The sequence below is a fragment of the Planococcus sp. 107-1 genome, assembly GCF_021513255.1.
Lineage (GTDB): Bacteria > Bacillota > Bacilli > Bacillales_A > Planococcaceae > Planococcus.
On the sequence record NZ_CP090977.1, the window covers coordinates 2,880,674 to 2,994,249 of the forward strand.

Annotated in this window: 122 protein-coding genes, 10 pseudogenes, 2 riboswitches and 1 other annotated feature (2 of these 135 running past the window's edge); of the genes and pseudogenes, 36 read left to right on the plus strand and 96 right to left on the minus strand. The window is 44.4% G+C overall.

Going from position 1 to position 113,576, the window contains the following annotated elements; translation table 11 throughout:
- From L0M13_RS14870 to L0M13_RS14945, 16 genes are all read right to left on the minus strand, one after another.
- Positions 1-224, minus strand: partial view of a glutaminase gene (locus L0M13_RS14870; protein WP_235197229.1) — the start only. The gene continues 742 nt to the left of window position 1, outside the view; 224 of the gene's 966 nt are visible here — the first part of the coding sequence; it begins with the start codon at positions 222-224; its stop codon lies off the left edge, out of view.
- Positions 225-278: 54 nt separating this feature from the next.
- On the minus strand, positions 279-881 hold the full coding sequence (locus L0M13_RS14875; protein WP_235197230.1) for an alpha/beta hydrolase: 603 nt from the start codon (positions 879-881) through the stop codon (positions 279-281).
- 166 nt (positions 882-1,047) lie between these two features.
- On the minus strand, positions 1,048-1,926 hold the full coding sequence (gene hslO / locus L0M13_RS14880) for an Hsp33 family molecular chaperone HslO (protein WP_235197231.1): 879 nt from the start codon (positions 1,924-1,926) through the stop codon (positions 1,048-1,050).
- 28 nt (positions 1,927-1,954) lie between these two features.
- Entirely contained in the window at positions 1,955-2,179 is a 225-nt protein-coding gene (locus L0M13_RS14885; RefSeq protein ID WP_235197232.1) for a DUF896 domain-containing protein, read from the minus strand.
- Between the two features lie 22 nt (positions 2,180-2,201).
- Entirely contained in the window at positions 2,202-2,684 is a 483-nt protein-coding gene (locus L0M13_RS14890) for an RrF2 family transcriptional regulator (protein WP_235199330.1), read from the minus strand.
- Between the two features lie 172 nt (positions 2,685-2,856).
- Positions 2,857-3,390 carry a chromate transporter gene (locus tag L0M13_RS14895; RefSeq protein WP_235197233.1) on the minus strand — a complete coding sequence of 178 codons (534 nt, stop codon included), beginning with the start codon at positions 3,388-3,390 and terminating at the stop codon, positions 2,857-2,859.
- On the minus strand, positions 3,387-3,938 hold the full coding sequence (locus L0M13_RS14900) for a chromate transporter (RefSeq protein WP_235199331.1): 552 nt from the start codon (positions 3,936-3,938) through the stop codon (positions 3,387-3,389). Before L0M13_RS14900 ends, L0M13_RS14895 begins: the two co-directional genes overlap by 4 nt.
- A gap of 41 nt (positions 3,939-3,979) precedes the next feature.
- Positions 3,980-5,584: a gamma-glutamyltransferase family protein gene (locus L0M13_RS14905; protein WP_235197234.1), complete on the minus strand. Its 1,605-nt coding sequence runs from the start codon at positions 5,582-5,584 to the stop codon at positions 3,980-3,982.
- A gap of 33 nt (positions 5,585-5,617) precedes the next feature.
- Positions 5,618-6,064 (minus strand): GNAT family N-acetyltransferase, encoded by a 447-nt coding sequence (locus L0M13_RS14910; RefSeq protein WP_235197235.1) that lies wholly within the window; start codon positions 6,062-6,064, stop codon positions 5,618-5,620.
- An 85-nt stretch (positions 6,065-6,149) separates the two neighbouring features.
- Positions 6,150-6,740: an ATP-binding cassette domain-containing protein gene (locus L0M13_RS14915; protein ID WP_235197236.1), complete on the minus strand. Its 591-nt coding sequence runs from the start codon at positions 6,738-6,740 to the stop codon at positions 6,150-6,152.
- Positions 6,740-7,228: an ABC transporter ATP-binding protein gene (locus tag L0M13_RS14920; protein WP_235197237.1), complete on the minus strand. Its 489-nt coding sequence runs from the start codon at positions 7,226-7,228 to the stop codon at positions 6,740-6,742. Before L0M13_RS14920 ends, L0M13_RS14915 begins: the two co-directional genes overlap by 1 nt.
- On the minus strand, positions 7,225-8,052 hold the full coding sequence (locus L0M13_RS14925) for an ABC transporter permease (RefSeq protein WP_235197238.1): 828 nt from the start codon (positions 8,050-8,052) through the stop codon (positions 7,225-7,227). Before L0M13_RS14925 ends, L0M13_RS14920 begins: the two co-directional genes overlap by 4 nt.
- Positions 8,052-8,936, minus strand: a complete 885-nt coding sequence (locus tag L0M13_RS14930; RefSeq protein WP_235197239.1) for an ABC transporter permease — start codon at positions 8,934-8,936, stop codon at positions 8,052-8,054. The genes L0M13_RS14925 and L0M13_RS14930 overlap by 1 nt, the downstream gene beginning before the upstream one ends.
- The gene (locus L0M13_RS14935; protein WP_235197240.1) at positions 8,920-10,167 is read right to left on the minus strand and encodes an ABC transporter substrate-binding protein; all 1,248 of its coding nucleotides are present in this window, start codon (positions 10,165-10,167) and stop codon (positions 8,920-8,922) included. Before L0M13_RS14935 ends, L0M13_RS14930 begins: the two co-directional genes overlap by 17 nt.
- 25 nt (positions 10,168-10,192) lie before the next feature.
- Entirely contained in the window at positions 10,193-10,849 is a 657-nt protein-coding gene (locus L0M13_RS14940; protein WP_235197241.1) for a TVP38/TMEM64 family protein, read from the minus strand.
- 5 nt (positions 10,850-10,854) lie between these two features.
- Entirely contained in the window at positions 10,855-12,741 is a 1,887-nt protein-coding gene (locus tag L0M13_RS14945) for an FAD-dependent oxidoreductase (protein ID WP_235197242.1), read from the minus strand.
- 157 nt (positions 12,742-12,898) lie between these two features.
- Between L0M13_RS14945 and L0M13_RS14950 the strand changes: the two genes are divergently transcribed.
- The 4 genes from L0M13_RS14950 (at position 12,899) to L0M13_RS14965 (ending at position 16,144) form a co-directional block, all read left to right on the plus strand.
- Entirely contained in the window at positions 12,899-13,480 is a 582-nt protein-coding gene (locus L0M13_RS14950; protein WP_235197243.1) for a CDP-alcohol phosphatidyltransferase family protein, read from the plus strand.
- A gap of 16 nt (positions 13,481-13,496) precedes the next feature.
- A complete protein-coding gene (locus L0M13_RS14955) occupies positions 13,497-14,588 on the plus strand; it encodes an FAD-dependent oxidoreductase (protein ID WP_235199332.1) in 1,092 nt (363 codons plus the stop codon).
- 211 nt (positions 14,589-14,799) lie between these two features.
- Entirely contained in the window at positions 14,800-15,123 is a 324-nt protein-coding gene (locus tag L0M13_RS14960; protein ID WP_235197244.1) for a PadR family transcriptional regulator, read from the plus strand.
- Complete coding sequence (locus tag L0M13_RS14965; protein WP_235197245.1) at positions 15,116-16,144, plus strand: DUF4097 family beta strand repeat-containing protein; 1,029 nt, start codon at positions 15,116-15,118, stop codon at positions 16,142-16,144. The genes L0M13_RS14960 and L0M13_RS14965 overlap by 8 nt, the downstream gene beginning before the upstream one ends.
- Positions 16,145-16,184: 40 nt before the next feature.
- Here the strand turns inward: L0M13_RS14965 and L0M13_RS14970 are convergent, their stop codons facing one another.
- The 3 genes from L0M13_RS14970 to L0M13_RS14980 form a co-directional block, all read right to left on the minus strand.
- Positions 16,185-17,033 (minus strand): patatin-like phospholipase family protein, encoded by an 849-nt coding sequence (locus L0M13_RS14970; protein ID WP_235197246.1) that lies wholly within the window; start codon positions 17,031-17,033, stop codon positions 16,185-16,187.
- A gap of 54 nt (positions 17,034-17,087) precedes the next feature.
- The gene (locus L0M13_RS14975; RefSeq protein ID WP_235197247.1) at positions 17,088-17,765 is read right to left on the minus strand and encodes an SOS response-associated peptidase; all 678 of its coding nucleotides are present in this window, start codon (positions 17,763-17,765) and stop codon (positions 17,088-17,090) included.
- 91 nt (positions 17,766-17,856) lie between these two features.
- The gene (locus L0M13_RS14980) at positions 17,857-19,344 is read right to left on the minus strand and encodes a GGDEF domain-containing protein (protein WP_235197248.1); all 1,488 of its coding nucleotides are present in this window, start codon (positions 19,342-19,344) and stop codon (positions 17,857-17,859) included.
- Between the two features lie 302 nt (positions 19,345-19,646).
- On the opposite strand from L0M13_RS14980, the gene L0M13_RS14985 reads away from it, so the two are divergent.
- The gene (locus tag L0M13_RS14985; RefSeq protein WP_235197249.1) at positions 19,647-20,078 is read left to right on the plus strand and encodes a hypothetical protein; all 432 of its coding nucleotides are present in this window, start codon (positions 19,647-19,649) and stop codon (positions 20,076-20,078) included.
- Positions 20,079-20,201: 123 nt separating this feature from the next.
- Here L0M13_RS14985 and L0M13_RS14990 read toward each other — a convergent pair whose 3' ends face one another.
- Together L0M13_RS14990 and L0M13_RS14995 are read right to left on the minus strand one after the other, a co-directional pair.
- Entirely contained in the window at positions 20,202-20,390 is a 189-nt protein-coding gene (locus L0M13_RS14990) for a hypothetical protein (RefSeq protein WP_235197250.1), read from the minus strand.
- A gap of 67 nt (positions 20,391-20,457) precedes the next feature.
- Complete coding sequence (locus L0M13_RS14995; protein WP_235197251.1) at positions 20,458-20,937, minus strand: metal-dependent hydrolase; 480 nt, start codon at positions 20,935-20,937, stop codon at positions 20,458-20,460.
- 93 nt (positions 20,938-21,030) lie between these two features.
- Here L0M13_RS14995 and L0M13_RS15000 point away from each other — a divergent pair, with 93 nt between their 5' ends.
- The 4 genes and pseudogenes from L0M13_RS15000 to L0M13_RS15015 all read left to right on the plus strand — a co-directional run bounded on the left by L0M13_RS15000 (position 21,031) and on the right by L0M13_RS15015 (position 24,578).
- The gene (locus L0M13_RS15000) at positions 21,031-21,657 is read left to right on the plus strand and encodes a YfbR-like 5'-deoxynucleotidase (RefSeq protein WP_235197252.1); all 627 of its coding nucleotides are present in this window, start codon (positions 21,031-21,033) and stop codon (positions 21,655-21,657) included.
- A 94-nt stretch (positions 21,658-21,751) separates the two neighbouring features.
- Positions 21,752-23,052 (plus strand): annotated as a pseudogene (locus L0M13_RS15005) (hemolysin family protein).
- Between the two features lie 199 nt (positions 23,053-23,251).
- Positions 23,252-23,611 (plus strand): YolD-like family protein, encoded by a 360-nt coding sequence (locus L0M13_RS15010; protein WP_235197253.1) that lies wholly within the window; start codon positions 23,252-23,254, stop codon positions 23,609-23,611.
- A gap of 118 nt (positions 23,612-23,729) precedes the next feature.
- Positions 23,730-24,578 (plus strand): YihY/virulence factor BrkB family protein, encoded by an 849-nt coding sequence (locus tag L0M13_RS15015; RefSeq protein WP_235197254.1) that lies wholly within the window; start codon positions 23,730-23,732, stop codon positions 24,576-24,578.
- A 41-nt stretch (positions 24,579-24,619) separates the two neighbouring features.
- Here the strand turns inward: L0M13_RS15015 and L0M13_RS18625 are convergent, their stop codons facing one another.
- The 16 genes and pseudogenes from L0M13_RS18625 to L0M13_RS15090 form a co-directional block, all read right to left on the minus strand.
- Complete coding sequence (locus tag L0M13_RS18625) at positions 24,620-24,967, minus strand: hypothetical protein (protein ID WP_311195581.1); 348 nt, start codon at positions 24,965-24,967, stop codon at positions 24,620-24,622.
- Positions 24,957-25,394, minus strand: coding sequence for a class I SAM-dependent methyltransferase (locus L0M13_RS18630; protein WP_311195582.1), 438 nt, complete (start codon positions 25,392-25,394; stop codon positions 24,957-24,959). The genes L0M13_RS18625 and L0M13_RS18630 overlap by 11 nt, the downstream gene beginning before the upstream one ends.
- Positions 25,395-25,404: 10 nt before the next feature.
- Positions 25,405-26,364 carry a dipeptidase gene (locus tag L0M13_RS15025; RefSeq protein ID WP_235197255.1) on the minus strand — a complete coding sequence of 320 codons (960 nt, stop codon included), beginning with the start codon at positions 26,362-26,364 and terminating at the stop codon, positions 25,405-25,407.
- Complete coding sequence (locus tag L0M13_RS15030) at positions 26,365-27,087, minus strand: gamma-glutamyl-gamma-aminobutyrate hydrolase family protein (protein ID WP_235197256.1); 723 nt, start codon at positions 27,085-27,087, stop codon at positions 26,365-26,367.
- A 153-nt stretch (positions 27,088-27,240) separates the two neighbouring features.
- Positions 27,241-28,623, minus strand: a complete 1,383-nt coding sequence (locus tag L0M13_RS15035; protein WP_235197257.1) for an LLM class flavin-dependent oxidoreductase — start codon at positions 28,621-28,623, stop codon at positions 27,241-27,243.
- A gap of 28 nt (positions 28,624-28,651) precedes the next feature.
- A complete protein-coding gene (gene ssuE / locus L0M13_RS15040; protein WP_235197258.1) occupies positions 28,652-29,197 on the minus strand; it encodes an NADPH-dependent FMN reductase in 546 nt (181 codons plus the stop codon).
- Positions 29,198-29,297: 100 nt separating this feature from the next.
- Positions 29,298-29,407, minus strand: a riboswitch (SAM riboswitch).
- A 41-nt stretch (positions 29,408-29,448) separates the two neighbouring features.
- Positions 29,449-30,039, minus strand: coding sequence for a DedA family protein (locus tag L0M13_RS15045; protein WP_235197259.1), 591 nt, complete (start codon positions 30,037-30,039; stop codon positions 29,449-29,451).
- A gap of 20 nt (positions 30,040-30,059) precedes the next feature.
- Positions 30,060-31,172 (minus strand): MGDG synthase family glycosyltransferase, encoded by a 1,113-nt coding sequence (locus tag L0M13_RS15050; RefSeq protein ID WP_235197260.1) that lies wholly within the window; start codon positions 31,170-31,172, stop codon positions 30,060-30,062.
- 1 nt (position 31,173) lies between these two features.
- Positions 31,174-31,743 (minus strand): hypothetical protein, encoded by a 570-nt coding sequence (locus L0M13_RS15055; RefSeq protein WP_235197261.1) that lies wholly within the window; start codon positions 31,741-31,743, stop codon positions 31,174-31,176.
- 185 nt (positions 31,744-31,928) lie between these two features.
- Positions 31,929-32,198, minus strand: a complete 270-nt coding sequence (locus L0M13_RS15060; RefSeq protein WP_235197262.1) for a hypothetical protein — start codon at positions 32,196-32,198, stop codon at positions 31,929-31,931.
- Positions 32,199-32,309: 111 nt separating this feature from the next.
- Positions 32,310-33,547 (minus strand): annotated as a pseudogene (locus L0M13_RS15065) (dicarboxylate/amino acid:cation symporter).
- A 298-nt stretch (positions 33,548-33,845) separates the two neighbouring features.
- Entirely contained in the window at positions 33,846-34,430 is a 585-nt protein-coding gene (locus L0M13_RS15070) for a TetR/AcrR family transcriptional regulator (protein WP_260107614.1), read from the minus strand.
- Between the two features lie 77 nt (positions 34,431-34,507).
- Positions 34,508-35,737: an acyl-CoA dehydrogenase family protein gene (locus tag L0M13_RS15075; RefSeq protein ID WP_235197264.1), complete on the minus strand. Its 1,230-nt coding sequence runs from the start codon at positions 35,735-35,737 to the stop codon at positions 34,508-34,510.
- 238 nt (positions 35,738-35,975) lie between these two features.
- Positions 35,976-36,694, minus strand: a pseudogene (locus tag L0M13_RS15080) (YebC/PmpR family DNA-binding transcriptional regulator).
- A gap of 303 nt (positions 36,695-36,997) precedes the next feature.
- A complete protein-coding gene (locus L0M13_RS15085) occupies positions 36,998-37,237 on the minus strand; it encodes a hypothetical protein (protein ID WP_235197265.1) in 240 nt (79 codons plus the stop codon).
- Positions 37,238-37,249: 12 nt separating this feature from the next.
- A pseudogene (locus tag L0M13_RS15090) lies at positions 37,250-38,360 on the minus strand (nitric oxide synthase oxygenase).
- A 121-nt stretch (positions 38,361-38,481) separates the two neighbouring features.
- Here L0M13_RS15090 and L0M13_RS15095 point away from each other — a divergent pair.
- Positions 38,482-39,285: an HAD family hydrolase gene (locus L0M13_RS15095; protein WP_235197266.1), complete on the plus strand. Its 804-nt coding sequence runs from the start codon at positions 38,482-38,484 to the stop codon at positions 39,283-39,285.
- A 20-nt stretch (positions 39,286-39,305) separates the two neighbouring features.
- On the opposite strand, the gene serA is transcribed toward L0M13_RS15095, so the two are convergent.
- From serA to L0M13_RS15150, 11 genes and pseudogenes are all read right to left on the minus strand, one after another.
- Positions 39,306-40,892 (minus strand): phosphoglycerate dehydrogenase, encoded by a 1,587-nt coding sequence (serA, locus tag L0M13_RS15100; protein WP_235197267.1) that lies wholly within the window; start codon positions 40,890-40,892, stop codon positions 39,306-39,308.
- Between the two features lie 2 nt (positions 40,893-40,894).
- On the minus strand, positions 40,895-42,052 hold the full coding sequence (locus L0M13_RS15105) for a pyridoxal-phosphate-dependent aminotransferase family protein (protein ID WP_235197268.1): 1,158 nt from the start codon (positions 42,050-42,052) through the stop codon (positions 40,895-40,897).
- Positions 42,053-42,137: 85 nt separating this feature from the next.
- Positions 42,138-42,362, minus strand: a binding site (T-box leader).
- Positions 42,363-42,579: 217 nt separating this feature from the next.
- Positions 42,580-43,157, minus strand: a pseudogene (locus L0M13_RS15110) (TerD family protein).
- A 26-nt stretch (positions 43,158-43,183) separates the two neighbouring features.
- A complete protein-coding gene (locus L0M13_RS15115) occupies positions 43,184-44,263 on the minus strand; it encodes a toxic anion resistance protein (protein WP_235197269.1) in 1,080 nt (359 codons plus the stop codon).
- Positions 44,264-44,283: 20 nt separating this feature from the next.
- Positions 44,284-45,897 (minus strand): YceG family protein, encoded by a 1,614-nt coding sequence (locus L0M13_RS15120; protein ID WP_235197270.1) that lies wholly within the window; start codon positions 45,895-45,897, stop codon positions 44,284-44,286.
- A 16-nt stretch (positions 45,898-45,913) separates the two neighbouring features.
- Positions 45,914-46,729, minus strand: a complete 816-nt coding sequence (locus L0M13_RS15125) for an HAD family hydrolase (protein ID WP_235197271.1) — start codon at positions 46,727-46,729, stop codon at positions 45,914-45,916.
- Positions 46,726-47,835, minus strand: a complete 1,110-nt coding sequence (locus L0M13_RS15130) for a cysteine protease StiP family protein (RefSeq protein WP_235197272.1) — start codon at positions 47,833-47,835, stop codon at positions 46,726-46,728. The genes L0M13_RS15125 and L0M13_RS15130 overlap by 4 nt, the downstream gene beginning before the upstream one ends.
- Positions 47,832-49,202 (minus strand): phosphoribosyltransferase family protein, encoded by a 1,371-nt coding sequence (locus L0M13_RS15135; protein WP_235197273.1) that lies wholly within the window; start codon positions 49,200-49,202, stop codon positions 47,832-47,834. Before L0M13_RS15135 ends, L0M13_RS15130 begins: the two co-directional genes overlap by 4 nt.
- Entirely contained in the window at positions 49,135-50,280 is a 1,146-nt protein-coding gene (locus tag L0M13_RS15140; RefSeq protein WP_235197274.1) for an HpcH/HpaI aldolase/citrate lyase family protein, read from the minus strand. Before L0M13_RS15140 ends, L0M13_RS15135 begins: the two co-directional genes overlap by 68 nt.
- Positions 50,281-50,374: 94 nt before the next feature.
- Positions 50,375-50,953, minus strand: coding sequence for a TerD family protein (locus L0M13_RS15145; RefSeq protein ID WP_235197275.1), 579 nt, complete (start codon positions 50,951-50,953; stop codon positions 50,375-50,377).
- Between the two features lie 15 nt (positions 50,954-50,968).
- A complete protein-coding gene (locus tag L0M13_RS15150) occupies positions 50,969-51,583 on the minus strand; it encodes a TerD family protein (RefSeq protein ID WP_235197276.1) in 615 nt (204 codons plus the stop codon).
- 316 nt (positions 51,584-51,899) lie between these two features.
- Between L0M13_RS15150 and L0M13_RS15155 the strand changes: the two genes are divergently transcribed.
- The 7 genes and pseudogenes from L0M13_RS15155 (at position 51,900) to L0M13_RS15180 (ending at position 58,046) form a co-directional block, all read left to right on the plus strand.
- The gene (locus tag L0M13_RS15155; protein WP_235197277.1) at positions 51,900-52,841 is read left to right on the plus strand and encodes a glycosyltransferase family 2 protein; all 942 of its coding nucleotides are present in this window, start codon (positions 51,900-51,902) and stop codon (positions 52,839-52,841) included.
- On the plus strand, positions 52,828-53,238 hold the full coding sequence (locus L0M13_RS15160) for a GtrA family protein (RefSeq protein WP_235197278.1): 411 nt from the start codon (positions 52,828-52,830) through the stop codon (positions 53,236-53,238). Before L0M13_RS15155 ends, L0M13_RS15160 begins: the two co-directional genes overlap by 14 nt.
- A gap of 135 nt (positions 53,239-53,373) precedes the next feature.
- Positions 53,374-53,811: pseudogene (locus tag L0M13_RS18380) on the plus strand (YfhO family protein); the annotation flags it as partial.
- Positions 53,812-53,878: 67 nt separating this feature from the next.
- Complete coding sequence (locus L0M13_RS15165) at positions 53,879-55,825, plus strand: YfhO family protein (RefSeq protein WP_260107622.1); 1,947 nt, start codon at positions 53,879-53,881, stop codon at positions 55,823-55,825.
- A gap of 119 nt (positions 55,826-55,944) precedes the next feature.
- Entirely contained in the window at positions 55,945-56,529 is a 585-nt protein-coding gene (locus L0M13_RS15170; RefSeq protein ID WP_235197279.1) for a superoxide dismutase family protein, read from the plus strand.
- Positions 56,530-56,652: 123 nt separating this feature from the next.
- Positions 56,653-57,528 (plus strand): SDR family oxidoreductase, encoded by an 876-nt coding sequence (locus tag L0M13_RS15175; protein ID WP_235197280.1) that lies wholly within the window; start codon positions 56,653-56,655, stop codon positions 57,526-57,528.
- 125 nt (positions 57,529-57,653) lie between these two features.
- A complete protein-coding gene (locus tag L0M13_RS15180) occupies positions 57,654-58,046 on the plus strand; it encodes a DUF2512 family protein (protein WP_235197281.1) in 393 nt (130 codons plus the stop codon).
- A 40-nt stretch (positions 58,047-58,086) separates the two neighbouring features.
- Here the strand turns inward: L0M13_RS15180 and L0M13_RS15185 are convergent, their stop codons facing one another.
- The 4 genes and pseudogenes from L0M13_RS15185 to L0M13_RS15200 all read right to left on the minus strand — a co-directional run bounded on the left by L0M13_RS15185 (position 58,087) and on the right by L0M13_RS15200 (position 60,640).
- Positions 58,087-58,782 carry a YqjF family protein gene (locus L0M13_RS15185; RefSeq protein ID WP_235197282.1) on the minus strand — a complete coding sequence of 232 codons (696 nt, stop codon included), beginning with the start codon at positions 58,780-58,782 and terminating at the stop codon, positions 58,087-58,089.
- 117 nt (positions 58,783-58,899) lie between these two features.
- Positions 58,900-59,723, minus strand: a pseudogene (locus L0M13_RS15190) (manganese catalase family protein).
- 64 nt (positions 59,724-59,787) lie between these two features.
- Positions 59,788-60,039 (minus strand): hypothetical protein, encoded by a 252-nt coding sequence (locus tag L0M13_RS15195; RefSeq protein WP_235197284.1) that lies wholly within the window; start codon positions 60,037-60,039, stop codon positions 59,788-59,790.
- A gap of 181 nt (positions 60,040-60,220) precedes the next feature.
- Complete coding sequence (locus tag L0M13_RS15200; RefSeq protein WP_235197285.1) at positions 60,221-60,640, minus strand: organic hydroperoxide resistance protein; 420 nt, start codon at positions 60,638-60,640, stop codon at positions 60,221-60,223.
- 205 nt (positions 60,641-60,845) lie between these two features.
- On the opposite strand from L0M13_RS15200, the gene L0M13_RS15205 reads away from it, so the two are divergent.
- The gene (locus L0M13_RS15205; protein ID WP_235197286.1) at positions 60,846-61,550 is read left to right on the plus strand and encodes a type 1 glutamine amidotransferase domain-containing protein; all 705 of its coding nucleotides are present in this window, start codon (positions 60,846-60,848) and stop codon (positions 61,548-61,550) included.
- 56 nt (positions 61,551-61,606) lie between these two features.
- Complete coding sequence (locus L0M13_RS15210) at positions 61,607-61,816, plus strand: hypothetical protein (protein ID WP_235197287.1); 210 nt, start codon at positions 61,607-61,609, stop codon at positions 61,814-61,816.
- Positions 61,817-61,894: 78 nt separating this feature from the next.
- Here the strand turns inward: L0M13_RS15210 and L0M13_RS15215 are convergent, their stop codons facing one another.
- From L0M13_RS15215 to ribE (L0M13_RS15270), 12 genes and pseudogenes are all read right to left on the minus strand, one after another.
- Positions 61,895-63,091 carry a S1C family serine protease gene (locus L0M13_RS15215; RefSeq protein ID WP_235197288.1) on the minus strand — a complete coding sequence of 399 codons (1,197 nt, stop codon included), beginning with the start codon at positions 63,089-63,091 and terminating at the stop codon, positions 61,895-61,897.
- Positions 63,092-63,104: 13 nt separating this feature from the next.
- Entirely contained in the window at positions 63,105-63,974 is an 870-nt protein-coding gene (locus tag L0M13_RS15220; protein WP_235197289.1) for a peptidylprolyl isomerase, read from the minus strand.
- A gap of 146 nt (positions 63,975-64,120) precedes the next feature.
- Positions 64,121-65,527, minus strand: a complete 1,407-nt coding sequence (locus L0M13_RS15225; RefSeq protein WP_235197290.1) for a sensor histidine kinase — start codon at positions 65,525-65,527, stop codon at positions 64,121-64,123.
- Complete coding sequence (locus L0M13_RS15230) at positions 65,508-66,191, minus strand: response regulator transcription factor (protein ID WP_235197291.1); 684 nt, start codon at positions 66,189-66,191, stop codon at positions 65,508-65,510. Before L0M13_RS15230 ends, L0M13_RS15225 begins: the two co-directional genes overlap by 20 nt.
- Positions 66,192-66,303: 112 nt before the next feature.
- Positions 66,304-67,317 (minus strand): GTPase, encoded by a 1,014-nt coding sequence (locus L0M13_RS15235; RefSeq protein ID WP_199876580.1) that lies wholly within the window; start codon positions 67,315-67,317, stop codon positions 66,304-66,306.
- A 67-nt stretch (positions 67,318-67,384) separates the two neighbouring features.
- A complete protein-coding gene (locus L0M13_RS15240) occupies positions 67,385-69,205 on the minus strand; it encodes an LTA synthase family protein (protein ID WP_235197292.1) in 1,821 nt (606 codons plus the stop codon).
- Positions 69,206-69,262: 57 nt separating this feature from the next.
- Positions 69,263-69,787 (minus strand): histidine phosphatase family protein, encoded by a 525-nt coding sequence (locus tag L0M13_RS15245; RefSeq protein WP_235197293.1) that lies wholly within the window; start codon positions 69,785-69,787, stop codon positions 69,263-69,265.
- Positions 69,788-69,798: 11 nt separating this feature from the next.
- Positions 69,799-70,296 carry a DUF421 domain-containing protein gene (locus L0M13_RS15250; RefSeq protein WP_235197294.1) on the minus strand — a complete coding sequence of 166 codons (498 nt, stop codon included), beginning with the start codon at positions 70,294-70,296 and terminating at the stop codon, positions 69,799-69,801.
- Entirely contained in the window at positions 70,239-70,505 is a 267-nt protein-coding gene (locus L0M13_RS15255; protein ID WP_235197295.1) for a DUF421 domain-containing protein, read from the minus strand. Before L0M13_RS15255 ends, L0M13_RS15250 begins: the two co-directional genes overlap by 58 nt.
- Positions 70,506-70,679: 174 nt before the next feature.
- The gene (gene ribE, locus L0M13_RS15260) at positions 70,680-71,153 is read right to left on the minus strand and encodes a 6,7-dimethyl-8-ribityllumazine synthase (protein WP_235197296.1); all 474 of its coding nucleotides are present in this window, start codon (positions 71,151-71,153) and stop codon (positions 70,680-70,682) included.
- A 67-nt stretch (positions 71,154-71,220) separates the two neighbouring features.
- Positions 71,221-71,832: pseudogene (gene ribB, locus L0M13_RS15265) on the minus strand (3,4-dihydroxy-2-butanone-4-phosphate synthase); the annotation flags it as partial.
- A gap of 14 nt (positions 71,833-71,846) precedes the next feature.
- The gene (ribE, locus tag L0M13_RS15270) at positions 71,847-72,476 is read right to left on the minus strand and encodes a riboflavin synthase (protein WP_235199333.1); all 630 of its coding nucleotides are present in this window, start codon (positions 72,474-72,476) and stop codon (positions 71,847-71,849) included.
- 302 nt (positions 72,477-72,778) lie between these two features.
- A riboswitch (FMN riboswitch) is annotated at positions 72,779-73,009 on the minus strand.
- Positions 73,010-73,097: 88 nt separating this feature from the next.
- Between ribE (L0M13_RS15270) and L0M13_RS15275 the strand changes: the two genes are divergently transcribed.
- Positions 73,098-73,424 (plus strand): CHY zinc finger protein, encoded by a 327-nt coding sequence (locus L0M13_RS15275; protein ID WP_235197297.1) that lies wholly within the window; start codon positions 73,098-73,100, stop codon positions 73,422-73,424.
- Positions 73,425-73,477: 53 nt separating this feature from the next.
- Here the strand turns inward: L0M13_RS15275 and L0M13_RS15280 are convergent, their stop codons facing one another.
- The 10 genes from L0M13_RS15280 to msrA all read right to left on the minus strand — a co-directional run bounded on the left by L0M13_RS15280 (position 73,478) and on the right by msrA (position 80,525).
- Complete coding sequence (locus tag L0M13_RS15280) at positions 73,478-73,975, minus strand: GNAT family N-acetyltransferase (protein WP_235197298.1); 498 nt, start codon at positions 73,973-73,975, stop codon at positions 73,478-73,480.
- A 117-nt stretch (positions 73,976-74,092) separates the two neighbouring features.
- The gene (locus L0M13_RS15285; RefSeq protein WP_235197299.1) at positions 74,093-74,917 is read right to left on the minus strand and encodes a metallophosphoesterase; all 825 of its coding nucleotides are present in this window, start codon (positions 74,915-74,917) and stop codon (positions 74,093-74,095) included.
- A gap of 70 nt (positions 74,918-74,987) precedes the next feature.
- On the minus strand, positions 74,988-75,374 hold the full coding sequence (locus L0M13_RS15290) for a VOC family protein (RefSeq protein ID WP_235197300.1): 387 nt from the start codon (positions 75,372-75,374) through the stop codon (positions 74,988-74,990).
- A gap of 139 nt (positions 75,375-75,513) precedes the next feature.
- Positions 75,514-76,299 carry an ABC transporter permease gene (locus L0M13_RS15295; RefSeq protein WP_235197301.1) on the minus strand — a complete coding sequence of 262 codons (786 nt, stop codon included), beginning with the start codon at positions 76,297-76,299 and terminating at the stop codon, positions 75,514-75,516.
- Positions 76,296-77,180: an ABC transporter ATP-binding protein gene (locus tag L0M13_RS15300; protein WP_235197302.1), complete on the minus strand. Its 885-nt coding sequence runs from the start codon at positions 77,178-77,180 to the stop codon at positions 76,296-76,298. Before L0M13_RS15300 ends, L0M13_RS15295 begins: the two co-directional genes overlap by 4 nt.
- Positions 77,177-77,371 carry a PLD nuclease N-terminal domain-containing protein gene (locus tag L0M13_RS15305; protein WP_235197303.1) on the minus strand — a complete coding sequence of 65 codons (195 nt, stop codon included), beginning with the start codon at positions 77,369-77,371 and terminating at the stop codon, positions 77,177-77,179. The genes L0M13_RS15300 and L0M13_RS15305 overlap by 4 nt, the downstream gene beginning before the upstream one ends.
- A gap of 37 nt (positions 77,372-77,408) precedes the next feature.
- Entirely contained in the window at positions 77,409-78,506 is a 1,098-nt protein-coding gene (locus L0M13_RS15310; protein WP_235197304.1) for a DUF1648 domain-containing protein, read from the minus strand.
- On the minus strand, positions 78,503-78,892 hold the full coding sequence (locus tag L0M13_RS15315; protein ID WP_235197305.1) for a GntR family transcriptional regulator: 390 nt from the start codon (positions 78,890-78,892) through the stop codon (positions 78,503-78,505). Before L0M13_RS15315 ends, L0M13_RS15310 begins: the two co-directional genes overlap by 4 nt.
- Positions 78,893-79,014: 122 nt before the next feature.
- Complete coding sequence (locus L0M13_RS15320; protein WP_235197306.1) at positions 79,015-79,710, minus strand: MgtC/SapB family protein; 696 nt, start codon at positions 79,708-79,710, stop codon at positions 79,015-79,017.
- Positions 79,711-79,847: 137 nt separating this feature from the next.
- Positions 79,848-80,525 carry a peptide-methionine (S)-S-oxide reductase MsrA gene (msrA, locus tag L0M13_RS15325; RefSeq protein WP_235197307.1) on the minus strand — a complete coding sequence of 226 codons (678 nt, stop codon included), beginning with the start codon at positions 80,523-80,525 and terminating at the stop codon, positions 79,848-79,850.
- Positions 80,526-80,677: 152 nt separating this feature from the next.
- Between msrA and dacB the strand changes: the two genes are divergently transcribed.
- Both dacB and L0M13_RS15335 read left to right on the plus strand, forming a co-directional pair.
- Entirely contained in the window at positions 80,678-82,162 is a 1,485-nt protein-coding gene (gene dacB / locus L0M13_RS15330; protein WP_235197308.1) for a D-alanyl-D-alanine carboxypeptidase/D-alanyl-D-alanine endopeptidase, read from the plus strand.
- A gap of 105 nt (positions 82,163-82,267) precedes the next feature.
- The gene (locus L0M13_RS15335) at positions 82,268-82,852 is read left to right on the plus strand and encodes a protein-L-isoaspartate(D-aspartate) O-methyltransferase (RefSeq protein WP_235197309.1); all 585 of its coding nucleotides are present in this window, start codon (positions 82,268-82,270) and stop codon (positions 82,850-82,852) included.
- A 47-nt stretch (positions 82,853-82,899) separates the two neighbouring features.
- On the opposite strand, the gene L0M13_RS15340 is transcribed toward L0M13_RS15335, so the two are convergent.
- The 6 genes and pseudogenes from L0M13_RS15340 to L0M13_RS18775 all read right to left on the minus strand — a co-directional run.
- On the minus strand, positions 82,900-83,685 hold the full coding sequence (locus L0M13_RS15340; RefSeq protein ID WP_235197310.1) for a cytochrome c oxidase assembly protein: 786 nt from the start codon (positions 83,683-83,685) through the stop codon (positions 82,900-82,902).
- Between the two features lies 1 nt (position 83,686).
- A complete protein-coding gene (locus L0M13_RS15345) occupies positions 83,687-84,193 on the minus strand; it encodes a DUF2243 domain-containing protein (RefSeq protein WP_235197311.1) in 507 nt (168 codons plus the stop codon).
- Between the two features lie 133 nt (positions 84,194-84,326).
- Positions 84,327-85,016 (minus strand): Na-translocating system protein MpsC family protein, encoded by a 690-nt coding sequence (locus L0M13_RS15350; RefSeq protein WP_235197312.1) that lies wholly within the window; start codon positions 85,014-85,016, stop codon positions 84,327-84,329.
- Between the two features lie 467 nt (positions 85,017-85,483).
- Positions 85,484-85,696 (minus strand): heavy-metal-associated domain-containing protein, encoded by a 213-nt coding sequence (locus tag L0M13_RS15355; protein ID WP_235197313.1) that lies wholly within the window; start codon positions 85,694-85,696, stop codon positions 85,484-85,486.
- A 66-nt stretch (positions 85,697-85,762) separates the two neighbouring features.
- Positions 85,763-86,191 (minus strand): topoisomerase C-terminal repeat-containing protein, encoded by a 429-nt coding sequence (locus L0M13_RS18770; protein ID WP_397443546.1) that lies wholly within the window; start codon positions 86,189-86,191, stop codon positions 85,763-85,765.
- Positions 86,183-87,870, minus strand: a pseudogene (locus tag L0M13_RS18775) (DNA topoisomerase); the annotation flags it as partial. The gene L0M13_RS18770 and the pseudogene L0M13_RS18775, both read right to left, overlap by 9 nt.
- A 135-nt stretch (positions 87,871-88,005) precedes the next feature.
- Between L0M13_RS18775 and L0M13_RS15370 the strand changes: the two are divergent.
- The gene (locus L0M13_RS15370) at positions 88,006-88,689 is read left to right on the plus strand and encodes an oxidoreductase (RefSeq protein WP_235197316.1); all 684 of its coding nucleotides are present in this window, start codon (positions 88,006-88,008) and stop codon (positions 88,687-88,689) included.
- 134 nt (positions 88,690-88,823) lie between these two features.
- Here L0M13_RS15370 and L0M13_RS15375 read toward each other — a convergent pair whose 3' ends face one another.
- Both L0M13_RS15375 and L0M13_RS15380 read right to left on the minus strand, forming a co-directional pair.
- The gene (locus L0M13_RS15375; RefSeq protein ID WP_235197317.1) at positions 88,824-89,276 is read right to left on the minus strand and encodes an OsmC family protein; all 453 of its coding nucleotides are present in this window, start codon (positions 89,274-89,276) and stop codon (positions 88,824-88,826) included.
- Positions 89,277-89,302: 26 nt separating this feature from the next.
- Positions 89,303-90,244 carry a carbohydrate kinase family protein gene (locus L0M13_RS15380; protein WP_235197318.1) on the minus strand — a complete coding sequence of 314 codons (942 nt, stop codon included), beginning with the start codon at positions 90,242-90,244 and terminating at the stop codon, positions 89,303-89,305.
- 170 nt (positions 90,245-90,414) lie between these two features.
- Between L0M13_RS15380 and L0M13_RS15385 the strand changes: the two genes are divergently transcribed.
- Entirely contained in the window at positions 90,415-90,975 is a 561-nt protein-coding gene (locus L0M13_RS15385) for a GNAT family N-acetyltransferase (protein WP_235197319.1), read from the plus strand.
- Positions 90,976-91,014: 39 nt separating this feature from the next.
- Here the strand turns inward: L0M13_RS15385 and L0M13_RS15390 are convergent, their stop codons facing one another.
- Positions 91,015-91,803, minus strand: coding sequence for a carbon-nitrogen family hydrolase (locus L0M13_RS15390; protein ID WP_235197320.1), 789 nt, complete (start codon positions 91,801-91,803; stop codon positions 91,015-91,017).
- An 89-nt stretch (positions 91,804-91,892) separates the two neighbouring features.
- Between L0M13_RS15390 and L0M13_RS15395 the strand changes: the two genes are divergently transcribed.
- Positions 91,893-93,056, plus strand: coding sequence for a pyridoxal phosphate-dependent aminotransferase (locus tag L0M13_RS15395; protein ID WP_235197321.1), 1,164 nt, complete (start codon positions 91,893-91,895; stop codon positions 93,054-93,056).
- Between the two features lie 55 nt (positions 93,057-93,111).
- Here L0M13_RS15395 and lepB read toward each other — a convergent pair whose 3' ends face one another.
- Positions 93,112-93,645 (minus strand): signal peptidase I, encoded by a 534-nt coding sequence (lepB, locus tag L0M13_RS15400; protein ID WP_397443495.1) that lies wholly within the window; start codon positions 93,643-93,645, stop codon positions 93,112-93,114.
- 138 nt (positions 93,646-93,783) lie between these two features.
- Here lepB and L0M13_RS15405 point away from each other — a divergent pair, with 138 nt between their 5' ends.
- The 3 genes from L0M13_RS15405 to L0M13_RS15415 are packed head-to-tail and all read left to right on the plus strand — an operon-like array spanning position 93,784 to position 96,292.
- Positions 93,784-94,686 (plus strand): acetamidase/formamidase family protein, encoded by a 903-nt coding sequence (locus tag L0M13_RS15405; protein WP_235197322.1) that lies wholly within the window; start codon positions 93,784-93,786, stop codon positions 94,684-94,686.
- A gap of 12 nt (positions 94,687-94,698) precedes the next feature.
- Positions 94,699-95,223 carry a GNAT family N-acetyltransferase gene (locus L0M13_RS15410; protein WP_235197323.1) on the plus strand — a complete coding sequence of 175 codons (525 nt, stop codon included), beginning with the start codon at positions 94,699-94,701 and terminating at the stop codon, positions 95,221-95,223.
- Between the two features lie 49 nt (positions 95,224-95,272).
- Positions 95,273-96,292 (plus strand): SEC-C metal-binding domain-containing protein, encoded by a 1,020-nt coding sequence (locus tag L0M13_RS15415; protein WP_235197324.1) that lies wholly within the window; start codon positions 95,273-95,275, stop codon positions 96,290-96,292.
- A gap of 521 nt (positions 96,293-96,813) precedes the next feature.
- Here L0M13_RS15415 and L0M13_RS15420 read toward each other — a convergent pair.
- Complete coding sequence (locus tag L0M13_RS15420) at positions 96,814-97,296, minus strand: acyl-CoA thioesterase (RefSeq protein ID WP_235197325.1); 483 nt, start codon at positions 97,294-97,296, stop codon at positions 96,814-96,816.
- A gap of 125 nt (positions 97,297-97,421) precedes the next feature.
- On the opposite strand from L0M13_RS15420, the gene L0M13_RS15425 reads away from it, so the two are divergent.
- Positions 97,422-98,243: an AAC(3) family N-acetyltransferase gene (locus L0M13_RS15425; RefSeq protein ID WP_235197326.1), complete on the plus strand. Its 822-nt coding sequence runs from the start codon at positions 97,422-97,424 to the stop codon at positions 98,241-98,243.
- A gap of 25 nt (positions 98,244-98,268) precedes the next feature.
- Here L0M13_RS15425 and L0M13_RS15430 read toward each other — a convergent pair whose 3' ends face one another.
- The 4 genes from L0M13_RS15430 to adh all read right to left on the minus strand — a co-directional run bounded on the left by L0M13_RS15430 (position 98,269) and on the right by adh (position 101,217).
- Entirely contained in the window at positions 98,269-98,865 is a 597-nt protein-coding gene (locus L0M13_RS15430) for a Fic/DOC family protein (protein ID WP_235197327.1), read from the minus strand.
- Positions 98,858-99,052, minus strand: coding sequence for a hypothetical protein (locus L0M13_RS15435; protein WP_235197328.1), 195 nt, complete (start codon positions 99,050-99,052; stop codon positions 98,858-98,860). Before L0M13_RS15435 ends, L0M13_RS15430 begins: the two co-directional genes overlap by 8 nt.
- Positions 99,053-99,310: 258 nt before the next feature.
- Positions 99,311-99,673: a DUF779 domain-containing protein gene (locus L0M13_RS15440; RefSeq protein WP_235197329.1), complete on the minus strand. Its 363-nt coding sequence runs from the start codon at positions 99,671-99,673 to the stop codon at positions 99,311-99,313.
- Positions 99,674-99,696: 23 nt separating this feature from the next.
- Positions 99,697-101,217 carry an aldehyde dehydrogenase gene (gene adh / locus L0M13_RS15445; RefSeq protein WP_235197330.1) on the minus strand — a complete coding sequence of 507 codons (1,521 nt, stop codon included), beginning with the start codon at positions 101,215-101,217 and terminating at the stop codon, positions 99,697-99,699.
- Positions 101,218-101,452: 235 nt separating this feature from the next.
- Here adh and rluF point away from each other — a divergent pair.
- Both rluF and L0M13_RS15455 read left to right on the plus strand, forming a co-directional pair.
- Positions 101,453-102,159, plus strand: a pseudogene (rluF, locus tag L0M13_RS15450) (23S rRNA pseudouridine(2604) synthase RluF).
- A gap of 11 nt (positions 102,160-102,170) precedes the next feature.
- Positions 102,171-102,887 (plus strand): DUF6904 family protein, encoded by a 717-nt coding sequence (locus L0M13_RS15455; protein WP_235197331.1) that lies wholly within the window; start codon positions 102,171-102,173, stop codon positions 102,885-102,887.
- 47 nt (positions 102,888-102,934) lie between these two features.
- On the opposite strand, the gene L0M13_RS15460 is transcribed toward L0M13_RS15455, so the two are convergent.
- Positions 102,935-103,234 carry a cupin domain-containing protein gene (locus L0M13_RS15460; RefSeq protein ID WP_235197332.1) on the minus strand — a complete coding sequence of 100 codons (300 nt, stop codon included), beginning with the start codon at positions 103,232-103,234 and terminating at the stop codon, positions 102,935-102,937.
- Positions 103,235-103,381: 147 nt separating this feature from the next.
- Here L0M13_RS15460 and L0M13_RS15465 point away from each other — a divergent pair, with 147 nt between their 5' ends.
- Positions 103,382-103,807, plus strand: coding sequence for a hypothetical protein (locus tag L0M13_RS15465; RefSeq protein WP_235197333.1), 426 nt, complete (start codon positions 103,382-103,384; stop codon positions 103,805-103,807).
- 37 nt (positions 103,808-103,844) lie between these two features.
- Here the strand turns inward: L0M13_RS15465 and L0M13_RS15470 are convergent, their stop codons facing one another.
- The 4 genes from L0M13_RS15470 to L0M13_RS15485 all read right to left on the minus strand — a co-directional run bounded on the left by L0M13_RS15470 (position 103,845) and on the right by L0M13_RS15485 (position 107,026).
- On the minus strand, positions 103,845-104,567 hold the full coding sequence (locus L0M13_RS15470; protein ID WP_235197334.1) for an amino acid ABC transporter ATP-binding protein: 723 nt from the start codon (positions 104,565-104,567) through the stop codon (positions 103,845-103,847).
- Positions 104,568-104,581: 14 nt separating this feature from the next.
- The gene (locus tag L0M13_RS15475; RefSeq protein ID WP_235197335.1) at positions 104,582-105,247 is read right to left on the minus strand and encodes an amino acid ABC transporter permease; all 666 of its coding nucleotides are present in this window, start codon (positions 105,245-105,247) and stop codon (positions 104,582-104,584) included.
- A gap of 20 nt (positions 105,248-105,267) precedes the next feature.
- Positions 105,268-106,110 (minus strand): transporter substrate-binding domain-containing protein, encoded by an 843-nt coding sequence (locus tag L0M13_RS15480; RefSeq protein WP_235197336.1) that lies wholly within the window; start codon positions 106,108-106,110, stop codon positions 105,268-105,270.
- Between the two features lie 73 nt (positions 106,111-106,183).
- Positions 106,184-107,026, minus strand: coding sequence for a MurR/RpiR family transcriptional regulator (locus L0M13_RS15485; RefSeq protein WP_235197337.1), 843 nt, complete (start codon positions 107,024-107,026; stop codon positions 106,184-106,186).
- A 473-nt stretch (positions 107,027-107,499) separates the two neighbouring features.
- Here L0M13_RS15485 and L0M13_RS15490 point away from each other — a divergent pair, with 473 nt between their 5' ends.
- Genes L0M13_RS15490 through L0M13_RS15505 form a run of 4 tightly spaced genes read left to right on the plus strand, consistent with a single transcriptional unit; the run spans position 107,500 to position 111,456 of the window.
- Entirely contained in the window at positions 107,500-108,258 is a 759-nt protein-coding gene (locus L0M13_RS15490; RefSeq protein ID WP_235197338.1) for a carotenoid biosynthesis protein, read from the plus strand.
- The gene (locus L0M13_RS15495; protein ID WP_235197339.1) at positions 108,255-108,932 is read left to right on the plus strand and encodes a lysophospholipid acyltransferase family protein; all 678 of its coding nucleotides are present in this window, start codon (positions 108,255-108,257) and stop codon (positions 108,930-108,932) included. The genes L0M13_RS15490 and L0M13_RS15495 overlap by 4 nt, the downstream gene beginning before the upstream one ends.
- Complete coding sequence (locus L0M13_RS15500) at positions 108,932-110,035, plus strand: glycosyltransferase family 2 protein (protein WP_235197340.1); 1,104 nt, start codon at positions 108,932-108,934, stop codon at positions 110,033-110,035. The genes L0M13_RS15495 and L0M13_RS15500 overlap by 1 nt, the downstream gene beginning before the upstream one ends.
- Positions 110,032-111,456, plus strand: coding sequence for a phytoene desaturase family protein (locus L0M13_RS15505; RefSeq protein WP_311195583.1), 1,425 nt, complete (start codon positions 110,032-110,034; stop codon positions 111,454-111,456). Before L0M13_RS15500 ends, L0M13_RS15505 begins: the two co-directional genes overlap by 4 nt.
- A gap of 110 nt (positions 111,457-111,566) precedes the next feature.
- Here L0M13_RS15505 and L0M13_RS15510 read toward each other — a convergent pair whose 3' ends face one another.
- Positions 111,567-112,397 carry a phytoene/squalene synthase family protein gene (locus L0M13_RS15510; protein ID WP_235197341.1) on the minus strand — a complete coding sequence of 277 codons (831 nt, stop codon included), beginning with the start codon at positions 112,395-112,397 and terminating at the stop codon, positions 111,567-111,569.
- On the minus strand, positions 112,397-113,576 hold the 3' portion of the coding sequence (locus L0M13_RS15515; protein ID WP_235197342.1) for a phytoene desaturase family protein. Its footprint extends 278 nt past the window's final position; the window shows 1,180 of its 1,458 coding nt (coding positions 279-1,458); the start codon falls outside the window, past its right edge; its stop codon occupies positions 112,397-112,399. Before L0M13_RS15515 ends, L0M13_RS15510 begins: the two co-directional genes overlap by 1 nt.

Genomic DNA, 113,576 nt, shown 5'->3' on the forward strand with positions numbered 1-113,576 from the left:
ATAAACGATAACGCTTTTGAAATGCTTTGCAGCGTGAACTCCTGATCCGTATCCCCCGCACAATAATAATGGCCGTCTTCATCCACCATACAAATCCCTAAACGGCTTGGATCAACTTTCCCAAGCGCTGGGATGTATTGCGCAGTTGTCCCTAAAATCGCATGTCCTTTGTTTTCTTCAATCCATGCTTCCAATTGTTCCTGAATATGGGGGTTTCTTTGCATGTCACGCCTCCTTGCCTTCTAAAAATCCCCTTGTTTCCACAAGGGGATTTTTTTCTATAATTGGTCGTACCAAACTTTCGCTGCTTCCACTTCCGGCATCGTCAGTTGATGCCCGTAGTTTTCCCAGTGCAGGTGCACTTCTGCCCCTGCATCCTTTAATAAACGTTCCAAATCGGTAGACTCTTCCGACGGGCAGATCGGATCATTGGTCCCTGCTGAGATGAATACAGGAACAGCCGTTAAATCCGGTAATTCCGTTTCACGGTTTGGAACCATCGGGTGATGGAGAATTGCCCCTTTTAACGCATCCGAATAAGTAAACAGCAAATTTGCCGCTATATTGGCACCGTTAGAATAGCCGATCGCGATGACGTTTTTTCGGTCGAAGCCGTGGTCTTTGGCCGCTTTGCCGATAAACTCGTGGAGCTCTGCCGTTCTCGCTTTCAAATCTTCCATATCAAAAACGCCTTCAGCCAAACGCTTGAAGAATCGCGGCATGCCATTTTCGGAAACATTGCCTCGTACACTGAGTACAGAAGCTTCTGGATCGATATGGTTCGCAAGCGGCAATAAATCATTTTCGTTGCCTCCGGTGCCGTGCAATAATAAAAACGTCGGTTTTTTTGTGCTGGATCCTTGATGGAATACATGTTTCATCTAAATCATCCTCCTATTTCAGACACCTTACTTGTCTGTTTCCCTAATTGTTTTAAGTTAAACTTATCTCGAATTCGAGATAATTATATCATAAGGAAAGAATAAACCCAATAAGAAGCTCCTGTTCAGAAAAAAACACCGCAAGCTTTGCGGGTGTTTGAAAGAATTATTTGGCTGTTTCGAGCATCGCTTCTAAGTTTTCTTTTGTGAACAGATAGTTTTCATTGCAGAAATGGCATTGCGCTTCTGCCTGGCCATCTGTTTCAATCATGTCCTGAATTTCAACTGGCCCTAAGCTGATAATCGCATTATGAATCCGGTCGCGTGAACATTGGCATTGGAAATTCACAGGCATGTCGTCCAGGATTTTCACATTGTCTTGGCCCAATACTTCAAAAAGGATTTCCTCAGGCGTCATTCCTTGGCGTACCATGTTGGAGATCGTCGGAATTTTGCTGAGCCGGCTCTCGATTTCCGTAATAATCGTTTCACTTGTTCCCGGCATCAATTGAATGATAAAACCGCCTGAAGCTTGGATTGTGTTATCAGGATTGACGATAACGCCTACGCCTACAGATGAAGGCACCTGCTCAGAAGTAACAATATAATGCGTAAAGTCTTCGCCCAATTCACCCGAAACAATCGGCACTTGACCGACGAATGGCTGCAATAAGCCGACATCTTTGGAAACCGAAAGTGTGCCTTCCGTTCCGACTGCTCTTCTGACATCCAATTTCCCTTGCGCGTTTAAATCAAAATGCGTCTGCGGATTCGAAACATAGCCTCTTACTTCGCCTTTCGCATTTGCATCCACTAAAATAGTGCCGAGCGGGCCGCCGCCATTGATTTTGATCGTCAATTTCTCTTCGCCTTTCATCATGGCACCGAGCATGACGCTCGCTGTCATCGAACGGCCCAGTGCTGCTGAAGCTGTCGGCCACGTAAAATGGCGGCGCTGCGCTTCACTTACCGTTTCGGTCGTACGTGCGGAATAAGCACGCACTTGTCCATCGTATGCTAAAGCTTTCACTAAATAATCATTCATCTATTTTCACTTACTTTCTTTTTTTAATTTAAATGGAGTTTGCTGCTTTTTCCTTGCGGACTTTGTCCGGTGTTACATCGTTTCCGAGCGGATCCAGCACGGTCAATCCGGTTACGGTATTTTCAACTTGCCCGCGGATTTCGCGCAGATAATCTTCCCGCAATACTTGCTGCTCGACTTTCTCAGCATTTGTCAGTCCGCTTTCACGGGATTTCTTTGATAATTCATTGATTCGTTTCAATTGAGGAATCACCTGACCCACTCCTTTCCTAATTCTAGGCAACCATTTTTCTTTGCACCCATTGCTGTAAAGCTTCTGTTTTCAGCAGAAATTGCTGCTCGTTCATCTTTTCCGCCAATGACGAAATGGTTTCCCGCTTCATGACCGATTTCCAAGCCACTTCCGCTTCTTCCATCAAATCCGTCAATAGGCAGCAGCTTTCCTCTTTTTCCAGTTCCAGCAGATCACCCAAAATGCCGCTGGATGAATAAAGCGACTGCCGGCCTTCTATCGCAAGGTAGATATCGTAAACCGTGATAGCTTCCGGTCGTTTGTTTAGTTTGAATCCGCCTTTTACGCCTGGCACCGATGCAATGACATCTGCACTGACCAGTTTGCGAAGCAATTTTCGGAAATACGTGGGCGATGCTTTTAACTGCTGACTGATCGCTTCTCCTGGAAGTACGGCTTTATCCGGCAGCATGTTCAGCAGTAAAACGGCATAAACCGATTGCTCAACGCCTGTTTTCATATGCACATTCATCACCTCTGCTTTCTAAACGCGGACAATCATTATCCTCGTTATCACATAATAATTTATTTTAAAATGAAAGTAAATCATTTGAACTTGGAGACAGACGTGTGATTATCGAATGCTATATCAACCATAGAAAAAAACACCTGCAACAAATGCAGGTGTCCTCATACAATCATATAAAACTGGATAATGCGCCGTATGCCAACGCCAGAAGAATGACAAAAGCCGGATGGATTTTCCGGATCTCCAGCATCCAGTAGCTGATGACAATTAAAATGACCGTTTGGACCCCTCCTGTTGTTCCGATAGAAGTGTTCACAAACTGTAAAGTCATTGCCCCCAATAAGACGGCAATGACCGGCCGGATGAGTTTTGTAATATTTTTGACTTTGGGCGAGTCTTTGTACTTCATTAACGTAACCATCAGCACAATCATCAATAGCAATGAAGGGGCGATGGAAGCGAACAACGCCACCAAAGAACCGAGAACTCCGCCTTCTACATAGCCGATATAACCGGCCATTTTTGTAGCGATCGGCCCTGGCAAGGCATTGGCGAGCGCCACCATTTCTCCGAATTCCTGAGTGGTCATCCAGCCGTAATTATCGACCACTTCTTTCTCCACAAGCGGAATGGATGACGGACCGCCTCCATATCCCAATATTCCAGGAATGAAAAAAGCCAGGAAAATCGACCAGTAAATCATTTGCGCTCGCCTCCTTTACTCCGCGGAAGCAGAACGATGGCCAATAAAGCGACGATGAGAATGGCCGGATGGACATTCAGCACTTCCATGAGGATTGCGGCGAACACAACCAACAGCAAAGCGCGCGCCCAGCCCAATGCTTCACCGGACTTTTTCAAGAAATCCCAAGTCATGACGCCAAGCATGACCGCAACAACCGGGACGACTGCCGCGGACATATGGTTGACCCATTCCACATCTTTATATTGCTGAAGGACCCCGAGCAAAAAAATCATCAGCAAAACAGTCGGAACGACCGAAGCGAATATGGCGATCAGACAGCCAACCAATCCATTTACCCGGTAGCCGACATAACCTGCGAGTTTTGTCACAATTGGCCCCGGCATCGTATTTGACAAAGCCAGCGTATCACCGAATTCATCTTTATCCATCCACTGGTAGTTATCGACCACTTCCCGTTGGAAAAGCGGAATGGAAGATGGCCCACCGCCAAAGCCAAGTATGCCGACGCGGAAAAAAGCGGTGAAAATATCGGCATTTTTTTTCATACGAGGAGTTTGGTTTTGACGGCTTTCATTTTTCTGTTTCTTTACCAAACAGCTATCGCTCCATCTGTCCGCGCTTCTGTTCCGCCGGCCAATACGCCCGTCTCTGGATTTCGCCAGATGATCTGTCCCCGCCCGAACGAACCGCTGTCCACAACCAGTTGGATGGCATGCCCTTTTCGGCTCAATTCTTGCGCCAAGTAATTCGGGAAAGCCGGTTCCAGCAAAATGGTTTTTCCGCCCAACCATTGCCAGCGCGGCATATCGAGTGCCGCCTGCGGATTCAATAAATGATCTATCGTATTCGTCACCACTTGGAAATGGCCTTGCGGCTGCATGTAGCCGCCCATCACACCGAATGGGCCGACCGCTTTTCCATCTTTTGTCAAGAAACCAGGAATAATCGTATGGAAAGTCCGTTTGCCGCCTTTCAGCGCATTTGGGTGCTGTTCATCCAATGAAAAATCTGCCCCCCGGTTCTGCAAAGCAATTCCGGTTCCTGGAATGACAATGCCTGAACCAAAGCCCATATAATTGCTTTGTATGTATGAAATCATATTCCCTTCTTCATCCGCAGCAGATAAGTAAACGGTGCCGCCTTTCGGAAGTTCATAAGGTACGGGATCAATCGCCGTTTCTCCGATCGCTTCCGCCCGTTTTTTTGCATATTCTTCTGATAATAAATGCTCCGCGCTCACCGGCATCGCTTCTGGTTCCGTGATGAATTCCTTGCCGTCCGTAAACGCCAGCTTCATCGCTTCAATTTGCTCATGGTACGTTTCAGCTGACTGCCATTTCGGCTTGTTTAGATTTTTATAGATATTCAATGCCATCAAAGCCACCATTCCTTGGCCATTCGGTGGAATTTCCCACACGTCATATCCCCGGTAATTTGCAGAAACAGGTGCTACCCATTCAGGCTTAAATGCCGCAAGGTCTTCTTTTGATAAGAAACCGGCATGCTTCTGCATGAACGCATCTATTTGGTCTGCAAGCTTGCCGCTATAAAATGAACGGCTTTCCGTTGCCGCAATTTCACGCAAAGTTTCCGCATGTCCTGGAGATGACCACATCTCTCCAATTTCCGGAGCTTTTCCCTGAGGCGCAAATGTATCAAACCATGACTGATATTCTTCTGCCGTAAATTTAGTTTTGAAAGATTCGTACGCCGCTTTCCAGTACTTGCCGAGAATTGGCGTCAGCGGATAGCCTTCTTCCGCGTAGCGGATCGCTGGTTTAAACAGCTCCGAAAAAGTAAGCTTGCCAAATTTTTTCGACAGTTCAGCCCAAGCTGCCGGCACGCCTGGCACGGTAATCGGGATCATCCCATGAACCGGCATTTCTTTGTGCCCTAAGCTTTTGACCGCTTTAATGGAAATATTCTTCGGGGCAGGCCCTGAACTGTTCAAACCATGCAATTTATCTTTTACCCATACAAGTGCAAATGCATCGCCGCCAATGCCGTTTGATGTAGGCTCGACAACCGTTAATGCTGCGGCAGCTGCGATGGCCGCGTCGATGGCATTGCCGCCATTTCGCATGATCTCAATCCCCGCTTGGGCAGCAAGCGGCTGTGAAGTTGCCACCATGCCTTTTTTTGAAAAAACGGTCGTTCGTTTCGAATCAAAAGGATGCTGTAAGTAATCCATGTAAATCTCTCCACCTCTCTCATGCAATAGTTTTCAGCTTTGTTTCATGAAATTCGTACACGTAATGCCAGGCGACACTTCAAATTCGTCTTGTTCCATAAAACCGAAAGACCGGTAAAGGTTTTTGGCAGGCTCATTGGCCGTCCCTGTACTGACGATAAACTTCCGCCCCTCATATCTCATCAACAAATCTGCAAGCAGTTTCTTCGCGATTCCTTGCCTGAAAGAATCCGGATGAACGACCAAACGGTAAATATCAATCAAATCTTCTTCATCCACATATGATATAAAACCTTTTAATTTCTCTTCTTTAAATCCAATAAAGCTTTCCCCGCTGTTTTGTATATCCTCAATTGATTCCGTTAATTGCGGAATTCCGTGAAAACCCATCAGCTCGGCTTCGACAAGGTAGGCCGGCTGTTGAATGCGTTGGATATTCTTCGCGGTTTCTTCATTGCGATGGTTTAATTGGCGAATCACAACCCCACCCCCCATGACTTATTTTAACATTCGGATCAAGACGATAAAGCCTTTATTGCAATATTAGGAAAAAAGAACAGGAGCTTCATTGGCTGATGAAATGCAAGTCTTTTAAATGGACGCTTAGCTTCACCTTTTCCCCGATGGAAACCGCTTCTGCCTGCCTGCTGGAAATCGAACATTCCAGCTCAATGTTTTCTGTTTGGACGATGCAAAGATAAAATCCATGGTTGAAACGCAATTGCTTTACGGTTCCTTCGAAGAAAATTTCCTCCGTGGTCGGCTGCTCCATTAAATCAGTAGAAAGTTGCAGCTTTTCAGGATGGATGACCATATGCGTCATCGAAGGTTCTCCTTGACCCGCTACTGCCACTTGCAAGCTGCTATTTTCCATAATGAAATTGCCAGCTTCCATACTTCCTTTTAAGATGTTTTTCAGACCGAGGAAAGCTGCAACTTGAGCGCTAGCCGGTTTTTCGTATAATTCCTTTGCCTCTGCTACTTGCAGCAATTCCCCGTCGCTCATCACCCCGATTCGGTCGGAAAGGTGGAAAGCTTCTTCGCGGTCATGCGTAACAAATAGGATAGTCGTTCCAAATTCTTGATGGATGCGGCTGAGCAAGTCCCGCATTTCTTCCCGAAGACTCGGATCGAGGGCGCTGAATGGTTCGTCCATCAGTAGGATGCGCGGTCCGATACGAGAGCTCTTGCGAGTGCTGCCCTTTGTTGCTGGCCGCCGCTCAGTTCATTCGGAAAACGTTTCCCGTAGCCTTTTAAACCGACATGACCGAGCATTTCAAGCGCCCGTTCAATCCGTTCAGCTCGTTTCACTCTTTTCATTTTCAAGCCGAAGGCAATATTGTCTTCCACATTCATATGCGGAAACAATAGCGGCTGCTGAAAGACCATTGCAAAGTTCCGCGCTTCCGAAGGAACATTTGTTATATTTGCTTCGCCTACCCAAACTTCTCCGTTATCCGCCTGCTCCAAACCTGCCAGCAATTTTAATAGCGTCGTTTTGCCGCAGCCGGATGGCCCTAAAAGGGAAAAGAATTCGCCTTCTTCTATCGTTAAATGAACCGGTTTAAGTGAAAATGCCGGGTTCTCTTCTTTCTTTCTCTCTCCAAACTTTTTTTCAAGCTGGGTAATGCGCAGCTGGTTCATTCCCTCACTCCTTTAATGGCGGCGGCAGCCTGCTTTTTCTTATAATACCTTTTCAATGCCAAATCCAGGATCAGCAAGGCGACAATGGCCATCCCTGCAAAAAGCAAGGAATAAGAAGAGGCAATCGCCGGATCCCCGCCGCTGATAAATGGAAATAGCAGGATTGGCAAAGTCATCACTTGTCCGCTGCCAATAATGAAAGTGATCAAATACTGGCTTAAGGAAATTAAAATGCTCAAACTGGCTCCTGCAGCGATACCTGGCATCAAATGTGGAAGCACGACATGATAAAAACGTGAAAACGGGCCTGCCCCCAACATTCTTGCTTGGTTTTCCCAATCAACTGATAACGTGCTGTAGCTGGTTATTGCAGCCCGTACAACATAGGGAAGCGTCGGCGAAATATGGGCAAGAACCACACCAAAAATCGTTTCGGTCAGACCTATACGCAGAAATGTTAAATGGATTCCCATGACTGCTACAAAAGGCGGGATAACAATAGGCGCAAAAATAATCGCTTCAAACAGCCATTTCCCTCTTAGCGGGTAACGCACAAACGCATTAGCCGCTGGCACTGCGAGAATGATGTTAACCGCCGTTACGATAAAAGCGATCAGCAAACTGACGCCAATGGCTTGCCACGTGCTTGAATTGTCGAATAGCACATAATCCCATGCACTAAGACTAAAGGATTCCGGCATAGCGTTTGGCCATATCCAATTATAGGAAAAACTCGTCAGAACGAGTGGAATAAATGGGAGAAAGATGAACATGAGCAAGAAGAGAAACAGGAATGCTTTTGCGGGCAGGTAATTTTTTTTCATCATTCCCACCCCTTCAATACGTTCCAGCGCTTGCTGAAATAATAGGCGATGAGCCCTAGCAGGACAGTAAGCAGCGCCAAAACGAGATTAACAGCCAAAGCTTCCGGCCGGTCGGCTAAAGTTCCGCTCGAATAGAGCTGATAGGAATAGACCGGCAGCATGCTCGGATAAGTGACACCTAACAGAAAAGGCACTTCAAATGCAGAAAACGTGAAGACGAACACGATAAAGGCGGCTACCGTCCAAGCAGGCAGGATAGCAGGAACAACAATTTCACGGATATAATCCCGATTTTTTGCCCCGTACACGCGCGAAACGTCCCGCCATTGCTTATGAATTCTCGCTAGCACCGGATATACCATCAAAGCGACAAACGGCGCTTCTTTCCATGCATAAGCCAATATGATCCCCCATCCAAACGAATCATTGACAAGCACCGGAAAATCCGGGATTTGGTCAATGACACCTATCGCCGCCAGGATTTTCGACAAAAAACCGCTTTGCATGAACAACAGGACAATGACGTATCCCCCAACCAGATGCGGGATGGTCAAAGGCAATTGAAACAAACGATTCCAAAAGTTAAGTGCCCTTGATTTCGATGTTTCCTGAATCATAAAGAGAGCCACAGCCACAATCGCCCCTAAAATCGCGGATATGGCAGCAGAAAGGGCGGCAATCCGAATGGTGACGATTAGGGAATCCCAAAATGCAACAGATTGAAGAAGACTTGAATAGGCCTTCAGTGAAAATTCGGTTTCGCCAATCGCCGGAAAATAGCCTAAACTTTTCAGAAAACCGTCAAAAAGCCCTCCAAAAAACAGGAGGACTATGGTGATGATGGCAGGAAAGAGCAAAAGATACGGTTTAATCTTTCGCAACATTTTCCATCCACCCTTTTTCAATCACTTCGATATAATCAGAGGATAATTCCGGCAGGCGATTCCCTTCCAACTCTTCCAGCGGCAAGGTCGCTGTGCCAAAATCCACTTCGTTCATGGCCTTTTGCTGCTCGGCAGATAGCTTCTCAAAATCCAACGCAGACAAATCTCCCCAATTCTCTGGAGACAGTTTCGCAGTCTGCGCTTCCGGAGACAGCATTTCATTGATCGCCACTAATGCTCCTGCTTTATCGGAAGAGTTAAATGGAATCGATAGGAAATGGGTGTTTGCCAAAGTCCCGCCTTCCAATAGGAAGGTCTTGGTCGATTCCGGGAATCGGCCTTTCATGACTTCACTTGCTGCAAGCGCCGGATCGTAGCTCATGGTCATCGAAACTTCGCCGCTTGCATACAATTGATCCAGTTTCGCCAGGCTTTCAGGGTAGGTTTCGCCTTCCCGCCATAAATAAGGTTCAATCTCATTCAAATATTGCCACATTGGCGCTAAACGCTGTTCCAAATCTTCGATATCCGCTGCCGGCTGCTGGTATTGCTCATATCCGCCAGTTGTTTCATAAAGCACGTGGCGAATAAATGCGCTGCCTGTAAAGTCCGGCAATGCTGGGTATGTAAACTGGCCTGGATTCTCTTTGACCCATTCTGCCAGTTCATCCATGGATTTTGGCGGCTCGGCAGCTTTCTTTTCATCATGGACAAAAACAAACTGTGCTTTGCCCCAGGGTGCTTCAAGACCTTCTACCGGTTCTCCAAAATCCTCTGCCACTTCAAGTGCATCAGGATCTATGTATTCATTGAAGTTGGGCAATTTTCCAGCAAAATCTCCCCACAGCAATTCATTGTCTTTAGCGGCCTTGAAATTTTCTCCATTAATCCAAATGATGTCGATGCTGCCTTGTTTCTTTCCAGCTGATTTTTCATCCACCAATTGGTTGATGAAATCCTGGGCATCATTGACTGGTACGCGCTGCAATTCCACATCATATTCTTTCTGCAAACGGGGAGCCACCCATTCATCCAAATAACGATTAATGTTTTCGTTTCCGCCCCACATATACATATTGACTTCTTGCCCGCCAGCTTCTGTCGCAATCGTTTCCCAATCGCTAGCCAGCAAATCATCTGTCTTGTTTGCAGCCGTATCATTTGCTTCGTTTGAACATGCCCCTAAAGCCAGCGCTAATAACCCTGCTGCTGCCAATGCTAACTTCCTCATCTTCCCACTTCCTAAACTTTGATAATTACATTTTGTCCGCCATGTCTCCCGCTTTGTTCCAGCGGTTCCGAAGGAGAACCGAAACGCTTGTTAAAAGAACGAATACCGCTACGGCTCCTGCAATAATTGCCGGGTTCCCGCTGATAAAACTGCTGCCCAAAAAGTTTAATGCAAAGGTACCCGGAATGATCCCGACAACTGTAGCGACTGAGAAAGGGAGAAACCGTACTTTTGCAATTGCAGCCGAATAGCTCACCAAGTCAAAGCTGAATCCTGGAAATAGGCGCAATGCCAATACGTAAAAAAAACCATTGCGCTCCATCTGCAATTGGATTTTCTTCATATTTTCCGGCCATTCTCTTTTGCCTAAACTTATACCTAATTTTTTAGTTGCCATAAAGGAAAGCATCGCGCCGAGCGAAGCTCCGATTATGGTATAAAAAGTTCCCATCCACGGGCCGAAGGCTAAACCTCCGGCTATGGACAGGATTGAAGCAGGAAAAAACACCAATGGCCTAACCGTGTAAACTGCTATATAAATAAGCGGCGCTGCAATTCCAAAAGAAAGAATCCAGCTGCGGACTTCATTTACATCAAGTTGAAAGACTGAGCGGCTTACCCAATAAACCGCTGCAATCGCTAAAATGGCTGCCAGCCACAGAAAAACCTTTGGAAATTTCAAGTGGTTCATGCGTTTCTTGTATGTGTAGAAATGCTGAAATAGCGGTTTCTCATTTCATTATAGCGTTTGCGGTTAACGCCGGCATCTGAATAGCCTACGCGAGAAGCGGACCGGAACTCAATCTGCTGTGCTGCATCATTGAAATAAAATTCGATATCGTCTTTGAATTTCATCGTTTTGGATCTTGCCACTGCATAAACGTAATTGTCGTCTTCTTGAAGAACCGTAACGCCTTCAAATCCTTTCAACATTCCCATCAAATTCTTCTTCGCTTGGCTCTTGCTGCCATTGTACGGCAAAGCCGCTACATATTTCTCAAGATCCAGCGCTTGGGAGGAAACGGCGTTTGGCGTAGAAGGAACTTCCTTCAATCGTCCACCCTCAACCCCTAGCTTGGGTTTCACATTGTTTTTCACAGCCATTGTAGCCACAGCGGATCCTGCTGCTATTGCTGCAGTCGCCAACAAGCCTTTAGCCGTCACTGGGTTTTCTCCATCTTTCGCTTTATTGAATGCCTTCACAACCGGTTGGTTCAATAAATTATCCACGTAGACTTTCTTGCCGATTTTCACCAGCACTTCGCTGTAAGTCGGATACGGGTGAATGACACCGGATAATTTCCCTAAGTTAATATGAAGCGTTTTAATGGTTTGAATTTGGCTGATGATTTCGCCGGCACGATCTCCAAGCACACTTGCGCCTAGGATAAAGCCTTTTTTATCCAGAATGATTTTCACTTTTCCGATGCTGTCTTTCTTGGTGTTTGCACGGTCTAGATGCGCATAGTCATGCTCGTATATCCGGATGGAATCCCCATATTTTTCACGGGCTTCTTCTTCTGACAGACCAGACCGGCCTAATTCAGGATCCGTATATGTACACCACGTCACATGTTCGTAATCCATTTTTTTATTGATGGGCAAGATGGCGTTTTGCGTTGCCGTGATTCCTTGCGTGTTAGCCATATGGGAAAGTTGATAAGGGCCGACTACATCACCGATTGCATAGATCCCTTTAGCCGTCGTTTCCAAATGGTCGTCAACTTGAATGCTTTTCGAATCGTATTCAACACCCGCTTTATCGAGCCCATAGCCTTCTACATTCGCTTTTCGGCCAAGCGCTACGAGGAGGCCTTCGCCTTCCACTTTCATTTCTTTGCCGTCTTTGTCGATATGCAATGTGATATTTCCGCCATTCTGTTCCGCTTTCACAGCTGTTGCCGACGTATGAATCATTACCCCTTCATCAATCAATCGCTGCTGCACCATTAATACCAATTCTTCTTCGTCTTTCGGCAAAATCCGTTCCGATTTTTCCACTAAAGTGACTTTCACGCCTAAACGGTTCAAGGCTTGGCTTAATTCGACGCCAATTGCTCCGCCGCCTAGAATGGTCATCGTTTTCGGGAAAGACTCAAGCGTAAAGATCGTTTCATTGGTTAAATAGTCTACCTGATCCAACCCGTCAATTGGCGGAACCATTGGCGATGAGCCTGTAGATAAGATGAATTTCTTTGCTTCCACCCGCTCGCCGTTTACTTCAACAGCGTGGGAATCCAAAAATTTCGCGTAGCCATTGATGAAATCAATGCCGGATTCCTGTAAAACTTCCGGCGATTCCCCGTCGTATACTTTTTGGATGATTTCTTTAATATCCCGCAATACCTTGGCCGTATCCACTTGAAGATCCGGCGTATACTTTTTCGCATGATGGACTTCTTCTGCAATATTGATCAAAGACTTGCTTGGGATACAGCCAGACCATGTGCATTCTCCCCCTGGAAGATTTTTATCAATAAGCACCACTTTTTTTGAAAATCCAGCGGCTGTAAAAGAAGCTGTCAAACCTGCCGCTCCTGCTCCAATGACTGCAATATCGTATTTTTTTACCATTTCTGATCATTTCCTTTCTCTTATCCTTTTTTATTTGATTGACTTAACAATTCGTATTTCTCTGATCCTTTTTTCCGTAGCCGGAAGCAAGATTAGAGGTTTGAAAAGAAAAGCTATACTATACTAAAACTATCTTAAAAACGAAAAGGTGAAATCCATGCTTGATACCCATGCCCGAAAACATGTTCAACCCATTGTCGAGAAGACAACCGATGCCCTACTAAAACTGGGCTTTACAGCTAACGGCGTAACAAAAATAGCCTTTGCCATCGGGATATCATCCGGCCTCCTCATTTACTTGGATAAGCCTATCCTCGCGGTCATCGCTCTTTGGCTGTCTGGATATCTGGATGTTGTTGACGGCACGATGGCACGTAAAACGAAGCCCTCGCCTTGGGGTACTCTGCTCGATATCAGTTTTGATCGTTTGGTGGAAATCGGAGTGATTTTGGGGCTTGCTTTTCGCTTTCCCGATTCGATGTGGGCATTGCTGCTCCTATGTGCTTCCATTGTCATCGCCATGACCATCTTCCTGACAGTCGGTGCCTTATCCGACAAAAAAGGAATGAAGTCCTTCTATTATCAAGCTGGTTTGGCTGAACGGACAGAAGGCTTTATACTCTTTACCCTAATGATTCTTTTTTCAACATATTTAACAGCAATTACGCTAATTTTTTTCGTGATCCAGATTTTCACGATTTCTCAACGGCTGGCAGAAGCTAAGCGGATTTTGAAATAGGAAGCGAGTGGATGAGATGAAAACCCTCTTGATGGTCGGCGGCGGCCATGCCCATCTATACTGTTTGAGGCAATTGGTTCTTGAAGGGCTGCAGGATGTGCACATAGCCTTGATCTCCCCTTCCCGCTTCCAATACTATTCCGGAATGTTTTCGGGATTTGCTGAAGCGTTTTACGAACTGGAAGAAATCCGGATCGATCTTCAAAAGTTGAGCGAAAAAGCAGGCATAGATTTTATCGAGGACCGGATTGTCCACATCGATCCTGACAATAAAGAAATGATCGGAGCCAAAGGCCAGGTTTATACATATGATGCGGCCTCGTTTGATATCGGTTCTGAAACGGCTGTGCCGAATGAATGGAAAGATCTTGTTTCCTCCGTTAAACCCAACTTCCGTTTTTCAGAAACCGTCACTTCGTTTCGTGAAAGCCTCTTCCCGGCAGTTGTCGGGGGCGGTGCTTCCGGGGTGGAACTGGCATTAGCTGTTTTAGCATGGCGGAAACGGCATGGCTATTCTGAAAATGTCATCTTAGCCAGTTCTTCCCCTTTACTCGCTGCACAAGGAAAGCACATTTCAAAAAAGATCGAAGCGATCGCCAAACGCAAAGGGTTGCAGGTTCTTTCCAGTCAAACCGTGAACAATATCGATGAACAAAGCTTTACAACGAGCAGCGGCCGAGTATATCACCGGTCAGAAATTCTTTGGCTGACGGGGCCTGCAAGCGCTGCATTGTTCCGGAATTCCAAATTGCCGATAGACTCTTCCGGATTTTTATTGCTCAACGAATTTTTGCAGAGTGATGCCTACCCTTCTATTTTTGGTGCTGGCGATTGCGCAAGCATAAAATCTTATCCTTCTCTTGCCAAAAATGGTGTATATGCTGTTCGGCAAGGTCCCTTGCTTTGGGGAAATCTGAAAAGTTTCCTTTTCAACCAACCGCTAAAACCGTTTGTGCCCCAATCCCGTTTTCTATCTATCCTTTCTACTGGCAATCGGGAGGCTTTGCTTCTATATGGCAAACGATCAATTCACGGGAAGTGGCCCTGGATTTTAAAGCAGCGAATCGACCGCAAATTTATAAAGACGTATCAAAAGCTCTACAAGTAAATGCGAAATCAACATAGATGAAATTAGAGGCACCCTTTTAAAGGGATGCCTCTTTTTGAATTGTTTCGAAATCATCCCATAAATAATTAAATCTTTTTAAAATTTTCTGTTATTTATTATTCACTACCTTGCACTGAACAGTACCATATGATATATTGTTCTATATTCACTACTGCACAATGAATAATAGCTAAGAAAGGAGTGACTTAACATGAATGTCCAATTTAAAAAGGGTGTCTTAAATTTATGCGTATTGGTATTGCTGGAAAAGCAAGATCGATACGGGTACGAGTTGGTCCAAAAAATATCAGACCGCATCTCCATTTCGGAAGGGGCTGTATACCCTTTATTGCGAAGACTGACGAAAGAAGGCTATTTCACGACCTATTTGCAGGAATCTTCCGAAGGCCCTCCGAGAAAATACTACACCTTAACAGAAGCTGGCCGAACTTATCTTACAGAGCAATTAACGGAATGGAAAAGTTTTACCGAAGGCGTCAACCAATTGATCGAGGAGGGAATTTCCAATGACTGAACACCAATTTCTTTTAGAACTAGAAGCGGCTTTGCAGCCATTGCCAAAAGAAGAACGCAATGACATTTCTCAGGATATTCGCGAGTACTTTTCAAATGGCAGGCGTGATGGAAAACAGGACGAAGAAATCGCTGCTGAACTTGGAACGCCATCAGAAATCGCCAAAGAATTGATTGCCGCTTTTGACTTTAGCCAAGTTGAAGAAAAACCGAAACCAGTAAACCTATCGAAAGACGAATTCGATAAAGTCGATATACAAATCGATAACGGCACATTGGAAATCGGATTATCCAAAGACGGGGAAATGCATGTGGATGTTGAAGATAAAGGCTATAACCAGCAATTATTTGTTGATATCCTAGACCGGACATTGGTCATCACTTTAAAAGAGGAAGTAAAAAAATGGGGGATTTTCAGTTTTACGATCAATACAAAATCGCCGCAAGTACGCGTTCAACTTCCCTCTAAACTATACGATTCATTGAAAATAATAACGGATAACGGGAGAATCTACGGCGCCGATCTGGAAAGCATTATTTTATCCGCCAAATCGGATAACGGCAGCATCTGCTTTGAAGATGCCAAAACAGCCGATTTGAATATCCGTTCTGATAATGGGGCTTTGAAATTAAAATCGTGTCGGACAGAGAAAGTTGAAATGAAATCGGATAACGGCAAAATTGAACTAGAGAATATTGCTGCGGAACAAGTCAGACTCAAATCCGATAATGGCAGCATCTTAATGGACAATGTCGATGGAAAAATTTCAGCAGAAAGCGACAATGGCCGAATCAGGCTGTATACGTCTAACCTTGATCGGGACATCACTTTGAAAACGGATAACGGCGGCATTACCGTTGAAACTTCCGAAGAACCGACGAACGCTTCCATCCATGCCCATAAGGATTATGGAAAAGCAAAAATTTTCGGCGTAAAAAGCAACCATACTGTATACGGTGCTGGCCAAAACTCCATCATTCTAAAAACCGATAATGGCAGCATCGAAGTAAAAAAATCATAAGCTTTCTGTTTCAGCCGCTGAATCCCAGCGGTTTTTTTTGTCACGAATGGATAAAATGCTTGATTTCCTCCAATTTCCGCTCTGTATCTTGATAGCCTAATTCATAGAGTTCTGTCAGCTTTTCAACATCCCGTTCCATCCCCTTCATTTTTATGAATCTTGAAGGTTGGATGACGATTGCTTTTCCTTCCTCTTCCAGCTGCTCGATAAATTCCATTGTTTCGTTGTAGCGGAGATACCAATTTTCCATACTTTTGATGATGCCAGGGAACTGGCGGTAAAGAGCCGGCATTAAACGAGCGAAAGAGTTCCTTTTTTTCCGGTAGCCTTTTTCTTTTGTTAACACGATAATCGGTTTTGCCACTCCGTCCTCAAGCGCTTTTCGGATAGGGATTGGATCTGCAACGCCGCCATCCATTAACAGGCGGCCTTCAAATTCTACAGGCTTTGCCATAAAAGGCAAGGAACTGGATGCCCGGACAATGGACAAAACATCTTCCGGATGATCCCGTTTTGCAAAATAGACGGCTTCGCCTGTCATGCAGTCGGTGGTTCCGACAACAAATTCTTCCGTCGCTTTTTGAAAGCCAGCATAATCGAACGGCACAAGCCGATTTGGTATTTCATCAAAGATTAAATTCATGCCAAACAACTCTCTTTTCAACAATAAATTCTTTACCGAAATATAGTCAGGGTGCTGGACATAGCCGATGGTGACTTCACGGTTTCTTCCCATTTGACGGGAAACATAAGACGCGGCATTGCATGCTCCTGCAGAGACGCCAATGATATAGTCCACAAAAACTTCTTCCTCCAGAAACCGTTCTAAAACCCCTCCTGTATAGACCCCTCTCATGCCCCCACCTTCTAAAATCAACCCGCTTTTCATGGTACACCGTCCTTTCTTGTGCAAAAAAAGCCGGCAAATTTTGCCGGCCTGCTTTCACCCTATTTTCTTGATTAATTCCGGCCCATTGTTTTTCGGGGAATTTACCGCTTCCGAAACTTCATAAGCTTCCATTTCCTCTGCATTAAACGGTTTCAATAACTCTCCAAGTATCTCCGGATCTTGCACTTTTGGATCCAGCCATATTTTCTCAGCTTCTTTCGTTAACACCACAGGCATACGGTCATGGATGGTCGCCATCAAATCATTCGGTTTGGTCGTTAAAATCGAACATGTATTTACCGTCTTTCCATCCGCGGACTTCCAGGATTCCCATAAAGCCGCAAAGGCAAACGGTTCTTCCGATTTCAACTTTATGCGCATCGGCGTCTTCCCGGAGTCATTCCGCTGCCATTCGAAGAAAGAATCCGCTACTACAAGACAACGTTTTTTCTTGAACGCATTGCGGAAACTCGGCTTTTCAGCTGCAGTTTCCGCTCGTGCATTAATCATTTTATAGCCCACTTTTTCATCTTTGGCCCATGGCGGGATCAATCCCCATCTAAGCAAACCCAGCCGGTTTTTCGAGCCATCGTTAACGACGGCCAGAACTTGGTGGCTTGGCGCAATATTATAGCTTGGTTGGTAGTCCTCTTCAAGGACAGTTGCTTCTTCGATGTCGAAACGCTGCAATATGGCATTGTAGTCCGCATATAACGAATATCTTCCACACATATTGAACCCCTTCTTTCAGCGAAATGCTGTTTCTTATCATTTAATATAACAGAATTGTCTGTTTTCTGTTATTTTAATCTTTCTTATCCGCTTATACATTGACCGCATCCCCTGTAAAAAAACGATACTGGTTTTTGCCGTAATTTTTTGATTCATATAAAGCAAGGTCCGCTTTTTTATATAAAGTTTCCGCATCATCATTTTCTTGGCCGAAGGCGATGCCAATACTGACCGTAACATCAATTGCATCTGTCCCCGGCTCTTGGAGCATCAGGGTCCGCATTTCACGGATCAAAAGCGAAGCAGTGCGTTCGATCATTTCCTGATTCGCCTCCGGAAAAATAACCGCAAACTCATCCCCGCCAAGCCTTGCTGCTACAATTTCTTTTCCGGCGTGGTGCTGGATGATTGCGGCTGTCCGCATTAAAAAACCGTCTCCGCCGTCGTGGCCAAGAAAATCATTGACGAGCTTAAAATTATCTAAATCCATCATCATCAAAACGGGCTTGCTGTCTTTTTTCTGCAAAAGTGTTTTCAAGCTGTCATCAAATGCCGCCCGGTTTTTAAGACCCGTTAAGCTATCATGGAAGGCTAAGTAAACCGGGCGCGCCAGCCAATGGGCAATTAGATAGGAAAGAATGATTGCCATTGCCAAAATGAGGAGCAGCGACCAAATGAAGTTTTGCTTGTATTCCAGCGACATCGCTTTCAGTTCTTTATCATTTCGGACCATTTCAATGATCCGCTGGACTGGCATTCCTTGGCCATTCAAAGCCGTATAAGGAATATAGCGGTAGAACGCTTTCTCGCCTGCCCATTCCCCTTCAGCTTCCACCGTCTTTCCATTCGCTATGATATTTTCAAAAATCGCCTTTTTGGAATCGTCAATAACTGGATTGCCGCTGTCTTCGATGGTTCTGGCACCATCAACCAACGAACCGTCTGTTTCATAAATTTGTATGTCATCCAATGAATCGTGGGCAGAAACCAGTTCGTCTGCAGCAACCAAAAAGTTGAACGTGCGGTATATGGTTTTATCACTTAAAGAATAGGCGAGAATAAATAAATATTCATGATCTGGTGAAGGCACATAGCCATACTTCTTAATTTCCCCATCTTTTTGCTGAAGCTTCATAGCGTCCTCCACAAAAGTTAAGCCATTTCGCCGTTCATTGAGAATGGGAAAATACTGTTCATCCACTCGTTCTTCCACGGATAAATCCGTGCTTCGGACCATCTTATTTTGGTCATCAATTATATAAATATCCATATTGAACTTCTGCTTTAAGACAACAAAATCCCAGCTCTTTACATCCGGATTCTCTGAATAGCGTTTAAGCAATTCTTCGCTATTCCATTTCATGCGGTCTGTAATTTCCGTATCAAACAATTCGTAGGCGCCGTCTACAGATTTCAATGCATTGACAACTGTTTCCTCTACTAATTGCAGTTTCTCAGAATGTTCTCTCCCAGCAAGCTTTTCCATTTGTCGAAAGTTTAGGAAGGCTATAGAAAAAGAAACCATTATCGAAAATACAAGAATGATTAACGTTAAGCGTATTTTGAAATTCCGGATCATTTTATAGCCCCCTCTCACTAATTCAAAACTACCAAGACTATTATACTATCTAATTTACAAATTAGAACGATTTTTATTTTGAATTTTCCACTTTATTATTATGCCTCTTTCTTTTTTTAATTCTTATAATCAAGAAATTATTTTTCGGCAACGAAATCTTTGATTTTCATAAAAACTTCAAATCTTTTGGCAATACTTTAGCCCATTAGACGTAAAAGCCTAACGAAACGGCTGTCTTTGCCCCTTTCCGAACGAAAGAGTGGTATAATATAAATATCATTAGTTTTAATAGGAGGAATTACATGGCTACTGCACGAGAAATGAGTCTGGTCAATAAAGATTTTCTGATAGAAGAACTTGGGCTGAAACAGCAAGGAAACTCAACTATCTTTACGAACGAAGATTGTTTTGTATTATCGCCGTCGGTTCAGCGTTACGAAAAGGGATTTGATATCAGTGAATTCAACTTGGCTAAGTTTGATCCTGAGCGTCAGCAAGGCTTTTTGATCGTACGGTATATGGATACCTTTTTAATGGCAAAACTTGAAAGTTTCCGGACAAAAATGATGCCTCCAGAATTGCAGATCAAAAAGAAAAATACGAAGCCGCATTGGAAGTTCACTGTCGCTGAGAACCCTGCTTACCATCTGGTGAATACGCAAAACAAAGAACTTCGCTACCGGCTGCAAGAGCCTTCAAAAAAGCAAATCATTTCATTCTTTAAAAAAATATAAACCTGTCCCGCAATGAACGATATTGCGGGATTTTTTTGTAAATAGCTGCATAATAATTGCTGCCTCCCATTTTCTTTCCATTAAAAAAGCGAAGCATCCATTTCGGATGCTTCGCTTTCTCGTTTAGTTCTCTTCCGACTCACCGATTGGATTTTGTTCATCGCCAATTCCTTCATTGCTGTGAGCCCCTCTTTTTTCCATTTCTTCGCCGTCTTCTGCAGATTCTTGCTCAATGCTTTCGTACTCTTCGCGCTGTCTCCGGTTTCCTTCTTGTCGTGGATGTCTGCCATTAGAAAAATCATCTTTGCCCATAATTTTTCCTCCTTTACCCATTTTGTAAGAGTATTCCCGTCTAAACTTCTATAAAACAACGATTTCCTTAAAAATAAGAAAGGAAAATATCATAGCCGAAATAGACGACCAAAACAGAAAGAGCTGCAAAAACAAAGTACTCGACTGTCCCCCCTGTGGTTGTAGTAACCGGAAAGCGAACCGTCACTTTCAGCGGGAAGAATAGCTTAATGCCATTCTTTGTTGCCATGTCCAATACATAATGGCTCGCCATGCCGACAAGCAGCCCCGCCGTAATCGCCTCGTTGGCGGTAAAAGAATTAAATAAGATGGCAATCAGCACTAAAAACAAAAGGCTGTGCGTAAAAGTGCGATGCCCGAATAATTTATTGACCACTTTTGAAAGAAGCGGAAACGTTCTTCCAATTTTACTGCCTCCGTGGCAAATATCCGGCAAAATTGCACCTGCCACTCCAGATATGAGCAGAACGACAGGATCATAATTTGTGATTTGGGCAAAAGCAAGACTTGCTGCAATACCGCCTGTGATGTGTGTTTTCCCTGTCATGCGCTATTATTCCCCTTTTTTTAGAATGTCTATTTCATTATACGCAAAATGGGGTATGGTGTTGATATAGAAAATAATAAAGGAGTCGAGGGAATGGGAATTCATAAGTTTTTTACTTCATTAAACGATTTGGAGCGGATTATCCGCGCGCCCGGAAGATTCAAATTCGAAGAACACAATGTAGCGGCGCATTCATGGAAAGTCAGCCAATACGCATTGTTCTTCGCTACGATCGAAGAACGCGATGGCCAAACCATCGACTGGAAATCCTTGTATGAAAAAACGATCAACCATGACTTTGCCGAAGTTTTTATCGGAGACATTAAGACACCGGTTAAACATTCATCTCCGGAATTAAAAGAAATGATTGCGAAAGTCGAAGAAGGCATGATGGAAAAATTCATTTTGCGCGAAATTCCCGAAGAATTTCAGGAAGTGTTTTTCGATCGGATGAAGGAAGGAAAAGATGCAACCATTGAAGGGCGCCTGCTTGAAATGGCTGATAAGCTGGATCAATTCTATGAGTCGTTTGCGGAATTGAAAAGAGGCAATGCGGACAAGGAATTTGTCGCCATGTACCGCATTGCCTTAAAAAAACTGTTGGCCATCCCGTTAAGAGCAAGCGTCACTTATTTCCGTGAAGTGATGCTTGACGATGTAATCAGCGAAGAAACCGTCATTGATATTAAAGAGATCACCCGCCAAGTGCTCGAGGATTAAAGGGAGTTCCTTGTGTATTTCCGAGTTAAATTATGTTAAATTTATAATAATACCAAAAAACCTCGGAGGTGAATCCCTTATTTAAGGGAATTTATTGGACCCCATACTTTTATTGAATTTAGCTTTACTCGTTTTATTAATTGCGTTAACCGCCTTTTTTGTCGGCGCAGAATTTGCCGTCGTTAAAGTCCGGATGTCCCGCATCGATCAATTGATTGAAGAAGGCAACAAGAAAGCTGTCCTTGTAAAGAAAGTCGTCGGTGACCTGGATTACTATCTCTCAGCTTGCCAGCTGGGGATTACGGTTACGGCACTTGGACTCGGTTGGCTCGGAGAACCGACAATCGAACGGCTCTTGCACCCTCTTTTTGAAACGCTCGGTGTACCTAATTCTGTTTCTATTGTGATTTCTTTTGTTTTGGCCTTCTCTCTTGTGACTTTCTTGCATGTAGTCATCGGAGAAATGGCTCCAAAATCATTGGCCCTTCAATTCGCGGAACGCATGACTTTGCTTTTGAGCCCTCCGCTGTACTGGTTCGGCAAGATCATGTCGCCATTCATTTTCATTTTGAATGGGTCCGCTCGCGTATTTCTGCGCATTTTCGGAGTTCAGCCGGCAAAAGAAGAACAAGCCCATTCAGAAGAAGAGTTGAAAATCATCATGGCCCAAAGTTTTCAAAGCGGAGAAATCAATCAAACCGAATTATCTTTTATGCAGAATATTTTTGCATTCGATGAACGCAGCGCAAAAGACGTCATGGTTCCCGCACTCAAATCATAGCGTTTCCGCAAGATTTGAGTTGTGAGGAATTGCTTGGTGAATTGCGCGAACACCGATATACGCGTTACCCGATTGCCAATAATGGCGACAAAGACGATTTGATCGGTTTCATCAACGCCAAAGAAATTTTGACGCATTTTGCGGTGACCGGCGACGTCAAAATGGAAGAGCTTATCCACGATCTTCCTTATTTCCATGAAACGACGCCGCTGCAGACTGCACTTATGAAAATGCAGAAAGACCGCACCCATATTGCATTGGTCATTGATGAATACGGCGGGACTTCCGGCATTATCACGATGGAAGACATTCTCGAGGAAATAGTCGGTGAGATTCGCGATGAATTTGACGACGAAGAAGAAGCTGAAATTATAAAAGAAAGCGATGACCGTTACATTTTAAATGGACGCGTACTCTTGAAAGACCTTCATGAACGCTTTAATTTAGAATTTGACGACAGTGAAGACATCGACACGATTGCCGGATGGATTCAGCATCAATTGATTGAAGCTGAAACCGGTGATGTAGTTGAAAAAGCCGGGCATCGCTGGTCTATACTGGAAATGGATAACCATCATATTTCTAAAGTTGCTGTAGACATTTTAAGAGATTAAGAAGAAAAGCGAAAGCGCCTTTCTTGGGCTACTAAGAAAATCCCCTGTACATTCAGGGGATTTTCTTATGGATAAAAAGAGGCAAACTTAAGTTTTCAGCTGCTTCATGCCTAAATGGTCCCTTCTCTTGTTTGACCATTCCTCACTTATTCTATAAGATAAGAACAAATGTTCTATTATTTTATAAGGAGGGTCAATTATGAAGATAAACAAGCACCTAACGATGAATGGCCAAATTAAAGACCGGGGGTCGATCAAGTGGACAGCGATGATGCTCCCTGAACACATCCAAATGCTGCGGGATTGGCAAAAAGAAAATCACTCTAGCCAAAAGCCAGATTTGGATAATTTTGACCTGGAAGCAATTTATGATGAAATCCATCTTGCAAAAGCTCGGCAATGTACGATTGAAATCCGTGTTTGGCGTGAGCAGGCAGAAAGTTTCCTCGGAACCATTGCCGTTATCGACTTAAATACTAAACTCCTCTTTTTAGAAACGGAGCTTCAAACCGAACGAATTTCCTTTACTGAAATTATTGGCGCAAAAACTATTGAATAAGTTGCACGTAAAGCGGCATGGAAAGTTTTCCATGCCGCTTCTTTGCCTATTTAGGGTTAAATGCTTATAAGATAGGGCATATAATGAATAACTAATTTTATAACGGGAGGTTAAAGCTATGAGCAAAGCTGTATCAATCGCCAAAGAGCTGGCAGGCGAATTCAAGAAAGACCATGCAACGACGCTTGCTGCTGCACAGGCCTATTACTATCTACTTGCAATTGTTCCTTTATTAATTCTTTTACTGGCAATTCTACCTTATCTTCAATTAGATCCTGCACGGGTAATGGATTTCATCGGCACCATCCTCCCGGGAGAAGTTGCTAATACATTCCAGGATACGATTGTCAGCGTAGTGACTACCCCTTCGGGCGGTTTATTGACTTTTGGTATTCTCGGGACGCTTTGGTCAGCTTCAAATGCCATGACCGCTTTTATCGAAGCCACCAACCAAGCGTATGATGTAGAAGAAACACGCTCTTTCATCAAGTTAAAAGGAATGGCTATTATTTTAACTTTGTTCATGCTTATTGCTGTGATTGTAGCCTTGGTACTGCCGATTTTCGGTGGAGCCATCATTGACTCGATCAGTTCTTTCCTGAACTTGCCTTCGCAAACGGAAATCATCTTCCAAATCCTTCGCTGGGTCATTTCAATTGCTGTAATGAGTATAGTTTTAGCGTTTCTATACAAATTTGCGCCGAACAAACATTTTCCATTTAAGGAAGTAATCATTGGAGCTGTCATTGCTACAATTTTATGGCAAGTCGTTTCCCTTGGCTTTTCATTTTATGTTGCCAATTTCGGCAGCTACTCTGCCACTTACGGAAGTCTTGGAGGATTGATCGTCTTAATGCTTTGGTTCTTCCTTACCGGACTGATTTTAGTCATCGGAGCCGAAATCAATGCTATTTTGCATCGGCGCAAACATGTGAAGAATGCGCCTGCACAAGTTTATGAAGAATAACGTAAAACACCGGACTCGCTTGAGTCCGGTGTTTTCTTTTTTTATTTCTTCTCGGCTAAAACCATCCATTCATCGATGACAAAACTCTCAATTTCCTGTTCATTTCTACGTATGTGAAAATAAGCTTGTTCTTCTTCTCCAGCGGATAATAGATGCTCCCGAACTTGTTCGATTTGCCCATCCGTTTCTGCTGTCCGCCTTACCCAAGATGGGAACTGGAACGTTTTCTTCCGGTCCAAAGACTGGATTTCCACTAATCCATTGCCTTGCAATAACTGCCGCCAGTCCGTTTTTGGCAGACATCTGCCATGGCTGTCGTCCCGAAGCTTCTCGGTCATGTTCATAAATGCCGCCAGTCCCTCTTTCTCCGGGGCCACGTTATCGATCAATACGAATTTCCCCGCCAGGTTTCAATACTCGGGCAGTTTCAGCAATGAACTTTTCCGGATTCGGAAAATGATGAGGCGCTATTCGGCAAACGGCAGCATCAAACGTACCTTTTAAAAATGGCAGGCTTTCTGCATCTGCCACTACGTAAAAGATATTCCCGTGCTCTGTCCGCAGATGCTTTGCTGTATTTTCAAGCATGGCTTCTGTCAAATCGGTAGAAATGATTTGAGCCGCATGAGGAGCAAGTGCTTTTGATACGTGTCCGCCTCCCGTTGCAATGTCCAGAACCGTCCAGTTTTCTTTCGGCTTCAGCCAATCCACTAGTAATTCCAAATCATCGCCTTTTGCATGAATAGCGCTCGTCACGTATTTATCGGCGTTCTTCCCGAAGACTTCCTTCACTTTTTCTTTTGCTGTTTTCTCCATTGTCTATCCCTCATCCTCTAGCTTTCGGACGGTGCTCCAAAAAGTTTCGATAGGCAAAGCCCTCCACTTCGCTCTCGCTAAAGTGCTTTTGCAACTCATGGATCAAATTCTGGAATTCCGAAGCATTTTCTAAGTTTTTCATATAGGCATCTATGCCATCAAAGTCCGAACCGATGCCGATATTTTTAACGCCGCCTAAACTGCTGAAATGATCGATGTGTTTAACCAAATCGGCTATTTCTACATCTTTCCCGCCTTCTTTAATAAAGGAAAGGCAGAACACGACATCAATCATGCCATTTTTAGCAAACATCGCTTTCGCTTGGTCGTCGTCTAAATTTCGCGGATGATCGCATAAAGTGCGTGCATTGGAATGGCTGGCGATTGGGTAATCGGCCAGTTCCATGACATCCCAAAACCCTTTAACGGATAAATGAGATACATCCGTAAGAATTCGGTGTTCATTATTCAAACGAACCACTTCTTTGCCGAGAAGCGTCAAACCGCCTCCTCTTGGTTCCCCGGCTCCGTCTGCGCATAAATTGGCATTGTTCCAAGTCAATCCAATCGAAAGCACGCCCAAACGATACAATTGGCGCAGTTTCATCAAGTCATTGCCAAATGCATCGGCCCCTTCTAAAGTCAGGACTGCCCCAATTTCTCCGTCTTTCAGCGAATCGATGTCTTCCCATTTTTTGATATGCTTCATTGCCGGGTTCTTCCCAAGAATTTCTGTATAGAACAAATCTACTTGTTCTAAAGCATGCTGCCACTTTTCATTGTCCGGCAAATCCGGGTACAAAAAGATGGCAAAGAACTGGACGCAAACCCCTCCTGCCTGCAGGCGTTGAAAATTCGTATCGAGTTGATCAGAGCTCGTGAAGTCCAACTGTTTCGTGCCATAAAAAGATCCCCGTTTAGCTAATTGGAGTTTTAGCAAAGCATCGCAATGCGTATCGATAATCTTCATTTATTCATCTCCTTCTTCCAAGCAGGCTTCGATGAACCCTTTAAAAATCTTCATGGAAGCTTCATCTGACGCAATCGCCATATTTTCCGGATGCCACTGGACACCAAGGACAAAACGGTGTTCTGTACTTTCAATCGCTTCAATTACTCCATCGCTTGCCTTGCCGCTGATTAAAAACGAATCAGGAACACGGCGGTTTGCCTGGTGATGGCGGCTGTTCACCGTCAATTTCCGGCTTCCAGTCAAACGGTTCAACAATGAACCTTCGGGCACGTGCACATAATGGGAGCCATGGAATTTTGGTGCTTTTTGTTTATGCTGCAGCAAATCTCCTTCTATTTGGTCAGTGATGTCTTGATACATGTCTCCCCCGACCGCAATATTTAGAATCTGTGCGCCTCGGCAAACCCCCAAAATCGGTTTTCCGAGCTCCAATACTTTTTTCATCAACTGAAGTTCAAAAGCATCGCGGGATGGAATAATGACGCCTAAGTTCGGATGCGGTTCTTCTCCAAACAAGGTAGGATCGATATCGTATCCACCAGCTGCAAACAAGCCGTCAATGTGTTCGGCAATTTGTTCAATTTCTCCCTCACTCCGTAAATGCGGAAGCATGATCGGCAATCCTCCTGCCTGCATAATGGCTTCGGTATCTGCCTGTTCAATTGAATAATGGTCGTGCCCTAACTCTTTTGATGCGGTAATTCCAATAATCGGTCTCATTCTGTTTCCCCCATTTACTTTATCTGAATATAATAAACATACAGAATAAAAAGCGAAATTGCTAGCTGTTCAAGGAAGTTCTTTATTTACACGTTAAAAAACCATGAAGCATTGAAGAGTCTTCATGGTTTCACTTAGCCCGGTATAAGAGGTTCAACTAATTTCCGCTTTCTCCAATGCAAACTTCTTTCCGTGATGATGGGCAGGCAGACGGTCGCCTTTTCCAAATAAGCTATCGCGCAATGTGCTCCCCTCATATTCGGTCCGCACTAAACCGCGCTCCCGTAAAATCGGCACCACCAACTCGATAAAATCTTCGAATGTTCCTGGGGTTATGGCATAGGCGATATTAAAGCCATCCACTCCAGCTTCTTCCACCCATTGCTCCAGAGTATCAGCCACTTGTTCGGCTGAACCGACTGTATAAGCGCTCATACCGCCGATTCCGACAAATTCCTTGATGTCCTCCACTGTCCATCTTTTCTCTGCATCAATTTTGGTGAAGTTTTCCAAAGCCGATTGGATGGAATCATTTTCGATGTATTCCAATTCCTGATCAGGCGCATAGCTCGACAAGTCAATTCCCGTCCATCCGCCGAATAAAGCAAGTGCCCCTTCGTGGCTGATGTGTTTTTTGTACTCTTCGTATTTTGCCCATGCCTCTTCTTCGGTCTTTCCGACAATTGGCGTCAGCATCGTCAAGATTTTCACTTCTTCACGAGAGCGCCCGGCAAGTTCTGCCTGCTTGCGCAATTTATCCACTGAACGTTTTGCCGCTTGAATGGTTGGCGCCCCAATAAAGACACATTCAGCATTCTGCCCTGCAAATTCCACCCCTTTTTTAGAAGCCCCTGCCTGATAGAGAACGGGAGTCCGCTGTGGTGAAGGTTCCGATAAATGAGCGCCCGGCACTTTGTAATATTTGCCTTCGTGATTGATGTCATGGACTTTTTCAGGGTCTGCATAGATGCCGTTCGCTTTATCCAATACCACTGCATCCTCTTCCCAGCTTCCTTCCCAAAGCTTATAGCAGACTTCCAAATATTCTGCCGCGATATTATAGCGTTCATCGTGTTTTTCTTGGTCCTCTAAACCGATATTGAGTGCCGCGCTTTTCAAATAGGAAGTGACAATGTTCCATCCGACGCGCCCATTCGTCAAATGGTCCAATGTCGACATTCTGCGGGCAAATGTATAAGGATGTTCATGAGTCGTCGAAGCGGTAACGCCGAAGCCCAAATGTTTTGTCACTGCGGACATCAATGGCACCACTAAAGCAGGATCATTAACCGGAGATTGGGCGCCTTGCCGAACAGCCGCATCTCGTGAACCTTTGTACACATCGTAAGTTCCGAGTACATCCGCCAGGAAAATAGCATCAAAACCGCCGCGCTCCAAAAGCTTTGCCAACTCAATCCAATATTCGCTTGTCTTATACGTATGAGACCGATCTTCTGGATGTGTCCATAAGCCTGGTGACTGATGGCCTGCACAGTTCATGTCAAAAGCATTCAAGTAGATCCTTTTCTCTGCCAATTGCTTCTCCTCCTTAAAAAATCTTATATTATGCGCTCGTCACCGGCTGCCTTTCGATAATCTCTAAGAAGTATTCCAGCTGCTTTTTCAGCCGCTGCTCAATTTCTGCTTCAATGATTGGCTGATGTGGATTCGTTTTATCAATTTGGCTGTCGACTAGGTAGATGCCTTTTAAACTCTGTCCTTTCAAGTTCGCAAGCAATGGTTTTAACGTATATTCAAGCGCCAATAAGTGAGCAGAACTTCCTCCCGTCATCAACGGCAAAACCGGAGTCGCTTGCAGCACATCTTGCGGCAAGAGATCGATCAATGCTTTCAATACACCTGAATAGGCTGCTTTGTAAACAGGCGATCCGACAATAACTCCCCGTGACTGGTGGAGTAATGTACTGATTTCAGCGATAGCCGGACTGCCGAAGCGCCCTTCGAACAAATCTTCCTGCGGAACGTCCCTCACGGAAATATGGGCGACTGAAAATCCTTGTTTCTCCAATAATTCACCTAAATGTTTTAACACCAATTCAGATCTGGATTCCTTCGCAGGGCTTCCTGATAAAATCACAATTTCACTCATTTCATTCTCCCTTTCTGTTGAATCGTTTTTTTCAAAAATAAAAAATAGCCCCCTTTTCTCGATATCAAGAAAAGAAGGCTATTAAATCTAATAGGTTCTGTCCTTATCTCTCAAGAAAAAAATCTTCTTGCTGGAGTTAGCACCTTTCTGACAAAGTCAGAGGTTGCTGAAGCGTCAACGGGCCAGTCCCTCGGCTTCTCTGGATAAGTTTATTTAATTAATGCCTATCATAATGCTAGGAATTAAAAGTGTCAAGCATTAAATTTATTATTCTGACTTCTCGTTTTCATATAGAGCCAGATGCCAATTGCCCCAAGGAGAACAACAATATAGCCGTACATTGAAATTTGATTGGCTGCCACAAAAGATTTAAAAGCGTCGTAATTCCCATTAAAATAATGGCCGATGCGAAGCATGGCAAAGCACCAAGGATAAATGCCGATGAAAGTCAGCGCTCCATACTTCCCAATTGGAATCCTGCTCATGCCCGCCAGATAAGAAATGTAATTTCCGATGCCGAATGGACGTGAAATGGCAATGCTCCAAATGCCGTAGCGATGAAATAATATAGAAGCCTTCTTTAATCCTTTATCGAATTTTTTCTGAAAGAAAGTTTGAAGTTTATTGCCCAGGAAATAAGGAATTAAACTTGCGACACTATAGGCCGCTGCCAAGCCGGCCGATAACAAGGCAGTGGCTGCAAGGCTATGATTCAACAATCCGCCGTAAGCAATCACAAGGGCCACTCCGGGAAACGGCATAGACGATCCTTCTAAAAACATCACACTGAATAAGCCCAGCATCCCTAAGCTTTCAAGAAAAGCCAGTATCCCTTCAACCATACCGCTCACTCTCCAGTCGCTTAATTGCCCACTAAAATCTTTTCGATTTCCCGGTAAATCTCATCCGAGTTCTTCAGGTTCAAAGAACTTTTATAAGCTTTGACGCGTGTTCGAAATCGTTCAATGATTTCTTCATCCGCCAAGGTCTCATTTACAAAATCCATTAGCCGGCGCCCTTCAGGAACCGCAAACACCAGTTTTTCCTCCAGTAAATAAGCCAGATTGATTTCTTCCTGCCCTGGAAGAGCCGCTGGAATGAAAATCGGCAATTCTTTTCTTAGCGCTTCGCTGATAGTGACTCCTCCCGGTTTTGTCACAATAGCATCAGCTTCGTTGTACAGCCTATTCATTATCTCCTTTGAAGAAATGTAAGGAATCGCATGGATGGCCGGATGGTTTAAACCGATGATTTTCTGCTGGAGTTTTTTGTTGGTTCCGCAAAGAACTTGAAAACTCCATTTTTCGGCACTGATTTCTTCATCCAGTTGGTCCAAGACTTCGCTTAGTCCAGTGCTTCCTCCTGAAACTAAAACAGTTAATTGTTTTTTGGAACGATGATCTTTTTGATTGCTGAACTTTTCACTCACCGGTATGCCTGTTACAAAAACGCGGCTTTCTGGAATTCCATAGCTATGGCATAACGTTCCTTTAATCGCTTGGTTTGGCGCAAAATGATAATCAATGCACGCTCTTCCCCATACATCATTCACGAAAAAATCCGTATACACATTCAGGCAAGGGACTTTGCATTTCCCTTGTTTCTTCAGCTTATTGATAAATAGCGAAGGAAATCCATGTGTACAAATGATCAAGTCAGGTTTTTCCCTTTCTAAAATTTCGCTAACTTTTTTCATAAAAAGCCATTCATACGTTCTATGGCTCTTTTCTTTTGGCGATCTGTATGCAAATTGCCGATAAATCCATGCATAAGAGTTCGGCGCTCTCCGGATCCAATTCAAATACGCCTTAACTGTTGCCGATTCGATTTTTGCATTCCATTCACTCAACAAATCAATCTTTTTGCATTCAACTTCCGCTGAATGGCCTCCGATGAATTCACTCATCGCTTCTGCTACTTGATGATGGCCCGAAGGCATACTGTTCAGTAAGGGAAATATCAATACTTTCTTCATATCAAAGCGCCTCCATCCATAACTGACTTTCTTTTTTATCTATCTTTGGAGAACTTAAACGCGGATAGTCTGCTAATGGTCCGCTGTAAACCAGTTCCAAGGACTGGGAACAGAATATATCTCTCGGCATCGTTAAACGCGGAGGCTTCGCAGAAATTCTGATGCCTCCTTCCCCCAGCACTTCCGCTACAAATTGAGAACAGAAAAACGAAGTTTCACATCCAAGTCCGCGTTTTACCACCACTCCGAATAATCCCGTTAGATTATATTTATAACGGTCCCGGTCCTGTTCCATCGCAGAAACGAATTTTTTCATCGCTTCAAACCCCTTAGTATCAACCGAGCATTTGAATACCGCGCATTGCGCTCGCTGAAATAAGTGATTGCCCATTTCTTCTTTTACAAAGCCGCCGTTAAAAGCATTCTCCGCATTTTTCCGTCCAAAACTATAGACTTCGGCCAAGTCAGAACTAAACGCTAACGAAACGTGACTGTAAGGATGGCGAGTATACGTTTTGATCAATTTCGCTAATGAAGTTTTCGTATCTGTAAAAAGAATGTAGACGTCCATTGCCGCATCTCCTCTACTGCTGCCTTCTGCAGCACCGGTTAATAAGTTAATTTAAGTTTAGCTCCACAGAAAAAACAGAGCATCGGGCGCAGGACTTTTCCTTTACAGGACTTGAGACGTAGTTGGATATAAGCCGTTGTTACATTTAGCCAAATAAAAAAAGATGCATTTCTGCATCTCTCGCTTCAGCCTTCCCATTGCACTTTTGTGGAATAAACCAATTTCTCACCGATAAAAATCAAACATTGCGATTCCAGGCAATTGATGCCGATCGAAACTTTGATGTCTTCGGTTTCGCCGTCTTCATTTTTTAGCTTTCCAAACAGCCTTGAACTCAATGCAAATCCAACTTGTTCATCTTGCAAAACCCCGTCGACGTAAAGCTTTTGGCTGCCTAAGTTTTTCTCAACCCGTATATTATGCAATTTGTATCGGATTTTCCAAACATCGTACATCTCTTCGCCTCCTGCTTCTATTCTTTAAGGACAGTATACCACCAAAAGTTCAGATAATTAAAAACAGCCCACTTTCACTATAAAGTGAAAGCGGGCTGCCATTTCTTATGCTTATGCTTCTTGTTTTCTAATGTCTCTTTTGCCTTCAGTTTCCGCTACATAAACTGCACATGCCGCATCTCCTGAAATATTGATAGCTGTTCTCGTCATGTCTAACAAACGGTCAATTCCGATCACCAAGCCAATTCCCGCTACAGGAAGACCCACGCTGCTCAATACCATCGCAAGCATAATAAGGCCAACGCCAGGAACTCCGGCTGTGCCGATACTTGCAAGAACCGCTGTCAGAACAACTGTAGCCAGTTCAATTGCCGTCAAATCGATGCCGTAAGCTTGAGCGATGAACATCGTTGCCACCCCTTGCATAATCGCGGTACCATCCATGTTGATGGTGGCGCCAAGCGGCTGTACGAATGAACTGATCGACTTCGGAACGCCCAATTCTTTTTGGGCGACTTCCATCGAAACCGGCAAAGTGGCTGTACTGCTTGACGTACTGAATGCGACTGTCATAGCAGGCGCGAACTTCTTGAAAAACCAAATTGGATTTTTCTTAGCCAAAAAGGCGATGGTCCCGCCATATGTGATGGCCGCATGGATTGCTAACGCTGCCAGTATGACAAGCATATAAGCCCCCATTGCTTTCATCGCTGAAAATCCTTGTGAACCGACTGCTGTTGCAATCAATGCGAATGTGCCATAGGGAGCGAACTTCATTACAACGCCTACCAGGTACATCATCACTTCATTGCCTTGCTCCATCAATTTAAGCAAACCGGCTGTTTTTTCTTTTAGCGTGGTTAAAGCCAAGCCGACAAATACCGCAAAAACGATGATCTGCAGCATATTGCCTTCAGTCAAAGCAGCGAGCGGTTTGAAGGAACAATATTCAATAAGGTATCAACCACTGACGGAGCTTGTTCCGATTCAAAAGATGCCCCTTCTAAGTCAAAGTCGCCAGCAAGTCCCGGTTCAATCAGCGCTGCCAATGAAAGGCCGATTACAATAGCGATCGTCGTCGTCACTAAAAAGTAAGTAATCGTTTTCAAACCAATCCGGCCAAGCTTTGCTGGATCTCCAAGCCCTGCTGTTCCAAGTACAATAGAAAAGAATACAAGCGGCACAACGAGCATATTGATCAAGCTCAAAAATAATTGTCCAACAGGAACAAATACGTATGTATTTAAAGTCTCAAATGATCCGGGTGCAAACAAATTGATAAGCAAACCAACAATTGCCCCTAAGACCAATCCAGTTAACACTTTTATAGTTAAACCAGGTTTTTTCATTCATCATCTTCCTTTTTTTAAGATTAGGCTTTAGTTTACCCGAAAACTGAAAAAAATTACAGTGGAATGTCGGTTGTTTAGTAAAATTTTAGTATATTTATATAGTGATTCTAGTTTTCATTTCTGCTTTTCTGTAACAAAAACAAGGATAAAATCCTTTAGATGCCTACTTTTTTACATAGCTGACTTGGCGGCAAAAAAGGACAGATAAACTGAACATCTCAATTTATCTGCCCTTTTGTGAAATTGAGTAATTACATGGTCTTTCCTCATTCAATCCATTCCTTCATCTGAATTTTTAAAGCAACATTTTAATCAGATATCCAGCATAGATTTCTTCAATTTCCTCTTTGCTGAACTCCCCTTTTTCGGAATACCATACAGGAATCCAGTTAGCAGCTCCCAGTATAATCATTCGTGCCATTTTCTGCTGTGTTAAATGGAATTCTCCTCTTTCTGCGCCTTGAGAAATAATTTTATCGAATAAACCGGCATAGGCATCCCGTCTTTTCGTGATATCATCAATATTCTCTTCTGAAAAAATCTGTTCGGGTCTTATAATTAAGCTGAATATCTCTTTTTCCTGTATCGCAATATCCAAATGGACTCTTATTGCTTTTTCCATTTTTTCTTTCGAAGAAATATTTTCTTGATATATATTTTTAAGCAATTTCATTGCTTCCAATAAAATGAGATCATGGCAATTAAAAAGCAATTCTTCTTTGTTCTTAAAATAATAATAAAGAGAACCTTTAGTCATAAGCAATTCAGCAGCGATGTCTTCCATTGTGGTTTTATGAAATCCTTGTCTTGAAATAACGGAATTGGCTGAACGGAGGATGTCTTCCTTTTTCTTAGCTGCTTTTCGTTCTCTCAGCTTCATCAAATTCCTCCCCCCACCTTTAATCGTATAGATTTAACTGCAGAATCCCCACTAATTTCTTGCGGTTCTGCTCTTTCCTATTGATTGCTTTTGACTTCTTCTTTTAATTGTTCACGCAATTCAAGGCGTCCGATATCGCGTAAATGAACTTGGTCGGGACCATCTACTAAACGCAGCGTCCGCGCATTCGCATAATGAGCCGCGAGCGGGAAGTCTTCTGTTAAACCGCCTCCGCCAAAGACTTGGATCGCCCGGTCAATGACATTCAACGAAACACGTGGAGCCGCGATTTTAATCATCGCAATTTCTTTCCTGGCTGCTTTAGCACCTTCTTCATCAATTTTATGAGCAGCATGCAATGTTAAAAGACGTGCTTGCTCTATTTCAACGCGGCTTTCAGCAATAATTTCCCGGATGACGTCTTTTTCAGCTAAAGTGGAACCGAATGCCACTCGGCTGTCGGTACGTTTGCATAATAATTCAAGTGCCCTTTCTGCTGCTCCAATTGCGCGCATGCAATGATGAATTCTGCCTGGTCCAAGGCGTCCTTGCGCGATTTCAAATCCACGGCCTTCGCCAAGCAGCATATTTGATGCTGGTACCCGGACGTTATTGTAATGGACTTCAGCATGCCCTTGCGGCGCATCGTCGTAGCCAAAAACGGTCAGCGGTCGCTTGATTTCGACTCCTGGCAGGTCGAATGGCACCAAAATCATCGACTGCTGCTGGTGCTTCGGAGCATCCGGATCGGTTTTGCCCATCACGATCGCTATTTTACAGCGGGGGTCCATCGCGCCAGTCGTCCACCACTTCTTGGCGTTGATGACATATTCATCTCCATCCCGGACAAAACTGCTTTGGATGTTTGTTGCATCTGAAGAAGCCACATCTGGTTCTGTCATTGAAAAGCATGAACGGATTTCGCCGCGCAAGAGCGGCTCAAGCCACTGCTTCTTCTGTTCTTCGGTTCCGTATTTCACGAAAACTTCCATATTCCCTGTATCCGGGGCGTTGCAATTAAAGATTTCTGGAGCAATTAAAGAGCGGCCCATAATTTCACAAAGATGTGCGTAATCATAATTTGAAAGGCCTGCGCCGTATTCTGGATGGTCCAAAAATAAGTTCCACAGCCCCTGCTTTTTCGCTTTTGCTTTTAATTCTTCAATAATCGGTGGGATTGTCCAGCGGTCTTCCGCTTCTTCGATATATTTTTCAACCGTTTTTTCATTCGGATAAATGTACTCGTCCATAAATTTTATTAATTTCACTCGTAGTTCTTGTGCTTTAGGTGATAACTCTTTAAGCATTTCAACTTCCCCCTGACTTTATTTTAAAGTTGCAAGTTCTTGAGTTTCTCAAATTAGTTGTAAAATTTAGAACCTATCTTCAAAAATAGTATAAGGGTTCTTTTTTTGAATTACAAGTCAATTTTCAAACGATTTTAAATATTTATTTAATTAACCAGTTTTTTCTTTTTAAAACTTAATGATAAACAAAACAAAGACCCTTTCCGCGTTAACGGAAAGGGTCTTCACTTTGCTTATTCTATTCAGCCAACTCGACGTTATGGTAAACCTGCTGAACGTCTTCCAAATCTTCAATGGCATCAATCATTTTTTCAAACTGAGCTTGCGCTTCTTCTGGAAGCTCCAATTCATTTTGTGCAAGCATGGTTAATTCCGCTACTGTGAATTCTGTAATGCCCGCATTTTTAAATGCTTCTTGAACCACATGGAATTGATCAGGCTCAGCGTAAACAATCACAGAGTCTTCTTCTGCGATGATGTCGCGTACATCAACATCCGCTTCCATTAATAGTTCAAGCACTTCTTCTTCGCTCTTGCCTTCGATGCCGAATACTGCGGTATGGTCGAACATATAGGAGACAGATCCGCTGACACCCATATTGCCGCCGTTTTTCCCGAATGCGGCGCGTACATCTGAAGCTGTTCGGTTTACGTTGTTTGTCAAAGTATCGACAATCACCATCGAACCATTCGGCCCGAATCCTTCATAGCGAAGTTCATCGTAGCTTTCTTCTGATCCGCCTTTGGCTTTTTCGATCGCCCGGTCGATAATGGCTCTTGGCACACTATAAGTTTTCGCGCGCTCAAGCACCACTTTCAACGCTTGGTTCGATTCAGGATCCGGTTCCCCTTGTTTCGCCGCTACGTAAATTTCGCGGCCAAATTTTGCATATATCCGGCTAGTATTAGCATCTTTTGATGCTTTTTTTCTTTGATGTTATTCCACTTGCGTCCCATTCTGGTTTCCCACTTTCTTTCAACTTTGAATGTGAAGAACGTTCACTCCTTCTATTATATAATAAATGCCAGGATTTTTTCGAGTTATAGAAATTGAAAAGGAAAAAAATTCAAAGCTCTTCATAAAATACAGTGCATAACTTCAAGAAAATGAAAGCGAAGGCAATTGTCGATAACCAAATGGGGCTGCGCATCACTTCTACTTTATTTGAAGAAACAAATTCGCTCCTATACAAAGACGGCACACTCGAAACGAATGTCGGACCCGAAGAGTTAAATAATTGCAAAAAGCGGCATTCCCTTTTACAGAGAATGCCGCTTTTTCTTTTCGTTCTTATCCGTTCGGAAATACTCGGACAGTTGAATCACACGGGCGTTTCCCGTATGCAATTCGTGATAGATGCCGCGGCTATCCGTGAACGAAATATACTGATCCCGTTCGCTTCGGATCAATTGCTCCGCCTCTTCCTGAGATTCCAAGTGGACAAACCTCCGGATGTAATGATTTTCATCGAAAAAGTAAGTGACTTTAAATTCTTTCATAAAAACCACCCATTAAGTTGAGTATGGCGCTTTCTGATAGAAGTAATTAGGCTTCACTTTGTCGTTCTTATACGGCTTATGGAAAATATGCGTTGTGGCCGGTGACATCGGCGGAATGAGCCAAGCCCAATTGCCAGTAACATCGCGTCCAGCTCCCGCCTCTTTTTTTCTCAAAGCTGCTAAACTGCTTAGCAGCTGTGTGATGATCCACAATTGTTACGCCCGCCTCATTGAAAGACTCTAAGACTGCGACATTCAATTCGACAAGCGCCCGGTCTTTCCAGAGCGTCCGGTTCGAGCTTGTATCCGCACCGATTGCTTCTGCTACTGCCGGCAATAAATCATAGCGGTCTTCATCAGCCAAATTCCGCGCCCCGATTTCGGTTCCCATATACCAGCCATTGAAAGGTGCCATTGTATAATGGATGCCGCCGATTTCAAGCTTCATTTCGGAAATGATCGGAACAGCATACCATTTAGCATCCAGCTCTTTAAATCCTTCAAAATCAGGATGCGTAATTTCGACTTCCATCACGGACTCTTCCGGCAACTCGAAATAGCGCGGTTCTTGCCCTTTTACTTGAATCACAATCGGGAGAATATCAAAATGGGTCCCTTCGCCTTCCCAGCCCAATTGTTCGCATTGCTTCGTGAATTCGATCGAACTGGAGTCTCCAACCACTTTTCCATCTTTTTCATAGCCGGCATAGCGGATCAATTGATGATTCCAGATGCGCATCTCATCTTCTCCATCATGTGCAGCCGGAAAGACCGTAATTGCCGGGCGGATTTTCCCTTTATTCGTCGCAAAATCAATATGGTTAACGAGGGCTTCAAATGCGCCTTCAGCTGTTTTTTGTCCGCGTTCATCAAAAACCGTCAATGAATTCCAAAATAGCCGGCCGATGCAGCGGTTGTTGTTGCGCCATGCCATCTTCGCTCCATGCTCTAATTCTTCGAACGTATGGTGATAGGTTCCTGTCGCTTCAATTTCCTTGGTTACAGCCTCTAGTCGATCTTCCAGCTCTTGCTCGTTTTTTTCAAGCTCGGTGTAGCAAATCACTAGAAAATCAGCCGCTTCTTCTAGCAAAGCATCCCTTGTCTCAATTGCCTTCACGTACATCACTCCTTAGTTTCATCATAACACCTCGCCGCTCATATCATAAATGATAGCTCTTTGTTTTTAGGCGTGGATGCAGTAGACTTGAAATAGTTTGAAAATATAAATTAAGGAGATTCCATCCATGGTAAAAGCGATTTTCTTTGATTTGGACGACACGTTATTATGGGATAAAAAAAGTGTGGCTTTGGCTTTCGCAAAAACTTGTAAGCTCGCTTCCGAAATCAGTGGGAAAGACTGCAGCGGACTTGAAGAGGCGGTAAGAAACGAGGCAACTGAACTCTATGCCAGCTATGCTACCTACCCCTATACGAAAATGATCGGCATCAATCCTTTTGAAGGATTATGGGGAATTTTCGATGATGAAGGCGATGATTTCCAGCAAATGAAAGCCTTAATATCGGATTATCAGCGTGATGCTTGGACAGGCGGATTGAAAAAAATCGGCATTGAGGACCCTGCACTCGGTGGAAAGCTAGCCGCTTATTTTCCAGAAGCCAGAAAGCAAAGTCCGATTCTTTACGAAGAATCTTTGGAAATCCTGGATCAGTTAAAAGGCCGCTATCAATTACTGCTGTTGACGAACGGCTCTCCATCGCTGCAATATACGAAACTTGAGATTACACCAGAAATTGCCCCCTATTTTGACCACATTGTCATTTCCGGAGCATTCGGGCGCGGCAAGCCGGCTCCAGCCATTTTTGAACATGCTTTATCGAAATTCAGCCTGCAGCCGGAAGACGCCTTGATGGTCGGCGATAACCTCCTGACCGATATTATCGGCGCCGAAAAAGCCGGCATCCGTTCTGTCTGGATCAACCGGGAAGCTAAAGCTCCCCACGAAACCATTCTACCTACATACGAGATCAAACACCTCCAGGAATTGCTGCCGATTCTGGAACACATCAAAAAAGCAGAAAAGCTCTAAAGAGCCTTTCTGCTTTTTGCTTATAGATTAATCGCTGTCACTTCTTCGATTTCGGCTAAGTTTTTCAATTGCTCGAGGCTTGATTGCGGGGCTGCTTTGTCGATGGACAGCATCATGATAGCCGCTCCGCCTTCATTTGAACGCCCCACTTGCATCGTCGCAATATTGACGTTTTCTGTTCCAAGCAAGGTTCCGACGCGCCCAATTACACCAGGGCGGTCATTGTGGCGAATGAACATTAGATGCCCTTTCGGCACGACATCGACGATAAAATCATCAACCTTGACGATACGTATGCCTTGTCCGTTCAGCAAAGTTCCAGCTGCTTTTCGAGTGCCTTTTGCCGTTTTCACTTCCACTGTGATCAAATTTGTGAACCCTCTCGCTGTGGTAGACTTGCTTTCGTTGACCGTAATTCCTTTTTGATTGGCCAAATACATCGCATTGACATCATTGACATGCGTCCCGAGATGGCGCTTCAATAAGCCTTTTAATGTATTGCGGGTTAGCGGGCCGACTTCCATATTCGCCAATTCTCCGGAATATTGGATATTCACTTCTTCTGCGGTGCCATCCGCCAAATCGGTCAAAAATATTCCCAGCCGTTCTGACAGTTCGAAATAGGGTTCAATTTTTGCCATGATTTCTTTTGGTACAGAAGGCAGATTCACTGAATTACGCACCATTCCTGAAGTCAAGAAACTGATGACGTCTTTGCTGACATCCACAGCAACGCTTTCCTGCGCCTCAATGGTACTTGCACCGAGATGGGGAGTTGCCACGACTTCTGGCAAATCCAGTAAACGAAAATCGACCATTGGCTCTTGTTCGAATACATCAAGTGCCGCACCGGCTACTTTTTTCGATTTGATGGCATTGTATAGGGCGTTTTCGTCGATGATTCCACCTCGCGCACAATTGACGATTTGAACGCCGTCTTTCATGATTTTAAATGCCTCTTCATTTATCAAATGCCGCGTTTCTTTCAATAAAGGTGTATGGACGGTAATAAAGTCCGCCGCTTTTAACACTTCTTCCACTGTGCCAAAATCAATGCCCAGCTTGTCCGCTTTTTCTGCTGTCAAAAAAGGGTCATAGGCAATGACATTCATCCGCTGCCCTTTTGCCCGTGCAGCAACTTCTGCACCAATGCGCCCGAGGCCGACTACGCCAAGCGTCTTGTTCTTGAGCTCTACACCCACATACGATTTGCGGTCCCAGTTTTTATTGCGCAGCGCATGGAAGGCTTGAGGGATTTTCCGGGCCATCGACATCAGCATGGCGATTGTATGCTCGGCAGCTGAATTGGTGTTGCCGTCTGGCGCATTCACGACAATAATGCCGCGTTCAGTGGCCGCTTCCAAATCAATATTATCCACGCCTACCCCCGCCCGGCCAATAATTTTCAGCTTTTCGGCTTTTTCAATAATTGCTCGTGTCACTTGCGTTTGGCTTCGGACTAAAAGTGCATCGAAATCGCCGATCCGTTCCCCTAATTGTTCAGGAGTCAATTTAGTTTCCATCACGATATTAAATCCTTCTGCCTGGCGCAAAGGATAAATGCCATCTTCACTTAGCGGATCACTGATCAAAATTTGAAAAGCCATACTCATCTCTTCCCTTCATTCAAATAGATTTCCTGGGCTGCCCGCACGCCTTTTCCGAGTTCAATCTCTTTTCCTGCTTTAACGATGCCGATTTCCATCGCTGCAATCGCTTGAAGCATATCAGCCGGTGAACAATATCCCATATGGCCGATGCGGAAAATCGTTTTCGCCATATGCTGCTGGCCTCCTGCGATGTCCATCCCGAATTCTCGTTTCATGATTTTCCGGAAAACCGGCGAGTCGAAATCAGCTGGTTCAACAGCCGTGACCGTCGGCGACGCATCTTCATCGCTTGTCAACAGTGAAATTCCCAATGCATTAAAGGCGGAACGCGTCATCTCCATCATCAATCGGTGCCGTGCATATACTTCTTCCAATCCTTCTTCCTCCATCAGTTGGAGCACTTGCTGAAGACCGAAAAGGAGGGAAATTGCCGGGGTAAAGGGCGTCGTATCTTTCACGATATTATCGCGATGTTTTTTCAAGTCCAGGTAAAAACGCGGCCGCGGATTGTCTTCAATCTTTTTCCATGCTCGTTCACTAGCTGCTATAAAAGCCAATCCTGCTGGCAGCATAAATGCTTTTTGGGAACCAGTTACAACTACATCCAATCCCCATTCATCCATCTTCGTTTCCACCCCGCCGATGCAGGAAACGCCGTCGACAATCAGGAGGGCATCCGATACTTCTTTGATGGCCGCCGCGAGTTCCGGTATCGGATTTAATACACCTGTTGACGTTTCACAGTAGGTTGAGAAAACGGCTTTCACTTCAGGATGCTCTTGCAAAAATTCCTTTACGGCCAACGGCTTTAAAGCTTCTCCCCAAGTTACTTCGATGATATGGGTCTTAATATCATAAGCTTCACAGATTTTTGCGAAACGTTCCCCGAATGATCCCGTCACAATCACCACTGCTTCTTCTCCGGGAGCGACCGTATTGACTGCAGCTGTCTCCAAACCGGATGTGCCGCTACCGGTTAAAATCATCACTTCTTGTTCCGTTCCAAAGACGCGCTTTAACTTCGGCCGGATGTCGCTGATCATATCGGAAGTACTTTGTCCTCTATGGCCGATCATCGGTTGGCTCATGGCCCGATTTACACTCGGCGGTATGGGCGTCGGCCCTGGAATACGCAGGATTTGTTGGTCAGTCAGCATAATGAAATTTCCCCTTTCGTTTTAAAACACTTAACTCAGATTTAGTTGAGAAGCAAAAAAGGCCCTCCTCCCCTCACATATAAATGCAAGGGGCGAAGAGCCTTTCGATTCGCGGTACCACCCTAATTCACTGTCTATTAATAGACAGTCTCATTGGTCAAATGCGTAACGGGCACGAGCCGGATGGACCTACTCAAGTTCAATCCATCTATTCAGGAGTGCTGCCATAAGCCGGAAACGCTGATTTTCACCACCCATCAGCTCTCTTCAGATTCCTCTGCCCATACCGTATCTCCATCAACATAGTTAAGTTATATTTGAATTGAGTCCATCATAATCAAATAAAAACAAGTTGTCAATATAGATAAAATATTCAGACAATATGTAACCGTTTTCAAATTCTAGAAACCTTAACACCGCGCCGTTTTAAACATTATAAATTTTTTTGCATCAATTAACGCAGAAAAACCCGGAAAGCAAAATGGATTTTGCTTTCCGGGCTTTCTTTTTAGACGATATTTTTCAGCTTAAGCTAAACCGAAGTCATTTACCAATGCAGCTAATCCGCCTTGGTAGCCGCTGCCGATCGCGTTGAATTTCCATTCACCGCCGTGGCGATATAATTCACCCACGACTAGAGCTGTTTCAATAGAGAAATCTTCTCCTAAGTCGTAGCGTAAAATTTCTTCATTTGTGCTTTCGTTCATAATACGGATAAATGCATTCGATACTTGTCCGAAGTTTTGTCCGCGGCTGTCCGCTTCGTGGATAGTAACTGTAAAGACCACTTTATGGATGTCAGCTGGCACATTCGGCAAGTCGACGATCACTTGCTCATCGTCTCCCTCCCCTTCACCAGTCAAGTTGTCGCCAGTGTGGGTAACCGAACCATTTCCTCCAACAAGGTTGTTATAGAAGATGAAATCTTCCGGTCCGCGGATTTTCCGTTTTCCCCAACAAGGAAAATCGATGCGTCCAAGTCAAAATCTCCACCGCCGCTGTATTTGTTCGTGTCCCATCCTAAACCGACGAGAACTTTCGTTAACCCTGGATTTGTTTTTGTTAAGTCAATCTTTTGCCCTTTTGATAAGTTGATCGATGACATAATAATTTCCTCCTCCGGCTGATTAATTAAGCTTTGCGTTGTGTATCTTCGTATTTCTTTTGAAGCTCTGCTATGCGAAGGCGCCCTTCTTCACGCATCTTGCGGTTTTCCGCTTCGATTTCGCGTGTATCGTTCATCCCTTGCATAATTGTTTCCCACGTCTGTTCAATTGTCTCAATTTTGATGCTTGGTTGTCCAGACATACGGGCAATATCGACGCTTTGGCGCGAGATATCGTTCGCATTATTCAATAGCATTTCATTTGTCCGGCGATCCAGTTCATTCATACCTTCCGCTACCAAGCTTTGGCGTTTCGCAGCAATTGCGTTGATCAGGCCGGTTTTAAAAATCGGAATCGTCGTTACAAAAGCAGAATTGATTTTCCCGATCAATTTCGTATTGCCGCGCTGCAGCATACGGATTTGAGGAGCCGATTGATACGATACTTGTTTCGCCATCTCCAAATCGTAAACTCGCTGTTCCAGCAACTCAATTGCGTTTTGAAGAGAATTCAGCTCCATTAAGGCCATTTGGTTGCCGCTTTCAGCTTTTGCGCGGACTTCCGGCTCTTGGGCTTTCAATTCCTGGACTTTCAAATCGCCTGCTGCGATATACTTTTCCAGTTCCATGAAATAGTTGAAGTTCTGGTCGTATAATTCTTCCAAAGTGGTCGTCGATTTTTTCATTTCCGACTCGTATTTGGTGATTTCTACGTACACTTTATCGATTTCAGTTCCCATTGTCTGGTACTTGCTGAACAATTGCTCGATCATCTTATTGCCTTTGTTGAAGATCTTGTTCAAGAAGCCCTTCTTTTCAACAAAGTCCTTTTTATCGAATTTGTCCATGATCTTTCCGAGTTGCTTTAACAGTTCACTGGATTCTTCCATGCTGTTCGCTTGGACAGAATTCAACACTTTTCCAGTGAATGCTGAAATTTCGTTTGCCGGTTCGCGCCCGAATTCCAATAGCTCAATTTGATTTTTCGGGTTGATGGAAGAAGCCAATTTAACGACTTCCGGGTCTTGCTTCAACTTCACTTTCAACTCGTTTTCATTTTGCATAAGGGATTCCTGCTGGTCAATTTGCTGCGGCAATGTATTCATCTTCTTCACTCCTTTTTAGGTCATAGCCATTTTTTAAAAATTTTCTTCACGACCGATGGTTCTCGGTAAGGTTCATTAAAGCTTCTTTCGTCCAGCCAATGCGTATCGATAGCTTCCGTGTCGATCCAGCGTTCGATATCCTGATGGCCTTGCGGGTTTATCATGATCACGTCAAGGCCGAATGTATGGATAAGCGCGATGGCGTTGGCATCTGCACGGCTTAATTCCGCATCCTTCTCTTCATTATAGAACAAAAGAGTCGGCACAAACTGAGGATAATCAAATAACTGGATCAATTGAATAACCGAATCCGGAAGCGACATCGATTGTGAAAATAGGTATAACTGAAGATCTTCAAACGACTCTCCTGTTTGCGGAGTCAACATCGGCTTTTCTACATGCCGTGCAATCGCCTCGCATAAAGCAGTTTGCACACCTTCAGGCAAGCGGCTGTATTTCCACCAATTAGCCGTTTTCATTTTTTCGGGATCCAGTCTTCCGTTCTTATCCAATGCAGCACGGTAATGAAATAGCTGATTCCCTTTCCGTTCTTCTATGAACGGGAAGCTTCGGATCAATAATGTATCTTCACGTTCTGTCAAATTGTGGATATTGTCCCAAAAGCGCTTTCGATCTTTTTCTATGCCCATTATTTTAGCAAATACTACGGGAATGATAACGCTTCCCCGCTCGACCCCAAAAGACGGCCGGACCATTGCACGTTCTTTGGCGAGCATGAAGGCTTCATCAATGGTCGTTTTCAAGCGAATCGAGCGAGTCGAGTACGATTTGAACTGAAAAGGCTTATATAAGCCTGAGTCGTCATGGTGCAATAAACGATCCACTTCCTGTGTTGCGCGAAAAGCGACTGTTCCGACGCGTTCCGGCTTTTCTTCTGGAAATTGCACCACTTTATCACTCGTCACCTGGAAGCTATGGCTTAGAAGATCTTGGCCTCCTACCGCATCGGCCAGCCAATGCTTGCCTTCAGGGTCATAAGCAATGATATGGAATCCGAACGCTGCAGAAAATTTCAGGAACCATTTTTCACTCTCAGACATATCGGCATACCATAAAAAAGCAGGCAAACCTTTTTCCAGATTTAACTTTTCAAGTTCCGGCTCAATGTGGTTGAATGTCCATTTTACTAAATCCGTCGCTACTCGCCGGAAAGAAGAATGCGTGGTGGCAGCCGCTGAGTGGGTTTGGAATTCTTTGAGGATATCAATCAACACCAGGCGCAGCCGGCGATTTAAGCCGGGATCTTTCAACTTCGGCATGAGCCCTTTGCCATCTAAAAATGCGACAATCCGGCTTGGCGACAGGCCATTTTCTTTCTTATTCATTTCAAACAAATCTTGCAGGCTGCGCAGCCTTTCGGAGGAAATTTGTTTATTCAGTTTCCCTGATAAGCGGATCAGCCGTCCTTCCGCCGCTTCCATGACATCATAAATACCAGCAAAATAATCGTCTTCGTCCAAGGACATACCGACGAATTCACCGATAAGCTGCGGATAGGTCAGGCTATCCTCTTCTATTTTTGTTTCTGGATGACTGATGATGGGCTTATTCAGCCACTCCCCAATCTTTTCCGGATCCCACGTTCTCACGCGTACCGGATGCAGTTGAACCATGGGAATCCCTCCTACATTATTTATGCTGCAAAGTTTCTTGCTTCACGCGGAAAAGTATTTCTTCTCCCGCTTTTATCCCTTGTTTTTCGGTAATTTCAATATGCGCTGAAACAGGCACCCGGCTTTTTACTGCTTCGCCGTGGGCAGCCAATAGTCCAAGGTCTGCACTTTCAAGCAAATCGAGATCCAGAAGTGAATCTCCAGCTGCCACAACATAGTCAGCGCCGAGACGCTCTTTTACATATTGCATAGCTCCTGCTTTTGTAATGCTTTCAGGCATGAAATAAAGTTTTCTTCCCTGGAGCGACATCGACCAGCCGATTTCACGGAAAGTCTTTGTATAAAAACCCAATTTATCGTCCGGAAATTTTTCACGGTCAATAATCAAGTAGACGAACCATCCGTCTGCTTCTCTCACGCGCAGAACCCAGTCTTCCGAGAAATGCTGATCAATTTTTGGCAAAAGCTCTTCGACAATGGTTTTCTTGCTGACGCATTGTTTTCGGATGTGATCTGACCATTCTTTGATCGGTTCGCCGTCTTCCAAAATGACGGCACCGTTAGAAATGACAGCGAATTTCGGCGCCTCATTTCCTTTATAGATGCCGGTAACGCGTTCATACTGACTCTGCGTCCGAGTCGTGACAGGCAAGAAGAAAAGTTCTTCCGTTAACTCATGAAGCGTTTGTTGGCTCGTTTCCGTCATGAAGGACTGCGGGTTGCCTTCAAAGCGTTCAACTTCCCGCAAATCGGATTCCGCCACCTGTTCTCCCATGGACCTCTTCGAATAGATTAATGTCTGGTCTAAGTCACTGGCAAATAGGATCGTCATATTTCTTTTCCTGACTTGATCAATCCAATTGAACGATAGAATAATTCAGGGACAACTTCAACAGGCACATTTTTCTCTTTAGCTAAAATCAGCAAGTGTTGGACGTCTGGATGTTCTAAGTCATTCACTAACACTTTCCAAGGGCTTCTGCGCAATAGTACACGTGTCGTTTCGCCGACACCTGGCTTGATCAAGTGGTAATCCGTTTCACTATACATTTTCGCGCCAATTTCTTCCACTTCCTTCATTCCTTGCCACGTTCTTTCGGCAGTCACCGGAGTGGATAAAACTTCTTTTTCAACCGCCTCGGAAGTTAGATGGAAACAAGCAGTTACTTCATCTACAAAATTATTGGATAAGTCTTCTGCCACTAATTCCTCGTAAAATTTAGCGCCGTGAAAATCATCTTCCCCAATATAGCGTTCGTTTAAAATGGTGCGGCTGACAAGACCGGAAACCGTTGAATTCAAGCAAGCACTTGGAATCAGAAAATCTTCCCGCGTTCCAAATAGCACGGCACAGGCGCCCGGATCGGCTAAAACTGCCATATCATCATGTAAATTCCAATCTTCCCGGCTATTCAACAAATCAACGGATTTCGTCAACTCTTTTTGAATGGCCCCTTTGCCAGTCCATCCGTCTATAAATTGAATGCGGCTTTCAGGATGCGCCTTACGGATGGTTTCGATCGCTTTTTCATCAATGCCTTTATCCCGAAGAATCGAAACGCTGTAATGCGGCCAGTTCAATCCGAGTATTTGTTCCGCATACCGGCGAATCAAAATGCCGATCGGACTTCCGGCCCGCGCCAGCGATACGAGCACGACATCCTCAGTTTGTGCATTTAGCAAGATGCGCCGAGATACTACTCCCACCAGATGGCTAAGGCGCTCTTTAGTTGTCTCAACAGTTGCATGGTAGAGTTCTGTATATTCCTGAGATGGCTGATATTCCATAGGCAGACGCTCCGCGTAATGCGCTCCAGTGCGGACGGCATTTTCACGTTCTTCTAAGGTGCTTTCCTCGAAATCAGCTGTGACATCTTTCAATAAAAATGTGATATCTTCTTTCGGATAACTGGTTCTCACTAATCCCGTAGCAATCATTGAGTGGAATTCCTCCTTTTGGCTGCCGTCAATGAAATCCATTCGACTGGCGCTTTCTTCTCCAAATAACTGATTAACGGACTCCATGCCGCTGGATCTGAAACAGATTCGGCCAGCAGGTAAATCCGGTCAACATCCAATCCGTTCAAATTATAGATAAACTGGTTTACTCCGTCTGCATCCGGCAGTTGGAAACTCGCTTTCTCGCGAATCGGATAGCCCTCTTTAGTCGAAGCGAAAATCGGGCTTCTTGTGGTCGTTTGGACAATCGAATCGTCGCTAAGCGCAAGCCCGAACCGGAGCGCCAAGTACATATTTTCGCCTATGCCCACCACTAAAGGTTTTTTGGCTTTTTGCTCAAGTTTCTCGACTGTATTCGATGCCCAGCTGTCGATTGCCTTTTGCTCTTCGCTCGACAGTCCGAATCTTCCAGTCAATCCTATGTATCGCTGCCCTGTAGAAGATTCATAAGGAAGCATGTCTGCTTCAGCAATCTCCTGTGGCTGATTGGGCACACCGCCTGCTAATTGTTCGATTGCCGGTTCCTCAGGAGAAGAACCGTGATTCAATTCGAACTGCCCGGCCATCAAGGACAACACTGCTAGTTCAATTTTTCGTTCCTTAGCCAATTGGCCGAACTTCTTCTGCTGTTCCTCATTGCGCCAATCCAAAATAGAAAGGGAGGTATACTTTTTGCCTGGAAACTGCTCGTCCAAAGCCGTGATTAAATTAATCAGTGTGTTGCCGGTTGAAATTTCATCATCGATTAGAACGATCGCTTCTGCGTCTTCCAACAGCCCTTTGGGCGCATACACTTTATGCGATGTAGCATGTGAATGCTCTTCCTCAAAAACAAATGATGGCGTCAAACCGCTAATATTTTCCCTGGTCGTATGGATATAAAAAGCATTCTCAAAATGCTGAAAGACGGAATGCCCGAGTCCAGTAGCCGTTTCTGCCATTCCAATAAATACGGTTTTCTCCGGCAACGCTGCCATATGCCGAAGCGAGTCTTTAGTAGCCGCCGGATTCGGCGCCCCGCTTTTCAAAATCCGCACAAGCTCTGAAGATTGAGGAACTTTGGGAAGCCCTTCTTTTTCCATCAATAAAGAAGCCAACAAGCTGCCGGTCCCCAGTGCAACAGACGGAGACACAGCAAGGTGCTTGGCTATCAGTTTGCTGATAAAAAGGAACTGGCGTTTCTTATTGACCCGAAGGCCCATTGAAAAAAGTGCTTCTGCCGACAAGCCCTGATAGGCCTCGCGGACTGTCACAGCCAGATCCAGATGCTGCCACAATTTATAATTGAGTTGATAATTGGTTTGATCGAATGTGGTTGAGGACATCGATTGGTTTAAAGTTTTCATTCAGCACCCCATAGACTTCCGCCTGGGCGGCAATTTTCCTTGCCCAGCTTAAATGCGGTTTTACTTCATTCATTTTATTGCGTGTCGGACTTTGCAGGATCCCATTGAATTTGCCGCTTTCTGCAAGAATCAGGGATGCGTCGTCGTAAGTTTCCTTTGTAACAATATATCCTGCATTTACAGTCATGATTTGGGACGGATGGATGCAAGTCTTTCCTTTAAAGCCGTTTAAAACGTCCAGTTGCACTTCTTCCCATAAAACTTTTTCAGCTTCTGAGGCTACAAATGGAAATTGGACGGTCGAAAAGTGCTCGTATACAGGACCAGAAACGGTAAACCCGTCTTCTGCCCGCCCAAACTGATTGAGGATATCCACTAGACAATCTCGGACCACATGAACATCGTATATAGTGCGTTCGACTGGACGCCGCAGGCCATAAAGGCTGGAAAAATCTGTAGCTCCGACGCGCACTGTCAGAATGCGATCCGCTTCCTCTTTCAAAATCCCATAAATTTCCTTTAAAGTTTGCTGTCTCGTTTCCTTATAAAGGACTTCTTTTGTCTCAAGGAGCGGCAAAGCGTATAAATTGCGCCCTGCTGCTTCACTTGCCCGATCGAGCGCCTGGAAAAAAGCGCGAAGGTTTTCAGTGTCGCATTTCGGAAAAACGATTCCAGTCAAAACACCGAGTGTTTTCCCTGCAGCAGCAATCAGTGCATCCAGCTGAGCTGCACTGCGGATCCGCAAAAAAAGTGCCGGACTCCCAGCAAGCTGGTATGGATTTGCTGCATGGAGACGTTTCAACTGGTCTGCCACATTCTTTTCAGCTTCAGGCAATTCCGAATCGGCTACAGCATCTTCTAAACAAATGATTAAAGTGGCTAATCCTGAGAATGCTCCCCGGCTGTAGTTCCCAGCCAGTATTTTCGTAGCGATATCTCGTCTGGAACCTGGCGTATAAAGAGCTGCACCCAATGCAAGCCCCAATGTTTCCCTTGCCGTATCACGGGAGAACTCTGTCGGGGAATATTTAAAAAACGCTTTTAAATCCGAATTAGTCAATACGTCGAAATGTTTCATCTTCCGTCCTCCCGGCACAATTAAACAAATAAATTTTAATCGAGTCTAAAAAAGCAAGGAGACGACTGGCCCCTTGCTTTCTACTTGTGCAAAATCAGCTATCTAAACCAAAGTCTTTAACAAGTGATGCTAGTCCACCTTGATAACCGCTGCCAATCGCATTAAATTTCCATTCTGCTCCGTGGCGGTAAAGCTCCCCTACGACGATTGCCGTCTCGATAGAGAAATCTTCGCCTAAGTCATAACGGATCAGCTCTTCGTTAGATCCAGCATTCACAATGCGTACGTATGAATTGCTGACTTGGCCGAAGTTTTGGCCGCGTGCTTCTGCGTCATGGATAGTGATAGCGAATGAGACTTTTTCAATAGAAGAAGGAATAGCAGAAAGATCGATGTTCACCGCTTCATCGTCCCCTTCGCCTTCTCCGGTTTTGTTGTCTCCAGTATGCTCTACAGCACCGCCAGCGCCGATTGTATTGTTGTAGAAAATAAAATCAGCCTCTGAAGCTGCTTTGCCGCTTGCATCTAATAAGAATACGGATGAATCCAAATCGAAATCCTGTCCGCCGTCGTATTTATTTGTATCCCATCCAAGGCCAACTACCACTTTAGATAGTCCTGGATTTGATTTTGTTAAGTCTACTTTTTGTCCTTTTGATAAGTTAATAGCCATTTACTCGTCCACTCCTTAAGCGTATTTGTTTGCAATTGAACTAATGTCTGCGTCTGTTGTGCCTTCACCGACTGCTGAGAATTTCCACTCGCTGCCTTGGCGGTACAACTCGCCAGGAATCAATGACATTTTACCTGCGTAGTTTTCTGTTAAATTGTAATGCACCAATTCTTCTTTTGACTGATTATCCACTAAACGGATGAAAGCATTTTGGATCATGCCGAAATCTTGCTTTTTCTGTTTTGCGTTGTAGATATTTACAACGAAAACCAGACGGTGAATAGAAGGGGAGATTTTTTTAAGGTCGATGTTGATCGTCTCATCGTCCCCTTCACCTTCTCCAGTCAAGTTATCGCCCGAATGGACAACGCTGCCGTCCTTGCTTTTTTTGTTGCCGAAGTAAATCAGGTTTTCTTTGCCTTTCAGTTTGCCATTTTCGTCCAGCATGATGACAGATGCGTCACAGTCAACGTCTGCTCCGCCGCCACCGCCGCCAAGCAATCCACTTAGGAAACCGCCGCTTTTTTTCGTTTCAACAGGGTCCCAGCCGAGGCCGACCATGATGCTCGAAAGACCTGCACGCCCTTTTGTCAAATCGATTTTCTGACCTTTTACAAGATTAATAGCCATTCTTAGCACTCTCCATTCATCTTTATGTACTTACAGTTAATAGTATTTGTAAATCTGGAAAATTTCAATTATTAAGGGTCATTGCACAGCTACGATGAATTCTTTCCGCCTTATAATTGACAACACTTGCTGATAGCCGCGCAAAACTTTAAAAATAGCTGATAGAATATACTACGTTTGTAAATGGAATAAGTTTCATTTCTAAAATTATTCTGTAAAGCTTTTGTGGAAAGAAAAATGCAAGCATATTTTTAAAGCGGGGAAGGGTAAACAGAATCATAGAGAAATACGATACATACTGAAAGGGGAATGCGATATGAAACTGGTCTCCATCGTAGTTCCGGCATTTAATGAAGAAGCCAATATTGCACGGATGTTCAACCGGCTGGCCGAGGAACTCGAACCGCTTCCTTACCATTATGAAATTATGTTCATCAATGACGGCAGCCGAGACGGTACCCTTCAAGAGATTTTAAAATTGGCTGAGAAACATCCGAATGTCAAATACATTTCGCTGACAAGAAATTTCGGAAAGGAATCCGCGATCCTTGCCGGCTTGAGCCGCATCAAAGGAGACGCGGCTATTTTGATGGACAGCGACCTGCAGCATCCACCTCAAATGATCGGGGAAATGATCGCCGGTTTTGAAGAAGGATTTCATCAAGTTGTAGCCAAACGTTCCCGCAGCGGTGAATCGAAAATGCGAAGCTTGCTTTCTTCCGCCTATTACAAAATCGTCAATTCCATCACCGACGTTGATTTTGTCGACGGTGAAGGAGATTTCCGGTTATTGAGCCGAAAAGCAATCAATTCCATCTTGGCCCTTAGCGAAAGCAATCGATTCTCGAAAGGAATCTACTCTTGGATCGGCTTAAGCAAAAAAATCATTTGCTATGACAATGTGCTGAGAAGCGAAGGATCGTCAAAATGGTCCTTCGGCAGTTTGGTCAATTACGGCATCGACGGGATTATTTCATTTAACTTAAAGCCGCTCCGCGCCTGTTTTTACACCGGATTTCTCGTCCTATTCCTTTCCATCCTCTATATTATCTGGACTTTTTACCAAATCATGCAGCAGGGCAATAGCGCACCCGGTTATTTCACAACGATCACCGCTATTCTATTTTTAGGCGGCATTCAATTGATTAGCCTTGGAGTAATCGGTGAATACATTGGCCGCATCTACAATGAAACAAAACAGCGGCCGAATTTCTTGATCGACGTCAGCAATGTGGATGAATATGATGAACTTCAATAAACTGAATACGGAATTCACTCGTTTCGTCGTTGTCGGTGTCATCAACACACTCACGTATTACAGTATTTATCTTGTTTTGCATAATCTGTTTTCCTTGCCGTATATGGCAGCTCATCTGATCGGTTTTTTCATCAGCTTGAACATCTCATTTTTCTTGAATTGTTATGTAACGTATAAAATTAAACCTACGTTGAAAAAGTATTTATATTTTCCACTTACTCAAGTAGTGAATATTTCCGTATCCACTTTTTTAGTATTTGTTTTTGTGGAATGGCTGCAACTGAACAGCAACATCGCTCCGTTTGCTGCAGTCATATTTACTGTGCCCATCACGTTTGTCATTTCCAGCAAAATTTTAAAAGGCACAGCAACACCAAAATTCGCAAAAAGACGGTGAATCTATGCGCAGTCGTTTCTTCAATCTGTATTTATTGTCCGGCAGCTTCTTTTTAGCGTTCGTTGCTCATGCGGTCTTTTTTTTCAATGGACACGCAGCCACTTTATGGTCGGCATCGATGACGGCAGTTCGCAGATGCTTCCTTTCAAAAAGTTATTGTATGACCAGTACACTTCCGGGGAATTTTTCTATTCTTTCGATTTCGGACTAGGAGCCGGAACGTTCAGCGAGCTTTCCTATTACTTCTCGACATCCATTGTCTTTTTGATAAGCGTCTTTATTGTTTTTCTGCTTGAAACGATCGGCCTTATCCAGTCCGCTGATATTCTGTTTTGGGCAAATGCCGCTGTCTTTATCAGCATCGTCCGCCTCACTTTTATTTTGTTCATTGTGACGAGGCTGTTTATGTATATGAAAATCCCATGGATTTCGGCTTTGCTTGGCGCCTCTATCTACGGCATATCGGGCATGTATTTCCGCCATACGGTATACTGGGAGTTTTTTGCAGACGCCTTTCTCTGGCTGCCTTTATTAATATTGGGAATCGAGAAGGTTTTCCGTGAACAGAAACCTGGCTGGTTTTTGCTGGCTGTTTCAATTTCCATGATCGATAATTTTTATTTTTCGTATATTAACTTTTTTGTTAGCTGCGATTTATATCGCAGTTCGGTTATTCATCCCGCTTTCAGCTGGAGAGTCAAAACGCTTACACGCTTTATGGACGTTCCTTTGGGCTGGTTTGCTTGGTTTTGGCATCAGTGCTGTTTCTTTCATACCAGCGGTTTATGCATTTTTAAATAACCATCGCCCTGCTTTTGAACAGGAAATCGCTCGGTTGGACTTTACCGATAATATTCTATTTACAAGCCGCTATATTGTGCTGCCGGCAATTTTTGTTTTGATGTTATTTATGTGGCGCCTTTACCGAAACCGGACATTCCGTTTGTTTGCGATTCTTGCGGCAATCGGTATCCTTCTTCATTTCAGTCCATTAGCGGCCAGTATATTCAATGGCTTTTCAGCCCCTCAATTCCGGTGGGAATATTTTCTTTCCCTGATGGTTGGTGGTGCAATTGCTGTGGGGCTTCGTGAATTGCCTAATATTACAGGAAGGCAATTTTTAGCCGCTTCTCTTATCACGTTATTCCTATTCGTCTATACGGGTATTGCAGACGAACTTTTCGAATGGCAATCATTATCCACAACCCTTGTATTCATAAGCCTTTTGATAAGCTTACTTTTCAGCTACTCCCTCATCAAATGGAAATCTGTCCGGATTCGAAATGCCTTTATCGCCTTTCTCCTGGTTTTTCTCCTCGGCTTTGCAAACCTCTATCAAGTCGAGAAGTTGCTTGAAACCGGACGAATTGGGCAAGTGAATGAAGAATTATTGACCGGATCCGAATATGACGATGCTGAAATCAGGGAGCTTCTGGCTCAAATTGACAATCAGGAACCAAGCGGATATTATCGCATCGAATGGATGGAAGGTGTGAGGAATAATACGCCTATTGTCCAGGACTTCCGCGGATTGAGTGCTTATTCCAGCATCCTCAATAAAAATCTGCTGTACTTTTATCTATATGATTTGGAAATCGACATGGGCCGCGAAAGTGTCAGCCGCTATGCAACACTCGGCAAACGCACCAACCTTTACAGCCTGCTTCAAGGAAAATACATCATTTTGCCAAAAGACGACAGCAACATCCCTTATGGATTTACTGAAGCTTTTTCTTCTGACCATTACACGGTTTATGAAAACCCATTTGTCCTTCCTTTCGCCCGCACAGCTTCTGCCGTTTATCAAGAGCAGCAACTGGCAGACGCTCCAATATTAATGCGTGAACATGCCATGCTGGCTGGCGTCGTACTTGATGGCACTGGCGGGCAAGATGAATTACCGGAAATCCAGAACAAGGCGGATAGATTCGAAATAGTCGAAGCTGATGCTCTTTATGAAGATGGCGTTCTGGAAATTACAGCGGATGAAGGCGGATTGGATTTCATCCGGAAGAATTCTGCCTTTACGGATGGCGACTTGTACATCTCGTTCCATCTGGAAAATTTTGCAGCTTCGTCCGGATTCCCATTAAAAATCAACGATTATTACACTACGCGGAAAGCAAATGACTCCATTTACCGGACCTATGTGGATGATTTGACCATCCGTACTGAAGCGGCGGAAAAAATATCTTTACGTCTTCCGAAAGGAAGCTATGCATTAAGTGATATTGAGATTTACGAAGAGCCATACGATCTATTAAAAAAGCAAACAGAAAAAGAATCAGGTCTAAGCCAACTCGACATTGATGGCAGTTCAGTTGAAATGGTATACGAAAATCAAGAAGAAGCACCCTATTTAACGACTGCCATTCCTTTTGAAAGAGGTTGGCGTGCTGAAGTCAATGGAAAAGAAGTCAATGTATTAAAAGCCAATTACGCTTTTGCGGCAGTGCCTCTTGAAAAAGGAAGAAACGAGATTTCGTTTAGCTATCGCCCTCCATTCTTTAAGGCTTCACTGATTGTATCCGTGCTGTCTTTAGCCGCCAGCCTGTTTCTTTTATTCGGCCGCAAAAGGCGCCCCTAATTATCTAGCAGCTTTTTAAATTTACTCCTACAAAAGAAGTGCTTTAGGAGAAAAGAGTTTATTTTCATATGAAAATGTGTAATGAGAGAATAAACCAATTTCAAATAAGGGGTGATCAGATGAAGCGTTGGTTCATGCTTGTGCTGGCAATCGCATTTCTTCTTATTCTCGCAGCCTGCGGAAACGATAATTCAGAAACGGAACCGGCCACTGAAACAGATGGTGCCACGGAAGTCGAAGACGAGAACGTAAATGAAGGCGAAGAAAATCCGCCGAACGGTGAGGAAGCCGAAGACAATTCAGATGAGGGGTCCAGCGAAGATTTAATGTTCGTGACGGTCGATTTGATGAATTCGGACGGCGATGCGATCGGAACGGCAGAAATTAATGATGAAGAAAACGGCGTTACCGTGGGACTTGATTTGACAGACCTTGAAACGGGTACACATAAAGTGCAATTTCTGGATGCCGGAAAATGCGAAGTCCCTGACTTCCAAACAGCCGGTGAAGTGTATGGAGAAGAATTGCCATCAGTTGATGTTGGCGATGATGGGACGGTACAAGAAGAACTGACAGCTGAAGGATTCACCTTAAAAACAGAGGAAGAAAATTCCTTACTGCAAGAAGGCGGTACTTCATTGGTCCTTGAATCCGAAGAATCCAGCGAGCGCGTCGCATGCGGCGTTGTCACAGGAGAAAACTAAAGGAGCGGCTTGCCGCTCTTTTTTTGTTGGACTGATTTGCCCCTGCTTGTCTGCCTATCAGCGTTTATCCGCATCTAATTGGGGAATAAATAAATTAGACATTATTTCAAGGAGGACTTTTACATGGCAGAAGATAAATTCGAAAAAATCGATGAACAAGTAGACCCTCAAGAACAAGAGAGACAGCCTGGATTTGAAAATGACATGTCTCCGGAACCTATTTATGACGATAAAGATTATAAAGGGGCAGGCAAACTGGAAGGGAAAGTGGCATTAATTACCGGAGGCGACAGCGGAATTGGCCGGGCGGTCGCAATCGCATTCGCTAAAGAAGGCGCTAATGTCGCCATTGCTTATCTGGATGAACACGAAGATGCAGAAAAAACGGTGAAAGAAATTGAATCTTACGGCGTGAAAGCCTTTAAATCAGCGACAGATGTATCCGACGTCGAAAACTGCAACCAACTGGTCGTGGATGTCATTTCAGAATTTGGCCAACTGAATGTTTTAGTTAATAATGCTGGCAAGCAATTCCCGCAAGATGATTTCTTGAACATCTCACCTGATCAATTGATGGAGACGTTCACAACGAATATTTTCAGTATGTTCTACTTGAGCCAAGCAGCTATTCCGCATATGCAAAAAGGAGATTCGATTATTAACACATCATCGGTCACTGCTTATCGCGGTTCCTCTGAACTGATCGATTATTCGGCGACCAAAGGTGCCATTACGACTTTCACCCGTTCATTGTCGCAAAGCTTAAGCGATAAAGGAATCCGGGTAAATTCTGTAGCTCCCGGACCTATTTGGACACCGTTGATTCCGGCTTCTTTCGACGCTGAAAAAGTAGGCGTGCATGGCGGCGATACACCAATGGAACGGAGAGGCCAGCCATCTGAGGTAGCTCCAGCTTACGTTTATTTCGCTTCAAAAGATTCAACTTACGTTACGGGGCAAGCCATTCATGTCAACGGAGGCGACTTCATTTCTTCTTAAACTTTCGCGAAAACCCAGTCTTCTTGGAAGACTGGGTTTTCTTTGGAAAAAACTTGTTATTTATAGGATTGTTTGATTTCATTTCGGCTATAACGAAGTAAGAACGCTGCAGGGAGGTGACAGAATTGAGATATATTGAAGCAATCCTTATGAAATTCGCGATGGTCTTCGCCGTATTATTTGTGATACTCGGCCTTGTCGGAATCGAATTGATCGATATTTTCTTAATCAGCCTCGTGATAACCATCGTTGACTTTATCGGGGATTTGGTGATTTACCCAAGAACTTCGAACAAAATTGCAACAGGCGGCGATTTGGTTCTTGTATTCTTGCTCGTCTGGCTGCTCGGGATGGTCTGGATCGAGAATCCGGACTCTTCACTCGTCATGCCGGCTATCTATTCTGCAATCATAATTGCTATCGCCGAATGGTTCTTCCATATCTACCTAACGAAGCGTGTATGGGAACGCAAAGAAACTTCTCACACCACCACCCATGATGAACCGAGACAATCTTAATATGAAATAAAAGCTGCCGAAGAAGATACTTCGGCAGCTTTTATTTTTCAATTACTGGCGGATAAAATAACACTTTTACGGGTTTTGCATAATGGGAAATCGCTTTTTCTTGGTGCAGGTCTTTCGCCAGAAAGTTGGCCATCGTATTGACTCCAATTTCCCCTTCTACATAATGCAAATTCCAAGGTATATGGCTAATATCCACGCGCAATAGGTTTTTCTGCGGCTTTGTCCATAAACAATAGCGTTCGGTCAGCCAGTGTTCAAATGGATTCGATTGAATGGGCTTTGAAACTACACGGAATTTTAAATGTAGCGATTCTGGAAAAGAACCTTTATGTGTTCTGTTGCTGGTGAATTCCCACTGCCCTTTATGTTGATCATATTCCATATCCGCATGGCGGTAAGGTAGAAACCCGCCTGTTCCTGCAGCTTTGACAGCTAAAAAACTGTCTGCATCTAAAGAGAAGAAATAGACGCCTGTCCGCCCTTTATATTTCACATAAGTCCTGACATTCAATTCGTTATAGGATTCCACGGTCGGAATCGGCGGCGTAAACCTGACCCGAGTCTTTTCCGCTTTGAACAAAACCAAGCCGATCCAGGCTGTCCCATTAAATTCATCGATTTCCAGCTCTTCTGGTATTTTATCCCGCAAAGATTCTGCTGAAACCGGCCAGTGAAGAAAAACTGCATGATGCCATTCCTGTTTCATTGCCCATGGTGCGTTAGCCATCCACTCATCTCCTATAATAAAGCGTGTGATTATACTATTGCTCCTGCATCGCTGCGCTAGCTTCGTCGCAAAAAAGGGGTTGTCCCAAATTACTTTTGGGACAACCCCTTTTTGCCATTATTTCATATCTTCAGCTGGAAGTGTATCATGTGCTTCTGGAGGAGCTGGCTTTAATACTGGGCGGCCACTCAAAGGCGCGGTTTTTCCACCGTAATCGGATGGCCATCCGGTGCCGGTTGGCTGACCCATGGCAATTGAGAAGCTGTGCTTGTTTCTGGATTTGTATAAAGAATATGCGAGAACTCTGTCGCTTCCCATTCTGGCGGTATAGTTGAAGGAACGATAGGACCTTCTTTCGCTTCTAAATCCTTGATCGCTGCTAACCATTGGTTTTGGTGCATGGTGTCGCGTGCGATAAGGAATGAGAATAGATCTTTTACACCACGATCATCAGTCATGCTGTAAAGTCTTGCAACTTGCAGGCGTCCTTGCGACTCCGCATTAACATTGGCACGGAAATCCGCCAACAAGTTACCGCTTGCTACAATATAGCCGGCATTCCATGGAACACCGTTGCTGTCTTTAGGAGATGCCCCTAAACCGTGAACGATGGCATGCTGCGGATTCATACCGCCCATAATCGCTCCAATAATTGGATCTTGTGCCGCTTTTTCCTGTTCATAAACTGGTGCACCTTCAAGTAAACGGGCTACCATCGTAGCAAGTAATTCAATATGCCCTAATTCCTGTGTACCGGTATCCATTAATAAGTCACGATATTTCTCGTTGCCTCTCGTGCTCCATCCTTGGAATAAGTATTGCATCGCTACGGACATTTCACCGAATTGCCCACCGATCAGTTCTTGGACCTTTTTAGCAAATACCGGATCTGGAGAGTCCGGTTTTGAATGGTATTGAAGTTCGCCTGTGTGAAAGAACATGTATAAAAACCTCCTGTATATTTTGGTTTAATTGGAGTTGATTTAGTTGGAGTCTATGCGGCTTTCACCGTTTATCTGAGGAAACATCAGCTGGGTGTCCGCCATCATAATCCGAATCGTTGCCTCCGGCATTAAATGAATTATCGCTTATTTTGCCACTGCTGTTCTTTTCTGTAGAATTTCTTTCGGGTTGCCCTCTCTCGGTAATGGAGGATTTTTCTTCGTCGCTAGAGGTATATCTGTTGTTCCCGGATTCTCTTTTTTCATGTTCCATGTCTTTTAATTTCTTTTCATGGTCTCTTTGATCCTTCTCCATCCTTTTTCCTCCTTTCTTGAATTTAAATGCACGTTATGTGAATACCCCTCACTTCCTTATTAAAACCATTTAATGTATTTTGTTAACCTTTTAATCTAAAAGTCATAAACCCGCTTGAGATTTACATAAAAAAGCCGTTGGAATTGTTAAAATCTCCAAACGGCTTTTGTGCGGCTATAATTTAATTCACTTTTAATTCGACCTCAACATTTCCTCTTGTCGCTTTTGAATACGGACATACTTGGTGAGCGGCTTCCACGAGTTCTTCCGCTTTTTCTTGATCTACCCCTTGAACCGATACATTCAATGTCACGGCAATTTTATAGCCGCCGTCAGATTCGTCTTTTAAAAAGTGGACATCCGCTTTAACCGATGTGCTCGATACGTCCGCTTTTTGCTTACGGATCACTAAATTCAAAGCGCCATCAAAGCAAGCCGAGTATCCGGCTGCAAAAAGCTGCTCAGGGTTTGTCCCTTCTCCGCCTGGCCCTCCTAATTCTTTGGGTGAAACAAGCTGCATATCGATGATGTTGTCTTCAGATACCACTCTTCCTGATCTTCCTCCGGTTGCAATTACAGATGTAGTGAATAATGCTGACATTTTCTCATCCTCTTTCCTGTTTATATTTTTCCAAATAATTAGATAACACATCAAACGTACTGGTTTTTTTGCCGGGAGTCAATGATTTTGATCTTCTGATGCATTGTCAAGAAATCTAGGAAGCCTAAGACTCTGCTGAACGTTTCAGCTTTCTGCGAAAGGGTAAATGAAGAAATAGATTAGATTCTCCGAGGAGGAAAACATAATGGCAAAAGTATTAGCAGTCCTCTCCAATGGACATGTGAACGAAGAACATAACTACGTTACAGGATGGTGGGCAGAAGAATTATTCGCTCCTGTATTGGAACTGGAAAAAGAAGGCCATATTGTCGGTCTGGCTTCACCAAAAGGCGGAAAACCTGTAGTCGACCCGCTTAGCCTCAGCAAAGAGTACGATCCCGACGGCAAATACAAAGAACTATACGAACGCGGAATTGCTGATAAAACGACTCCGATTGTTGACGTTCAAGCGAGCGATTATGATGCGATCTTCATCGTTGGCGGCCACGGTGCCATGTTTGACCTTGCACACGATGAAAATTTGCAAGCCGTCATCAACATCATCTACGATATGGGCGGCATTGTATCCGCTGTGTGCCATGGGCCTGCGCCGCTTGTGTATACAAAGCTAAAAAACGGCAAAGGCATTTTAGAAGGATTGAAAGTGACCGGCTATCCAAACAAAATGGAGCCTAAAGAAGTGGACGGATTGCTTCCGTTTAGCCTCGAAGATGAGATGAGAAAAATTGCGGATTATTCAGATGGCTCGGATGAAAAAGAATATGTGGTTTGGGGAAGCGAACAAATCCTCACAGGGCGCGACCCTCAGTCTTCTCCTTTATTCGGCCGGGAACTTGCCAAGAAGTTGACGAGCCTCGAAGAAAAGGAAGAAGAGAAGTTCTTTGATTAAAAACCTTTGTTTAGGGTATTGGGTTATTAACGAGATAGACTCGAGGAGGTAATATGATGAGCGAAAAAGATCCTAAAGAAGAAAAGTACATGAAAGAAAATGAAGAAACGATGCAACGCCCTCCAGCTCAAAAAGAAGGGCTGCAAGAACCTCGAACGACTGGCTATCGTCCGATACAAATCGGAATCGTGATTTTTGTCATCATTGTGATAGCTATTATTATTTGGGGAATCAGTTCCAATATGTGGGGACTTTTCAGCAATTAATCCCTTATATAGTTGAAGAAAAAAATGTGAATACGCCATGAAAAAGCTGCCGAAATGATTTCGGCAGCTTTTTTCTCTTTATAGGCTTTCAGTCAATTCAACTTCAAATTCCTGTATTTCCCCGTCTCTGTAGGCCTTCACTTTTAACGTATCGCCAATTTCGCTTTCGTTGTACAAATGCTGGCGAAGCTCCATGACTGAATTGACAGCTTCCCCGTCCATTTCAACAATGACATCGTACGCTTCGATTCCCGCTTTCGCCGCACCAGAGCCATCCGCAACAGACTGAACGACGATGCCGCCCTTGACATCAGCCGGCAAATTCAGTTCACTTTCCCGGTACTGCTGTGGAATATCAGCTAAGTCCAGTATGCCGACGCCAATTGAAGGACGTTCCACTTCGCCTTTCGATTCCAAATCTTCGATGATCGGAATGGCTGAATTGATCGGAATGGCTAAGCCAATTCCTTCGACTGCGTCTTGGGCGATTTTCATCGAGTTGATCCCGATCAATTGTCCGTGGCTATTGATCAATGCACCGCCGCTGTTTCCTGGGTTGATCGCAGCATCCGTCTGGATGACTTCAGACTGCCAATCTTCTTTTCCGTCTTGGTTAATATCAATCGGGATCAGCCGCTCAGTTCCGGAAATGACGCCCGTTGTAACCGAACCTGAAAATTGAAGGCCGAGTGGATTACCGATTGCGATAACCGGCTCCCCTGCTTTCAGCACAGAAGAATCGCCGAACTCGGCCACTGTCTTAATGCTGTCTCCTGCCACTTTTAATACGGCTAAATCTGTCCAGGCATCTGTCCCTAATACTTCCGCTTCCAATTCAGTTTCATCTGCCAATGTCACTACAACCTGTTCAGCCCCTTCGACCACGTGGTTGTTTGTCACGATAAATGCAGATTCTCCGTCTTTTTTATAAATAACGCCAGAACCCACACCAGCCTCTTTAGCTTCAGCATCTGCAGCCGGCATAAAAGGGTTTAATTGCGCTTTCTGAAGATTGGAAACCCCGACTACAGCTCCGGAAGTCTGTTCCACTGTTTCCGTCACGTCAGTTGTAACGATTTGGGAAACATTCTGGACATGCTCAGACGCTTCTGTAGTTGATGTACCGTTTACAGCTGATTCGGTCGCTTGCTCATTGTCTGTAAAGCCCGGGAGCACTACCCCGACAAGGAGCGCCCCGGCAATCAACCCGCTAAAACTTGAAGCAAAATAGCCGCTGCGTTTTTTCTTCGGTTCACTTGAATTATAGTATCCCATTAATGATTCCTCCTCAGTTTAATGTATTTTCAATTTCATAGGATTCTTGTTTTTCTGCAATCCATTTTGTATATTCCGCGTTCAGCTTTTGATCGAAAAGCAATTCGTTGATTTGGTCCCTGCTGTCTTCAAGCGTCGCCTCCGCCGCTTCTTTTTTATCCGTCACTTGAATGATATGGTAACCAAATTCCGTTTCTACCGGATCGCTGATTTCATCGACGTTCATGGCAAAAGCAGCTTTCTCAAATTCGGCTGCCATTTCGCCAGTCCCGAAGAACCCAAGCTCTCCGCCGTTTTGGGCTGTTGCCGCATCTGTTGAATATTCTTTAGCCAATTCAGCAAAATCTCCGCCATCCGCTAGTTTAGCCTTTACTTCATCCGCTTCTTCTTTCGTTGCCGTGAGTATATGGCTTGCTTCCACTTGAGCAGGCTGTGCCAAGCTTTCCTTGTTTTCTTTAAAGTAGCTTTCAATTTCTTCTTCCGTCACTTCGATATCCGGACCAAGCAGCTTTTCGATTTTTACATAGGTTTCCATTTCGCTTGCTAAATCTTCCATGGTCATTCCGCTCGACTCCACGGCTGCAGCTAATGCTTCTTCCCCGCCGTACGATTTTTCATAGACAGCCATTTCCTGATTCAATTCTTCCTGGGTTACTTTTATATTCGCTTTTTCTACTTCTTGCTCCAGAATTTCATCGGTGATCATGGCGTTCAATGCATCGGGTCCCGCCGTTTTTACCAATTCTTCATAAAGTGCGTCCTTTTCAATTGCTTTGCCGTTTACTGTGGCAACCGCTTCAGAATCTCCCTTGATGAATCCGGCAATTAAAAAAATTGCTGATGCTGCGATGACGCCGATTGCGATATATACTGCTTGTTTCATATTCAGCCCTCTTTCTTTTCCTGTTAACAACACTTTACCAAGCAATTATGAACAAACTATGACCGAAGTTTTAACAGAGATGTAAAGTTGAAGAGCCCGCGAAGAAAAGGAATGCTTTTCTTCGCGGGCTCTTACAGAAAACTGGTTTATGCTTTTTTATGGGGAAGCTGAATACTGAACTTTGTCCCTTTTCCTTTTTCGCTTTCCACTTGAATATCTCCGTCATGTAAAGTGACAAGCTGCCTTACGATAGAAAGGCCCAAGCCGAATTGCCCGCTGCCTCTTGAAAGATCGGATTTATAAAAGCGCCGCCAAATCAAATCGATTTCTGCAACGTCAATGCCAACTCCGTTGTCTTCCACTTCAATCTCCATAAATTCAGGCGTCCGGATTGACCTTAAAACAATCTGTCCATTTTCGGTGAACTGGATGCTATTCCTGACAATATTCGTCAAAATCTGGATCAACCGGTCCATATCCCCGTAAATGATTTGGCCTGGTTCCGTTTCCACCACAATTCGATCGTTCTTTTCGGCAGCTTGCAGCTCAAGCTGTTCCTGAATAATTTCCAGCAGCTCTTCCGCTTCGATCTCCTCTTTTTCCAATTCAACTTGATTGGAACGGATTTTTTCATAATCCAAGTTTTCATTGACGAGGCGCATAAGGCGTTTTGTCTCATCGCTGACAAGTCGAATTCCTTTTTCCCGCTGGTCTTCCTCAATCATATTATTGCGAAGCCCTTCTATAACCCCTGCTATTGTCGTTAAAGGCGTGCGCATTTCATGCGAAACATCTGCCATAAACTGGCGCCGCCGGTTTTCAAGCCGATCGATTTCCTCGCTGGACTGCCGGAGCTTTTGGGCCATTTGATTGAAGTCTTCCGCTAAATCACCGAATTCATCAAAATTGGATTCAGGCAAGTTTACATCGTAATGCCCTTCACTGATCATCGCTGTCGCTTTTTGCATCCGCTGAAGTCGGCTGACATGCATTTTAGACAACAATAAGCTCAAAAGCAATGCAATCGCTAAAGCGATCAGGATGGTGGTCAAAAGGGATTTATTGAGTTCTGAGATCATTTCGCTTGTGCCGCTGATCGGTGAAGCAAGAAGCACTCCCCCTACTAACTGCCCGCTATCGACATATGGCAATGCGACAAACGTGACGGTGCTTTCAAAGCGCTCAACATCCCGTTTAACCACAAGCGTTTCGCCTTGTTCAATCACATTCCACTCATCCCTTGTCAGTTCAACTGTCGGAAAAGCGCCGGAAACCGGGTAGAGAATCCGGCTTTGCTGATCAAAGACGATGAAGTCGATATTCTGCGACCGGAGAATCGGAACAAAAGATTGAATGCCCGTTCCTGGCCGCGATTGATCAAGCGCCTGGAGAATTTGCTGCCCGTAGCTTTCCAGTTCTTCAGCTTTGTCCTGATAGGCAAAGTCTTCGACATAACGGACAAATAACAGGCTTAAAATCAAAAATGCGATGAGCAGAATACTCAGGTGGCTGGCAATTAGCTGATAAAAGTACTTAATCCGCAAATTCTTCAAATTTATAGCCAACTCCCCAAACCGTATGGAAAAGCCCTTCTCCACCCGCTATTTTTTTACGGAGCCTTTTAATGTGGACATCCACGGTCCGTTCATCTCCGTAATATTGATACCCCCATACTTGTTCAAGCAATTGCTCCCTGCTGAACACTTGCTTTGGATGCTGAAGGAAAAATACCAATAGGTCGAATTCCTTCGGCGTAAGGCTTTGGACTGCTTCGCCATCTTTCAGCACAGCTCTCGTCTCCTGATTCACTTGAAAATGCCGGGTTTTAATCACATTCACATGAACCTGTTCATTTTTCAGTGAACGCCTTGTCACCGCTTTGATGCGCGCCATTAAAGTTAATGGACTGAACGGCTTCGTCACATAGTCATCCGCCCCCATTTCAAACCCGATCACTTGATCCGATTCGCTGTCTTTCGCTGTCAGCATAATGATTGGCACCGCATCGCCCTGTTCCCGAATTTTGCGGCAAAGGGTAATGCCGTCCATTCCCGGAAGCATCCAGTCGAGGATGAGCAAGTCATAATTGTTTTCGGTATACATCCGGTATCCTTCCAACCCGTCTGAAGCAAAACTGCCTTCTATTCCTTCTTTTGAGAAAAACAAATCCAGCATCGAACTGACGCTCGGGTTATCTTCCACCACCAAAATTTTCATATCTTACCTCCGCAGCCTGTTTTTATAAAAGTAAATCACATTCAGAAAAGGCGCAAGTGAAACGGAACCTGCACAAATGAAAAACCGCTTCAAGGAGAAGCGGTTTAAACCATTAAGCATTTTTTTCGCGTTTCTTGTATTTCTGGAACAAATCGCCGATCATGTCGTAGTCGATGGCAATATTATTTTCATAGGCATACTTCACACCGTAGCCGAGTGCAAGCGTCATAGCAGATGCAACAGTTCCGCCAATAACGGAACCCGCACCCGGAATGAATTTCAGCGCTTGCCGATAAATTGTATGTCCGATTGTTTGAGTGGCGGTGATGACAATCATGTCTTTTGCCGCTTTTTTCGTCAATGGCTTATCATAGAGCTTCGATAACTTGATGATCATCCCTACTTGTAAGGAGGTCAACGGAATGACATCGGATCCTGGAATCGGAGAAGCACCAATTACGCCTGCCGAAACGCCTGAACCGATAATCCAGCGGTTCGCTGCGGCTGATTTTTCTTTCATGCTTTTGGCGAAGAGCAGGTCTTTACCCTTCTTTTCGAGCAAAAAAAGAATTTCCTTCTTCAAGGTTTCCAAGTTTTCTCCGGTCTTTGAAGAAATCGGAATGACTTTATATTTATTGTTCGTATGGTTTTTAACAAATTGGACGATTGACGGAATGTTCTCCGCCGCATCAATTTTGTTCAAAACAATTAGTATGTCTTTGTTATGCTTTTCGATGCCCATAAATTTTTCTTTCTCGCTGTCCGAGAAAACCGTGCCTGCCGCGTTTAAAAAGAACAGTACAACATCGGATTTTTGGACAAACTCAAGCGTTTTCTTCGGATTTTCATCGTTCGGATCATTAAGTCCAGGGGTATCCATGAACTTGATATTCTCCAGTCCGCGAATATTATAAGGATCGACGCTCACCGTTTCGCCTGGCATCGGATTCGTGCTCGCGATATCTTCACCGATTATTTTATTGACCGTAGAAGATTTTCCGGCGTTGACTTCCCCAATCAGCGAAATGAGCAATTCCTGATCCAATAAGTCATTCACTTTTTTCATTTCATTTTCAAACATTTGGTCCATCATGCGGTTTACTTCTTCTTCAAATTCTCTGACCACTGTCCAGTCCCCCTTTTCCCATGTTTACTCCATATTATAAACAATTCACTCTTTGCCGCCTACTCATTTACTTTTCGATATACGGGTTCAATAAACTGTCGCTGTATTTCAAGATTTCCAAGGCATTTTTCTTATGTTTTTTGGTGGCGCTGTTTTTCGCACGTTCGTCCATCGTCTTCATATCGTACATTATATCAGGAAGCCTTGCTCCGGCCGCTTTATACAATTGCTCAGACTGAATAAATGATCCGCCGGGCATATAATAGCGCATCCCTAAAAGGTTTTTCTTATATTCGAAAAGGTTATGGCCGATCAGCGGGGTATCAGCATCAACTCCAAGCAGCGCTAAAATCGTTGGCATAATATCCACTTGGCCGCCTAAACGTGTCATTTGATGCCCTTCAAATAAATTGCCTCCAGCCATTACGAGGGGAATCGTAAAACGGTCTTTCATCGTATAAGGATGGCCGATAAATTCTTCAAGCAGCAATTCATCTTCTTCTGTTACAGGAGACCCGTGCAGCCCTGAATGGTCACCAAATACAACAATCAGCGATTCGTCATAAAGTCCGGATTTCTTTAAATCGCTGATAAAATTGCCAATCTGTTCATCAGCATAGCGAATCGATTGTAAATAATTCCCTGTATACGTATCGATATAAGCATCGGGTAAATCCAAATAGTTCATCTCTTCAGGCAATACGAACGGTGTGTGGCTCGTCAAAGTGACGATATTCGAATAGAATCGCTCATTCTTTTTTAATTGCCCGGGCAATTTTTCTAATACAAAATCAAATAGCACTTCGTCCGAAGGGCCGTATCCTACTTCTTCCGTATCGGGAATTTCTTCGCTTGAATACACTTCTTCGTATCCGAGCACCGGATAGAGAACATTCCGATTCCAGAAGCCCAGATCGTCCGCGTGGTAAGTTGCTGAGCCATACCCCTCATCTCTCAGTATTCTGGAAAGCGACACGGCCTCTTTTCCATTTAAGCTATTAACGGTCGGAACCATGCCCTCTGCGTAAAGCCCCGTATTCGCAATCCATTCGGCGTCAGATGTAGTCCCCGCTCCGATTTGCTGAAAAACATTCGAGAAATAAGCGCTTTCGGTGATCAATCCGTTTAAATTCGGCGTGATTTCCTGTCCATCCAAAGTTCGGCCGATCGTGAAATTTTGCAAAGATTCCACTTGAATCATGAACAGATGCCGGCCTTCTGCTAACCCAAACGTTTCGTGAGCGTTGACTGGGACGTATTCATTCCCTTTCAGCTCTTCTAATTCTTTTGCGCTCAACTCGGTAGAAGAAGCATGAGCTGTCTCATTTGCCCGTTGGTACATTTGAACGAGCTGGGATTGGATATAGCCGTTTTCTTTTGCGAAAAAAGAAACGTCGATAATGGGCTGCTTAAATGCATATGCTGTGCTGATCAGGCATATTGCTGCAATCCCGATAGTTGAATATTTCATCAGCGCATCTCTTTTTGGCGCTTCCCACCGTTTCGCCAGCATGAAGACGATCACTAAATCAAGGAAGAATAAAAAGTCGTAAGGATTGGCTAATAAGGCAATGGTATGCCCGACAGAAGCCGATTGAGTGGTCTGCTGCAGATCATAATAGGATGGAATCGTAGAATAATAGCGAATGTAAAGAGTCACCGCAAAAAAGATGGCGGAAACAATAAAATTATAAATTCCAACAGCCAACCAAACCCGTTTTTTCACAATCAAAAGCAAAAGGGCTAATGCAAATGCCCACATTGGAAATTCCACGAAAATGATGTGGACAACAGAGCGTGTGTCAAAAATCAGTACACGAAAAGCGATTACTTTCAGCAATAGCAAAGCAAATATCAAGATATAGGAAAAATTACGGGGTTTCGTCATTCAAATCACCTCCTTTTACTTAACGAATGAATGCCTTAAATGTTTCATTTTAATTATTCAACTCCATATGCGCTTGATGCTGCCTGCTTCCCTATTAACTTCATAGACATCCGGGTTAGATAGTTGCTGCCATTCTTTGTACCCATAGCTTTCATCCATATTTTTTAACAATAAGCCGATTAAATTTCCATGAGAAACAAGAATGGCACGATCTGGCGCATTCGCCATCACTTCCAGCCCTCTTGCCATGGCTTCGTTTCCAGATTCTCCGCCCATGAGCTTCAGATCCAAATTGCCAAATGATTCTTCCAGACGTTCCATCCAGTCGGGTAAATTCTCAGTGCTGAGCACCCTCTCTGAAAGCCGGCTGTCAATTTCAATTTGAATCCCCAGGGTGTCAGCAGTCGGTTCAATCGATTGAATGGCCCGCGTGAAAGGGCTCGAAATGATATGCGAAACCTTCTTTCCCTTAAAAAAACCGGCCAATTCTCGTGCTTGCTCTTCACCTTCTCCTGTTAACGAGGCTTCAGGCGCCTGCCCTGTCGCCTGGCAATGCCTAACTAGATATATCACTTTTCCCATTTCCCACACCCCTAATTCCCTTTTTTAACATTGTCTTTATCCTCATTATAGGTCTTAATGAAAAATCCGTCTGTTTGGGACCATTCGGCATATAAAATATCCTTCACAGTGGGGTAGCCAAGCTTCTGCAATTCATCGTACAGCCACTCGGGTGTTTTTCCAACAAACCTTAAAATCTCTTCATTTATCTTTCCCTCATCGACAAATAAAAAATTCAATGCTTCGTCTTTCACTTTCAACTCCATCATAGCAGGAGTCACTTCCCCAAACTCTGGATACTTCCTCAAACTAACGGTGCCTCCAGGTTCCAGGTATAAATCCCTCACTTCCCGCAGAGAAAAGACGCCTTGTTGGCGGAGCATGACGCGCAATTGCTCCATCTCCAAATGATTCTTATTCAGTTCTTGGATATTGAATTCTCCATCTCGGATTAATATAGAGGATTCTCCTTTTAACAAAATGCGAATCCGATCGTACTTCTGAGACAGTTTTTCGATGACAAAAAGCATGGCCCCCATACCGCTACTGCAAACCAAACATGCAAACCTGAAACTTTATCATCGTAGATGCTTTCTTCTAAAATACCGCCCAATACAATCGAATAGATAAAATCAAAAGGCGTCAGCTGGGACATTTCCTTTTTGCCCAGCAACCGAGTAACTACCAATAAAGCGATCAATCCAAAAAATAACTTTGAGCCAATATCGACATAAGCCATTGTCCAGACCTCCATTCAATAGTCTCTTACCATCCCCTTTCCCCTTATTCAGTTTCTTAAGCTATTTCAAATCTTAGATTCTTGACTATAAAAAACTCGGGAGCAAAAGCTCCGGAGCCTATATATTGAACTGAATTTTGCGGAATATCGACAGGGAAAAGTTATTAGTTCAACTTATATAGATGACAATTTTTTCATCAAGTTAGCCATTTCAATCGCGCCTGCAGCCGATTCCCAGCCCTTATTCCCAGCTTTTGTGCCAGCCCGTTCAATCGCCTGTTCAATCGAATCGGTCGTCAAGACGCCGAAGATGACCGGAATTCCTGCGTTGTCACTAACTCTAGAAACCCCTTTCGCTGCTTCACTGCAGACATAGTCAAAATGGGGCGTTGCGCCGCGGATAACCGTTCCGAGCGTGATAATCGCATCGTACTTTCCGCTTTGCGCCATTTTCTTCGCTGCAAGCGGAATTTCGAAAGCACCCGGTACCCAAGCAACCGCTACATCATCTTCATTCACTCCGTGGCGCTTTAGCGCATCTTCTGCGCCGCTCAGCAATTTGCTTGTAATGAACTCGTTAAAGCGCCCCACCACTATTCCGATCCGCAATCCTTCACCATTCAAATAACCTTCGTAATGTACAGCCATTCTATCTGCTCCTTTTAATATCAGCAATCGCTAATGTAAATTTTTTATCGCACTCAGCATTTTTTCAAATGGCCATTTCGCGTTCTTTGCGATATGCAACCAATGATTCAATCGTCAAAATTCCCAGCCCTAAGCGTTCGGCCACTTCCTGTAAATCATCGACACGCGCCATCGTACCATCTGGTTTCAAGATTTCGCATATGACGCCAGCCGGAACAGAACCGGCGAGTTTCGCTAAATCCACTGCCGCTTCAGTATGTCCGGTACGGGTAAGCACCCCGCCGCTTTTGGCAATCAACGGGAATACATGGCCGGGCCGGTTAAAGTCGCGCGCTTGCGCCGATGGATCCGCCAAACTTTTAATCGTATGGGAACGTTCAAAGGCACTGATGCCGGTTGTCGTTTCTTTATGGTCAATGCTGATCGTAAATGCAGTTCCAAACTCATCTGTGTTTTCATCCGTCATCAAGGGCATGTTTAATCGAGCCGCAATTGATTCGTCAATCGGAGCACAGATTAAGCCTCTTCCTTCGGCAGCCATTAAATTGATGATTTCAGGTGTAGCAAATTCAGCCAAGGCAATAAAGTCACCTTCATTCTCACGGTTTTCATCATCAATCACAATCACAGCTTTTCCTGCTTTCAAATCACTCACGGCTTCTTCAACTTTATAGAACAAGACTTCCACCTCCATTAGAATCCATTTTCAGCTAACCAATTACGCGTCATTTTAGGCGCAGTCTGTTGAATTCGCTCTGTATATTTCGCGAGCAAATCGCATTCGATATTTACTTGTGCACCGATTCCTTTATTGCCAAGCACTGAATCTTCCTGGGTCGTCGGAATTAAGGAGATGATAATCGACCGAGCTCCTAATCCGAAAATAGTCAAAGAAGTCCCATCAATTGCAACCGAACCTTTATGCATCATGTATTTCATCAATGTGGGCTCTATCTCAATTTCTTTTGTCCAAGCATTCGCTTCTTTTCTAACAGCTCGAATCTTGCCGACCCCATCAATATGGCCGCTGACGAAATGGCCGCCAAATCGTCCATTTGCCGGCATCGCCCGTTCTAAATTAACGGGTGAACCGCTTGCCAGCTCTTTTAGCGCCGAAGATTTGAAAGTCTCTGGAATGACATCGGCAGTAAATGACTGATGGGCAAAACTTGACACCGTCAGGCAGACTCCGTTGACCGCTATACTGTCGCCCCGCTTCATATCTTCTAAAATCAACGAACAGGAAATCACCAGTTCCAATGATTGGGATTTGGACTGAACGGAAGAGATCTTTCCGACTTCTTCTACAATCCCGGTAAACAAATGCATCACGCTCCTCTTTTAACGCTTGGCCATACGCTGGCCTATTTTTGTGCATACCAAAAAAACACCTGTATTTCTGATATGCTGGGTTCTTTGGTGTCAGAGACACCCTTTCGATGTTGCTAAATTGGATTCTTTCCACCAAGGGGCTGTCGGGTGGCAAGGAAAGGAAAAACAAGAGAGGGTAAAATACACTTTTTAATCGGCACCCTAAAAAGCGTACACCAAATAAGCTTCATTTCTTGGCTGCGAAATGAAAATGTAAGCTATTTATAAAAAAAGTGCATAACAAAATAAGCCTTCAAATTCTTCTCCCATCCAGACTTTCACTGTCGGTGCCGGATTTTCACCAGCTCCACCGCTCTTCAACGACAGCAAACGGGCATGTCCGAAACCGGCGAATGCCGGAGCTGGGCGATGCAAAAACTCAGGCGGGGATGCCTGCAGCTTACATTTGCTTAAAGATCGGGTCACGGACTTACAGTTTCCTGCTCACCGCCGGTAAGGAATTTCACCTTGCCCCGAAGAATTTGATTCGATTATTTGTCGTTATAAGGGTAACATAATTAAAAGAGGAATCCGATTATATTGAAAATTTTTTTGAAAAAAGGGGTGAAAAGAATGACACACGAAATGACTGTAAAAGGATTGGATGTAGACTCGGAAACCCGCTGCCGGCATTACCATTCAGAAGTAGACCGCATTGCGATTAAATTTTATTGCTGCGGAATCTACTACCCTTGCTTTGAATGCCATCAAGCGGTCGGATGCGGCCAACATCAAGTATGGCCTTTGGAGCTTTTTCATGAAAAAGCGATTCTTTGCGGCAGCTGCGGCTACGAATTGAGTATTACGGAGTATTTGGAATGCCGTTCTGAATGCCCGTCTTGTAATTCTTCCTTTAATCCTGGATGCAGTTTGCATAAACATTTATACTTCGCTGCATAAAAAAGGGCTGTCCGGTAAGTCGTTATTCGACTTGTGGACAGCCCTTCTTTTTATCAAGCACTTTCAGTGGCTTGTTCAACTCTTAGACACATAACAATTTGCTCACCTTTTGAACGCATCAATCGCCGGCCGGTATCCTCAAACCCGGCTTTCTCATAAACCCGCTGCGCCGCAAGATTCCGCGCATTCACACCGAGCACAATTTCATCAAATTGCGGATATTCTTTTCTTATAAATTCCGGGAGGGCGTAAATTGAGCCTGTAGCGATTCCCCGGCCTTGGAATTTAGGGTTTACTGAATAGCCGCGAAGCAATAAAGCCCTGGGATTATTGGAGTATTTTTTTCGGTCATCGGATTCATCAAGCTCGAAAAATCCAGCCACTTCATCACGCGCTTTGATGATGATTAAATGCTTTAGCGGATTTTCCACATCCCGTTCAATGATGTCTTGGGGAAGACCGGTAAATTCAAGCTGATCGGATGGCAAGTCATACGTGACAGCCACTTTTGATGAGTAAGGATGAAGCGATACTTCTTTCTTTTTTATCATGACAAACGCCTCCTTGCTGCTCATGGAATTCCATTTTCAATCCGATTATAGCACGCTTTTATTTGATGGAGTTTTCAATAATGTAAAGTTTGGAATTCCGGCAAAATAGGGCAAGCACTAAGCTTTCTCCAAAGTGACCACGATAATTTCCGGCAAATTGAAAATCCGTACCGGGAAACCGCTATTGCCTAGACCGCGGCTTAAAACCAGTCGCGTCGACTGTTCTTCGAAAATCCCTTTTGTCATGGTCGGGAACCATCCTTGACCCGGTGCAAATAAGCCGCCAAGGCCTGGGAAACGGATCTGACCGCCATGCGCATGCCCTGCAAATACTAAGTCAATTTCTTCTTCAACGTAAATACTGAACATTTCCGGACGGTGTGCCAATAAGAGTGTAAACCGCTCATCGATGCCGGCTTCTGCCAATGCACTTCTGGTAAAGTCCTGTTCTGTTTGCTGAACATCGAGCAACGGGTCATTGATGCCGGCAATCTGAACAGATTCGCCTTCCACTTCCCAGTCCATCGATTCGTCCATCAATACATGGACGCCTCTTTGTTCCAGCGCTTCCGTAATTTCATCGATTTTGTTCACTGCCACTTCATGATTTCCAAGAACATAATAGACCTCGCTCATTTCAACCAAGGCATCTACAAGTGTTAAGCTCGTATCCAAATCATAGCGATTGCTGTCGATCAAATCGCCCGTCAGGAAAATGGCATCGGGTTTGGCCGCTTCCACTTTTTCAATTAAAGACGACTGCCCCTCGCCAAAATTGGCGTTATGCAAATCGGAAATTTGAACAATTTTTTTACCGTCAAAAGCTTCTGGCAGCTTGTCCGATTCAATGGTGAATTCTGTCGTTTGGATCCAATTATTATTAACCCAAATAAAGCCCCATAGAAGGAGCAGCACAACTAATAAAGCACCTAATTTTTTCATATTTTAACCTCTATTCACGGTTGGCCGAATGGTTAGGTTCCTTTTCGTACCAGTCATTTTCTCTCTTTTTTCATTCAGGCGCCACGATTTCGAACTTCATTAGGTCCGGCGCTTCTATAAATACGGCATAATAGTCCGGTCCTCCGGCAAATGGATGGCGGTCTTCATATAAAATGCGAAAGCCCATTTTCCTGGCTTTCTCCGTTAATGCATCTACATGGCCTCTTGAATCCGCGTGAAACGCCAAATGATTTAAGCCAGTCGCTTTCCGGTGGTAGCCTCCAGGCAAAAAAGCTTCTTCAGTTTGGACAAATACCACATAGGTCTTACCCATTCGATAACTAAAACCTTCTGGCCATTCCTGATAAAGCTTGTAGCCTAAATCCGGCAAAAAAACTTCATAGAATTCCCGTGCTTTTGTCAAATCGGATACATTGATTTCTACGTGATGAAGCATATTTTTTCGCCCCTTTTTTTCATCATAACAGATAGCAGCAGCGGATTTCGAATTTGAAATGGCCAGCTGCAGATTCCAGTCTTTATCGGCTTCCAGATCAGATGCAAAAAACCGCAGCTATTTGCTGCGGCGTATGCCGTCAAACTTTTGCAGTTGAAGCTTTCTTTTTCGCCATCCCAGTTCCGAAGAAGAGTAAGGCAAGAATAAAAGCAAAAGCAATGCCAAGTGTCCACCAGTAATCGCTCAGATCCGGTTCCCCGTTCAGCCATTGCACTGCATAAACCGGGATTTTCATCGGCGAAAATGTCCAGTAAGCTCCGACCAGGCTGTCTACGATTTGCATGAAAAAAACAAGAGCTAAGGAAACGGCTGCCGCGAGTCCGGCATTAGGCATGGCAGCACTTGCTGCGAGCACTATCGTCACAACCACTAAAATCCAGATGCTATAAGTTCCTGCAAATTGCAAGAAAGGAATGATTTCCACTTGGTTAAATAGGAGGAAAGTATAGTAATATGCAGCCAATAACCCAAGCCAAACGCTGACAATTCCAGTGATGCTTGCCATAAGCCATTTACTCAAGAAATAATCCCGGAAAGATAGCGGCCTTACATAAAGCAAAGTAGCTGTCCCGCTCCTTCTTTCGCCCGCTATCGTCCCCATGTAGGCCAAGATCAATATAGCCATCCCGATCAGCTGATACTGACCAATGACAGCCTGCAGAATTTCCTCAGGCTTCGGAACCGGCAATTCGATGACTGCACCATCTGGCAAATTGCCGAGTGAATCCAGTAATTGCGGCAAAAAATAATTTGTGACAGGCTCGAGAATCCCAAAAAGGATGAAAACAATCGGTATCCAGAAAATCTTATAATTGCGGAGGTTTTCTCGCCATTCTTTATGAAATAAAATACCGAATTGATTCATCTGCCGCCCGCCACCTTTATGAAAATTTCTTCCAGTGAAACCGTCTTCTGCTCCACCCCGACTACGCCTTCTGCGTTTTCAGCGAGCTTTGCCAACACTGTCTTCATCGCCGTCCCGCCATCTCCCCTAGTAGCCAGCTCTAAGGTCGAGCCATTCAAGCTCGCCGGCAATGAAACGAACCCGGCAAATGCTGAAGCTTGGTCGGCCGTTTGGAAACGGATTCGAATGCACGGTTCCGCGTACCGCTCTTTCACTTCCGCTAAAGACCCTTGCTCAACTAATTTTCCTTGCTGCATAAAAAGCAGTTGATCGGTCATTTGTTCCGCATCGTTCAAAATGTGGGTGGAGTAAAGAATCGTTGTATCGGGCTGCAAAGATTTCAACAAATCCATAACTTCCCGGCGGCCAGTCGGGTCTAGAGCAGATACCGGCTCATCCAGCAATAATAGCTTCGGTTCATGCACAATCGCCTGCGCCAGGCCAAGCCGCTGTTTCATCCCACCAGAAAATGTGCCGGTCTTTTTGTTTTGAACCGACCCCAAACCGACGAATTCCAATGTTTTTTTCGATTGCGCTAAAGCCTTTTTCGAATCCACTCCACTTAGCTTCGCAGCCATTTCCATGAATTCAAGCGCCGTCATCCAAGGGAAGAAATGCGGATGCTGCGGCAAGAAGCCAACACCCGATTCCCGATTCCATTTGATCGACCCGCTTGTTTCCCGAAGCAGCCCGGCCAGCATAGACAAAGCCGTGGTTTTCCCGGCACCGTTCGGGCCGATCAATGCCGTTGCTGTCCCTTCCTCCAAAGCAAAAGAAAGATTGCTTACTGCAAGCTGTTCCCCGTATCTTTTAGTCAAATTCTGCACTTCTAAAATCGTCAATAGTTCCGCCTCCCGATCACTAAGTACAAAATGGGCCCGATAATATTCACAACAACGATGAGAACAGCCCACATCCATTTCGGACCGTTTGGATTCGGATTTTTAATCAAGTCGATTAATGTGAAGATCATTAATCCGATTTGAATAAGCAATATAGGCAAAAGCAATAATACAATAGTCGATTGATCCATAAGCCGCCTTCCTTTCTCTATCATCAATATTCATTTATTAAATTAAAAAAGCAATGAGCAAAATAGCAGCTAATGGTACAAACAGAATCATCCAGCTTTTCGGATTTCCTAAATTGACTGTCCAGCCGATGCCGAACCGCTTTTCCACCATGATTGATGGGTCTTCCTTATTGACGTAGAAGATGCCTGCTTTCCAGTATCGATCGCTGTCTGCATCTATAATATCCGGATCGCTTGCCCCGGCCGCAGGACTTGCAGAGAGCCTGGCTACTTTTATCGTGTAAAAAGCAGTTACGGCTAAAACAAGAATTGTGAATCCGATGGTCATCGCCATCACCCAGAGCGAACTGCCAAGTTCCGGATAGATAAGGGATAGCTGCAGGCTTCCGAGTAAAAGCGTCACGGCCACAGAAGTGACAAATAGGAGCCAGCTTCCGTATTTCCGGGAGGCCAACTCCCTTTTGCGGGATTGAACCTTTTGAGTGGCCCGGATTTTTGAGCCGCTTGTTTTTCTTGCTTGGTTGATGAAATAAAAGAGCCCTTGCATAATGAGCAGGATCAAAAGCATCGAAATACTGGAGAAAATGGTTTTATCGGAAAAACGATCCGCTTTGCCATCCGCTCCCCAATGGACCGGTATCTGTTCAGGCAATTGGCTGTAGACCGTTAAAGTCAAAGCGATTAATCCGATTGTGATAAGCATAGGCAGCAAAAAAGCGATGCCCGACACCATTTCCAGATCGTTGCGGAACTGAAGGTCCACAATGACTTTCTCTTTTTTTCCAAGTACCCATCCTTGTTCCTGTTTTTCTTTCTTCACTTTCAAATGATTTTTGAAATAAAGAGCCATGCTGAATGTCAAGAGGCCTAACTGCAGCCCAACTCCCCATATGACTGCCTGCCCTTCTTGAACATTTAAGAAATTCACCGCTAATGCATAAAAAACAGCAGCTAGCAGCCCGCCTGCCAGAACCAAGCCGCTATAATTCTTTTTTAACCGGCTGAGAACTTTTTGCTGATGATAAGGCTCCGGAACATAAATGCCAAAAACCTCCGTAGCCCTCACCAAATAAGGCATAAACGCTTGAATCCCAGTAAGCAATACCAGAATGGAAATCATCAAAACTATTGTCATTTAGACCCCTCCCTTATTTCCCTTACCATCTTCTCTATCATCGCAGCCAACTCTTCCCGGCTTATTTGAAGGCATAGAGCTTCCGCTAAAATTGGCCGCAATTCTTCCTCCATGCGAATTTTCTCTTCGGCAGTAGCTGAGCGCACTGCGTCTTTGTGAATGAAAACACCCTTCTTCGGAATAATTTCAATCATTTTTTTCTCTTCCAAATAATGATATGCCTTATTTACCGTATGCATGTTCATGCTTAAGTCCGCTGCAAAAGCCCGTACTGAAGGCAGCGGTGTTTCAGGGGCCAATTCTTCTCTCGCGATGCCTTCCATGATTTGTTGGGCCAATTGAAGATAAATGGGTATAGCCGAGTCCGGCTCAATTTCAATAAACATTTTTCCACCTCTTTGTTCTATTTTCATTAGAACAGTTGTTATACAAATAATAGAACAGATTTCAAAATAAATCAATCTAAAAAGGCTATGAATTTTCATTCACAGCCAAATTCTTTCCGTTCTTAAATTTTTATATGGGAAACAAAATCCAATCGTTGCAATGCTTTTATGACTTCCATTTCTTTTTTAAGCTGCCCTTCGCCAATAATGATGATATAGCTTGAAACTTTTCTGTCGCTATAAGCTTCGATGGACTCAATTTGAAAATCGAGAATCGGAATCCCGCTGCCTTCAAACAAATCACTGATTTCCTTGAAGGTGTCTTCCCGATCTTCAGCAATGATTAATATCTCTTTTTGGCGGTGAAATGAAAAATACTTTTTTTCCAATTTCTCCAGAACATACAACGTGATCAATACGATAACTGTTGCTAAAAGAGCGACATAGTACATGCCGATGCCTATGACAAGCCCTAATCCAGCCGCAACCCAAATAGATGCAGCAGTGGTCAATCCTCTAACCGATCCCCGCTGGACAATGATGGTCCCTGCTCCTAAAAATCCGATTCCGCTGATTACATAGGAAGGAATCCTCGAGGGATCATAGCGGATCACCCCGTCATCATTTTGGATAAATACATCAAAACCCGTTACGGACAAAATCATCATTAAACAGGATCCGGTTCCAACGAGCAGGTGGGTGCGCAGCCCAGCTGCCTGTTGTTTGGACTCCCGTTCCACACCAATCATTCCACTCAGTAAAGCCGCCAGCAGCAGCCGCCCTGCAATTACTGCGTAATCATGGGGTAGAAAGTCCATCTTCCTCCTCCTCGGCTTCTCATTCTAACTCCTTTCCTTTTGTTTACCCGCAAAATCCAAATAACATCGCGTGCCCAATAATAAATAAGCGAGAAAAAAGATTGTCCCAAAAGTAATTTTGGGACAATCTTTTTTCCTCACCATTTCATTGCCATCAATTTATTGATCAGGATTTCCTGGTATTCTGGAGCAATGTTCCACTTCGTGATTTCTGATTTAAGATTTTGGCGATTTCCGAAGCCTTTGACAAAGCCGTTCAGCCGGGCTGCAAATGTGGAATCGGCTAGCAGTCCAACATCTGGATACAACGGCGCTAATTGCTCCATCGCTTTCGGATAACGCTTTAAATAATATTTCTGATGCCGTTCTTCGGCCAATGTAAAATTAGTGAAAGCCGCAATATCGGTTTCAATTTCTTCGCCTATCTCCTGCTCCATTTCCCGTTTTACTTTCTCAACCATTCGTTCTTGCTCAGGGCTCCGAAAGCGAATCAAAGAAATATACTGCCGTCCTTTGTATTGATCGCGGTTCGGATAATGGTTGTTCCAGAAGTGCAGAAGTATTTCTTCATACGAAAGAATCGCTGGATCAAAATCAACTTCCACCGTTTCTGTGTGATCGCCCATTTTCCGGTAGCTTGGATTTAAAGAAGTTCCGCCGGAAAATCCCACACGTGTTCGGATGACCCCAGGAAGACTTCCAAAACGGGATTCTGGCCCCCAAAAGCATCCCATTCCAAATGTAGCGGTTTCGATAGTTTCTGCCGTTGCCGTCAATCCTTGTTCAATGATTCGAATTGTCAATTCTTCGGCCATTGCTCTACCTCCTCAATTGCTTTCATTAGAACATATTGATGCTCAATTGAAAAGTTTGGATGTATTTCACAAAAAAAAATTAATAATTACAGTATTATCTGATAATTTAATGATAAAATGGAATAAATTTAAAGAAATTTTAGGAGGAAAATATGAAAATCCAACAAAAATTCATGGCCGGAATTGTCGCTTTTGCTGTTTTCTTGAGCGGGTCCGCATTTACGGCTCCATCCGCTGATGCAGCTTCCCCATACTCTTCACTTCAAAGTTCTGCTGCTTCCGTCTTGAAAGACACTCGCTTAAAGGGTGTTACCCATAGCGTCACGGTTCAGAATGCAGCAACAGGTGAAGTCGTATATGAAAAAAATCCGAATCAATTGGTCACACCAGCTTCCACTTTAAAAACCTTGACGGCCGCTGCCGCCTTGGAAACACTCGGTGAAAATCACCGCTTCACTACACAAGTTTTGACAAATGGCTCTGTTTCAAAAGGAACTTTATACGGCAGTCTCTATCTTCGCGGACAAGGGGATCCGACTCTTTTGAAAAAAGATTTTGATGCCTTTGCTTCTACACTTTCCAAACGCGGAGTCAAACGTTTATCCGGCCATGTAATCGGCGATGACACCTGGTATGACGCCGTCCGCTTGTCTCCCGGAATTTCAAAAGAAGATGAATCCTATTATTACGCTGCCCAAATCTCCGCGTTGAGCTTATCGCCAAATACCGATTATGATACCGGATCGGTCATTGTGCACGCGAAAGCATCAAGCCAAGGAAAACCGGCAAAAATCACTTTAACTCCTGCAACAAACGTCGTTCAGATCATCAATAAATCCAAAACGGTTGCCAAGGGATCCCGCAACACCTTAAAAATTGTGCGCCAACATGGGACAAAAAAAGTGGTTATTACCGGGAATGCCCCCATCGGCAATGACGGGACAAAAGAATGGATAGCTGTTTCAAATCCAACCGCTTATGCATTGGATGTCTTCAAAAAATCACTTTCAGAAAAAGGGATCCGTTTTGTTGCCACCTCTAAAACGGTATCAGGCAAGACTCCATCGAATGCACGTGTTTTATTGACCAAAAATTCAATGCCCCTAAAACAATTGATGGTGCCATTTTTAAAACTCAGCAATAACACCCATGCCGAAGTATTGGCGAAAGAGATGGGCAAGAAAGTTTATGGAGATGGCAGTTGGGATTCAGGCCTGAAGGTAATGCGTGAATACGGGGCTTCCATCGGCTTGGATACAAGCAAATGGAAATTTGAAGATGCTTCCGGTATGTCCCATGCCAATAAAACCACTTCAAAAGAATTAAGTAAATTGCTGATCCATGTCCGTTCTGAACCTTGGTATGATAGCTACCTAAAAGGCCTTCCAGTCGCAGGAGCGAAAGAACGATTTGTCGGCGGCACATTGCGCCAGCGTTTGACGACAGGCGCAGCGAAAGGCAATGTTATTGCCAAAACCGGAAGTTTAAATAATGTCAGCGCCCTTTCTGGCTACGTCAAAACAAAAGACGGCGAATGGCTGACTTATTCCATCCTGACCCAGAATACCAAATCCAGCACAGTGCCGGTCATTGACCGCCTAGCCTCAACCATCGCCAATTCGAAAAAAACCAAGTAGCCGATTAGGCAATTCCGCTGCTTTTTATTAAAATAAGGATATAAAGTACAGGTTGCTAGCTGTTTTTCATGATCGAACTCCACTTTCGGAAAGTGAGTGAGCGCTATGGAAGAAGGCCGTAAAGAAAAGATTCAATCTTATTTCCGCGAATTGGACAGAAGTTTCTTTATGGATATCCATAAAGAAGCAGCCCACCTGGATGAGGCGGTTCCCATTGGGTATGAGCAGACAATCTCCCAGCCTTCCCTTGTGTTGGAAATGACGCTGGCATTAGATCTCCAAAAGGATTCTGTGGTTCTTGAAATCGGCACCGGTTCCGGATTCCAAACGGCATTGCTCGCTGAGTTTTCAAAAACGGTTTACACCGTAGAAAGAATCGAAGAATTACACACGCGAGCAAAAGAACGCCTCCAAACAGCCGGTTTCCAAAATATCCATTTCAAATTGGATGACGGCAGTGCAGGATGGAAAGAAAAGGCGCCTTTTGACCGGATCATGGTGACTGCTGCTGCCTCCGAAATGCCGCAAGAGTTAGTCGACCAATTAAAGCCGGGCGGGAAAATGCTGATTCCGATCGGCAGCGCCTTGGTTCAGAAATTGAAACTCGCAGAAAAAAATGAACAAGAAAAATTGACGACCACTACTTTAAATTATGTTCGATTTGTCCCGCTGAAGGGAAAATACGAATAACGAAAGGCTATGGCCGCAGCTTCTAGAAACTGCGGCCATAGCCTTTTTTATTTTTCTCCGATTTCCTTCAACAATTGTCGAGGACGTGCAGCGTTGTACCATTTCCAGCAAAAAAGGCCAATCAAAAAGGCATCGACGAGATCTCCTCCGTAGTACATCAACTTCCCTGCCGATTGTGCGTCAGCAAGCGTTATACCATCAGGCGGAAACGCGTAAATCATTTTCGACAAAATGCCATGCGCAGCCAGTGAAAGAATCAGCAAAATTGCGCGCGCGAGATAACTGACACGATGCGGAGACGGATCTATGCAAAGAATTGCCGCCGTGAACAGGTAGCCTGCCATAAAAAGATGAAGATGAATTAATCCGTTTAACAAAGGAGCGGTATCCATCAAGCTGTATAGCCCGCTCCGGTATAAAACGAACATGCCGCCTGTATTCAATATCCCTGCTGTAACGGGATGGGATATGAATACCGGCAATGGACTCTTCAGGAAATGCGATACTTTTCTTGCTGCCGCAACTGGAAGCGTGCGCAAGAGCAGGGTCATGGGAGCGGCCAGTACGGCGAGTAAAGGAGCCGCCATCCCAAGTATTAAGTGAATCCACATATGGTCTGTAAAAGCATGTGACCGCCCAGCAATTCCGAATCCTCCGACGGAAAAGGCAATCATCAATAGAGCAAAAATCCATAAAATGGTACGATATATCGGCCATTTCCGGTAAGAGCGATTCGACAAGAGAGCTGCGTGGACATAAGCTGCGATCAATGCCAGACAAAGTACGACGACCAAGAACTGGATGACGGAGCCATCCGCTAGATGTTGCGCCATCTCATTCTTCCTCTTTCGGCTTCTTCACTGCTTTGCGGGTCTGCAGCAATAGAAAAGCCCCTATTCCAAGCACACTTGCTCCAGCAATATTCCACACCAGATCATATGGGAAAATATCGACATTATAGCGAATCTGGTGAAGTCTTAAAAGCTTATGCTGCACCAATCCATCATATAATTGAAATGCCGCTAACCCAAACAGCATAGCTCCGATCCACCTTTTCCCCCAAAACGCATTTCTTCGCCGAAGATCCGCGAATAAAAAGAGAGAACTGATTGTCGCAAACCAGCCAAAAGCATGAAACAATCCATCCGACAGTAAACCGACTGCCAAGGTGGACTGATCATAGAAATGATGCCATTGCAGCAGAAGGTGAAAACCCACTTCATCGATAAAAGCTGCTAATCCAACACCGAATAACAACCCAGACCAAAAATTGCGTGCTTTGAAAACCACTCGATTCTTCTTATTGGCATATGCGATAGAGTTCAGGCTGTTGGCAGGCATAGCATCCTCCTTATGACCAGAGTAGTGAAAAAAATCTATTTTTCATGGAGTTATTTTTGATGACTTATACCCGATGCCCATTCAAACAAAACGTCGGTTCCCACACGCCTATCCTAAGTTGTTTTCTTGATTACTAGGATTCCATCAGCAAAATTATGTATCCTTCATCTTCTTTAAAATTCCAATCAAGATAGATTTCTTCAATTTCCCTTCGAAGCAGCTCTTCTAATGCGCTCTGCTTCAGCAATTTCTTTTCGAGCCGCCTTTTCGCCTGTTTCAATTGCTCTATATAACCGTCTTCGATTAATTCAGTCTCGATTTTCATGAAAATTCCGGAACGCTTTATTAAGATTGTCCGGTTATTCAACCAGCTGATGTTAATGGAATCCGGAACCTTCTGGGCAATCTCACTGGAAACCATCACTTCCCGGTAAACGGCTGATTCATCTACTTTAGCCGGCCAAGGCAACGCAGGCTGTTTCGTTTTTTCTTTTAAGATGACAAAGATGAGTCCAGTCTGATCATCCACATTCCAATCGGTATAAATTTCAGATACCGAAAACTGCCCAATCTTATACAAATGCAGTTTAATTTCTGGCTTCAAGTCTTTCATCAATAAATTCCGGATTTCCAAAACACGCTTTATTTCCTGCTGTTTTAAAAGTATTTTCTCTGTTTGCGATAAAAAGCCACGGAGATGAATTGTGATGTAGCGATCAGCCACTGTGACATAAACAGAAAGCGGGCCTTTGCCAAAATAATTGCGCAGCAAAGTAGAAATGTAGCTCCCGATTTCTTTTTGAATCATTTTTTCTGTAGACATGGTATATGCTCCTTTTTCCCCGAAAAGTCGTTAACATGGTTTTTTATGAGATGGAAACAAAGGAGAAAAAATGCAAAGCCGTTAATGCCCCATGCTTTCCGACAACAAAAAACTAAAACCTACAAGTTTCTTTTCTTCAGCTGTTCTACACCCTTTAAAGTTTGCATTTATCTCCGCGCATTCTCTTCCATTATTTATTTGCATATATTCAATGAAACCATGCTTTTTTCCATCTCTTTTTTAAGACAAACCGAAAAAAAGCCGAAAAGAATCATAAAGATTCTTTTCGGCTTTGCTAACAGCTCTATTGTCTGCAACATCGTACCAAAATATAGTAATGGATATGAATTTAAAGTTGGAATTGTAAACTGAATGCAAGTGATAGGTGGGCATATCAGAAACTCTATTGTTTTCTGAGTAAGTTCAGTTTACATCACTTTTCCTTTAAGGTAAAGGAAACTGGGTACTTACTGTTGCCTCACTTCGAATCCTTCCAACTGGATTCGTTTAACAATCTGGTCCTCGCCGATTTGTGCGTCGTCGTAGGTAATTTTCACTTCGCCTTCTTCTGTATCGACGAGGGCCCGTTCGATTTCCTCCATATCCATCAGCATCTTTTCAAGGGCTTGAATGGGATTTTCTGCTGTTGCCTCTTTTACATAAATGGTCATAGTCGCCATCTTCCATCATCCTTTCGAGTAAATCATTTCTTATGTTTACCCGAATTCCTGATTTCGAAAAACCCCTTAAAATTCCATTTTAATTTTTCCCTCTTCAAGCACTAATTTAGCACTGAACTTCTTGCCGTTTTTTGAAACAAAGCCTTTGATGACAGGCGTTTTTCCTTTTGTGCATAAATACTCGATCTGTTTGGCCGTTAACCGTTTCTTCGCGAAAATGGCAGGAAATGATTGTTTGCAGCCATTCTCATATTCCGTACAGTTAAAGGATCCTCTTTGAAAAACAATTTTGCCTTTTTTGCATCTCGGGCAGACCGCAATTTCATCTTTGCCTTCCAAAGACGGCATTTTTTCCGGCAAGCCGTTGGTTTTCATTTGGTTCGGCACTTCATCCAGCAATTTCTGGATAAACTTCGCGATAGTTGCCAAAAACACCTCGGCAGAGCCCTCCCCTTTGCCAATTTTCTTCAAATATGTTTCCCATTTCGCAGTCATCGAGGGACTGGAAAGCAAATTGCCTTCAATTGATTGGCACAGGATGCGCCCTTTATTGGTAATGGAGACAATATTCTTTTTCACTTCAATGTATTCATGCCGCTTGATAGTCTCGATGATGCCGCTTCGCGTAGCTTCTGTTCCAAGACCTTCGATTTCTTTCAGGATTTCGGTGTCTTCAGCATCTTCCACTAGTTTCCCGCATGTTTTCATCATGGCGATCAACTGGCCTTCTGTATAAGGTTTGGGCGGAATTGTCATGCCTTCTTTAATTTCCACTTTCGCTTTTACCGGTTCCTGTTCCCGAAGTTCCGGCAAAGACGGCTCCGCTTTCGCTTCTTTCACTGGTGGAAACAATTCTTTCCAGCCCTGCTCCAAATCGGTTTTTCCCGTCGTAAAGAAATCGAGGCCTTTGACATCGGTCGTGACTTTGGTTTCTGCATAGCGGTAATCACGATGGAACATCGCAAGCGATGTCCGCAGCACTTCTTCGTATAAATTGCGCTCGTCTTTGGCGAGTCCTTCCACTTTCCGGGCAGTCGGAATCGACTTTGTCGGGATGATGGCATAGTGTTCCTGTACTTTTGCACTATCGACAAAGCGTTTTTTGGGCGACCGCGAAGCTACAGGAAATTCCGCACCGATCAGTTTTTGGTAGGCTTCCACTTGATTGGCCAAATAACTGAACTCGGCTGGGGTGATGTGCTGGGCATCTGTCCGCGGATAGCTGACCAGTTTTTTTTCATACAAGCCTTGCATAACTGACAAGACTTTAGCCGGACTGTATTTCCATTTCCGGTTTGCAGCTGCCTGCAAGGTGGACAACGAATGGAGCAGCGGCGGCTGAATCCGTTTTTCTGTCGTTTTCAGCTGTTTTACTAAACCGTCTTCCAAGCCGGTGATTTGATGCTTCATCAGCAGCGCTTCCGCTTCTTGCCGTTCTTTTGCTTTGATTTTTGCCTTGCCTTTGTATTTTCCTTTTTCCGCTTTGAAAACGCCTTCGATTTCATAGAAAGGCTCTGGCACAAAAGCTTCAATTTCTTTTTCCGCTGATAAATGAGGAAGACTGTCGGCGTTTGGACCCGGCCGATTGCAAACACTTCACGGATTCCTTTTTCCTGGAGCAGCAGCGAATACAAACGGGAACCGTTCATGCCGACCAGCCAGTCGCTGATTTGCCGGGCTTTCGCTTCCTGATACAGCAAAAGATCCTGCCGGTTGTCCCGAAGCTGCTGGAATCCTTTCCGCACTTCATCGACTTCCAGGGAATTGATCCACAAGCGCCGGATGGTTTTCCCTTTAGCGCCGGTATGGTAATAAATACTGTAGAAGATATTAGAGCCTTCCCGGTCCACATCGCAGGCGTTGATGACGGTATCGGTCTGCTGGATCAGCTTTTTAATCACACCGAATTGCTGGGCTTTGCCTCGTGCTATTTGAAATTGATAGCGCTCAGGTAAAATAGGCAAAGCAGCAAGAGACCATCTATTCCATTTCGGATCATAGGCTTTGGGTTCTTTTAATTCCACCAAGTGGCCAATTCCCCAAGTGATGTAAGCTCCTTCCGGAAAAATCGGATCGGGTGCCACTTCCATATAGCCATCGCGTTTTGTCGTCTTAAACGCTTCAGCGTATGCTTTTGCCTGACTCGGCTTTTCGGCTACGATAACGGGTTTCATCTAGTTCGTCCTTTCACTTCGTTGTTCTTTCTCTTTATTGTACTCCTTCAAGTAAATAAACAAAGCAAAAGCTGGTGCTCGACCTATTGTTTTTTTGAAAAAAGCTGTACAATATAAAAAAGCTTGAAGGAGTGGATGCGTTTGGAAAATAAGTCCGCATTACTTGCCGGAGCCAGCGGTCTGGTGGGACATGAGTTATTGCATTTTCTGCTTGAAAGCTCTAATTATGAATCCGTGAAAATTTTAGTTCGAAAATATATAGACGTTCAGCACCCGAAACTTGAGCAAGTCCTGGTCGATTTCAATCGGCTTGGAAATTACGAAGAACATTTGAATGTAAACGATGTCTACTGCTGTCTAGGGACTACCATCAAAAAAGCCGGCTCGCAGGAAGCCTTTCGAAAAGTGGACTATGAATATCCTTTGAAATTGGCGGAACTCGCAAAACAGCATAGCGTGAATAATTTCCTTGTCGTTTCCGCACTTGGTGCAAATGCAGCTTCTAACGTATTTTACAGCCGCACAAAAGGCCAATTAGAAAGGGATTTGAAGAAATTGCAGCTGCCGGCGCTCCATATATTCCAGCCATCGCTGCTGCTTGGCGACCGCAAGGAATTCCGCCTTGGAGAAAAGCTTGCCAGCATCTTAAGTCCCATTTATAGTCCATTCATGCTGGGCAAACTGAAAAGATATAAGCCAGTCAGAGCCCGCAGAGTAGCCTATGCCATGTATGTTATCGGCCAAACCGATTTGGCCGGCCCTTTCACTTATCCTTCTGACCAGATCCATGAAATCAGAAACCAAAGCCTGGAAAAATAGAAAAGCGGAAGTGCCCGTTTAGCCCCGATAAGCGCTGGAGTCTGGACATCGAAAAGCGCAAGTCTATTTTCATACTTCATTCTCTATCAACAAAAGCCGACGGAAAGCATCGCTTCCCGTCGGCTTTTGCCTTTTCATTGAGTTGCCAAAACAATCGTAGGCTGCAATTCGATTTCTACATTGCCTTTGATCGCCCGGCTGATCATGCAAGACGACTCTGCTTTTTCGGCGAGCTTTTTAGCTAATGATACATCTTTTTCTGAAGCGTCCTGTTTCAATACGACATGGGGACGATGAATGATGCGTTCATACGTGAATACACCATTCGTCACATCGACAATCCCTTCCGCTTCCATCGTCAATGATTCTTTTTCCAGTTTGCTGCGCTCCATCATTGCCGCCAAAGTGATGATGTAGCAAGTTGCAGCTGCACCGAGGAGCATTTCATCCGGATTCGTCCCGATTCCAGGGCCGTCCATCTCAGGCGGAATCGAGATTTTCGTCTTTAGATTGCCTGCTTCAATTTCTCCAGAATCATTCCGTAATCCTGGCCAATTCGCTGTTAAATGAAAACGATGCTTTGCCATTCCCATCTCTCCTTTGCTTAAATCACTCAATCAAAAAAACCATCCAACTCTTCGAGCCGCGGAAGAGCGGTCAAAGCACCCGGTTTTGTCGTACAGATGGCACCGAGTTTATTGCCAAAATGAGCGCATTCCATGACTTCTTCACGCGTCACAGGCAAGCCGTTCAAATGGATATGGCGCAGAATTCCCGCCATAAATGCGTCTCCCGCTCCTGTTGTATCGACCGGCTTCACCGGCACGACCGGGATGTGAAGAATCTCCCCTTCAAAGACGGCATAGGTTCCGTTCTCCCCGTCGGTCACAAAAACCAAAGGAATCTGGAACTCAGAAAGGCGGTCAACGCCTTCTTCCCAAGTCGCCGTTTCCATCAAGAAAATCGCTTCTTCTTTAGCAAGCTTCAATACATCAACAGACGGCAAAAACCCTTTTACCGTTTCTCGGCATTGCTTTTCGCTTTCCCAGCGCAGCGGCCGGATGTTGACATCGAACGAAAAAAGCGCCCCATGTTTTTTCGCCATACTCATCGCTTGCAATGTGGTAGACAAAGCATCCGGATGGAAAGTTGTGCCAGAGCAAATATGAAAGACACTGGCATTTTCAAAAGCTTCTTCCTGCAAGTCGGCTTTCATCACTTGAAGATCCGGCGTGTCATTTTCATACTTGGCGAATATGCGGTCAAACTCAGGCGTCAAATGCACGTAAACCCCACTGACCCGCTTTTCCGGCAATAAAACCGAGTAGGCTAAATTGACGCCTTCTCTTTCCAATTCCTCTCTGACAAAAGCAGAAGTTTCATCATCCCCTGAAATGGTGATAAATGCCGAAGGGATGCCGAGTCGGCTGACGCCGGCAGCTACATTGACGGTAGCGCCTCCTAAATGCCGGTTGAAAGAATTGTTCTCGACCGTCTGTGCAATATAATCAACAAAAGCATCCCCATAAACAAGGACGTGCTTCGTATTTCCCATGTAGCTGTGCCTCCTGATAATCGCGGCTCAATTCAGCCGCTTTCCATAAAAATATTTTTTCCGATATACTGGATGAAATGCCAGTAGAATAAGTGCATGAATAAACGAATATGCACTCTCTCTATTATTTCAAGCATAGCAGCCAGATAGCAAGTAAAAGGAGCGATTTTATGAATTTCCAAATTCGGCAAGCGAGGCCAGACGACAGTCGAGCCGTTGCCCCGCTCATCGTTAATGCCATCGGCGAAATCGCCGATCATATGACAGCGGAAAACCAACCCGAGAAAATTTTACAGAAACTCCAAGCCATGATTGAAGGAGAACATACGCGGCATAGCCATCGATTTACTTATGTAGCGGAAGTGGATCAGTCGATTGCCGGGATTTTGGTCCTTTATCACGGAAAAGACGCGGAAGCATTAGACCGCTATTTGATCGACCAGCTTAAACAGGAAGGACATGCGCGCACCATCGAGCCCGAAGCCCATTTAGACGAATGGTATATCGATACCGTATCCGTCGATCCTGCTTTTCAAGGACAAGGAATCGGCAGCCTGCTATTCGAGTATGCCGAAACGATCGTCGCAGAAAATGGCGGCGGAAAACTTGCCCTCAACGTCGACCTTGAAAAAGAAGGCGCAATCCGTTTGTACCATCGCCTCGGTTTTGCCATCACTGAACCTTGGACCATTATCGGTGAACCTTTCCATCACATGGTGAAAACCATCTAAGCATCGAAGAGCCGCCTTTTCACAAGGCGGCTCTTCGTTTTATAATTTATACTTTTCGTATAGGGGTTCGCGGCGGTCTTCAAAGACCGGGATGCGCTTTCTGACCTCTTCCACTTCGCTTAAATCGATTTCTGCATAGCCGATGCCTTCTTGCATCGCCATATCCAAACGGATTTCCCCCCATGGAGCAATAATCATCGTACTGCCGCCGAATTCATTTTTCGGGTCTTTTCCGATGCGATTAACTGCGACGATAAAGCACTGGTTTTCAATCGCTCTTGCCTGCAGCAAAATTCGCCAATGATCGATACGTGCCAACGGCCATTCCGCCGGCACGAAGATCACTTTCGCTCCGTTAAGTGCGAGTGCCCGGATCCATTCCGGAAAACGGATATCGTAGCAGATGACGCCGCCGCACTGTGTTTCTTCCAAAGAGAAAATACCGAGCGCCTCTCCTTCTTCTAAATGGATATGTTCGTCCATCAATCCGAAGCGATGGGCTTTATCGTATTCCGCCACTACTTCCCCTGCTTTATCAGCCACATACATCGTGTTGTAAAATCCCTGTCCTTTTTGAGTCGAAACAGATCCTCCTACAATATTCACTTTGTGTTTTTTTGCAAAATCTGTGAGAAATTTTTCCGTACGCTTTGTGCCATCAGCCAGCGCCTCGAGTTCTGTCAGCGCATAGCCTGTGTTCCACATTTCCGGCAAAACTATTGTATCTGCTCCATTCGCCGCTGCCTCTTCCAGATAGCCCCTGACTTTTTGGAAGTTCGCTTCAGGATCGCCAAAAGCGATATCCATCTGTATACATGCAAGCTTCATATTCTTCTCCTCCAGTAGACAATTTATCTTCAACTCTATAAGATTTGGAGTAGATGTGCAATTATTTAGAAAATAAGGAGGGCCTACCCATGGAATTTTCCAACAGGCTGCAGCAATTGCCGCAGCAATTCTTTTCAAAATTGGCTGCCGAAACCAGCATGGCAATTTCAGAAGGCCGCGACGTTATCAATTTAGGCCAAGGAAATCCAGACCAGCCCACACCTTCCCATATTATTAAGGCGATGCAGGAAGCCGTAGCGGACCCCAAAAACCATAAATACGCTCCCTTCCGCGGAATCCGCGAACTGCGCCAAGCCGCTGCTGATTTCTACAAACGCGAATACGATGTCGACATTGATCCCGATTTGGAAGTAGCCATTCTCGGCGGCACAAAAATCGGCCTGGTAGAATTGCCGCTCGCCTTTTTAAATGCGGATGACTTGATGCTGCTTCCAGATCCAGGCTACCCGGATTATCTTTCCGGTGTGCCTTTAGCTGACGCGCAGTTTGAAACAATGCCGTTAAAAGCCGAAAACCGGTATTTGCCTGACTTTGAGGAAATTCCTGATTTCGTAATCGAACAAGCGAAGCTCATGTATTTGAATTACCCCAATAACCCGACCGGAGCAGTTGCAGACCGTGCTTTTTTCGATGAAACAGTGGAATTTGCAAAAGCGAACCAGATGGCCGTCGTCCACGATTTTGCCTATGCAGCTATCGGATTCGATGGCGTGAAGCCGCCAAGTTTCTTGCAGTCAGAAGGAGCGAAAGACATTGGGGTGGAAATGTATACCTTGTCAAAAACGTATAATATGGCTGGGTGGCGCATCGGCTTTGCTGTTGGCAATTCCAAAATCATCGAAGCACTCAACCTGATTCAGGACCATTTCTTTGCCGGACAGTCGCCTGCACTTCAGCTCGCTGCTGCAGAAGCGCTTACCGGCAACCAGCAATGTGTGGCGGAGCTGCTTGAAACTTATGAAAGTCGCCGATTGGTACTTGAACGGGAATGCTCCCGCATCGGCTGGAAGACGGAAGCGCCAAAAGGTTCTTTCTTTGCCTGGCTCCCTGTCCCGGATGGGTTCACCAGCGTCGAATTCGCAGATTATCTACTGGCGAACGCCGATATTTCGGTAGCGGCAGGAAGCGGCTTCGGTGAAAGCGGCGAAGGCTATGTCCGGGTCGGTTTGCTGGTTCCAGAAGTCCGGATTGTCGAAGCCATTCAACGGATTGAAAAATTGAACCTATTTTAATTCGTAAATACGAAAAAGCCCCGGATGAGTTAATCCGGGGCTTTTTCGTATTTAGTTATTTTAATAAACCGAAATGTTTGAATGGCGAAATGCGGAGCTTTGCTTCACCGATAACAGCATCCTCTAAAATGAAGCCGATCGTCCTCGAATCCACACTGTTCAAGCGGTTATCCCCGAGTACAAAATAACAGCCTGTCGGCACCAGAAACTCCCCGAAATCGTTCGTCAGAAATGGAAATCCGTGCAGCTTTGCCCATTCCCGATTTTCTTCCAAGTACGGCTCTTCCACCGCTTCTCCATTTAAATACAATTGATCATCGCGCATCTCCACCCGATCGCCGGGCAATCCGATCACACGCTTAATCAAGTTTTTATCGTCTGCAGCTTGAAATACGATCAAATCGAAATGATCGATTCCGCTTATTTTAGCCAGGAGGACTTTATCATCTTCTTCAAATGTCGGCATCATGGAATGGCCATGGACCGAAACCGGTTCGAACAAAAACTCACGGGACACCAGGACAATCAGCGCCGTTAAAAAAATGATTTTCATCCATGCGGTCAATGTCTCCACTGAATAAGGCACCACTGGAATCCCTCCTTAAAAATTGATGTAATTGTATCTTACTACAGACTTTTCCGCTATGCACTTCAGCTTGTAGGCTTTTGCTATTGAGGCTTTGTCTTGCTACAATTGTGTAAATATTATAAAAAAGGAGTGGCTGCCATGAAAACTTTATCGACTCAAGATGTCATTTACAGCTTTTCTCAATTAAACGCCCCCGTGCTTCGCGTTCAACCGGGAGAAACGGTAGCGATTGAAACTTATGACTGCTTTAAAAATCAGATTCAATCCGAAGACCAGGAAGTGGCTGCTATTGACTGGAATGCCATCAACCCTGCCACCGGCCCTATCTTCATTGAGGGAGCGCAATTCGGCGACTTGCTGAAAGTGACAATCGATGATTTGGAAATTGGGGACCAAGGCGTTATGGTCACGGGTCCAGAACTCGGCGTAATGGGCCATCGCTTTGAGAGAATGGAAGCTAAAATCATTCCGATCCACAATGGACAAGCCGTATTTAACGACCGCGTTCAATTGCCGCTGAATCCGATGATCGGCGTAATCGGCGTTGCACCGGAAGGCAAACCCGTTTCTTGCGGAACGCCTGGTGCGCACGGCGGCAATATGGATACCAAACTGATTACAAAAGGTGCAACTCTTTACTTCCCTGTTTTCACCGATGGCGCCCTTTTTGCACTTGGGGATTTCCATGCTGCAATGGGTGACGGAGAAGTCAGTGTTTCCGGTATTGAAGTGCCTGGACGGGCGACTGTCACTTTCGACTTGATCAAAGGCGTGCATCCCAATTACCCGATTCTTCAAAATGAAGATGGCCTTGCACTTCTTGTATCAGCAATGACACTGGACGAAGCGGTGAAAATCGCCGTCGAAGAAACCATTGACTTGCTTTTGCCTTATACCGATTTAAGCGTCAGTGAAATGACCATGTTAATGAGCGCAGCTGGAGAAACACAAATCAGCCAAGTCGTTGATCCGCTTGTGACTGTCCGTTTCTTTGTTCCGCAGCACATTCTTGATTCATTCCAAATAAAATTATTTGCTTAAAGGAGAATTTTTATGTTTATCGGTGAAAAAATCCGCTTGACCGCCATGCGGGCTGAAGATTTGCCTGAGTACAGGAAATGGAACAGCGAAGCGGGGTTCGGCCGCAATTATAATTCCTCACCAATCCGCGAAATTCCGGAAAAACAAGCAGAGGAATGGCTTCATGAAAATTCCAATCGGGATTTCCGCTTCGCTATCCGCCCGCTTGAAAACGAGAACTTCATGGGCGTATGCGCAATTGAAGACATTGAATGGCCGCATCGTGTCGGCTGGCTGTCTATCGCTCTTGGTTCTGATTATCAAGGCAGCGGATGCGGCACCGAAGCGATGAAGCTGCTGCTGAATTACGCTTGGAATGAATTGAATCTGCATCGCTTGCAGCTTACTGTATTTGAATACAATAAACCCGCGATTGCAATCTATGAGAAATTAGGCTTCCAAAAAGAAGGCGTTTTCCGCGAATTTCTACAGCGCGACGGCAAGCGATTCGATATGTATTTATACGGCAAATTGGCGTCAGAACCTTCCGACTTTTGAGTGGAACGCCATTTTGTGTTACACTCAAGAAAAAATGTAGGTGATTAGAATGGTAGGAAGAAATGACCCGTGCCCATGCGGCAGCGGCAAAAAATATAAAAAATGTCACGGAAAACAACAATCCGTTTCAATTAATGATTTGGTGAACGAAGAATTATTCAAAGTACGCCAACAGTTCTTTTCGGAAAATCCGAATCAGGAACAATTACCGGCTTTCCGTCAGCTTCAGCAGGAATGGCAGCCCCGGTTAATGGAATCGATGGCAGAAAACGATGCTCAGGCTTTTGTAATCGAGAACTTCTTGTTCATGCAGAAACCCGAACTTTGGGAAGATTTCTTGATGAAGCAAATTGAGCTTGCACAACGTCCAACGACGAAAGAAGTTCTTCAAAACTGGAAAGACGTCCGCGTATTCCTTGGCCAATACATTCAAGGCAATGAAGAATCTGCCCAATTTAAAGATGCGTTCACAGGAGAGCTTTATCAAATGACTGATCAGCCTCCAACGGATATGGAAGATGGACAAGGCTTGCTTGCTATCTTGCTTCCAGATGCGCGCATTGGCGAAAATGGCGCCTTGTTCCTTAACGGCTATTTGACAGTCGTTGGCGAATTTGCTCCTTTCTTTGAACAATTGAAAGCAGCGATGGACACTGCCAATGCTAGCGACGGCAGCCAGTACATTACAGATAATTACCTGACTGTAGTGGAACATATCGTTAAATATTCAACTGGGACAGTTGAAGAAAGCATTGAACTTTCACCAGAACATGAATCGGTTATGGCTGGACTTCGCAGCCATATCGCTCAAGCGGAATTCGATAAAGAAACTGTCGATAACGTGACGAGCATTTTGAACAGCTACTTGGTTAGCCAGCAGCCGACGGTCCAAAAACCGGAAGCCTTGGTTGCCGGTTACTGGAGATTCCTTCAGGATCACGAATTGATCGATGGCCCGATGCTTGCTCCTAAGGACCTTAGCGAGAAATTCGGTGTTTCTTCAAGCACTATCCTAAAACGTTCAAAAGAATTCGGTGCTTATTTCGAAGAATTATTAGCAAAAAAATAAACAGTAAAAAAGCAGCCTCGGCTGCTTTTTTCATTCTCCAGGCTTTCTCCGAAACCGGATCAATATATAAATAAGTATGCCAATAACCGTTAAAAACAAATACAGCCTCAAAAAACGAATACCCAACCAAGAACTCTCAGTGAACTGAAATAGGAAATTCAACGTTGTCGCCATCGAACCTAAAATTCCCAGCGCAAAAATGGTTAAACCCAAAACTTTTAGGATTTTCAATACGATTTGCATTTTCCGTCCTCCTTTGCAATTCTCTCTACATACCCTTCAACGGATTGTAGAATTCACCCTTGTTGATAACTTTAGGGAAATCGAACAAAACCGGATAAAATCTTGATATTTCGGCAAAAAAAAGGATCTTATACACATTTCTGAAAAGTTATACAGTTTTTTTGTGGAATAACTCTATTTTTTTCACTTATGCACATGTGGATAAGTTAGCATAGGAAAGAAGAAATCTTCTCACACACATGAAAAAAAGTGCTCCGAGAACACTCGGAGCACTTTTTTCATTGGGTTTTTGGTGTTTTAGCACGCATTTTCCGGTATTCTCTTCGAGCAGGAGCCGTTTCAAAGAAAAGCTTCTCGCCTTCAGATTCCGGAATGACAGCCGGTACTGGAGTCGGTTTTCCATCATCGCCCATGGCTACTAAAGTCAGGAACGATTCGGTCGTCAGTTTTTCCTCGCCAGTCTGCAAATTCTGTGATTTAACACGGACATATACTTCCATAGAAGTCCGTCCAGTAGAAGTCACATTGGCTTCCAATTCCAATACATCTCCAACATGGGCAGAAGATAAAAAGTCGACAGAGTCAATTGAAGCTGTAACGACCACTTGGCGGCTCGAATGCTTCATCGCTGCGATTCCCGCAATTTCATCAATATAGGCTAATACTTTTCCTCCAAAGATCGAATCCATATGATTCGTATCCGGCGGCAATACCAGCTTCGTTTGGATCGTTCTTGATTCTTTCATTGGTTTTGCTTCCATTTTCTACATTCCTTTCGATGATTCTATCGGTAGATCTGATTGAATTCCCTTCTCAATGCTAGCGCGCTGAAAGCAAAACAGCAAGTTTCACGATTATGCTATAGTGAAAATGAGGGGGAATAAAAATGAGTGAATTATTGAATATTTTAAACACACCTGAATTCCAATCAAAAGACACATTAAAAAAACAATTGTATACGCTAGGGATTGGGGCAGGAGACCATGTTATGGTCCATTCCTCGCTCAAATCCATGGGATGGATTGCTGGAGGCGCACAGGCGGTTGTAGAAGCGTTAGTAGAGACCATTACAGCTGACGGCACAGTAGTGATGCCTTCGCAGTCTACGGACAACTCAGATCCCGTCTATTGGATGAATCCCCCAGTTCCTGAGAACTGGCATCAGCCAATCCGGGAAAATTTGCCGGCATTCGATCCTTTTTTAAGTGAAATGCGCGGCATGGGCAAAATTGCGGAATGCTTCCACCGCCATCCGGGCACGATTCGCAGCCCCCACCCTTCGCATTCCTTTATCGCCTGGGGCAGCAAGGCCTCTGAGTGGATGCGAGAACAGCCGCTGGAAGAATCTTTTGGCATTGGGTCGCCGCTTGAAAAAATGCTGAAAGAACCCGTTAAGATTCTCTTGATCGGCACAGGCTTTGATTCTTGCACCGCTTTGCATTATGCAGAATTCATGCAAGAAAATCGCACCACTTCGCCTCAAGGTGCTGCCTTATTAGAAAATGGAAAGCGTGTCTGGCGCAGCTATGACTGCGTAGACATGGACTCTGATCGCTTTCCGGAGCTCGTAAAAGATTACCCTGGCCGAATTCAGGAAGGCACACTTGGCCAAGCGGCGGTGAAAATTGCCGATATGCAGCCGCTCATCGAATTTGGCATCAAGTGGCTCCGGGAACATCCTGCTCCGCCTGAAACGGCGCAAGCGTAAAGCCGGTCCATTTTGCGGACCGGCTTTACGCTTGAACTGAAATGATTTCATCCAATATGCTTTCAAGTTTATCGTTATTGGCATTAAAGGAGTCCACAAACGCATTGATAATTTCAGCAGTGCCGGGAATCTTCTCCCAATCCAGCTGATACCTAGCATTTAATGCAAGCTGCCGGGCAAACTCGCGGGTTGTTCGTCCATTGCCTTCTCGGAATGGATGAAGAGCATTCAGCTCTGCTAAATAATAAGCCAGCCGGGAAATGAATTCCTCCCGCGGCAGATTGTTCAAATAATCTTCTTCTTTTAAAGCTTGAAAAATCTTCTTCAGTTCAGGCTCAATAAATTGAGGATGCGCAAAAGAAGAAGAACCTTTGGAGATCATCTCTCTTCGCAATTCTCCAGCAAACGGATAAACATCCTGCAGAATATAGCGATGAATTTCCAAAAAAGCATCCATATTCGCCGGATTTTTCGGCGGATTGATCTTTAGCTCGGAAAGCCGGAAAAGCGTATACACTTTTTCCAGCTCTTTCAGCTTTTCCTCATCTGTTATATCGAATAGATTAATCAATACGTCCGAATCCGGGTAGCAATACATGGAGGTGTGCTGATACTTAGACATCGAATTTCATCTTGATGGCCCGATGGAATTGAGCTTCCGTCTGTTCACCCGTCAAGACCGACCGCACAAAATTCTTGTCGTCATGTGTCACTTCAAATCCCTCCGTAACCAAGGAATGCGACGCATAGGAAATTGCTTGATTGGCTTGTTCATGGGAGACCCGGTTTACTAATTTCGTCAAGATCATGACCACCTTTCATTCTTTAATTATACCATTTTTTAAGGCTTAAATCCATTGTGGCCATTGGATTTGACGGGAAAAAACCGGTTTTTCCCGATGCTTAGCAAACCGCTAAATCATGCTTGGCTGAGTTGGTCAGAAATCATAGAAAGCCGAGTATGTTTTCATGAAATTCCGGTACAAAACAGATAAGCCCTTTTTTCAGATATTACGATTCGCTAAAAAATGGCATAAAAAAGGAGCCAGCAAATGCCGGCTCTTTTTTCATGCCTGTTCTTGCAATTCTTTCGTTTCTTCAGAGGTGAAAGCCCTCGATCTCGTCAAAAATCGCTTGCCTTCCACTCCTTCGAGAGAAAACATGCCGCCGCGCCCGTCGACAACGTCAATGATTAATTGCGTATGGCTCCAGTAGTCGAATTGGTTTTTATGCATATAAAATTCAGCACCGCCGATTTCTCCCATCAGCATATCCTGATCGCCGAGAAACAAATCGCCTTTCGGATAACACATCGGCGAACTGCCGTCACAACAGCCCCCTGATTGATGGAACATCACTGGCCCGTGCTTCTGTTTTAGCAGTTCAATCAATTCCAAAGCAGCATCAGTTGCCGTTACACGTTCGACCATTGCAATCCCTTCCTTTTCTAAGATCAAAAGAATCCTTGTTTGTTTTCGCTGTAGCTGACTAACATGTTTTTCGTCTGTTGGTAATGGTTCAGCATCATCAAGTGGTTTTCGCGGCCGAAACCGGACATTTTGTAACCGCCGAATGCAGCGTGCGCCGGATATTGGTGATAGCAATTTGTCCAGACGCGTCCCGCTTGAATGCCGCGGCCGAAACGGTACGCTGTGTTCGTATCGCGCGTCCAAATGCCGGCGCCAAGGCCGTATAACGTATCATTGGCTAGTTCCAATGCTTCTTCTTTTGTTTTGAATGTCGTAACCGAAACGACTGGCCCAAAAATTTCTTCCTGGAAAATACGCATTTTGTTATTTCCTTTAAAGACGGTAGGCTGGATATAGAACCCTTCAGCTAAATCACCTTCCAGCATATTACGGTCTCCTCCTGCCAGCAATTCAGCACCTTCCTGTTTTCCGATATCCAGGTAAGACATAATTTTTTCCATTTGTTCTGTTGAAGCCTGAGCACCCATCATCGTTTCCGGATCAAGCGGATTGCCTGTTTTAATGGCTTCAACCCGTTTCAACGCACGTTCCATGAAAGCGTCATAAATGTCTTCCTGGATCAGTACACGCGAAGGACACGTACAAACTTCCCCTTGGTTCAAAGCGAACATAACAAAGCCCTCAATTGCTTTATCGAGGAACGCGTCGTCTTGGTCCATGATATCTTTGAAGAAGATATTCGGAGATTTTCCGCCGAGTTCCAATGTGACAGGGATTAAATTCTGAGAAGCATACTGCATGATCATGCGCCCAGTAGTAGTTTCACCTGTAAACGCTATTTTAGAAATCCGTGGGCTTGAAGCAAGCGGCTTCCCTGTTTCAAGACCGAAACCATTAACAATATTCAAGACACCCGGCGGCAGCAAATCGCCAACCAGTTCTGCCCATACTAAAATACTTGCCGGAGTCTGTTCGGCCGGTTTCAACACGACACAGTTTCCTGCTGCTAAAGCCGGCGCCAGTTTCCAGATAGCCATCAAGAGCGGGAAGTTCCAAGGAATGATCTGTCCGACAACACCCAGCGGCTCATGGAAATGGTAAGCAACCGTATCCTCGTCAATTTGGCTCAGTGAACCTTCCTGTGCGCGGATAGCTCCTGCGAAGTAACGGAAATGGTCAATGCCTAAAGGCAAATCGGCGTTCAGTGTTTCGCGGACTGCTTTTCCGTTATCCCACGTTTCTGCAACGGCCAGCATTTCCAAGTTCTGCTCCATGCGGTCAGCAATTTTCAATAAGATATTGGAACGTTCCGTTGTAGATGTTTTACCCCAAGCCTCTTTTGCAGCATGAGCTGCATCCAAGGCAGCTTCCACATCCTCCGCTGTCGACCGTGCGATTTCCGTGAACTTCTTGCCGTTAACCGGCGATACATTATCGAAGTACTGCCCATTTATGGGAGCTTTCCATTCACCTCCGATATAATTGTTATATCTCTCTTTAAATGTAACTTTAGAATCTGCTGTATTAGGCATTGCGTAAACCATTCCTATTCCTCCCTTTGACTGTTTTTGCCGTTTTGTATACGCTTTCATTTCTAACTTCATTTGAACGTATAAAAGAAGCGGCGATACTTCTATATTGTCAAAAAAATTCAAAAATTGCAACTGCGAGCGCTTTTATTTTATTGTGCGCTGTTTTTAGCACATCGTTTTGTTTGGATTAAATAGAGGGTATAATGAAAAAATAGAAAGAAATATGGAAGTGAAGGGATTTTTTTATATGCGAATTAATAAATTTTTGAGTGAAACGGGCATCACCTCCGCCGCGGCGCCGATAAATTCATCGAAGCCGGGCGCGTTACGATAAACGATAAGACAGCGGAACTTGGCAGCAAAGTAGAAGACGGGGATGTCGTTCGGGTAGACGGCAAGATCATCGAGCAGCCTGAACAGCAATACGTCTATATTGCACTGAATAAGCCGGTCGGCATCACTAGTACGACCGAACGGCATATTCAAGGGAATATCGTCGATTTCGTCAATCATCCGCTGCGTATTTTCCATGTCGGCAGACTCGACAAAGATTCCGAAGGTTTGATTTTGCTGACGAACGACGGGGATATCGTCAATGAAATCTTGCGTGCTGAAAATGAACATGAAAAAGAATATATCGTTAAAGTTGATATGCCGGTGACGGATTCTTTCCTAAAAAAAATGGCTGAAGGTGTAGAGATTCTAGACACGGTTACATTGCCTGCAAAAGCGGAGAAACTGTCGAAATTCACTTTCCGCCTGACAATCCGCCAAGGATTAAACCGGCAAATTCGGCGCATGTGCCAAGCTCTAGGCTATGAAGTCCGGAATCTGCAGCGTGTGCGGATTATGAATATTCACCTCGGAGATCTTCCGGTCGGTGAATGGCGGGATCTATCCGACAGCGAACGAAACGAACTCTTCACCGAATTGGATTACAAACCTAAACGATAGGAGATTTGCGGATGCTCACATTAATGAATACACCGAATCATACAGGCGTTAAAATCAGCGGTGATTATTTTGACTTGGATGAATTGAACAAAGCCATTTACCATGTTATTGGCGATGAAAACAAATACTATGATTATGCCGGCTCCCGTATGCGCATCCTTGGAATCGCCTATGAAATTCGGCATGCAGCCCAAGGTGACCGGAACGTGGAATCCGTATTCAACGGTCTCCATGACCATATGAAAAAACAGCATGGCTTTATCGCTCCGGATAAGAATATTTACTTCTCCACCGAAATCCTTTGGCCTGAACTATTATATGCAGCTCTTGCCTTAAAAGAATTTTCTGCCTTGCACCGGAAGCAAGCTAAGCTTACTGATTGGGATATTCATTTGCCGGTCATTCAGCGATTCCAAGCACTTATCCTCGATTGCCTTCACGGCCAAGTGCCGGAAGAAGAATATCAAGCAATCTTGAAAACGTTCCAGGAAGCGCCGCCTTTAGAAGATTACGCTATCCAATACGTCGATTTTTTAAATTTGAAATACATTGAAATGCCTAAAGTCCAAAAAGAGAAGACGCTGCCGTTAATTGCGATGAAGATAGCAGCCCAAGACAAAGATTATGCGGCTTTTCGCAACCAAGTGTTGGCGGCTTCCAATCCTGAAAAACGTCCAATCCACGAAGTTCGGCTTCAAGCAGAATATCCGGAAGAAATTGTTTGGTAAAACAAAAAAGGAGTTGTTCCAAATTACTTTTGGAACAACTCCTTTTCTTACGGTTTGATTTGCATCACGATCAAATCGCTTGCTTCATCTGCTTTTAAACTATGTTTTTCCTTCGGCTTCATATGGAGTATGTTTTCGTTCGTCAGCTGAATACTCTTCCCCTCTACCTTGAAAGTCACTTTGCCTTTTTTCACGATGATGACGACGTCTGCATCTGCGTCATGCTCTAAGATCACCTCATCTTTTTCCAATTGGATATTCACGATCGTCGTTTTTTCGAAAGAAGTTAATTTTTGGATGTGCTTTTGCTTTTCTCCAAGCATGTAAAGTGTTTCGATCAATTCCATTTCTCTCTCTTCCTTTCTTCTATCCCTCTTTCATTATCCATACCCTATCCACGGCAACTCAATGCAGGCGTTTCTCCGTTTAAGGTCGCCATCACAACGGGTATATCTCCTATAAGACAATTTTTCTACTATACAGGAGTGATTCGCATGAAAAAAATGATAATTCCTTTCGCTTTTCTTTTATTCCTTGGCGCCTGCGGAAACGAAGACCCCGAACCGGCGGACAGTGCCCAAACAGAAGTGGCCGCCCCGGAAGGCGAGTTGGATCCTACTGCCCCTGAAGCAGTCGATGAAGCAGAACCGACTGAATTTTCAGCGCTGATGGACGGAACAATTGAGGAAGGAGACCCGGTATCTCTTTCAGGAACCGCTGAAGAACTAACCGATGACGGCGCCTTCCCTGCCTTTATCATGAGCAACGGAGAAGAAGAGATTTTCGTACGGAACATTGCTGAGACAACGGTGGAAGCGGAGATTCCGTCACCATCCAAGGCATCTTTGAAGGCGATGCGGAAGAAGGCATGCCGCTTGTCTCTGCATCGGTTATCGAAGTTGCCGAATAAAAAAAGATGAATTCCGGTTGTTGCGGAATTCATCTTTTTTATGTTTTTTACTCAACCAACTGGATAAACTGGCGCGTCCGTTCATTTTTTGGATTCTCAAAGAATGTCTTTGGATCTGCATCTTCAATGATGACGCCTTTATCCAACATGATGACTCGGTCTGCCACTTCTTTTGCAAACTTCATCTCATGGGTGACGACGACCATCGTCATGCCTTCCTCAGCCAGCTGTTTCATAACTTGCAGCACTTCGCCCACTAGTTCCGGATCCAATGCTGAAGTCGGTTCATCAAACAGCAGCACTTTCGGTTCCATAGCCAAAGCACGGGCGATAGCGACCCGCTGCTTCTGTCCACCGGAAAGTTTGCTTGGGTAGACTTCCGCTTTATCCGCAAGCCCTACTTTTTCAAGCAGGCCGCGTCCCAGCTGCTTCGCTTTTTCCTTATCCATTTTTTTGACGATGAGTGGCGCTTCAATCACATTTTCCAATACGGTTTTATGAGGAAAAAGGTTGAAATGCTGGAATACCATGCCGACTTCCGCACGGATATTCGCAAGTTTATCTTTTTTCGGGTTAATGGTGTGGCCATCGATCGTAATTTTTCCGCTATTCATCTCTTCCAGGAAGTTGAAGCAGCGCAGAAGCGTACTTTTCCCTGATCCACTGACACCGACAAGAACGACTACTTCCTGCGGCTTCACTTGCAGATCGATGCCTTTCAACACTTCCAGGTCTCCGAAGGATTTATGGATGTTTTCTCCGATAATCATGATTTGTCCCACCTTTATGCTTTGTCTACATCCAGTCTGTTTTCATACCATCTGACAATGTATGTGAAAATCATGACCAATACTAAATAATAGAAACCGACAACGATGAAGGTCTCGAACTGTTTAAACGAACTTGCCGCGGAACGGTTGGCTACTGAGAACAGTTCAGCTACGCCGATCATCCACACCAGGGACGAATCTTTCAGCGTGATGATGAACTGGTTGCCAAGCGGCGGAATGGAACGCCGAAGCGCTTGCGGAAAAACAATTCTCCGCATCGCTTGGTTGTTCGTCATTCCAAGAGCCCGGCTGGCTTCTGTTTGTCCCGAATCGATTCCTTGAATAGCACCGCGGAAAATCTCGGCAATATAGGCACCATTATGGACGCCAAGAGCAATAGCTCCTGCCCAGAAATTATCCAAAATAATCAGCTGTGTGATCCCGAAATACAGGAACATGATCTGAACCAGTAAAGGAGTTCCCCGGATAATGGTGATATATAGATTTGCGATACCTTGAAGGATTTTGGAATTCGATATTTTCATCAATGCAAAGAACAAGCCCAGCACCGTACCGAGCACAACCGAAATGGCTGTGAGTTCAAGCGTAATGACTACCGCTTCTAAAAATCCTGGATAGGTGGTCATAAAAATATCGAATATCGTACGAAGTGTCTCCATGGCGATTCCCCTCCCTCAGTTTAGCGCAGAACTTCAATTCCTTCTGTCTCTACTTCGAGAAGGTTAGTGCCGAACCATTTTTCGGAAATCTCTGCATATGTTCCATTCTCGACGATTGCATCCAAAGCTCTGTTGACTTCATCCAATAATTCTTTGTCTTCCTTGCGTACAGCGATTGCCGCTTCTTCAATCCATAGGTTTTCTCCGATATCCTTGATTTCAAGACCGGCGTTCTGCGCTTCAAATCCGACAACGTCAGAAGTGATGACCGCATCTACCCGTCCTGGCACTAAATCCTGCAAAGCGACAACATCACTATTGTAGTACTGGATATCATCTGTGTACTCTTTTGCAGCCGGTTCATATGTTGTTTGGGCAACAATCCCGATTTTCTTGCCTTCTAGATCAGCTGCTTCTTTGATGTCCGAATTGCCTTCAGCCACCCAAATTTTACCGCCGGACAGGTAATACGGGTCTGAGAACGCCACTGTTTCCGCACGTTCGTCTGTAATGGCCATTGATCCGATAATAGCATCAAATTTATTGCCGATCAGCCCTTGAATGATCGTTTCAAAAGGGTTGGTTACCGGATTATGTTCCAGCCCCATCTCTTCTGCCAATGCAGCTCCAATTTCAATGTCAAAGCCAGTCAATTGGCCGCCTTCTTCGTAGTTAAATGGTTTATAAAGTCCACTTGCAGCTGTCGTGAATTTACCTTCTTCCAATAGATTCAATCCGCTGTCTCCACTGCCTTCAGAACCTGATGAGCTTGAAGAATCTGAAGAATCATCGGACCCTCCGCATGCTGCCATAAGCATTCCAGCTGATAAAATAACCCCTAAAAATGATAATTTCTTTTTCAAAGTAATCTCCCCTTTTTTTATAAATGTCCAAATCGGCTTAGCCGCTTGGGAATTGCCGGTCATTAAGTATGTTCTAATAAAAAATGTCGTTATCCCGATATACAGCTTCCACCTTCGTCAAATTGTCCCGGACTTTAGCATGGTCCTTCACGTAAACAAAACGCATGATCGACGTCAGCAAGGCATGGACGGCTGTATAGGAATCGATGTTCAAATTGGAAGTGACTGTCACAATCAGGGAAGTATCGGCATATTTCATCGCTGGAGATTCCGTGGAATCCGTCAGAATGATGATTTCAGCCCCTTTGCTTTTGGCAGTGCTGAGCAATCCGTCCAATTGCTTCGTGTAGCGCGGAAACGCAAAAGCAATAACTAAGTCGCCTTTAACTACCTTCGCCAGCCTGCTGTAACTCTGGCTATTGTCAGGCATCAGCATTTCCGCTTTCCCGAGCGCCATATTGAGCCATTCGGCAAACCAATGGATCAGTCCGAAATCAAAGAAATTTCCTGTTATGCAAATATTCTCCGCCTGGCTGATTCGATCGACTACGTAGAGCAGTTTGTCCTCATCCATCGATTTCTTCAGTTTGACAATGCTTGAAATATCCGCATCCAACAGGTTTTCCAGAAAAGATTGATCAGCCAATGGTTCCGGCTGCTCTTCCTCCACTTTCTCAATGCGCTCTTGCGCCAATTTCCGCTGAACAATCTGCTGAAATTCCGCATAGCCTTTGTATCCCAATTTTTGTGTCCATCGAATCACCGTCGATTCACTGACATTTACTCTTCTTCCTACTTCGAGAGCGGATGAAAATGCAAGAAAAATTGGTTCTTGAAAAAACAAATCTCCTACCTTTTTTTGCCCGGAACTAAAATCCTTATAAGAATCCGAAACCATTCGCAGTAAATCCTGCATATTCTACGCCCCCAAAACAAGAACTTACTCAATACCACAAATTAAGCATACTATTATGCAGGAATTCCTGCAACCATTCTCTGAAAATTCATCTTAATTAAATAATCATAAATAATTAAAAAAGTTAACAAACTTTTGTTTCATACAAACTTGTTTCTACGTTATAGGTATATTCCTTACGTATTATGGACCAAATCAGATTATGTAAATCGTGCTATGAAATCTTTTAAAAAATAGAGGGGGAATAGAAAAATATGCAGGATTTCGAAGACTTAGAAAAATCATTCCCTAGTCTTTCAATTTCTAAACGCTATTTCAAATTCCTGTAAATGATTTTTAAAAATGAGGAAAAAGAGAAAGTCGAGACGGGAGAAGTATTTCCATAAAAGAAGGGTATGGAGAAAATAGAGTGTGATGGACGCTATTTCCCTTAAAATGTCTTATACTCGTTGTATAACTATTGTATCGGAGTGATGAGTTTGGCTTTGGAAGATTGGATTTTTCGGTTGTTTTTATTTTGGTACAGCATCGGCATCATCTTATTAGGGTTTGATATCTTGCCTGCCTGGCTTGAGTGGGCGAATGCTTTCTTTCTAATTCTTTCAGGCACTTTAGGTTTTCTTTATTTCCTGAAAAGATTCGGGAAATTTACCGGGAGCATTTTAGGTGCTGTCATCTTCATTTTTACTTTTGTGGTCGAAGGAATGGGAGCTGGCGTCGGTTTTTTGTTCGGTTCCTATGATTACACGGAGAAATTTGCACCGAATGTTTTTGGCGTCCCGATTGCCATCGGTTTCGCTTGGCTGATGGTCATGGCAACCACCCATGTACTGGCACGCTGGATCTATCCTTCAGGCGGCGTGCTTTATGCAATTACCGGCGGAATCGGGGCTGTCATCATGGACTTGATCATTGACCCTGTCGCATATCTCATTAAAGGCTACTGGATTTGGGAAGACACCGGCTTTTACTATGATATTCCTTGGACCAATTTCTTCGGCTGGTTTGTCGTAGCGTTCCTCTTACATATGCTGATCGATTGGCTGATGAAGCGCAAATCATTGGCAGTCTATTCTGAAGTACCGGAAAAGCGCATGGCTTTGCTTTATGTATTGATGATTGCCATGTTCGTGATGCTTGCCCTATTAGGAAAACTTTGGCTTGCAGCAGGGGTGACCACTGCATTGACCGTGATTTTCTCAATGACAGCTTGGAGAAGGAGGATTTCATGATTAAAGCGAAAAAGAAAAAATCATTCGAGCTTGCCTTCGATTCCTATTTGAAGCCCTTGCTCCGCTCTTCTTTTTCCAACCTTTTCGGACGGGGCATCGAAGCTCCGTCCGAAAAGCCCGTTATCTTCATCGCCAATCACAGTTCCTGGTGGGACGGATTGATTTTCTTTTATTTGAATAAACAATTTTGGAAACATGATATCCACATGATGATGCACGAAAGCGGACTTACGCGCTATCCTTATTTCCGTTTTCTCGGCGCTTTTTCAATCAACCGGAAAAAGCCGAAAGACATTATGGCATCGCTTGAATATACGGAACAATTATTAAAGGATGGGAAATCGGTGGTCTTATTCCCGCAAGGCGATGAATTTCACCAAGAAAGCCGTCCGCTGACTTTTCATAATGGCGTCATCTATCTGCTGGAGCGCTGTCCAGATATTCCGATCATCCCCATCAGCCTTTACTATTCGTTCCGGCATGAGCGGAAACCGGAAGTGTGGATCGACCAAAAGAAGGACTTTTACTACCGAGACATCCCAGGCGGGAAAAGAAAAGAGAAAACCGCTTTTTTGGAAACCTTCTGCACAGAGCACCTGGATGAATTAAAAGGATTTGTTGTGGCTGAACAGACGGATGCATTTCAGGAACTCCGGAAAAGGAGGAAATCGTGATGCTCAGCATCTATATTATGCTTCTCTCCTGTTTTTTGCTTTGGACCATCTTCAACAGCTTTTTCCTTCCAGCCTTGCCGGTTTCATTTTCCACTAAGGAAACACCCGCCATTTCGGTTTTGGTGCCGATGCGCAACGAAGAACGAAATGTAGAAACGATCATTTCTTCAATGAAAGCATTGAATTATCCGCATCTGGAAATGATTGTACTGAACGACCAATCCACTGACCGGACGCAGGAATTATTGGAGCAGGCAATCGCTGGTGATACCCGCTTTAAAATCATCCAAGGAAAAGAATTGCCGGATGGCTGGGTAGGAAAAGTACATGCCTGCCATCAGTTGCAGCAAGCGGCGCACGGCGACTATTTACTGTTTGCCGATGCGGACATCCGCTTCCTTCCTTCCAGCGTCGGGCAAACCCTTTCCCTTATGAAACAAAAAAACGCAGCTTTGCTTTCCGGCTTTCCTGCATTCGATGTGCCGCCGCTGCTCAGTAAATTGATGGTGCCGATGCTTCATTTTGTGGTGTTTTTCCACTTGCCGATCGCATTAGCCAATTATACGAAAATGCCGGCAGCCACAGCCGCAAACGGAATGTGGATGATGTTCGAAAGGAAAAGTTATGACGAGATCGGCGGCCATGCTGCTGTACGCGGTTCGCTTGTAGAAGACGTACATATCGCCAGAAAAATCAAAGCGTCCGGCCAGAAAATGCTGTTGGCGAATATCACCAAATCGGTCCGTTGCCGAATGTACGAAAAGAACAGCGAGGTGTGGGAAGGCTTTCTTAAAAATAGCTATACCGGAATCGGCAGATCCCCGCTGATCGCTTGCGGTTTGACTCTTTTCTATACGCTGTTTTACATTGCTCCTCTATTTTTAGCTGTTTTCGGTTTGTTTAAAGGCGAATTCCTTTTCGTCCTTCCTTATTTGCTGACAGTGCTGCAGCAAGGCTACGTCCTTATCAAAACACAACAGCGCGTTCTTCTCGCCTTCCTCATGCCTTTTCAAGCCGCAGCAATGATTGCAGTATTGCTCACAGCCATGTGGAAATCTTGGCGAAAGAAGACCTATTCATGGAAAGGCAGGCAATATTCATGAAAGATGTAATCATTATCGGTGCCGGGCTCGGTGGCTTGTCTGCCGCAGTCACGCTTGCCCATGCCGGATTCAAGGTTCAATTGATCGAAAAAAATAGCCATTACGGCGGAAAACTCATGCCTGTAAAATTAGGCAGCCATCATTTCGATTTCGGCCCTAATACCATCACTATGCCTCAAGTCTTTCAAAACATCATCGAGCAAACCGGCGAGCCGGCCGAAAATTACTTCGAATTGCTGCCAGTGAAAATGCACACACGAAATCATTTTCCGGACGGCACACAAATCGATTTCAGCTCAGATGCCAGCGAAATGGCTCGCCAGCTGCAGTCTTTTTCCGAAAAAGATGCCGGCCGCTATCCTGATTTCATCAAAGAAGTCAGCCGGCTATACGATATGTCCGAACGCTATTTCTTCCCTTCCATCTTCCAATCCTGGACCGATTACCTTTCGCCTTCTTTAGGGAAGTCCCTATTAAAAGTCCGGCCATTGGAAAATATGCATCATTTCTTTTCACGCTATTTTACAAATCCGCAGTTCATCCAAGCACTTGATCGGTATGCGACTTATATCGGTTCTTCTCCTTTTAAAGCGCCGGCTACCTTTTCCATGATTGCTTATCTTGAATTGGTGCAGGGAGTTTTTTATGCAAAAGGAGGAAACGTGTCAATTGCCAATGGTTTTGCAGCAGTTGCCGAGAAACAAGGCGCAGTTTTACGGAAAAATACCGAGGTTTCAAAAATCCTGGTAAAAGATAAAAAGGCAGTAGGCGTCGAATTGGCAGATGGTTCAACACTAGAAGCAGATCTTGTGATTTTAAACGGCGATCTGTTATCAGCTTTCCCCAAACTGGTCAGCGAAGAACACCGCCCTTCCTTTACAGATGCTAAAATCAGCCGATTCGAACCTTCTATCTCTGCTTTTGTCATCACAGCTGCGCTGAATAAACATTTAGACGGCTTAAAGCATCACAATGTTTTTTTCTCAAGCGATTACGAAAAAGAATTCCATGAATTGTTTGCGCTAAAAGACTACAGCGAAGAGCCGACCATCTATATCAGCAACTCTTCCTATACTGACCCGTCCGTATCACCTGATGGCGATAATCTATTCATCCTGGTCAACGCGCCGGCACTTGATGAAAATGGCAAACTTCAAATTGAGCAGGAGCAGTATAAAGAAAAAATCTACGATTACTTGGATCGATACGGAATTGATATCAGAAGCTCGCTGATCGAGGACAAGGTTTTTACTTCTTCCTTTATCCAGGAAAAATTCGGGGCGTACCAAGGCGCTTTGTATGGACCGTCCTCGCATCGAAAAAAAGATGCTTTCCTGCGACCTTCAAATGCCAGCAGTGACATCAAAGACTTGTATTTCATCGGCGGCAGCACACATCCTGGCGGCGGTCCCCGATGGTGACGATGAGCGGCCAGAATTTAGCCAAGCGGATCATCAAAAAATACCGATAAAAAAAGACGACGGGAAATGGATCATTTCCCGTCGTCTTTTTCATTTATCGCACTGACTGATTAAAGGCAAGCCAGAATCGCTTTTTTAGATTCATCCGGCACAAAATGTTTTTCATTGAAGACATTGTAGTTTTTCGCACGGATTGTGGTAAGGATTTCTTTATAAACGAGTCCCGCCCCTTTTACAGGAATTCTGGCATCCATCGGATACTCATGAATGGTTTCGAAAGCGGAGCGGTAATAATGTTCAGCAAGTTCGGCCATTTCTTCCCACATGGCGATAAATTCAGGGCTGACCGTCCCTGAATACAGTTCCTCTTCGGCAAAACCGTTTTTCTGCATCACTTCGGCTGGAAGATAAATTCGGCCAATTTTCAAATCTTCTCCGATATCCCGTAAAATATTTGTGATTTGCATCGCATGCCCGAGAGCAATCGCTCCTTCGTGAAGCACCTGGATTTTGTTAGGCGCAAGAATCGGCAAAAGCATCAAGCCGACCGTGCTGGCTACGTGGTAGCTGTAAGTCAATAATTCTTCTACGGAATAATAGCGTTTGATGGTCAAATCCATTTCCTGTCCTTTGATCAAGGCATGGAATGGTTCTGCTTCCATGTCATAACGGTCAAATACATCTGCTAAAGCGACCCACATCGGATTTTCCGAATCAAAATTGCCCTGCAGGAATTCGTTGAACTCCTGCTTGAAGCTTTCCAGTTCTACTGCCGGATTATCCCCTTCATCTACGATATCATCGACAGTCCGGCAAAAGGTATACACTCCCCAAACTGCTTTCTTCTTAGCTTTAGGCAATAAAGAAAATGTTCGGTAAAAGCTCTTGGAGTTTGCTGCAATCACTTCTTCACAATAAAGATAGGCTTCTTTTAAATCCATTATGAACCGCTCCCTTCACTCGTTAAATCACGTTGGACTTGTTCAGCGAGTAGTTTTGCTCCTTGCATGACAATCGGAATGCCTCCGCCTGGATGAACTGAAGCTCCGACTGCGTAGAGCCCCTGTGTTTTAAAAGGCTTGACTTGCGGACGGAAAACCCCAGATTGAAACAATGTCGGCCCGATTCCAAAACTGCCTCCCTGAAACAGTCCAAAAGCTTCAGCTTCAGTAGGCGTACGCACTTCCATCCATTCCACAGCTTCTCTGAAATCGGGAAATGCCAATTCTTCCATGCGATCAATCACACCGTCAATCCACTCTTTTTCTTCTGCCCACTGTATATCCGTACCTGCAGGGACAGGAATCAAAACATACATGACACCTTTGCCTTTCGGCGCCAGAGAATCGTCGATAATGGATGGATGGAAAGTGTAGAAAGCCGGATCGTCAGGCAATTTTTTATCTGAAAATACGTATTTCATATGGTCGCTGTAACTTTTTCCAATGAAGAATTGGTGGACATTCACATTTTCATACACACGGTCTAAACCAAAATAAAGCAGGACGCAGCCAGAGGAAGGTGTAAATTCCCTTTTCTTCGCTTGCGGCAATACTTCTCCAATAGATGGGAAGTCTCCATTATAGATTACGGCATCATAGCCCTTAAATCCTTCTTTTGTTTCGATTCCTTTTACTTTATCCTGTTCTACAACTATATTCTCCACAGGATGGTCCGTATGTATCTTGAGATTCGGACGGCTCCTTAATTCACTTTCCAACAGCGGAATCAGGCTTCCATAACCGCCTTTTAAATAATGCACACCATGTTCATGCTCACTGAACGGCACAAGCGAATACATAGCCGGAGCGTTAAATGGATCTCCACCAATATAGAGCGCCTGCAGCGTATAAGCTAATTGAAGCCGCTCATCCCGGAAATAATTGGACATCAGTTTCTTTACAGATTGCTGCGGTTTTAGCTTTAAAAGGTTTCTGACATTGCCCGGCGTCCAGAAATCCGATTTCTTTACAAAAGAATGTTCAAGGAAGGCAGACTTGCCAATTTCAAAACGTTCTCGCCCTTCTGCCATAAAACGCAGAAACCCTTCTTTTTCTCCAGGGAAAGTGCTCTCTACTTCTTCGGCTTGCCTTTGAATATCCGGGTATTTCGTGTAGACT

Coding starts and splice junctions, on each gene's coding strand:
- L0M13_RS15460 (WP_235197332.1), bottom strand. CDS start 103,234: ATGGAATTGATCGAAACACTTTACATGCTTGGAGAAAAGCAAAAGCAC.
- L0M13_RS15050 (WP_235197260.1), bottom strand. CDS start 31,172: ATGAAGAAAGTATTGATATTTCCCTTACTGAACAGTATGCCTTCGGGC.
- L0M13_RS15255 (WP_235197295.1), bottom strand. CDS start 70,505: ATGGCTTATGTCGATATTGGCTCAAAGTTATTTTTTGGATTGATCGCT.
- L0M13_RS15510 (WP_235197341.1), bottom strand. CDS start 112,397: ATGGATTTAAAAGAAGCCTATCTTTATTGTGAAGAAGTGATTGCAGCA.
- L0M13_RS15275 (WP_235197297.1), top strand. CDS start 73,098: ATGACACACGAAATGACTGTAAAAGGATTGGATGTAGACTCGGAAACC.
- L0M13_RS15305 (WP_235197303.1), bottom strand. CDS start 77,371: ATGGATCAATCGACTATTGTATTATTGCTTTTGCCTATATTGCTTATT.
- L0M13_RS15390 (WP_235197320.1), bottom strand. CDS start 91,803: ATGAAGCTTGCATGTATACAGATGGATATCGCTTTTGGCGATCCTGAA.
- msrA (WP_235197307.1), bottom strand. CDS start 80,525: ATGGCCGAAGAATTGACAATTCGAATCATTGAACAAGGATTGACGGCA.
- L0M13_RS14970 (WP_235197246.1), bottom strand. CDS start 17,033: ATGAAAAGCGGGTTGATTTTAGAAGGTGGGGGCATGAGAGGGGTCTAT.
- L0M13_RS15495 (WP_235197339.1), top strand. CDS start 108,255: ATGATTAAAGCGAAAAAGAAAAAATCATTCGAGCTTGCCTTCGATTCC.
- L0M13_RS14950 (WP_235197243.1), top strand. CDS start 12,899: ATGCTTGATACCCATGCCCGAAAACATGTTCAACCCATTGTCGAGAAG.
- L0M13_RS15335 (WP_235197309.1), top strand. CDS start 82,268: ATGGAAGAAGGCCGTAAAGAAAAGATTCAATCTTATTTCCGCGAATTG.
- dacB (WP_235197308.1), top strand. CDS start 80,678: ATGAAAATCCAACAAAAATTCATGGCCGGAATTGTCGCTTTTGCTGTT.
- L0M13_RS15310 (WP_235197304.1), bottom strand. CDS start 78,506: ATGACAATAGTTTTGATGATTTCCATTCTGGTATTGCTTACTGGGATT.
- L0M13_RS15455 (WP_235197331.1), top strand. CDS start 102,171: ATGCTCACATTAATGAATACACCGAATCATACAGGCGTTAAAATCAGC.
- L0M13_RS14995 (WP_235197251.1), bottom strand. CDS start 20,937: ATGACAGGGAAAACACACATCACAGGCGGTATTGCAGCAAGTCTTGCT.
- adh (WP_235197330.1), bottom strand. CDS start 101,217: ATGGTTTACGCAATGCCTAATACAGCAGATTCTAAAGTTACATTTAAA.
- L0M13_RS15025 (WP_235197255.1), bottom strand. CDS start 26,364: ATGAAGATTATCGATACGCATTGCGATGCTTTGCTAAAACTCCAATTA.
- L0M13_RS15000 (WP_235197252.1), top strand. CDS start 21,031: ATGGGAATTCATAAGTTTTTTACTTCATTAAACGATTTGGAGCGGATT.
- L0M13_RS14930 (WP_235197239.1), bottom strand. CDS start 8,936: ATGTTGCGAAAGATTAAACCGTATCTTTTGCTCTTTCCTGCCATCATC.
- L0M13_RS18630 (WP_311195582.1), bottom strand. CDS start 25,394: ATGGAGAAAACAGCAAAAGAAAAAGTGAAGGAAGTCTTCGGGAAGAAC.
- L0M13_RS15175 (WP_235197280.1), top strand. CDS start 56,653: ATGGCAGAAGATAAATTCGAAAAAATCGATGAACAAGTAGACCCTCAA.
- L0M13_RS15240 (WP_235197292.1), bottom strand. CDS start 69,205: ATGACGAAACCCCGTAATTTTTCCTATATCTTGATATTTGCTTTGCTA.
- L0M13_RS15395 (WP_235197321.1), top strand. CDS start 91,893: ATGGAATTTTCCAACAGGCTGCAGCAATTGCCGCAGCAATTCTTTTCA.
- L0M13_RS15350 (WP_235197312.1), bottom strand. CDS start 85,016: ATGTCTACAGAAAAAATGATTCAAAAAGAAATCGGGAGCTACATTTCT.
- L0M13_RS14900 (WP_235199331.1), bottom strand. CDS start 3,938: ATGAAAAAAAATGCCGATATTTTCACCGCTTTTTTCCGCGTCGGCATA.
- L0M13_RS15355 (WP_235197313.1), bottom strand. CDS start 85,696: ATGGCGACTATGACCATTTATGTAAAAGAGGCAACAGCAGAAAATCCC.
- L0M13_RS14915 (WP_235197236.1), bottom strand. CDS start 6,740: ATGGACGAACCATTCAGCGCCCTCGATCCGAGTCTTCGGGAAGAAATG.
- L0M13_RS14985 (WP_235197249.1), top strand. CDS start 19,647: ATGGCTACTGCACGAGAAATGAGTCTGGTCAATAAAGATTTTCTGATA.
- L0M13_RS15205 (WP_235197286.1), top strand. CDS start 60,846: ATGGCAAAAGTATTAGCAGTCCTCTCCAATGGACATGTGAACGAAGAA.
- L0M13_RS14875 (WP_235197230.1), bottom strand. CDS start 881: ATGAAACATGTATTCCATCAAGGATCCAGCACAAAAAAACCGACGTTT.
- L0M13_RS15200 (WP_235197285.1), bottom strand. CDS start 60,640: ATGTCAGCATTATTCACTACATCTGTAATTGCAACCGGAGGAAGATCA.
- L0M13_RS14925 (WP_235197238.1), bottom strand. CDS start 8,052: ATGAAAAAAAATTACCTGCCCGCAAAAGCATTCCTGTTTCTCTTCTTG.
- L0M13_RS15420 (WP_235197325.1), bottom strand. CDS start 97,296: ATGGAAGCAAAACCAATGAAAGAATCAAGAACGATCCAAACGAAGCTG.
- L0M13_RS15500 (WP_235197340.1), top strand. CDS start 108,932: ATGCTCAGCATCTATATTATGCTTCTCTCCTGTTTTTTGCTTTGGACC.
- L0M13_RS15410 (WP_235197323.1), top strand. CDS start 94,699: ATGTTTATCGGTGAAAAAATCCGCTTGACCGCCATGCGGGCTGAAGAT.
- L0M13_RS15170 (WP_235197279.1), top strand. CDS start 55,945: ATGAAGCGTTGGTTCATGCTTGTGCTGGCAATCGCATTTCTTCTTATT.
- L0M13_RS14980 (WP_235197248.1), bottom strand. CDS start 19,344: ATGATCCGGAATTTCAAAATACGCTTAACGTTAATCATTCTTGTATTT.
- L0M13_RS15380 (WP_235197318.1), bottom strand. CDS start 90,244: ATGGGAAATACGAAGCACGTCCTTGTTTATGGGGATGCTTTTGTTGAT.
- L0M13_RS15075 (WP_235197264.1), bottom strand. CDS start 35,737: ATGCTTAAAGAGTTATCACCTAAAGCACAAGAACTACGAGTGAAATTA.
- L0M13_RS15280 (WP_235197298.1), bottom strand. CDS start 73,975: ATGATAAAAAAGAAAGAAGTATCGCTTCATCCTTACTCATCAAAAGTG.
- L0M13_RS15185 (WP_235197282.1), bottom strand. CDS start 58,782: ATGGCTAACGCACCATGGGCAATGAAACAGGAATGGCATCATGCAGTT.
- L0M13_RS15290 (WP_235197300.1), bottom strand. CDS start 75,374: ATGCTTCATCACGTAGAAATCAATGTATCCGATTTGACAAAAGCACGG.
- L0M13_RS15440 (WP_235197329.1), bottom strand. CDS start 99,673: ATGGTCGAACGTGTAACGGCAACTGATGCTGCTTTGGAATTGATTGAA.
- L0M13_RS14905 (WP_235197234.1), bottom strand. CDS start 5,584: ATGGATTACTTACAGCATCCTTTTGATTCGAAACGAACGACCGTTTTT.
- hslO (WP_235197231.1), bottom strand. CDS start 1,926: ATGAATGATTATTTAGTGAAAGCTTTAGCATACGATGGACAAGTGCGT.
- L0M13_RS15295 (WP_235197301.1), bottom strand. CDS start 76,299: ATGAATCAATTCGGTATTTTATTTCATAAAGAATGGCGAGAAAACCTC.
- L0M13_RS15370 (WP_235197316.1), top strand. CDS start 88,006: ATGCGTTTGGAAAATAAGTCCGCATTACTTGCCGGAGCCAGCGGTCTG.
- L0M13_RS15425 (WP_235197326.1), top strand. CDS start 97,422: ATGAGTGAATTATTGAATATTTTAAACACACCTGAATTCCAATCAAAA.
- L0M13_RS15230 (WP_235197291.1), bottom strand. CDS start 66,191: ATGAAAATTTTGGTGGTGGAAGATAACCCGAGCGTCAGTTCGATGCTG.
- L0M13_RS15285 (WP_235197299.1), bottom strand. CDS start 74,917: ATGAAAAAATTAGGTGCTTTATTAGTTGTGCTGCTCCTTCTATGGGGC.
- L0M13_RS15105 (WP_235197268.1), bottom strand. CDS start 42,052: ATGCTGACTGACCAACAAATCCTGCGTATTCCAGGGCCGACGCCCATA.
- L0M13_RS15060 (WP_235197262.1), bottom strand. CDS start 32,198: ATGTACGATGTTTGGAAAATCCGATACAAATTGCATAATATACGGGTT.
- L0M13_RS15070 (WP_260107614.1), bottom strand. CDS start 34,430: ATGAAGCTGAGAGAACGAAAAGCAGCTAAGAAAAAGGAAGACATCCTC.
- L0M13_RS15150 (WP_235197276.1), bottom strand. CDS start 51,583: ATGGCTATTAATCTTGTAAAAGGTCAGAAAATCGATTTGACAAAAGGG.
- L0M13_RS15375 (WP_235197317.1), bottom strand. CDS start 89,276: ATGGCAAAGCATCGTTTTCATTTAACAGCGAATTGGCCAGGATTACGG.
- L0M13_RS15470 (WP_235197334.1), bottom strand. CDS start 104,567: ATGATTATCGGAGAAAACATCCATAAATCCTTCGGAGACCTGGAAGTG.
- L0M13_RS15010 (WP_235197253.1), top strand. CDS start 23,252: ATGAAGATAAACAAGCACCTAACGATGAATGGCCAAATTAAAGACCGG.
- L0M13_RS15505 (WP_311195583.1), top strand. CDS start 110,032: ATGAAAGATGTAATCATTATCGGTGCCGGGCTCGGTGGCTTGTCTGCC.
- L0M13_RS14895 (WP_235197233.1), bottom strand. CDS start 3,390: ATGATTTACTGGTCGATTTTCCTGGCTTTTTTCATTCCTGGAATATTG.
- L0M13_RS15135 (WP_235197273.1), bottom strand. CDS start 49,202: ATGAAAACTTTAAACCAATCGATGTCCTCAACCACATTCGATCAAACC.
- L0M13_RS15085 (WP_235197265.1), bottom strand. CDS start 37,237: ATGAAAGAATTTAAAGTCACTTACTTTTTCGATGAAAATCATTACATC.
- L0M13_RS14935 (WP_235197240.1), bottom strand. CDS start 10,167: ATGAGGAAGTTAGCATTGGCAGCAGCAGGGTTATTAGCGCTGGCTTTA.
- L0M13_RS15475 (WP_235197335.1), bottom strand. CDS start 105,247: ATGGAGACACTTCGTACGATATTCGATATTTTTATGACCACCTATCCA.
- L0M13_RS15430 (WP_235197327.1), bottom strand. CDS start 98,865: ATGTCTAAGTATCAGCACACCTCCATGTATTGCTACCCGGATTCGGAC.
- L0M13_RS15145 (WP_235197275.1), bottom strand. CDS start 50,953: ATGGCTATTAACTTATCAAAAGGACAAAAAGTAGACTTAACAAAATCA.
- L0M13_RS15115 (WP_235197269.1), bottom strand. CDS start 44,263: ATGAATACATTGCCGCAGCAAATTGACCAGCAGGAATCCCTTATGCAA.
- L0M13_RS14945 (WP_235197242.1), bottom strand. CDS start 12,741: ATGGTAAAAAAATACGATATTGCAGTCATTGGAGCAGGAGCGGCAGGT.
- L0M13_RS14920 (WP_235197237.1), bottom strand. CDS start 7,228: ATGAACCAGCTGCGCATTACCCAGCTTGAAAAAAAGTTTGGAGAGAGA.
- L0M13_RS15415 (WP_235197324.1), top strand. CDS start 95,273: ATGGTAGGAAGAAATGACCCGTGCCCATGCGGCAGCGGCAAAAAATAT.
- L0M13_RS15125 (WP_235197271.1), bottom strand. CDS start 46,729: ATGACGATCCTATTTGCCAGTGACTTAGACCAGACATTAATCTATTCG.
- L0M13_RS15140 (WP_235197274.1), bottom strand. CDS start 50,280: ATGAAACATTTCGACGTATTGACTAATTCGGATTTAAAAGCGTTTTTT.
- L0M13_RS15130 (WP_235197272.1), bottom strand. CDS start 47,835: ATGATTGCTACGGGATTAGTGAGAACCAGTTATCCGAAAGAAGATATC.
- L0M13_RS15055 (WP_235197261.1), bottom strand. CDS start 31,743: ATGGACGTCTACATTCTTTTTACAGATACGAAAACTTCATTAGCGAAA.
- L0M13_RS15215 (WP_235197288.1), bottom strand. CDS start 63,091: ATGGGATACTATAATTCAAGTGAACCGAAGAAAAAACGCAGCGGCTAT.
- L0M13_RS15245 (WP_235197293.1), bottom strand. CDS start 69,787: ATGGGAAAAGTGATATATCTAGTTAGGCATTGCCAGGCGACAGGGCAG.
- L0M13_RS15345 (WP_235197311.1), bottom strand. CDS start 84,193: ATGCCTGCCAACAGCCTGAACTCTATCGCATATGCCAATAAGAAGAAT.
- L0M13_RS15315 (WP_235197305.1), bottom strand. CDS start 78,892: ATGTTTATTGAAATTGAGCCGGACTCGGCTATACCCATTTATCTTCAA.
- L0M13_RS15405 (WP_235197322.1), top strand. CDS start 93,784: ATGAAAACTTTATCGACTCAAGATGTCATTTACAGCTTTTCTCAATTA.
- L0M13_RS15485 (WP_235197337.1), bottom strand. CDS start 107,026: ATGCAGGATTTACTGCGAATGGTTTCGGATTCTTATAAGGATTTTAGT.
- L0M13_RS14990 (WP_235197250.1), bottom strand. CDS start 20,390: ATGGGCAAAGATGATTTTTCTAATGGCAGACATCCACGACAAGAAGGA.
- ribE (WP_235197296.1), bottom strand. CDS start 71,153: ATGGCTGTACATTACGAAGGTTATTTGAATGGTGAAGGATTGCGGATC.
- L0M13_RS15340 (WP_235197310.1), bottom strand. CDS start 83,685: ATGGCGCAACATCTAGCGGATGGCTCCGTCATCCAGTTCTTGGTCGTC.
- L0M13_RS15030 (WP_235197256.1), bottom strand. CDS start 27,087: ATGAGACCGATTATTGGAATTACCGCATCAAAAGAGTTAGGGCACGAC.
- L0M13_RS14960 (WP_235197244.1), top strand. CDS start 14,800: ATGAATGTCCAATTTAAAAAGGGTGTCTTAAATTTATGCGTATTGGTA.
- L0M13_RS15195 (WP_235197284.1), bottom strand. CDS start 60,039: ATGGAGAAGGATCAAAGAGACCATGAAAAGAAATTAAAAGACATGGAA.
- L0M13_RS15385 (WP_235197319.1), top strand. CDS start 90,415: ATGAATTTCCAAATTCGGCAAGCGAGGCCAGACGACAGTCGAGCCGTT.
- L0M13_RS15120 (WP_235197270.1), bottom strand. CDS start 45,897: ATGGTTCAACTGCATCCGGTACGCGTGAGAACGTGGGATCCGGAAAAG.
- L0M13_RS15250 (WP_235197294.1), bottom strand. CDS start 70,296: ATGCTTTTTGTCATCGAAAAACTGTCTCAGAAGTACGATCGGATTCGC.
- L0M13_RS15490 (WP_235197338.1), top strand. CDS start 107,500: ATGAGTTTGGCTTTGGAAGATTGGATTTTTCGGTTGTTTTTATTTTGG.
- L0M13_RS15015 (WP_235197254.1), top strand. CDS start 23,730: ATGAGCAAAGCTGTATCAATCGCCAAAGAGCTGGCAGGCGAATTCAAG.
- L0M13_RS15210 (WP_235197287.1), top strand. CDS start 61,607: ATGAGCGAAAAAGATCCTAAAGAAGAAAAGTACATGAAAGAAAATGAA.
- L0M13_RS18770 (WP_397443546.1), bottom strand. CDS start 86,191: ATGACTGCGAAATGGGAAACATATTTGAAGAAAATTGGCAAAGGGGAG.
- L0M13_RS15155 (WP_235197277.1), top strand. CDS start 51,900: ATGAAACTGGTCTCCATCGTAGTTCCGGCATTTAATGAAGAAGCCAAT.
- serA (WP_235197267.1), bottom strand. CDS start 40,892: ATGGCTTTTCAAATTTTGATCAGTGATCCGCTAAGTGAAGATGGCATT.
- L0M13_RS15320 (WP_235197306.1), bottom strand. CDS start 79,710: ATGGACTTTCTACCCCATGATTACGCAGTAATTGCAGGGCGGCTGCTG.
- L0M13_RS15435 (WP_235197328.1), bottom strand. CDS start 99,052: ATGATCTTGACGAAATTAGTAAACCGGGTCTCCCATGAACAAGCCAAT.
- ssuE (WP_235197258.1), bottom strand. CDS start 29,197: ATGAGTGAAATTGTGATTTTATCAGGAAGCCCTGCGAAGGAATCCAGA.
- L0M13_RS14955 (WP_235199332.1), top strand. CDS start 13,497: ATGAAAACCCTCTTGATGGTCGGCGGCGGCCATGCCCATCTATACTGT.
- L0M13_RS14965 (WP_235197245.1), top strand. CDS start 15,116: ATGACTGAACACCAATTTCTTTTAGAACTAGAAGCGGCTTTGCAGCCA.
- L0M13_RS15220 (WP_235197289.1), bottom strand. CDS start 63,974: ATGAAACAAGCAGTATATATCGCAATCGGCGTCATCGCAGCATCAGCA.
- L0M13_RS15095 (WP_235197266.1), top strand. CDS start 38,482: ATGGTAAAAGCGATTTTCTTTGATTTGGACGACACGTTATTATGGGAT.
- L0M13_RS15045 (WP_235197259.1), bottom strand. CDS start 30,039: ATGGTTGAAGGGATACTGGCTTTTCTTGAAAGCTTAGGGATGCTGGGC.
- L0M13_RS15160 (WP_235197278.1), top strand. CDS start 52,828: ATGAACTTCAATAAACTGAATACGGAATTCACTCGTTTCGTCGTTGTC.
- L0M13_RS15465 (WP_235197333.1), top strand. CDS start 103,382: ATGAAAAAAATGATAATTCCTTTCGCTTTTCTTTTATTCCTTGGCGCC.
- L0M13_RS14975 (WP_235197247.1), bottom strand. CDS start 17,765: ATGTGTGGAAGATATTCGTTATATGCGGACTACAATGCCATATTGCAG.